The sequence below is a fragment of the Actinoplanes sp. NPDC049118 genome, assembly GCF_040648555.1.
In the GTDB taxonomy this organism is placed as follows: domain Bacteria; phylum Actinomycetota; class Actinomycetes; order Mycobacteriales; family Micromonosporaceae; genus Actinoplanes.
The window spans coordinates 396,144-508,602 of the sequence record NZ_JBEZDY010000001.1 but is presented as its reverse complement, the minus strand read 5'-3'; the positions used below and the strand labels follow the sequence as shown (position 1 = coordinate 508,602).

106 protein-coding genes, 4 pseudogenes and 1 riboswitch (2 of these 111 only partly in view) are annotated in these 112,459 nt (G+C 72.8%); of the genes and pseudogenes, 47 read left to right on the top strand and 63 right to left on the bottom strand.

The genetic code is table 11. The features are described 5' to 3' along the window. The 3 genes and pseudogenes from AB0B58_RS02335 to AB0B58_RS02325 form a co-directional block, all read left to right on the top strand. Positions 1-119, top strand: a pseudogene (locus AB0B58_RS02335) (tetratricopeptide repeat protein) (its annotated part extends 2,122 nt beyond the left edge of the window); the annotation flags it as partial. A 108-nt stretch (positions 120-227) separates the two neighbouring features. Next, complete coding sequence (locus AB0B58_RS02330; RefSeq protein ID WP_360216079.1) at positions 228-422, top strand: hypothetical protein; 195 nt, start codon at positions 228-230, stop codon at positions 420-422. A gap of 322 nt (positions 423-744) precedes the next feature. After that, positions 745-1,116, top strand: a complete 372-nt coding sequence (locus AB0B58_RS02325; RefSeq protein ID WP_360216076.1) for a hypothetical protein — start codon at positions 745-747, stop codon at positions 1,114-1,116. On the opposite strand, the gene AB0B58_RS02320 is transcribed toward AB0B58_RS02325, so the two are convergent. Then, the gene (locus tag AB0B58_RS02320) at positions 1,053-1,532 is read right to left on the bottom strand and encodes a DUF6232 family protein (RefSeq protein ID WP_360216073.1); all 480 of its coding nucleotides are present in this window, start codon (positions 1,530-1,532) and stop codon (positions 1,053-1,055) included. The two genes, AB0B58_RS02325 and AB0B58_RS02320, sit on opposite strands and share 64 nt — an antisense overlap. A gap of 199 nt (positions 1,533-1,731) precedes the next feature. On the opposite strand from AB0B58_RS02320, the gene AB0B58_RS02315 reads away from it, so the two are divergent. Both AB0B58_RS02315 and AB0B58_RS02310 read left to right on the top strand, forming a co-directional pair. Further along, a complete protein-coding gene (locus AB0B58_RS02315) occupies positions 1,732-4,767 on the top strand; it encodes a tetratricopeptide repeat protein (RefSeq protein ID WP_360216070.1) in 3,036 nt (1,011 codons plus the stop codon). A gap of 257 nt (positions 4,768-5,024) precedes the next feature. Continuing rightward, the gene (locus tag AB0B58_RS02310) at positions 5,025-6,242 is read left to right on the top strand and encodes a multicopper oxidase domain-containing protein (protein WP_360216067.1); all 1,218 of its coding nucleotides are present in this window, start codon (positions 5,025-5,027) and stop codon (positions 6,240-6,242) included. On the opposite strand, the gene AB0B58_RS02305 is transcribed toward AB0B58_RS02310, so the two are convergent. From AB0B58_RS02305 to AB0B58_RS02295, 3 genes are all read right to left on the bottom strand, one after another. Continuing rightward, on the bottom strand, positions 6,220-9,606 hold the full coding sequence (locus AB0B58_RS02305; protein ID WP_360216064.1) for a S8 family serine peptidase: 3,387 nt from the start codon (positions 9,604-9,606) through the stop codon (positions 6,220-6,222). The genes AB0B58_RS02310 and AB0B58_RS02305 overlap by 23 nt on opposite strands. Positions 9,607-9,737: 131 nt before the next feature. Continuing rightward, positions 9,738-11,363 (bottom strand): hypothetical protein, encoded by a 1,626-nt coding sequence (locus AB0B58_RS02300; protein WP_360216061.1) that lies wholly within the window; start codon positions 11,361-11,363, stop codon positions 9,738-9,740. 494 nt (positions 11,364-11,857) lie between these two features. Beyond that, positions 11,858-12,691: a pentapeptide repeat-containing protein gene (locus AB0B58_RS02295; protein WP_360216058.1), complete on the bottom strand. Its 834-nt coding sequence runs from the start codon at positions 12,689-12,691 to the stop codon at positions 11,858-11,860. 540 nt (positions 12,692-13,231) lie between these two features. On the opposite strand from AB0B58_RS02295, the gene AB0B58_RS02290 reads away from it, so the two are divergent. Together AB0B58_RS02290 and AB0B58_RS02285 are read left to right on the top strand one after the other, a co-directional pair. Continuing rightward, the gene (locus AB0B58_RS02290) at positions 13,232-13,570 is read left to right on the top strand and encodes a hypothetical protein (protein WP_360216055.1); all 339 of its coding nucleotides are present in this window, start codon (positions 13,232-13,234) and stop codon (positions 13,568-13,570) included. 83 nt (positions 13,571-13,653) lie between these two features. Further along, a pseudogene (locus AB0B58_RS02285) lies at positions 13,654-14,327 on the top strand (DUF6766 family protein). A 74-nt stretch (positions 14,328-14,401) separates the two neighbouring features. On the opposite strand, the gene AB0B58_RS02280 reads toward AB0B58_RS02285, so the two are convergent. Further along, positions 14,402-14,707 carry a hypothetical protein gene (locus AB0B58_RS02280; RefSeq protein WP_360216052.1) on the bottom strand — a complete coding sequence of 102 codons (306 nt, stop codon included), beginning with the start codon at positions 14,705-14,707 and terminating at the stop codon, positions 14,402-14,404. Between the two features lie 58 nt (positions 14,708-14,765). Next, entirely contained in the window at positions 14,766-15,212 is a 447-nt protein-coding gene (locus AB0B58_RS02275) for an Hsp20/alpha crystallin family protein (RefSeq protein ID WP_360216049.1), read from the bottom strand. 125 nt (positions 15,213-15,337) lie between these two features. Between AB0B58_RS02275 and AB0B58_RS02270 the strand changes: the two genes are divergently transcribed. After that, positions 15,338-15,964, top strand: coding sequence for a hypothetical protein (locus AB0B58_RS02270; RefSeq protein ID WP_360216046.1), 627 nt, complete (start codon positions 15,338-15,340; stop codon positions 15,962-15,964). A 16-nt stretch (positions 15,965-15,980) separates the two neighbouring features. Here the strand turns inward: AB0B58_RS02270 and AB0B58_RS02265 are convergent, their stop codons facing one another. Together AB0B58_RS02265 and AB0B58_RS02260 are read right to left on the bottom strand one after the other, a co-directional pair. Beyond that, the gene (locus tag AB0B58_RS02265) at positions 15,981-16,829 is read right to left on the bottom strand and encodes a Rieske (2Fe-2S) protein (RefSeq protein ID WP_360216043.1); all 849 of its coding nucleotides are present in this window, start codon (positions 16,827-16,829) and stop codon (positions 15,981-15,983) included. Between the two features lie 50 nt (positions 16,830-16,879). Then, entirely contained in the window at positions 16,880-17,680 is an 801-nt protein-coding gene (locus AB0B58_RS02260; protein ID WP_360216245.1) for a YhjD/YihY/BrkB family envelope integrity protein, read from the bottom strand. A gap of 126 nt (positions 17,681-17,806) precedes the next feature. On the opposite strand from AB0B58_RS02260, the gene AB0B58_RS02255 reads away from it, so the two are divergent. After that, positions 17,807-18,037: a DUF2188 domain-containing protein gene (locus AB0B58_RS02255; RefSeq protein ID WP_360216040.1), complete on the top strand. Its 231-nt coding sequence runs from the start codon at positions 17,807-17,809 to the stop codon at positions 18,035-18,037. A 31-nt stretch (positions 18,038-18,068) separates the two neighbouring features. Here AB0B58_RS02255 and AB0B58_RS02250 read toward each other — a convergent pair whose 3' ends face one another. From AB0B58_RS02250 to AB0B58_RS02225, 6 genes are all read right to left on the bottom strand, one after another. After that, a complete protein-coding gene (locus AB0B58_RS02250) occupies positions 18,069-19,040 on the bottom strand; it encodes a diacylglycerol kinase family protein (protein ID WP_360216037.1) in 972 nt (323 codons plus the stop codon). Positions 19,041-19,090: 50 nt separating this feature from the next. Beyond that, complete coding sequence (locus AB0B58_RS02245) at positions 19,091-21,130, bottom strand: SpoIIE family protein phosphatase (protein WP_360216034.1); 2,040 nt, start codon at positions 21,128-21,130, stop codon at positions 19,091-19,093. Positions 21,131-21,194: 64 nt separating this feature from the next. Then, positions 21,195-22,409: a PP2C family protein-serine/threonine phosphatase gene (locus AB0B58_RS02240; RefSeq protein WP_360216030.1), complete on the bottom strand. Its 1,215-nt coding sequence runs from the start codon at positions 22,407-22,409 to the stop codon at positions 21,195-21,197. A 30-nt stretch (positions 22,410-22,439) separates the two neighbouring features. After that, positions 22,440-22,916, bottom strand: a complete 477-nt coding sequence (locus AB0B58_RS02235; RefSeq protein WP_360216027.1) for a hypothetical protein — start codon at positions 22,914-22,916, stop codon at positions 22,440-22,442. 58 nt (positions 22,917-22,974) lie between these two features. Continuing rightward, on the bottom strand, positions 22,975-23,850 hold the full coding sequence (locus AB0B58_RS02230; RefSeq protein WP_360216024.1) for an SCO6745 family protein: 876 nt from the start codon (positions 23,848-23,850) through the stop codon (positions 22,975-22,977). Between the two features lie 37 nt (positions 23,851-23,887). After that, positions 23,888-24,640: a hypothetical protein gene (locus tag AB0B58_RS02225; RefSeq protein WP_360216021.1), complete on the bottom strand. Its 753-nt coding sequence runs from the start codon at positions 24,638-24,640 to the stop codon at positions 23,888-23,890. 141 nt (positions 24,641-24,781) lie between these two features. Here AB0B58_RS02225 and AB0B58_RS02220 point away from each other — a divergent pair, with 141 nt between their 5' ends. Then, positions 24,782-25,168, top strand: a complete 387-nt coding sequence (locus AB0B58_RS02220) for an endonuclease/exonuclease/phosphatase family protein (protein WP_360216242.1) — start codon at positions 24,782-24,784, stop codon at positions 25,166-25,168. Positions 25,169-25,209: 41 nt separating this feature from the next. On the opposite strand, the gene AB0B58_RS02215 is transcribed toward AB0B58_RS02220, so the two are convergent. The 3 genes from AB0B58_RS02215 to AB0B58_RS02205 form a co-directional block, all read right to left on the bottom strand. Continuing rightward, positions 25,210-25,584 carry a BlaI/MecI/CopY family transcriptional regulator gene (locus AB0B58_RS02215; protein WP_360216018.1) on the bottom strand — a complete coding sequence of 125 codons (375 nt, stop codon included), beginning with the start codon at positions 25,582-25,584 and terminating at the stop codon, positions 25,210-25,212. A 63-nt stretch (positions 25,585-25,647) separates the two neighbouring features. Next, entirely contained in the window at positions 25,648-26,184 is a 537-nt protein-coding gene (locus AB0B58_RS02210) for a PadR family transcriptional regulator (RefSeq protein ID WP_360216015.1), read from the bottom strand. Between the two features lie 72 nt (positions 26,185-26,256). Then, a complete protein-coding gene (locus AB0B58_RS02205; RefSeq protein WP_360216012.1) occupies positions 26,257-27,177 on the bottom strand; it encodes a M48 family metalloprotease in 921 nt (306 codons plus the stop codon). Between the two features lie 143 nt (positions 27,178-27,320). Between AB0B58_RS02205 and AB0B58_RS02200 the strand changes: the two genes are divergently transcribed. From AB0B58_RS02200 to AB0B58_RS02185, 4 genes are all read left to right on the top strand, one after another. Next, the gene (locus tag AB0B58_RS02200) at positions 27,321-29,873 is read left to right on the top strand and encodes an AMP-binding protein (RefSeq protein WP_360216009.1); all 2,553 of its coding nucleotides are present in this window, start codon (positions 27,321-27,323) and stop codon (positions 29,871-29,873) included. Between the two features lie 19 nt (positions 29,874-29,892). Continuing rightward, the gene (locus tag AB0B58_RS02195; protein ID WP_360216239.1) at positions 29,893-30,894 is read left to right on the top strand and encodes an iron ABC transporter substrate-binding protein; all 1,002 of its coding nucleotides are present in this window, start codon (positions 29,893-29,895) and stop codon (positions 30,892-30,894) included. 104 nt (positions 30,895-30,998) lie between these two features. Next, positions 30,999-32,501: an iron ABC transporter permease gene (locus AB0B58_RS02190; RefSeq protein ID WP_360216236.1), complete on the top strand. Its 1,503-nt coding sequence runs from the start codon at positions 30,999-31,001 to the stop codon at positions 32,499-32,501. Further along, positions 32,498-33,568 (top strand): ABC transporter ATP-binding protein, encoded by a 1,071-nt coding sequence (locus tag AB0B58_RS02185; RefSeq protein WP_360216006.1) that lies wholly within the window; start codon positions 32,498-32,500, stop codon positions 33,566-33,568. Before AB0B58_RS02190 ends, AB0B58_RS02185 begins: the two co-directional genes overlap by 4 nt. A 74-nt stretch (positions 33,569-33,642) precedes the next feature. Here AB0B58_RS02185 and AB0B58_RS02180 read toward each other — a convergent pair whose 3' ends face one another. The 9 genes from AB0B58_RS02180 to AB0B58_RS02140 all read right to left on the bottom strand — a co-directional run bounded on the left by AB0B58_RS02180 (position 33,643) and on the right by AB0B58_RS02140 (position 46,034). Then, on the bottom strand, positions 33,643-34,413 hold the full coding sequence (locus tag AB0B58_RS02180) for a dihydrodipicolinate synthase family protein (protein ID WP_360216003.1): 771 nt from the start codon (positions 34,411-34,413) through the stop codon (positions 33,643-33,645). A 27-nt stretch (positions 34,414-34,440) separates the two neighbouring features. Further along, positions 34,441-36,696: an alpha-xylosidase gene (gene yicI, locus AB0B58_RS02175; protein WP_360216000.1), complete on the bottom strand. Its 2,256-nt coding sequence runs from the start codon at positions 36,694-36,696 to the stop codon at positions 34,441-34,443. A gap of 10 nt (positions 36,697-36,706) precedes the next feature. Next, the gene (locus AB0B58_RS02170; RefSeq protein ID WP_360215997.1) at positions 36,707-37,540 is read right to left on the bottom strand and encodes a carbohydrate ABC transporter permease; all 834 of its coding nucleotides are present in this window, start codon (positions 37,538-37,540) and stop codon (positions 36,707-36,709) included. Beyond that, on the bottom strand, positions 37,537-38,445 hold the full coding sequence (locus AB0B58_RS02165; RefSeq protein WP_360215994.1) for a sugar ABC transporter permease: 909 nt from the start codon (positions 38,443-38,445) through the stop codon (positions 37,537-37,539). Before AB0B58_RS02165 ends, AB0B58_RS02170 begins: the two co-directional genes overlap by 4 nt. Beyond that, a complete protein-coding gene (locus AB0B58_RS02160; protein ID WP_360215991.1) occupies positions 38,442-39,749 on the bottom strand; it encodes an extracellular solute-binding protein in 1,308 nt (435 codons plus the stop codon). The genes AB0B58_RS02165 and AB0B58_RS02160 overlap by 4 nt, the downstream gene beginning before the upstream one ends. Before the next feature lie 102 nt (positions 39,750-39,851). Continuing rightward, complete coding sequence (locus tag AB0B58_RS02155; RefSeq protein WP_360215988.1) at positions 39,852-40,880, bottom strand: LacI family DNA-binding transcriptional regulator; 1,029 nt, start codon at positions 40,878-40,880, stop codon at positions 39,852-39,854. 39 nt (positions 40,881-40,919) lie between these two features. After that, positions 40,920-43,862, bottom strand: coding sequence for a glycoside hydrolase family 3 C-terminal domain-containing protein (locus AB0B58_RS02150; RefSeq protein ID WP_360215985.1), 2,943 nt, complete (start codon positions 43,860-43,862; stop codon positions 40,920-40,922). Positions 43,863-44,004: 142 nt separating this feature from the next. Then, entirely contained in the window at positions 44,005-45,363 is a 1,359-nt protein-coding gene (locus AB0B58_RS02145) for an ATP-binding protein (protein ID WP_360215982.1), read from the bottom strand. A 2-nt stretch (positions 45,364-45,365) separates the two neighbouring features. Further along, positions 45,366-46,034, bottom strand: coding sequence for a response regulator transcription factor (locus AB0B58_RS02140; protein WP_360215979.1), 669 nt, complete (start codon positions 46,032-46,034; stop codon positions 45,366-45,368). A gap of 102 nt (positions 46,035-46,136) precedes the next feature. On the opposite strand from AB0B58_RS02140, the gene AB0B58_RS02135 reads away from it, so the two are divergent. The 3 genes from AB0B58_RS02135 to AB0B58_RS02125 are packed head-to-tail and all read left to right on the top strand — an operon-like array spanning position 46,137 to position 49,013. Continuing rightward, complete coding sequence (locus tag AB0B58_RS02135) at positions 46,137-47,237, top strand: hypothetical protein (protein ID WP_360215976.1); 1,101 nt, start codon at positions 46,137-46,139, stop codon at positions 47,235-47,237. Beyond that, a complete protein-coding gene (locus AB0B58_RS02130; RefSeq protein ID WP_360215973.1) occupies positions 47,234-48,166 on the top strand; it encodes an ABC transporter ATP-binding protein in 933 nt (310 codons plus the stop codon). The genes AB0B58_RS02135 and AB0B58_RS02130 overlap by 4 nt, the downstream gene beginning before the upstream one ends. Continuing rightward, positions 48,153-49,013: an ABC transporter permease gene (locus tag AB0B58_RS02125; RefSeq protein WP_360215970.1), complete on the top strand. Its 861-nt coding sequence runs from the start codon at positions 48,153-48,155 to the stop codon at positions 49,011-49,013. Before AB0B58_RS02130 ends, AB0B58_RS02125 begins: the two co-directional genes overlap by 14 nt. A gap of 2 nt (positions 49,014-49,015) precedes the next feature. Here the strand turns inward: AB0B58_RS02125 and AB0B58_RS02120 are convergent, their stop codons facing one another. Beyond that, positions 49,016-49,522: a histidine phosphatase family protein gene (locus AB0B58_RS02120; RefSeq protein WP_360215967.1), complete on the bottom strand. Its 507-nt coding sequence runs from the start codon at positions 49,520-49,522 to the stop codon at positions 49,016-49,018. Positions 49,523-49,908: 386 nt separating this feature from the next. On the opposite strand from AB0B58_RS02120, the gene AB0B58_RS02115 reads away from it, so the two are divergent. Both AB0B58_RS02115 and AB0B58_RS02110 read left to right on the top strand, forming a co-directional pair. Beyond that, positions 49,909-50,172 carry a hypothetical protein gene (locus AB0B58_RS02115; protein WP_360215964.1) on the top strand — a complete coding sequence of 88 codons (264 nt, stop codon included), beginning with the start codon at positions 49,909-49,911 and terminating at the stop codon, positions 50,170-50,172. Positions 50,173-50,381: 209 nt separating this feature from the next. Beyond that, the gene (locus AB0B58_RS02110) at positions 50,382-50,744 is read left to right on the top strand and encodes a hypothetical protein (protein ID WP_360215961.1); all 363 of its coding nucleotides are present in this window, start codon (positions 50,382-50,384) and stop codon (positions 50,742-50,744) included. On the opposite strand, the gene map is transcribed toward AB0B58_RS02110, so the two are convergent. Continuing rightward, positions 50,680-51,495 carry a type I methionyl aminopeptidase gene (map, locus tag AB0B58_RS02105; protein WP_360215958.1) on the bottom strand — a complete coding sequence of 272 codons (816 nt, stop codon included), beginning with the start codon at positions 51,493-51,495 and terminating at the stop codon, positions 50,680-50,682. The genes AB0B58_RS02110 and map overlap by 65 nt on opposite strands. 63 nt (positions 51,496-51,558) lie before the next feature. Here map and AB0B58_RS02100 point away from each other — a divergent pair, with 63 nt between their 5' ends. Next, the gene (locus tag AB0B58_RS02100; protein ID WP_360215955.1) at positions 51,559-51,825 is read left to right on the top strand and encodes a helix-turn-helix transcriptional regulator; all 267 of its coding nucleotides are present in this window, start codon (positions 51,559-51,561) and stop codon (positions 51,823-51,825) included. Positions 51,826-51,840: 15 nt separating this feature from the next. Here the strand turns inward: AB0B58_RS02100 and AB0B58_RS02095 are convergent, their stop codons facing one another. Further along, on the bottom strand, positions 51,841-52,338 hold the full coding sequence (locus AB0B58_RS02095; protein ID WP_360215952.1) for a helix-turn-helix domain-containing protein: 498 nt from the start codon (positions 52,336-52,338) through the stop codon (positions 51,841-51,843). A gap of 109 nt (positions 52,339-52,447) precedes the next feature. On the opposite strand from AB0B58_RS02095, the gene AB0B58_RS02090 reads away from it, so the two are divergent. The 8 genes and pseudogenes from AB0B58_RS02090 (at position 52,448) to AB0B58_RS02055 (ending at position 58,646) form a co-directional block, all read left to right on the top strand. After that, a complete protein-coding gene (locus AB0B58_RS02090; RefSeq protein ID WP_360215949.1) occupies positions 52,448-53,044 on the top strand; it encodes a dihydrofolate reductase family protein in 597 nt (198 codons plus the stop codon). Positions 53,045-53,100: 56 nt separating this feature from the next. Beyond that, on the top strand, positions 53,101-53,949 hold the full coding sequence (locus tag AB0B58_RS02085) for a hypothetical protein (protein ID WP_360215946.1): 849 nt from the start codon (positions 53,101-53,103) through the stop codon (positions 53,947-53,949). Positions 53,950-53,989: 40 nt separating this feature from the next. Beyond that, positions 53,990-54,379: a hypothetical protein gene (locus AB0B58_RS02080; RefSeq protein WP_360215943.1), complete on the top strand. Its 390-nt coding sequence runs from the start codon at positions 53,990-53,992 to the stop codon at positions 54,377-54,379. 182 nt (positions 54,380-54,561) lie between these two features. Continuing rightward, positions 54,562-54,878: pseudogene (locus tag AB0B58_RS02075) on the top strand (LuxR C-terminal-related transcriptional regulator); the annotation flags it as partial. A gap of 102 nt (positions 54,879-54,980) precedes the next feature. Continuing rightward, positions 54,981-56,123, top strand: coding sequence for a tryptophan synthase subunit beta (trpB, locus tag AB0B58_RS02070; RefSeq protein WP_360215940.1), 1,143 nt, complete (start codon positions 54,981-54,983; stop codon positions 56,121-56,123). Continuing rightward, positions 56,120-56,935: a tryptophan synthase subunit alpha gene (trpA, locus tag AB0B58_RS02065; RefSeq protein WP_360215937.1), complete on the top strand. Its 816-nt coding sequence runs from the start codon at positions 56,120-56,122 to the stop codon at positions 56,933-56,935. The genes trpB and trpA overlap by 4 nt, the downstream gene beginning before the upstream one ends. Continuing rightward, positions 56,895-57,638 carry a GntR family transcriptional regulator gene (locus AB0B58_RS02060; RefSeq protein ID WP_360216233.1) on the top strand — a complete coding sequence of 248 codons (744 nt, stop codon included), beginning with the start codon at positions 56,895-56,897 and terminating at the stop codon, positions 57,636-57,638. The genes trpA and AB0B58_RS02060 overlap by 41 nt, the downstream gene beginning before the upstream one ends. Positions 57,639-57,743: 105 nt before the next feature. Continuing rightward, positions 57,744-58,646: a hypothetical protein gene (locus AB0B58_RS02055; protein WP_360215934.1), complete on the top strand. Its 903-nt coding sequence runs from the start codon at positions 57,744-57,746 to the stop codon at positions 58,644-58,646. Between the two features lie 119 nt (positions 58,647-58,765). On the opposite strand, the gene AB0B58_RS02050 is transcribed toward AB0B58_RS02055, so the two are convergent. Further along, the gene (locus AB0B58_RS02050; protein WP_360215931.1) at positions 58,766-59,434 is read right to left on the bottom strand and encodes a hypothetical protein; all 669 of its coding nucleotides are present in this window, start codon (positions 59,432-59,434) and stop codon (positions 58,766-58,768) included. Between the two features lie 312 nt (positions 59,435-59,746). Between AB0B58_RS02050 and AB0B58_RS02045 the strand changes: the two genes are divergently transcribed. Beyond that, the gene (locus AB0B58_RS02045) at positions 59,747-60,136 is read left to right on the top strand and encodes an SCO5389 family protein (RefSeq protein ID WP_360215928.1); all 390 of its coding nucleotides are present in this window, start codon (positions 59,747-59,749) and stop codon (positions 60,134-60,136) included. A gap of 63 nt (positions 60,137-60,199) precedes the next feature. Here AB0B58_RS02045 and AB0B58_RS02040 read toward each other — a convergent pair whose 3' ends face one another. The 3 genes from AB0B58_RS02040 to AB0B58_RS02030 all read right to left on the bottom strand — a co-directional run bounded on the left by AB0B58_RS02040 (position 60,200) and on the right by AB0B58_RS02030 (position 63,607). Next, positions 60,200-61,390: a tetratricopeptide repeat protein gene (locus AB0B58_RS02040; RefSeq protein ID WP_360215925.1), complete on the bottom strand. Its 1,191-nt coding sequence runs from the start codon at positions 61,388-61,390 to the stop codon at positions 60,200-60,202. Continuing rightward, entirely contained in the window at positions 61,387-62,637 is a 1,251-nt protein-coding gene (locus AB0B58_RS02035; protein ID WP_360215922.1) for an ATP-binding protein, read from the bottom strand. The genes AB0B58_RS02040 and AB0B58_RS02035 overlap by 4 nt, the downstream gene beginning before the upstream one ends. A gap of 97 nt (positions 62,638-62,734) precedes the next feature. Further along, entirely contained in the window at positions 62,735-63,607 is an 873-nt protein-coding gene (locus AB0B58_RS02030) for an alpha/beta hydrolase (RefSeq protein WP_360215919.1), read from the bottom strand. A 71-nt stretch (positions 63,608-63,678) separates the two neighbouring features. Here AB0B58_RS02030 and AB0B58_RS02025 point away from each other — a divergent pair, with 71 nt between their 5' ends. Continuing rightward, a complete protein-coding gene (locus tag AB0B58_RS02025) occupies positions 63,679-64,179 on the top strand; it encodes a CGNR zinc finger domain-containing protein (protein WP_360215916.1) in 501 nt (166 codons plus the stop codon). On the opposite strand, the gene AB0B58_RS02020 is transcribed toward AB0B58_RS02025, so the two are convergent. Then, positions 64,180-65,256, bottom strand: a complete 1,077-nt coding sequence (locus AB0B58_RS02020) for an epoxide hydrolase family protein (protein WP_360216231.1) — start codon at positions 65,254-65,256, stop codon at positions 64,180-64,182. 62 nt (positions 65,257-65,318) lie between these two features. Here AB0B58_RS02020 and AB0B58_RS02015 point away from each other — a divergent pair, with 62 nt between their 5' ends. After that, complete coding sequence (locus AB0B58_RS02015; RefSeq protein WP_360215913.1) at positions 65,319-65,738, top strand: MarR family winged helix-turn-helix transcriptional regulator; 420 nt, start codon at positions 65,319-65,321, stop codon at positions 65,736-65,738. Here the strand turns inward: AB0B58_RS02015 and AB0B58_RS02010 are convergent. The 4 genes from AB0B58_RS02010 to AB0B58_RS01995 form a co-directional block, all read right to left on the bottom strand. Then, positions 65,713-66,639 (bottom strand): aminoglycoside phosphotransferase family protein, encoded by a 927-nt coding sequence (locus tag AB0B58_RS02010; RefSeq protein ID WP_360215910.1) that lies wholly within the window; start codon positions 66,637-66,639, stop codon positions 65,713-65,715. The genes AB0B58_RS02015 and AB0B58_RS02010 overlap by 26 nt on opposite strands. Positions 66,640-66,706: 67 nt before the next feature. Further along, complete coding sequence (locus tag AB0B58_RS02005; protein ID WP_360215907.1) at positions 66,707-67,696, bottom strand: NlpC/P60 family protein; 990 nt, start codon at positions 67,694-67,696, stop codon at positions 66,707-66,709. 13 nt (positions 67,697-67,709) lie between these two features. Beyond that, a riboswitch (cyclic di-AMP (ydaO/yuaA leader) is annotated at positions 67,710-67,843 on the bottom strand. Between the two features lie 134 nt (positions 67,844-67,977). Further along, on the bottom strand, positions 67,978-68,895 hold the full coding sequence (locus tag AB0B58_RS02000; protein ID WP_360215904.1) for a M56 family metallopeptidase: 918 nt from the start codon (positions 68,893-68,895) through the stop codon (positions 67,978-67,980). Beyond that, positions 68,892-69,260 carry a BlaI/MecI/CopY family transcriptional regulator gene (locus AB0B58_RS01995; protein ID WP_360215901.1) on the bottom strand — a complete coding sequence of 123 codons (369 nt, stop codon included), beginning with the start codon at positions 69,258-69,260 and terminating at the stop codon, positions 68,892-68,894. The genes AB0B58_RS02000 and AB0B58_RS01995 overlap by 4 nt, the downstream gene beginning before the upstream one ends. A 68-nt stretch (positions 69,261-69,328) precedes the next feature. Between AB0B58_RS01995 and AB0B58_RS01990 the strand changes: the two genes are divergently transcribed. The 3 genes from AB0B58_RS01990 to cydC are packed head-to-tail and all read left to right on the top strand — an operon-like array spanning position 69,329 to position 75,042. Then, positions 69,329-70,729, top strand: coding sequence for a cytochrome ubiquinol oxidase subunit I (locus tag AB0B58_RS01990; RefSeq protein ID WP_360215898.1), 1,401 nt, complete (start codon positions 69,329-69,331; stop codon positions 70,727-70,729). 9 nt (positions 70,730-70,738) lie between these two features. After that, positions 70,739-71,719 carry a cytochrome d ubiquinol oxidase subunit II gene (gene cydB, locus AB0B58_RS01985; RefSeq protein WP_360215895.1) on the top strand — a complete coding sequence of 327 codons (981 nt, stop codon included), beginning with the start codon at positions 70,739-70,741 and terminating at the stop codon, positions 71,717-71,719. Beyond that, entirely contained in the window at positions 71,716-75,042 is a 3,327-nt protein-coding gene (cydC, locus tag AB0B58_RS01980) for a thiol reductant ABC exporter subunit CydC (protein WP_360215892.1), read from the top strand. The genes cydB and cydC overlap by 4 nt, the downstream gene beginning before the upstream one ends. A 3-nt stretch (positions 75,043-75,045) precedes the next feature. On the opposite strand, the gene AB0B58_RS01975 is transcribed toward cydC, so the two are convergent. From AB0B58_RS01975 to AB0B58_RS01945, 7 genes are all read right to left on the bottom strand, one after another. Continuing rightward, on the bottom strand, positions 75,046-76,581 hold the full coding sequence (locus tag AB0B58_RS01975) for a serine/threonine-protein kinase (RefSeq protein WP_360215889.1): 1,536 nt from the start codon (positions 76,579-76,581) through the stop codon (positions 75,046-75,048). Positions 76,582-76,664: 83 nt separating this feature from the next. Next, positions 76,665-77,801, bottom strand: a complete 1,137-nt coding sequence (locus tag AB0B58_RS01970) for a lipase family protein (protein WP_360215886.1) — start codon at positions 77,799-77,801, stop codon at positions 76,665-76,667. 239 nt (positions 77,802-78,040) lie between these two features. Continuing rightward, a complete protein-coding gene (locus AB0B58_RS01965; protein ID WP_360215883.1) occupies positions 78,041-78,535 on the bottom strand; it encodes a hypothetical protein in 495 nt (164 codons plus the stop codon). Next, positions 78,535-78,996 carry a hypothetical protein gene (locus AB0B58_RS01960; RefSeq protein ID WP_360215880.1) on the bottom strand — a complete coding sequence of 154 codons (462 nt, stop codon included), beginning with the start codon at positions 78,994-78,996 and terminating at the stop codon, positions 78,535-78,537. The genes AB0B58_RS01965 and AB0B58_RS01960 overlap by 1 nt, the downstream gene beginning before the upstream one ends. A gap of 54 nt (positions 78,997-79,050) precedes the next feature. Next, on the bottom strand, positions 79,051-79,650 hold the full coding sequence (locus AB0B58_RS01955) for an HAD-IA family hydrolase (protein ID WP_360215877.1): 600 nt from the start codon (positions 79,648-79,650) through the stop codon (positions 79,051-79,053). 118 nt (positions 79,651-79,768) lie between these two features. Beyond that, positions 79,769-80,314 (bottom strand): GNAT family N-acetyltransferase, encoded by a 546-nt coding sequence (locus tag AB0B58_RS01950; RefSeq protein WP_360215874.1) that lies wholly within the window; start codon positions 80,312-80,314, stop codon positions 79,769-79,771. After that, positions 80,311-80,877: an XRE family transcriptional regulator gene (locus AB0B58_RS01945; protein ID WP_360215871.1), complete on the bottom strand. Its 567-nt coding sequence runs from the start codon at positions 80,875-80,877 to the stop codon at positions 80,311-80,313. Before AB0B58_RS01945 ends, AB0B58_RS01950 begins: the two co-directional genes overlap by 4 nt. A 172-nt stretch (positions 80,878-81,049) precedes the next feature. On the opposite strand from AB0B58_RS01945, the gene AB0B58_RS01940 reads away from it, so the two are divergent. The 4 genes from AB0B58_RS01940 to AB0B58_RS01925 are packed head-to-tail and all read left to right on the top strand — an operon-like array spanning position 81,050 to position 85,945. Beyond that, positions 81,050-82,363 carry a sugar ABC transporter substrate-binding protein gene (locus AB0B58_RS01940; protein WP_360215868.1) on the top strand — a complete coding sequence of 438 codons (1,314 nt, stop codon included), beginning with the start codon at positions 81,050-81,052 and terminating at the stop codon, positions 82,361-82,363. Positions 82,364-82,365: 2 nt separating this feature from the next. Then, entirely contained in the window at positions 82,366-83,244 is an 879-nt protein-coding gene (locus tag AB0B58_RS01935) for a sugar ABC transporter permease (protein WP_360215864.1), read from the top strand. Continuing rightward, a complete protein-coding gene (locus AB0B58_RS01930; RefSeq protein WP_360215861.1) occupies positions 83,241-84,080 on the top strand; it encodes a carbohydrate ABC transporter permease in 840 nt (279 codons plus the stop codon). Before AB0B58_RS01935 ends, AB0B58_RS01930 begins: the two co-directional genes overlap by 4 nt. Further along, positions 84,077-85,945, top strand: a complete 1,869-nt coding sequence (locus AB0B58_RS01925) for a beta-L-arabinofuranosidase domain-containing protein (protein ID WP_360215857.1) — start codon at positions 84,077-84,079, stop codon at positions 85,943-85,945. The genes AB0B58_RS01930 and AB0B58_RS01925 overlap by 4 nt, the downstream gene beginning before the upstream one ends. Before the next feature lie 10 nt (positions 85,946-85,955). On the opposite strand, the gene AB0B58_RS01920 is transcribed toward AB0B58_RS01925, so the two are convergent. Next, positions 85,956-87,077, bottom strand: coding sequence for a LacI family DNA-binding transcriptional regulator (locus AB0B58_RS01920; protein ID WP_360215854.1), 1,122 nt, complete (start codon positions 87,075-87,077; stop codon positions 85,956-85,958). A gap of 57 nt (positions 87,078-87,134) precedes the next feature. After that, on the bottom strand, positions 87,135-87,971 hold the full coding sequence (locus AB0B58_RS01915) for a class II glutamine amidotransferase (RefSeq protein ID WP_360215851.1): 837 nt from the start codon (positions 87,969-87,971) through the stop codon (positions 87,135-87,137). A gap of 201 nt (positions 87,972-88,172) precedes the next feature. Between AB0B58_RS01915 and AB0B58_RS01910 the strand changes: the two genes are divergently transcribed. Further along, positions 88,173-89,099: a hypothetical protein gene (locus tag AB0B58_RS01910; protein ID WP_360215848.1), complete on the top strand. Its 927-nt coding sequence runs from the start codon at positions 88,173-88,175 to the stop codon at positions 89,097-89,099. Here AB0B58_RS01910 and AB0B58_RS01905 read toward each other — a convergent pair. From AB0B58_RS01905 to AB0B58_RS01895, 3 genes are read right to left on the bottom strand one after another with little or no spacing between them, the layout of a single operon-like run. After that, entirely contained in the window at positions 89,096-90,448 is a 1,353-nt protein-coding gene (locus AB0B58_RS01905) for a dipeptidase (RefSeq protein WP_360215845.1), read from the bottom strand. The genes AB0B58_RS01910 and AB0B58_RS01905 overlap by 4 nt on opposite strands. Then, positions 90,445-90,882 (bottom strand): hypothetical protein, encoded by a 438-nt coding sequence (locus AB0B58_RS01900; protein WP_360215842.1) that lies wholly within the window; start codon positions 90,880-90,882, stop codon positions 90,445-90,447. Before AB0B58_RS01900 ends, AB0B58_RS01905 begins: the two co-directional genes overlap by 4 nt. Then, on the bottom strand, positions 90,879-92,351 hold the full coding sequence (locus AB0B58_RS01895) for an APC family permease (RefSeq protein WP_360215839.1): 1,473 nt from the start codon (positions 92,349-92,351) through the stop codon (positions 90,879-90,881). The genes AB0B58_RS01900 and AB0B58_RS01895 overlap by 4 nt, the downstream gene beginning before the upstream one ends. A gap of 691 nt (positions 92,352-93,042) precedes the next feature. On the opposite strand from AB0B58_RS01895, the gene AB0B58_RS01890 reads away from it, so the two are divergent. Together AB0B58_RS01890 and AB0B58_RS01885 are read left to right on the top strand one after the other, a co-directional pair. Next, complete coding sequence (locus AB0B58_RS01890) at positions 93,043-94,161, top strand: aminopeptidase P family protein (protein ID WP_360215836.1); 1,119 nt, start codon at positions 93,043-93,045, stop codon at positions 94,159-94,161. A gap of 25 nt (positions 94,162-94,186) precedes the next feature. After that, positions 94,187-94,486 carry a hypothetical protein gene (locus tag AB0B58_RS01885; RefSeq protein ID WP_360215833.1) on the top strand — a complete coding sequence of 100 codons (300 nt, stop codon included), beginning with the start codon at positions 94,187-94,189 and terminating at the stop codon, positions 94,484-94,486. A 16-nt stretch (positions 94,487-94,502) separates the two neighbouring features. On the opposite strand, the gene AB0B58_RS01880 is transcribed toward AB0B58_RS01885, so the two are convergent. Next, entirely contained in the window at positions 94,503-95,363 is an 861-nt protein-coding gene (locus AB0B58_RS01880) for a tetratricopeptide repeat protein (protein ID WP_360215830.1), read from the bottom strand. A gap of 118 nt (positions 95,364-95,481) precedes the next feature. Between AB0B58_RS01880 and AB0B58_RS01875 the strand changes: the two genes are divergently transcribed. Continuing rightward, entirely contained in the window at positions 95,482-96,720 is a 1,239-nt protein-coding gene (locus AB0B58_RS01875; protein ID WP_360215827.1) for a sulfite oxidase, read from the top strand. A 14-nt stretch (positions 96,721-96,734) separates the two neighbouring features. Here AB0B58_RS01875 and AB0B58_RS01870 read toward each other — a convergent pair whose 3' ends face one another. The 3 genes from AB0B58_RS01870 to AB0B58_RS01860 are packed head-to-tail and all read right to left on the bottom strand — an operon-like array spanning position 96,735 to position 100,772. After that, a complete protein-coding gene (locus AB0B58_RS01870; RefSeq protein ID WP_360215824.1) occupies positions 96,735-97,367 on the bottom strand; it encodes a DUF2461 domain-containing protein in 633 nt (210 codons plus the stop codon). 37 nt (positions 97,368-97,404) lie between these two features. After that, positions 97,405-99,138 carry an ABC transporter ATP-binding protein gene (locus AB0B58_RS01865; protein ID WP_360215821.1) on the bottom strand — a complete coding sequence of 578 codons (1,734 nt, stop codon included), beginning with the start codon at positions 99,136-99,138 and terminating at the stop codon, positions 97,405-97,407. Next, entirely contained in the window at positions 99,135-100,772 is a 1,638-nt protein-coding gene (locus tag AB0B58_RS01860; protein ID WP_360216228.1) for an ABC transporter ATP-binding protein, read from the bottom strand. Before AB0B58_RS01860 ends, AB0B58_RS01865 begins: the two co-directional genes overlap by 4 nt. 164 nt (positions 100,773-100,936) lie before the next feature. On the opposite strand from AB0B58_RS01860, the gene folP reads away from it, so the two are divergent. Then, positions 100,937-101,818: a dihydropteroate synthase gene (gene folP / locus AB0B58_RS01855; RefSeq protein WP_360215818.1), complete on the top strand. Its 882-nt coding sequence runs from the start codon at positions 100,937-100,939 to the stop codon at positions 101,816-101,818. A 3-nt stretch (positions 101,819-101,821) separates the two neighbouring features. Here folP and AB0B58_RS01850 read toward each other — a convergent pair whose 3' ends face one another. The 4 genes from AB0B58_RS01850 to AB0B58_RS01835 all read right to left on the bottom strand — a co-directional run bounded on the left by AB0B58_RS01850 (position 101,822) and on the right by AB0B58_RS01835 (position 104,733). Beyond that, positions 101,822-102,883, bottom strand: coding sequence for an amidoligase family protein (locus AB0B58_RS01850; RefSeq protein WP_360215815.1), 1,062 nt, complete (start codon positions 102,881-102,883; stop codon positions 101,822-101,824). Then, positions 102,880-103,569, bottom strand: a complete 690-nt coding sequence (locus AB0B58_RS01845) for a hypothetical protein (RefSeq protein ID WP_360215812.1) — start codon at positions 103,567-103,569, stop codon at positions 102,880-102,882. The genes AB0B58_RS01850 and AB0B58_RS01845 overlap by 4 nt, the downstream gene beginning before the upstream one ends. Next, on the bottom strand, positions 103,566-104,084 hold the full coding sequence (locus AB0B58_RS01840) for a SigE family RNA polymerase sigma factor (protein WP_360215809.1): 519 nt from the start codon (positions 104,082-104,084) through the stop codon (positions 103,566-103,568). Before AB0B58_RS01840 ends, AB0B58_RS01845 begins: the two co-directional genes overlap by 4 nt. A 73-nt stretch (positions 104,085-104,157) precedes the next feature. Beyond that, positions 104,158-104,733, bottom strand: coding sequence for a TetR/AcrR family transcriptional regulator (locus AB0B58_RS01835; RefSeq protein ID WP_360215806.1), 576 nt, complete (start codon positions 104,731-104,733; stop codon positions 104,158-104,160). Positions 104,734-104,823: 90 nt separating this feature from the next. Between AB0B58_RS01835 and AB0B58_RS01830 the strand changes: the two genes are divergently transcribed. Next, positions 104,824-106,236: a DHA2 family efflux MFS transporter permease subunit gene (locus AB0B58_RS01830; RefSeq protein WP_360215803.1), complete on the top strand. Its 1,413-nt coding sequence runs from the start codon at positions 104,824-104,826 to the stop codon at positions 106,234-106,236. Positions 106,237-106,380: 144 nt separating this feature from the next. Further along, complete coding sequence (locus AB0B58_RS01825; RefSeq protein WP_360215800.1) at positions 106,381-108,054, top strand: discoidin domain-containing protein; 1,674 nt, start codon at positions 106,381-106,383, stop codon at positions 108,052-108,054. Between the two features lie 224 nt (positions 108,055-108,278). Here AB0B58_RS01825 and AB0B58_RS01820 read toward each other — a convergent pair whose 3' ends face one another. The 3 genes from AB0B58_RS01820 to AB0B58_RS01810 form a co-directional block, all read right to left on the bottom strand. Continuing rightward, a complete protein-coding gene (locus AB0B58_RS01820) occupies positions 108,279-108,686 on the bottom strand; it encodes an arsenate reductase ArsC (protein WP_360215797.1) in 408 nt (135 codons plus the stop codon). Positions 108,687-108,712: 26 nt separating this feature from the next. Beyond that, positions 108,713-109,456 (bottom strand): MIP/aquaporin family protein, encoded by a 744-nt coding sequence (locus AB0B58_RS01815; RefSeq protein ID WP_360215794.1) that lies wholly within the window; start codon positions 109,454-109,456, stop codon positions 108,713-108,715. A gap of 97 nt (positions 109,457-109,553) precedes the next feature. After that, positions 109,554-110,243, bottom strand: coding sequence for a helix-turn-helix domain-containing protein (locus tag AB0B58_RS01810; RefSeq protein WP_360215791.1), 690 nt, complete (start codon positions 110,241-110,243; stop codon positions 109,554-109,556). A 105-nt stretch (positions 110,244-110,348) separates the two neighbouring features. Between AB0B58_RS01810 and AB0B58_RS01805 the strand changes: the two are divergent. Both AB0B58_RS01805 and AB0B58_RS01800 read left to right on the top strand, forming a co-directional pair. Further along, positions 110,349-110,513, top strand: a pseudogene (locus AB0B58_RS01805) (transcriptional regulator); the annotation flags it as partial. A 21-nt stretch (positions 110,514-110,534) separates the two neighbouring features. Then, on the top strand, positions 110,535-111,041 hold the full coding sequence (locus AB0B58_RS01800) for an N-acetyltransferase family protein (RefSeq protein WP_360216225.1): 507 nt from the start codon (positions 110,535-110,537) through the stop codon (positions 111,039-111,041). Positions 111,042-111,104: 63 nt separating this feature from the next. On the opposite strand, the gene AB0B58_RS01795 is transcribed toward AB0B58_RS01800, so the two are convergent. Both AB0B58_RS01795 and AB0B58_RS01790 read right to left on the bottom strand, forming a co-directional pair. Beyond that, positions 111,105-111,932 carry a hypothetical protein gene (locus tag AB0B58_RS01795; RefSeq protein ID WP_360215788.1) on the bottom strand — a complete coding sequence of 276 codons (828 nt, stop codon included), beginning with the start codon at positions 111,930-111,932 and terminating at the stop codon, positions 111,105-111,107. Next, positions 111,929-112,459 carry the 3' end of an NAD(P)/FAD-dependent oxidoreductase gene (locus AB0B58_RS01790; RefSeq protein ID WP_360215785.1) on the bottom strand. The gene runs 537 nt beyond the window's last position, so only the last 531 of its 1,068 coding nucleotides appear in the window; the start codon falls outside the window, past its right edge; the stop codon is at positions 111,929-111,931. Before AB0B58_RS01790 ends, AB0B58_RS01795 begins: the two co-directional genes overlap by 4 nt.

Below are 112,459 nucleotides of genomic sequence, written 5' to 3'. Positions count from 1 at the left end.
CGGCCGGGCAGCACTGGGCGCAGGCCTGGAGCCGCTACGCCGAGATCGGCGCGCCGGAGGCCGAGGACATCCGCTCGATCATCGACCGGCGGCAGGCGTCCGGGACGACGCACCGCTGACCGTTCGCCGGTTCCAGTCCGGCTCCAGTCCGGGTCCATCGGAGCTCTCTAGCTTTCGATCGCGGGCCCGAACCGGGCCCGTTCGAAGGAACCGGAGAGGAACGGCCGATGAGGGCACGGATGACGAAGTGGGCGCCCCCCGACCTCTGGATCGCCCTGTACGGCACGAGGCTCGGCGCCGAGCTCGACCCCACGGCCGGCCGGCCGCGTGACGACGGCCGGAACCCGCGTCACGGCGTCGCCGGCCACTCCACGGCCGACGACGCCCCGCCGGACGTCGCGGTGGCCGTCGACCACCGGTGATCTGCCGGTCAACTGCCTGTCGGCCTCCTGGTGGTGGCCGGTGCCACGGGCGAGATTGGGGTGTGTCATTTCGAGCGGCGGCACCGGCCACCGCCCGGGACCACTCCCCTTCTCGGATGTGAGGTGGCTCGACATGCCTCTGCATGACGGCCATGGCGTGCTCTCGCCGACAGCCGGGCGGATGTCGGGCGGCGGAGGCGCGACCGCGCTCGCCGGGCATCGGGGGGACCCGGCGACGTGGAGGCCGTGCCGCGGCTCAGCCGATCCACAGCCGGCGCCTGATCCGCGGCGCGCACCCGTTCCGACAACACGGAGGTCATCCATGTCCACCAGCACCGACGGCGCCGCGGCGCCCGAGCAGTACCTCGACGGGCCGGACCCGGTCCTGCGGCTGGCCGTCGATCAGCCGGTGCAGGTCTGCGGGCGACCGGAGAACACCGCCGTCCGATTCCAGGAGAGCCTCACGGCCGGGTACGTGCACCTGCGGTTCCCGGGCGCCTCGGGCGGCACCGAGATCGGGGTCCGCGTCGACGCGGCGGTCAGCGACTGGACGTCCGCGGACTTCGCCGCCGGCAACGGCACCGTCCTGCTGACCGGCGACCTCGTCCTGGATCTCCAGCCGGTCCGCTGTCACGCCGAGATCGACGTGGCCGGTCTCGCCGGCACCGGCCGTCTGGCACCGGCCACCACCTGATCGTCGCGATCGGGTTCGGGTCGGGCACAGGTCGCCGCACGCGCCAACGCGCGGCCGACCTTGCCGAACTCGGTCTCGTCCCTGGTCTCGTAGAGCCGCACCGTGGTGCCCCGGTAGTCGGCCAGCAGCAGGTACGCCGGGCGGACCAGCCGCGCGCGGACAACGGTGGCCACGGCCGGCAACACCACCAGGACGGCCGTGCTGAGCACCGAGACCGGCAGCGGGACGTGCCGCACGGTCGCGGCGACGACGAGCAGCGAAACCGTGGCCGCGCACGCCAGACGCCGGGCGGTGCGGTCGCCTCGTCCCCGCGCCACCCGCAGGTTGCGCAGGTGGCCGACCCGGCAACGGTGGCCGCCGATGGACAGCCACCGCTCGGTGATACGGATGCCGTCGTGATCGTAGAAGGTGGTCATCTCTCCGCCGTTTCTCGTAGCAGCGACCGGAAGGTGCGCGGTTCGACCCGCGACCACAGGGTCGGGGCGGGAGGTCCGAGCGGCGCCGTAGCGATCCCGTAGCGACTCCGCGGAGCGCACCGGAGATTGACCCGGGTTGGCGTCGTGTCCGGGGGATGACACGATGTGTCGGTCCCTGCCACGCGACGTGGGGCTTGTGATGATCGAGTTCCGGCTGCTCGGCGACGTCGACGTCCGGCATGCCGGGCGCCCGCTGGCGTTGGGGTCCAAGCAGCGCACCGTGCTCGCCGTGCTCGCGTTCCACGCGAACACCGTGGTCAGCCGGTCGGACATCGTCAGGCTGGCCTGGGGCGACAGCGCCGACGACCCGCCGGCGACGATCGACCGCCTGGTCACCGACTACGTCTCGCGGCTGCGGACGGCGTTCCGCAAGGCGGGATTCGGCGGGCAGGTCCGGCTGGTCGCCCGCACGCCCGGCTATCTCCTCGAGGTGGACCCGGCCATCGTGGACTGGCACCGGTTCCGTGATCTGGTCACCCGGGCCCGGGCGGCCGGCCAGGCCGCCGACCACGCGGACGCGGCCGAGCTGCTGCGCCTCGCGCTGGCGCTGTGGCGGGGGCCGGCCCTCGCCGACCTCGCCGCGCGGTCGCTGGACCCCGTCCGGGACCGGATGGGCGACCTGCGCCTGGCCGCGACCGAGGACCTCGCCGCCGTCCTGCTCACCCGCGGCGGCCCGGACGAGGTCGTCGACCTGCTCGCGGCGGCGGCCGCCGGGCATCCCGGCCGGGAACGCATGGCCACGCTGCTCATCCGCGCCCTGCACGCCGCGGGGCGCCGCGACGAGGCGATCGCCGCCTACCAGCGCACCCGCGCCCACCTGACCGACCGGCTCGGGGTGGACCCCACCGACGCCCTCGAAGAGGCGTACCGGGTGGTGCTGCACGGCCGGGCACCCACCCCCGCACCGGCCGGGACGCGCCGGCCGTTGGCGCAGCTACCGGCCGACACGGGGAACTTCACCGGCCGCCGCGCCGAGCTCGCCCACCTGCTGAGCCTCGTTCCCGGCACCGCGCCCGGCGACCACGCCGGCGGGGTGGTGGTGATCTGCGCCGTGGACGGAATGGGCGGCATCGGCAAGACGGCCCTCGCGGTGCACGCCGCGCACCGGCTCCGCGACCGGTTCCCCGACGGGTGCCTCTTCCTCGACCTGCACGGCTACACCCGCGCCGTCGCCCTGGTCGAGCCCGGGCAGGCGCTCGAGCGGCTGTTGCGCGCCCTGGGGGTACCGGGCGAGCAGATCCCGGCCGACGTCGACGACCGGGCGGCGCTGTACCGCAGCCGGCTGGCCGGCCGCCGGATGCTGATCGTGCTGGACAACGCCCGCACCGCCGGACAGGTCCGCCCGCTGCTTCCCGCCGAGCCCGGCTGCCTGGTCCTGGTCACCAGCCGGCGCCGGCTGACCGCCCTGGACGATGCCCGGCCCCTGTCGCTGGACAGCATGCCGGTCGCCGACGCGGTCACCCTGTTCACCAGGATCGCCGGACCCGGCCGCGCCGCCGGACGGCCCGGCGCCGTCGAGCAGGTCGTCCAGCTGTGCGGGCGGCTGCCCCTCGCCGTCCGCATCGCCGCCGCCCGGCTGCGCGCCCGCCCCGCCTGGACCGTGGCGCACCTCGCCGACCGCCTCGCCGACCGGCACCACCGGCTCGGCCGGCTCGACGACGGCGAACGCGGCGTGGCGGCCGCGTTCACTCTGTCCTACGACGACCTCACCGGCGAGCAGCAGCGGATGTTCCGCCGCCTGGGCCTGCATCCCGGCGCCGACACCGACCCCTACGCCGCCGCCGCGCTCACCGGCCACCCCCTCGAACCGGCCGGCCGGATCCTGGAGGAGCTCCTCGACGCCCACCTACTCATCCAGGCCGTACCGGGGCGGTACCGGTTCCACGACCTGATGCGGGCCTACGCCGCCGACCTGGCCTGCACGCGGGACTCCGACGACGCGCGGCGTACCGCCCTGAACGGCCTGTTCGACCACTATCTCGCCACCGCCGCCGCCGCGATGGACGCCCTGTTCCCGGCCGGGGAGTTCCAGCGGCCGCGCGTACCGCCCGCCGGCTCGCCGGCCGCCGCGGTCACCGATCCCGTCGCCGCCCGGACCTGGCTGGACGCCGAACGCACCAACCTGGTCGCCACCTGCGCCTACACCGCCACCCACGGCCGGCCGGGCTACACCGGGCGCCTCTCCGCGACCCTGGCGCTGTACCTCGACTTCGGTGGCCACTTCGCCGACGCCCTGACCGTCCACGCACACACCCGCGACGCCGCCGGCCGCTGCGGCGACCTGGCCGCCGAGGCGCACGCCCTGGCCAACCTCGGCACCAGCCTCGACGGGCTGGGCCGCCACGCGGAGGCCGTCGAAGAGCTCCGGCACGCCCTCCTGAACTTCCGCCTGATCGGCCACCGGGCCGGTGAGGCCCGCGCGCTGAACAACCTCGGCTACGCCTACTGCCGGTGGGGACACCACGAACAGGCCGTGCGCTGCACGCGGCAGGGGCTGGCCATCTTCCTGGAGACCGGGAACCGCCTCGGCCAGGCGGACGCGCTGGACACCCTCGGCATCGTCCACCGCCAGCAGGGCCGCTACGACGAGGCGACCGACCACTCCCGCAAGGCGCTCGCCCTCTACCGCGAGCTCCGCGACCCGCTCGGGGAGGCGATGCAGCTCGAGCGGCTGGGAGCCATCCACGCGCGGCAGGGCCGGCCGGAACAGGCGATCGATCACCTCCGGCAGGCCCTCGCCCTGGACCGCGAGATCGGCAACCGCCTCGGCGAGGCCGACGCCCTGAACGAGCTCGCCCTCGTACACCGGCAGCAGGGCCGCTACGACGAGGCGACCGACCACTACCAGCAGTCGATCGACCTCTTCCGCAGGATCGGCAACCGCACCGGGGAGGGCTCGGCGCTCAACGGCCTCGCCGAGACCCTGCATGCCGCCGGACAGCCGGACCGCGCACGCGAGCTGCACACCGCCGTGCTCGCCCTGACCGCGGGCACCGACACCGTCCACGAGCGGGCCCGCGCCCACGCCGGAATCGCGAGCGTGCACCACACCGCCGGCGACACGGAGCCGGCCCGCCGGCACTGGCACCAGGCGCTCACCCTCTACACCGGCCTCGGCGTTCCGGCCGCCGACGCCGTCCGCGCCAACCTCGCGGCACTCGACCCCTCGCAATGACCGGCACCGAGTCCGCTCTACACATATCTCCCGCTTCACCGCACCGCAGTCCGACGGCATGCCGCTGCACTCGTTCAGCCCGGACGGCCTGCACGCCGGGTCGTACACCACGCTGGACCCGGGCCGGGTCGAACCCAACGAGGCGATCTCCGCGCACACCAACGCCGACCGTTCGTCCATGCTCTGGTACCACGATCACGGCATGGGGATGACAAGCGTCAACGTCTATGCCGGACTCGCCGGCCTCTACCTCGTCCGTGACCCCGCCGACGAGCGGCTCGGGCTGCCCGCCGGCGAATTCGAGGTACCCCCTGATCCTGCAGGACCGGACCTTCCACCCCGACGGCTCGCTCGCGTACACCATGACCCAGCGGGAAGGCGAGGACACCCCGGTCGTCAACGGGAAGGCGTACCCCTTCCTGGCGGTCGAGCCGCGACGCTACCGGCTGCGCATTCTCAACGCCTCGAACGAGCGTTTCTGGCGCCTGAGGTTCGACGTCCCCAGGGACGCGCTGCCCCAGCCCGTCCTTCCGTTCTGGCTGATCGGCACCGACGGCGGCTTCCGCGCCCCGCTGCCGATGCTGAACTTCCTGATCGCGCCGGCCGAGCGGTACGACCTGATCGTCGACTTCAGCCGGATGCCCATCGGCACGAACGTCACGCTGACCAACTACAACGCGCCGGTCCACTACCCCGGCGGCGCCGGACCGGAGCTCTCGGAGGTGATGCAGTTCCAGGTCACCCGGCGGTTGTCCGACGGCGCGGACCGGACGACGCCGCCCAGGAGACTCAAACTGCCGGCGCTCGCACCCGCCGAGCCGCAACCGCACACCCGCCGCCGTGAGTGGGTCCTGTACCAGCACAAGCTCTTCGGCACCATGACGTTCAACGCGGTGCCGTTCATGGAGCCGTCACAGGACTTCATCAAGGCGGGCTCGGCGGAGATCTGGGAGTACATCAATCCGAACCACGACGCGCACCCCATGCACGTCCACCTCGTCAACTTCCAGGTGTTGAACAGGCAGCCGATCGACGCGGCCGGCTACCAGGCAGACTACGAGAAGTGGATCCACGGCGGCCGCAGGCCGCAGGACCGGCCGGTGCTGGCGAACTTCTTCACCGGCCCGCCGATTCCGCCGGACCCGGACGAGGCACGGTCCTACAAGGACACCGTCAAGTCGTATCCGGAGACGGTGACCAGGATCCTCATCCGCGAGTTCAGCCCGCCGACGGCCACGATCGCGTCGATCCCGGGCAGCGGCACCGTGCTACCGGCGACATACGTACACCACTGCCACATCCTCGAACACGAGGACGACGACCTGATGCGCCCATGGACGATCATTTCGGACCGGGACGGAAGGGATCGACGCCGGCGACGGCGAGAACTCAGTAGGCCGGACGGCTACGAGCCCGCCCCGGTACATCCGGCAGCGGGCTCGTCGCGTCCCGCTATTGGACCTCGCCGATCGTGACGGTGCCGCGGCCGACGACCGCGCCCTTGTCCGTGACCAGCGACACCTCGCCGAACAGGCTGCGCCCGCCGGCCGGTACCGACCTCGGGATGATCGAGGCCTCGACCGACTTTGTTTCACCGCTCGCGAGGGTGAGCTCCTTTGTACGCACGGTGCTCCCTCCGAGCGCTGGGGTGAGGTACACGTCCCGGTAGTCGTACTGCGTGCCGGCCGAGGGCACCCCATAGCCGGAGACCTTGACCGTGTACGTGCCCGGCGGCGGGTACGTGATCGACACGGACTCCTCCGAGTCGCCGTCCGCCGAAATCCAGACCAGCTTCCCGGATCTGACCTTCAGGTCCAGGTCGGCCGGGTCGCGGACGTTTCCGATCGTCACGTCCAGCCGCCGCGCGCCCGAAGGCACCTCGATGGTGTGCAGCCGGGGCTTTCCGTCCTTGATGATCGGCCGCTCGGAGCGCGCGCTGCCCAGCATGGTGTTCTTGGCGGTGAGCTTGAGCGGGCCGAAGTCGTTCCTGACCGACCAGGTGACCGGCGTTGCCGTGCCGACGGTGGCACTGCCCGGCGCGGCAGTCGCCAGGTCCACCTTCACACCCTGCACCTTGGCGGTCAGCTTGTAGTCGTTACTTTCCACCGGCGAGTCGTTCCGGGTCTCCACCTCGAGTTCCCAGACACCGGGTATCGGGTTCTCGTACACCCGGTCATGCGGGTCGCAGGTGCCGTCGACGTTGGTGTAGCAGGCCTCAAGGGCCGTGCTATCGGCGGGGACTCCCCAAGGGTTGATCGCGATCCAGCGCATCCGCGATCCGGTCGCGATCCCGGAGAGATTCACCTGCAGCGCGGTCGCACTCTCCGGCACGGCGAGGAAATGCGAGGTCGACGAGCCTCTCTCGACCTCGCCCACTCCCTCGAACTCGTATGTGGGTTTCTTCAGCTCGACCTCGCCGACGACCGTGTTCAGCACCTCGAAGTCGGTGATCTTCGTCTCCGGGTCGTCGACCTTGATGATCGCGCTGTTCAGGCCGACTCTCGGGGTGACCCTCACCTCCACGGTCACCTGCTTGCCCTGCGGCAGCAGAACCCTGTCATCAACTTGGAAAGTGTTGTCACCGACCACGCTCAGGTCGTGCCACCCCGGGGAGCCTCCTTTCGACGTACGGGTGAGCTTGACCTTGTAGGTCTTGAGCTGACCGGCTTTGTGGCCACCCTCGCCGACCGCGCACCGATTGTGGATGCCCACGCCCTGCCCAGGCGTCGCGAAGCCGCCCGAGAACGGAGTACAGACCGGCGCCGACGAGATGTAGGTACTCAACGCCTTCATAGACTTGTGCTTCAGCAGCAACCAGGCGCGTTGGACGTCCATCACCCCGTTGCCCTGAGCTGCGACCGGAACGCCCTCGATCTCTTCTGCGGAGGAATAGAGCGCCCGCCGCAGCTTTGCCGGGGTGATACTTAGTCCCTCGTCCTCCTGCTTGCCGGCCGACAGCAGCAGGGCCGCGCCGCCGGCGGCCTGCGGGGTCGCCATCGACGTGCCGAGCTTCATCGCGTAGCCGACCGGTAGCTGGTAGCCGCCGCTCGGCCCGGGCAGCCAGGTGTTGATCGTGGAGACGGCCGAGCCGGGCGCGGTGAGGTTGGGCTTGAAGCCGCCGTCCTCGCGCGGGCCACGGGAGGAGAGGTTCAGGAGCGTCTGCCCCTTCTTCGCATACCAGCCGTAGTTGGCACGCCCGGTCTCCATACTGACGCTTGCCGCCACGCTGACGACGTCGGATGCGACCGACGGGTAGCCGACCGTGTTCACACCCGGGCCGTCGTTGCCGGCCGAGAAGAAGAAGTGCACGCCCTTCTCTTGGATCAGCTCGTTGCAGACCTGAGCGAGGACGTCGTTGACGTCGTTGCCGTCGTTCCGCGCGGGCAGGTTACTGATCGACATGTTGACTACGTCGACGTGCCTGTTGACGACCAGGTCGACCACTGCGGTGGTCAGCGCGGCCAGGGAGCAGCGCTTGCCCCACGAACAGACCCGGGAGGAAACGATCTGCGCGCCGGGTGCCTGGCCGTCGAGGTCGAGGTTGCCCATCATGTCGTTGGCGGCGGCGATGCCGGCGACGTGCGTGCCGTGCGAGTCGTAGGGAATGCCGATGTTGACGAAGTCGACGGTGCCGAGGCCCCGCATCGTCGCGTCGACGTCCTCGCGGTACTCGACGACGAACGGCATGCTCTCGACGACGGGGGTGTCCGCGTCGTCGGTGCCGAAGTGACCGACATCGTACTTCTGCCCGTACGGTTGCATCACGGCGTCGTCGGTGAAGTCACGGTTCTGGTTGGTGTCCACCCGGATGCCGTGGTGCTCCGGGTCGTAGAGGATGCCCCACACATCATCGATGTCCCCGTCGCGGTTGACGTCGCCCTGTGCCGGGCCCGTGAAAGTGATGTCCTCGGCGAAGCGGTTGATCCTCCAGGTGCCCTCCGGCGCAGTCCAGGTTTGGCCGAGGTACGTGAACGTCGGGCCGACCACCTCCTTGTTCATCGGCCGCCAGGAGCGGTCGCCGGAGGTCACCGGGTCGGTCGCGGTGACCCAGTCGACGATTTTGCGGTGGCCCTCCGTGGTCCGCCGGAGCGCCGGGTGGTCCAGGTCGACACCGCTGTCCACGATGCCGATCGTGACGTCACGCCCATCCCAGTCCGGGTGCTTCCTCTTGAACTCGACGGAGCCGATCTCGTCCGTCGGCAGGTACGGGTTCGCGGCCGGGGTGCTCGCACCGGGGCCGGGAAGCGGACCGCCCTCTGCAGGGCCGCCGGTGAGTTCGGGGTCCGGCAACTCGATCTCCTCGTCCAGGTCCAAAGCGGACACACCGGACAACTTCGCAGCCTCGGCCACTTGGGCGATCGGCACCGAGGCCAGCACGTAGCCGATCTTTTCCTCGCGCCAAGTGACCGTGCCGCCGAGGCTCTCGACCTGCCCGGCGACGTCGTCCGCCGTGCCGGAATAGGTGGACATCATCAATGTGACGTCGTCGCCCTCGGCCTGGGCCAGCAGGTCGGCGTCGTGCGAGTCGAGCCCGTCCACCCGCGATTCCTTGGGGACGGCCGCCTCGGCGACGGGGGCCGGGCCGGGGACGGGGACGGGTAGGGCGTTCGCGGGGATGAGACCGTTCAGCGTCGCCGCGCCGACGATCACACCCGAGGCGAAGAATGCCGTGAGGGTACGCCGGCACCGATAAGATTGTTGTGTCACGTACGAGTCCTCCGAGGAAATCGGCGCCCGGAAGGGGCACGGGCACAACTCCGCGGGCAATTGGATTTCACCCCTCGAGGCCACCATATCGGGGCGCTTTGCGACGAGGGCGTGACATTCAATGAGGCGCATTAATTGGAGATGTGGGCGGAAATTGCGGCGTCACCCGCACTGCTTTGCAAGGCATGCTGCATTTGAACGGTCCATTCGAGGGCCGAACATCATGCGGGCACTCCCCTTTGATTTTCGGCGCGGGTCGGTTCTTATGAATTCCCGTCGCTCGGCTCGGCGGTCATGGCGACCCGCCAGGTGGCGGCGAACGCGGCGCCCTGCGTGCGGAATGTCCACTCATCGGCTCGGCCGCTCGGCTGTGCCCGCTGGACCAGCGCGGTCGCGGAATCCTCCGCGATGCGCTCGAGTTCGGCGGCGCCCGCCGGTTCCTTCGACCCCAGGAACCGCTCGCCGCTGTGCACGTACAGCTTCATCGGGCCCGGGCCGAGGACGGCCTGCACGTAATATTGTTTGCGGAACACCACGTTGTCGGAGAACCCGATTCCGAATGCGTCCCGCTCACCGACGTAGATGTCGATACGGAAGACCGGGTCACCGGAGGCGGCCAAATGGGCGTCCAGCCATCCCTGCCAGACCAGCCGGTCCGGGCCCGCCCACACGTTCGTCCGGTCGCCGGACGCCGCCAGCGGCCGCCGGAGTTCGGTGTCCAGATCGGGGAGCGGATCGTCGAGATGCCGATCGTGAAACGGCCCGTAGCAGTTCTCCGCCTCGGCGCTCTGGTGGAACAGCTCGAAGTCGACGTAGAGCGGCTTGATCGACACTCCCAGATAGAACTCGCTCTGACCGATATTGTCTCCGCCGCGGCTCACATCGGCTTCGTCGAGCCAAAGAGACACCCGATGCGTGCCATGAAAGAAGCGCATCGCTATCTCGTACGCCTCGCGGGAGGTCACCAGCGAGTCGTGGCCGCCGTGGCACTTGTGCACGAAGGTACGCGGCGAGCCCGGCCGCTGAGCCGACGATTGCTTGACAAGACCGTCGCTGCGGTTGTTCACGAGCGACCCCTCGTCGAACAGACTGGCCAGGCGGTTGCCCAGAGAGGCTATCCGTACGCCATAGCTGCGGGAGTCGGTGCCGACGACGGTCAAGATGCGCTGCGGGTCGAACCACGAGGCGACGTCGAGGAACGCGGTGCTGTGTGGGTCGAACGCCGCGATCTCGTTGGCCGCGTCGCGTATACCGGGGACGACGTCGCCCAACCAGCGTGGCAGCAGGTCGAAGGCGATGCCGCGGTGTGGGGTGCCGAGAGTGACGATGCGGTGCACCAGGCCGCCCACCTCGAGGCCGGCCTCGGCCATGTTCTTGAGCGCGGCGTTAACGACGAGGCCGCCCATGCTGTGCGCCACGATGTCCACGCCGCCGAACTGCTCGCCCCGGCTCGCCGCGCACTTCGCGATGATGTCGATGAGGCGGGCGAGCCCGGCGCCGTAACGCTGCATCGTCCTTGGCCGGAGATCGTAGTAGCGATACACCCACATCGTCCCCGCGACGCCACCTTGGAGAACCCGCGCGCCGACCGTCGGGTCCATGGCCACTGTCCCCTCGAGGATCGAGGCGTCGAAGCCGAAGGCGTCCGGCGGGACGGCGGAGACTTCCTCGGGGTAGTAGCCCACGACGTTCGTGGCATCCCTGTAGGAGTAGCAGTCCGCCTTGATGGCACGCAGGACGAAGCCCTCATAGATGTAGTTGTCGCCGCGGCGTTCGGGGTAGACGGTGCCGTCGTTGAAGCCCTGGTACCCGCTCGCCTGTACATCACCGACATCCAGTCCGCCGAAGCCGCGAACCAGTATCAATGGCCGAAGATCGCACTGCCGCATGACCCCGTCAACTCTCTCCGTGCTACTCGACCGCTCGGGGAGAGTCACACCGGAAACACTCCGTGATTATGGTGGCGAGTTCGGTGAACGCCGCGACGGCGCCGCACCGGTCACCACTTTCGCATTGCTCAGATCAGCTCGGTGGACACCCGCAACGAAAGGGCCGACCCTAGCGATGCGATGGGTACCACCTTTCGTGATGGCCGGCGGCGCAGGCTTCAATTATGCCCTTCTCCATGCGCTTTGCTGCCTTCTTGCATTCAGGCTTCCAGTAAGAATTTTTAGGGACATGATCGCCTGTAAAATACGCTTTCGACGGCACGTCAGCAGAAGACTCAGTATCAGTATCAGGATCAGGACCAGGCAAGGGTTCTTTCTCGGATTTCACTTCTGCTCCCACAGATATTTTTGACAAACAGGCTGAGCAGCCCCGTCGACAACATCCTATCGACGGTTAGAGCGATTCGCCGGGATTCGTCCGAACTGGAGCGCAGCTACTCGCGACACTCCGGAGCAGACGGCGACGATGCTGATGGCGGCAGGGGCGCAGGGAGTGCGACCGAACGGTCGATATTCGGTGGCAGGTTCACGGCCTTGTCAAGGTGGGTCGCCATTATAGCTCCAGCGAATTTGCTTTTCGATAGGTTCGTGCCGTTCAGCACCGCCAGGGTGAAGTCCGCGTCGGACAGGTCGACCTCAACGAGTTCGGCCTTGGTGAGATCCGCTTCCCGGAAGACGGTGCGAGCCATCTCTGACGAGGCGATATCGCCGCTGACTCCGAACTTGGCTTCAGTGAGGTCGGCTTGCGTGAAATTGGCTCCATCGAATGATGATTCCATTAATTCCGCTTGCTGCATGTTGGCCCCCGTGAAGTTGGCCCTTTCGAAACTCGCGCCATGCGTAATGACGTTGTCGAAGATAACGCACCGCAGATCGGCACCGGGCAGTTCCACTTCTACGAGACAAGAGCCGCTCAAATCGAGCGGCTTATCGCCCGACATTCGCTTCGGCTGTAGGGTGTTGAGCAGGACCTTCAATGCCGCATTGATCTCCACCGGCGGTGGATGGGCTTTCGCGCAGGCCTCATAGCCGATGGCACGCGGTCCGATGCTGGACAGCACGTAGTTGTTCAGCAGCTCGACGATGACCGTCCGATCGTAAGGCGAATCGAGTGCCAACCTGCCGAGCGCGTAGACCGCACCGGTCCTGCTCGCGGGACTGGCGCTCCCGAGTTGCTCCACCGCGCTGTTGTACCGGGTGATCAACTGCGCCTGGGTCGTCAGGTTGTGCGCCTTGGCCGTCGCCTGGTAGTTCACGGCGACGGTCACGCCGGAGATCACAAGCGCGCACACCGCGGTCAGGGGAGTCAGGAGGGACGAGATCGACCCTGCGGACTCTTTGCGCGCGGACCGGCGATCACGTTCCCCGGCCGCCGACCTGGCACGCCGACCGCGCGACAACATCCGCTTGGGACGCCGAGAGGAGCCGGAACTGGGCATAAAGTGCACTGTATCGGTTCGAAACGGCCAATGTGTGTCCTCGGTGGTGGTCCGCGGACTGGTGCTGTGGTCTTCCTTCGACGCACCCGTGACCACGGCGCTTGCCTTCTATGTAGTGACCGGTGCCGGCGCCCAACTCGATCAGAACATCGGCAGTCGCTCAGCCACGTCCTGCTGCCGCCCCGATTCCTGTCGCTCCAACCGCCGTCGCCGCCCCGGGTCGCGCAGTTGCCTCCGTCGAGTGGCGAGCGGCCGATCCGGACGCGAGTGTCATGCGTGAAGCGGCCCGCTCGGGAATCACCAACCGTGATCCAGGTACGGATACTCGCCGCGCCTCTATCGGCGCTGCTGGCCGCAGGCTGCGGCTCTGTGGACCGCCGCGGGGACGCGGCCACCGACGTGGCGACGAGGCTGCTGCAGGCGGTCGCCGCAGGCGACGGCGCCGCCGCCTGCGCGCTGCTCGCGCCCGAGACCGCCGCCGAACTGGCGGACTCGCCCGGCCCGAGGTGCGAGGACGCCGTCCTCGAGGAGAGCCTGCCGGCGCCCGGCGCCGCACGCGGCGTGCACGTCTACGGCCAATGGGAACAGGTCCGCCTGGCCGATGACACGGTCTTCCTGGCCGCCTTCCCGGGTGGCTGGCGGGTGGTGGCGGCCGGCTGCAAGCCGGGCGGCGGCTCCGGGCCTTACGACTGCGCGGTAAAGGGCTGAACGATGCGGACGATGTTCGTGCTGTTGCTGCTGGTGGTCGGCGCCGGACTGGCCTACGTGATCACGCTCGGGGTGTTGCACCGATGAGGCGCCGGATCCGCGACAACTCGCTCGGGCTGGTCTTCGGCGCGCTGTTCGTGATCACCCTGGCCGGGCAGGCGATCGCCGGGCACGCCGACTACAACCAGCAGCAGCTCACCGAGGGCCTCGAACCGATCCCGCTGGCCCGCTACCTCACCTCGGCCAGCTTCGGCGTGGACGTGGCGGAGAACTGGCAGTCCGAGTATCTGCAGTTCCTCCTCTACACCTTCCTCACGGTCTGGCTGCTGCAGCGCGGCTCGCCCGAGTCGAAACCACTCGACAGGACCGGGCTCGAGACCGACCGGGATCAGAAGATCGGCGCGTACGCCGACGAGGACTCCCCGCCGTGGGCCCGCGCCCGCGGGACCCGGCTGTGGCTCTTCTCGAACTCCCTCGGCCTGGTCATGGGCCTGATCTTCCTGCTCTCCTGGCTGGCCCAGTCGATCGCCGGCGTCGCCGCCTACAACGAGCGGCGGCCAGCGATCTCGAGGATCCGGTCTCGTGGGCGCGGTATCTGACCGCGCCGGACTTCTGGAACCGCACCATGCAGAACTGGAAGTCCGAGATGCTGGCCGTGGCCTCGATCGCGATCCTGTCGATCTATCTGCGGCAGCGCGGCTCACCGCAGTCCAAGCCGGTCGGCACCCCACACGGCGCCACCGGCGTCGAGGGCTAGCCTCGGCGGCGCGTCGTCCGGGGCCCGGGTCAGGTGATCCTGACACGGGCCCCGGACGCGGCGCGCGACGACGGTCATCGCCTCGGCGGCGATCGCGGTAGGTTGCCGCCGGCGCCGGTCCGGCGGCAGGCGGTCCGTGCCGGCGTCGCCACCCCGGGGATCGGTCGCGGGTGTGGTGGCGGTGCCGGCTGGACGGCGGACGGGGCGGGTGGTGCCGGCGGCTCGGGCGGCTCGTCGAAGGCCGCGCCGACGATGGCTTCGAACTCGGCACGGACCAGATCGCGGTCGCCGCTGACGATCTCGGCGAACGCCTCGTCGACACCGCGGTCCCATTCCGGGGACAACGCGGTACCCGCCTGTGCCGTAGGACTGATGCTCATGCCGGCCACCACCCGCCACATCCGGTTCGGAGGAGGGCCGACCCGGCGAACCGCCGGGTCAGCCGGTGATCACCTTCTGGTCGGCCTGCTGACGACCGGCCACAGTGATCTTGCGGGGCTTGGCCTTCTCCGCGATCGGAATCCGCAGGACCAGGACGCCGTTGTCGTATGCGGCGTCGATCTGGCCGGTGTCCAGGGCGTCGCCGAGGAACAGCTGCCGGGAGAACACACCCAGCGGCCGCTCGGCCAGCTGGACCGTCGACTGCTCGCCCAGGTCGATGGGGCGGCGCTCGGCGCGCACGGTCAGCACGTTGCGTTCCACATCGATGTCGATCGCGTCGGCGTCCACACCCGGCAGGTCGAACGCGATCACGAACTCGTCGCCGTTGCGGAACGCGTCGACGGGCATCGCCGTCGGACGTGACCAGGTCCCGGTGGCCGTGGCGCCGAACAGCTGCTGGGCGAGCCGGTTGACCTCGGTGAAGGGTTCGCTGCGCATCAACATGGTTCCCACCTCCTGCGGTCTCGACTTGGCGGTCAATGCGCGATACCGTCTTTCTAACACGTCATCGTTCCGATGACAAGTGGTCCGTCATCAGAACGATGACGTTTTGAGCGAGAGGGGCACCGATGCCCGAGAGCCGGGAACTCGCCGTGGCCGTCGCCGCGATCGCCGCCACCGCGCAGGCGGCCGGACGGCCGGGCGGCACACCGGTGACCGCGCCCGAGCTGCTCGACGCCCTGGTGCTGCTGCGCTGGGCACAGGCCGAACTCGCCGGCCTCGAGCCGGCCCTGATCGCCGCCGCCCGCGCCGCCGGGGTCTCCTGGCAGGCCCTGGCGCCCGCGCTCGGAGTGGCCAGCCGCCAGGCCGCCGAACGCCGCTACCTGCGCGGCGCCTCCGCCGCCACGGATCGCCCGGGCGACACCCGCGACGCCCGCGTGCAGGCCGAACGCGACCGCCGCGCCGCGCACCGCGCCGTCGCGCAGTGGGCCAACGACAACACCGCCGACCTGCGCCGGCTCGCCGGTCAGGTCTCCGCCCTGACCGACCTCGGCCAATCCGCCACGGGAGCCCTCGCGCGACTGCACCATGCCCTCGGCGACGCCGACGCGTCCGCCCTGCCCGCGCTGCTCGCAGCGGCGCACCACCATCTGCTGCACCACCCCGACCTGGCCGCACAGATCGACATCATCACCGCACACACCGAGCGGATCCGCCGGCCGCCACCGCGCACCGGCGACGGCGAGACCTCCTGAAGCACGGGCCGGCCGATCAGGGCCGGCAGAGTTCGACCATGCCGTCGCGCACCCGGGCGCGCAGCACCGGCTGGTCGCTGGCCGCCGGGCCGTGCACGACGGCGCCGTCGGCCAGCCGGAACACGCTGCCGTGCCACGGGCAGACCACGCACGCGTCGGCGCCCGAGCCGGTCACCTCGCCCTTGCCCAGCGGACCGGTCTCGTGTCCGCAGCGCTCGATCAGCGCCGACACCCGATCGCCGCGGCGGTAGACCAGCACCGACACGTCCGCGACGGTACGCACCGCCGGGCTGCCGTCGGGCAGGGACGCCAGCGAACCGACCGGCGTCCACTCCTGCGGGATCCGGGCGATCTCGGGCGCGGCCTGGTTGACGCCGGCGCTCAGCGCGTACGAGAGATGACCGCCCAGGTAGGCGCCCAGGCCGGCCACCGACAGGCCGGCGAAGCCGAGGGCCTTGCCGCGGGCGGTCCGCCCGCGCAGGCGGGCGAAGAGCGAGGCCGCGTAGAGGCCGGTCGCCACCGCGTTGGCGCCCGCGTGCACGAGACCGACCCGGCGCCGGTCCCGGGTCAGCTGGGACCAGTCGAGCAGGCCGGCGGCGACCGCCGGCGCGACCGCGGCGGTGCCGACCGCGATCAGCGTGGTGGCCGCGCGCCGCCGGCCGGGCAGCAGATCGAGGACGGCCGCCGACACGAAGGAGCCGACCGGAAGCTGCACGAGCACCGGGTGCAGGGAATGCCCGAGCCAGGTGCCGTGCAACAGGTCCCGCAGGAGCCGGGGCCTGGCCACTGCCTGTACCGCCGCCTGGAGCCGGTCGCTGACCGGATCGAGGGAGCGCGCCTCCTCCAGCCGGGTCATCATGCGCATCTGCCCCGCATTCCCGGGATCGGGGCGGCCAAACCCCGCCGGGCAGGCGATCACCGCTGACCGTGCTCACGCCGCGCGGCGTGAGCACTCCAGGTCGCCGCGTAGCCGGCCAGCAGGACCAGGTGCAGCAGGTAGAGCCACAGGCCGATCGCGACCATGCCGCCGATCTGGTCGAAACCACCGAACGGGACGCCCAGGTCGAGCGGCAGCGAGCAGAACAGCACGAAACCGTGCAGGAAGCCGGCCAGGTTCGCGGCCGTGAACGAGCCGATCAGCACGGTCACCAGCCAGTCCGGACGGCCGGGCGCGACGTACCGGTACACCCAGATCACGACCGGGGTGAGCAGCAGCCAGCAGGCGAGGAAGGAGACGACGACGGCCGTCACCGCGGACCACCCGCCGCGTACCCACAGGGCGGCCGTCGCGGGGAGCGCGAGGAACATCGCCAGTAGCAACGCCGGCGCCGCCGCGAGCAGCGGCAGCCAGAGCAGCCGGCCCTTCCAGCCCACCGCCGTGTCCTGGCCCTCCGGCTCGCGGAGCGAGACGAACGCCCGCCGCAGGCCCTCGCCGTAGAACGTGGCCGGCAGGAGGCTGGCCAGGGCGAGCAGCGGCGTCATCGCCAGGCCCGCCTCGATCAGCGCGGCGAGCGCGCGCGGCGCGCCGAGGTCGGAGGGCAGCGCCGCGACGGTGTGCCCGGTGAGCCGGCGCACCCGGTCGGCGCCCACGACCAGACCGGTCACCCAGATGGCCAGCAGCGCGATCGGCACCACCGCGATCCCGGCGTAGAACGTGACCGCGGCCGCGCGCAGCGCCACGTCACGCCCCCGCAGCGGTCGGAACGCCGCCTTCAACACCAGCACCGCCTCCTGGTACCCAGGATCCCGTTCGATACGAAGACGGTGGCCCGTCGGGTTTCGTCGTACCTCGATAGAGGCACTAGCCCGGAGACGAACCAGATACGACCCGAGGAGGGCCGCATGGCACAGGGTGACATCCACACCAACACGCAGGGCGACAAGTGGGTCAACAAGGCGGAGGGCAACGAGCGCGCCTCGAACAGCGCCGACACCAAACAGGAGGCCCAGGCCGAGGGCCGGGAGATGGCGAGCGACCGCGAGGTCGAACACGTCATCCACAACGAGGACGGCAGGATCGGCGAGCGCCACACCTACCCCCGCAGCCGCGACCCCCGCGAGTCGAAGGGCTGACCGGCCTCGGCCGCCGGGGCCGGGCCGGGATTCACCGGGTCTCCTCGGCGGCCGCGCGGACGTCCTGCGCCGCCCGGCGGGCGGCATCGACGTCGTACGCCAGGTCGGGGTCGCCGTCGGGCTGCGGCACGCACAGCAACAGCGCCCGGTGCCGGACCGACACCGACAGGCCGGTGCCGGGCTCGATGAGGTCGCCGTCGAGCTGGCGCGGTTGCGGGCGCCCGCCGCGGATCTCGACCCGCTCGGCCGTGTACGTCTCCATCGACGGCACCCGCGGCCGGCGCCGCAGGACGGCCCACGCGAGGGCGGCCCAGTGCAGCAACGAGCCCGGGCTGAGCACGGCGACGTCCAGCCGGCCGTCGGCCGGGTCGGCGTCGCCGAGCAGCCGGACGCCGCCCTGCAGCCGTCCCACGTTGCCGACGATCACGGTGCGCGGCCGGCGGCGCATCGGCTTGCCGCCGTCCAACGAGATGGTGACCCGCATCGGGCGGTCCCGCAGGTGTTTCGCGGCACCGGCGAGGTAGGCGAGCCAGCCGACCCGCTTCTTGGCGGCCTCGGAGGTGCCCTGCAGCATCTGGGCGTCGAAGCCCATCCCGGCCATCACCGCGAAGCACCGGTCGCCGACGACGCCGACGTCGATGCGGCGCCGGCCGCCCGCCAGCGCGACCTCGACGGCGGTGGCCAGGTCGCCGGTGAGGCCGAGGTTGGCGGCGAGCAGGTTGCCCGTGCCGGCGGGCAGCACCGCAAGCGCGACGTCGGTGCCGGCCAGCGCGGTGACGCACGCCATGACGGTGCCGTCGCCGCCGCACACGAAGACGAGCTCCGCGCCGTTCTCGGCCGCCTTGGCGGCCTGGCCCGCGCCGGAGTCCTCCACGGTGGTCTCGAACCACTCCGGCTCGGGCCAGCCGGCGCCGGCCAGACCCGCGCGGATGGTCCGGCGCAGCAGCTCGGGGTCGGGGACCTTGACGGGGTTGACGACTACGGCGGTTCGGGGGGCGGGCACGTCTGCCAGTGTGCGGCAGACGGATCACCACCGCGAATCGGGCGGCGGGTTCAACCCGGCGACCGCCCCGCCTGGCCGGGATCGTCGACGGTGACCACGAGGATGGCCACGTCGTCGCGGCGGGGGTTCGGGCCGACGCCGGTGCGCAGGATGTGTTCGACTAGCTCCTCCGGGTCGAGTCCCGGCGCGGCCTGGATCGCCAGGCAGAGCTCCGACAGGCCCCGGTCGACGGTGTACCGGCGGTCCTCGATCAGGCCGTCGGTGTACAGCACCAGGCCGCAGCCGGCGGGCAGCGCGACGGTGTGGTCGTGGTAGCTCGCGCGGCGGGTGCCGAGCGGGGGTCCGGGCCTCACCTCCAGCGGCGCGGCGTGGCCCCCGGTGCTCAGGATCGGCGGCGGGTGACCCGCGAGGACCACGGTTGCGGTGCCGTCACGCAGGTGGAGTTCGAGGTAGCAGCAGGTGGCCATGGCCAGCGGCTCGTAGCGCAGGAGGTGCTCGTTGGCGCGGCGGATGACGTCGGCGGGCGGGTAGCCGTCGGCGGCGTACGCGCGCAGGGCGCTGCGCAGCTGCCCCATCGTGGCGGCGGCCTGCGGGCTGTGGCCCGCGACGTCGCCAATCACCAGGGCGGCCCGGTCGGCGCTGATCTGGATGACGTCGTACCAGTCGCCGCCGACCTCGGAGCCCTGCGTCCAGGGCAGGTAGCGCACGGCATGCCGGGCGCCGGGCAGGGTGGGCAGGACCGCGGGCAGCAGGGCCCGCTGGAGGTCCGCCGCGATGGACAGCTGAGCCTCGTACAGCAGGGCACGTTGCAACGCCTGCGCGGCGGTGCGGCTGAACGCCACGAGGTTGGCGCGCTCGTCGTCGTCGAAGTCGCGCGGCTCCCGGTAGCCGATCACCAGCGTGCCGAGGATCTGCCCGGCCGAGCTCAGCGGGAGGAACGCCCACGCCGCCCGGCCGCCGCCGGAGACGGCGGACGCCGGATCGGGTTGCGCGGCCGCGAACTCCTCCGGCGAGCTCAGATACCGCGGCTCTCCGGTACGCGCGACGCCGGTGGCCGGGTACGGGTGGGACAGGGGCACCTCACGCAGCTGCCGCACGACATGGTCCTCGTAGCCGGCGTGGTAACTCAGCACCAGGCGGCCCTGTTCGGCGAGCAGGACCGCGACGCCCTGTCCCCCGGCCGTGGGACGCACGACCGCGCCCATGGCGAGGTAGACCTCCTCCGGCGTACCGGCGGCGGCCAGCGCCGCGGTGACCGTCTGCAACGCGTTGGTCCGGTCGGCCGCCACGCGCGCCCGGTCCACGCTCTGTTCGAGCTGGCGCCGCTGATCGACCTGTTCGGTGATGTCGCGGTACGAGACGGCGACGGCGTCGGCGTCGACCCGGGCGGCCTTGAGCTCCCACACCTGGGTCGTGCCCGGCACGGTGAGCTGCAGGTGCCAGGTGTCGCCGGTCTCGGCCACCGTGCGCAGGTGCGGGAACAGCTCGAGGTCCGAGGGGCTCGCCGGATGCTCGACGATGCCGCGCCCGAGGAGGTCCTCGACGATGCGCCCGGCGAGCTTGGCGCCGATCTGGTTGACCCACTCACGGGTGAAGTCCACTATCGCGCCGGTGTCGTCGCGGACGGCACGCAGCAGCGCGAAGCCGTCGAAGGCCGCGTCCAGCGCGTCGTAGAGGCGGGTACCGCCCTCGGTCTGTGAGCCGAGCGTCAGCTTGGTCAGGTCGACGAAGCGGGCCACGAAGCCGTCGCCGTACGGCACCACCCGGAACTCGAAGTGGCCCGAGACGCTCGCCCGGTCGTAGTACACGGTCCGCACCGCCGGTACCCGGTCGCGTACCACCCGCCGGTACAGCTCCAGCGAGCCGTCGGTGACGGTCTCCGGCCACAACTGGCGGTACGTCCTGCCGATCAGCTCGGCCGCCGGGCGCTCCAGGAAGCGGCTGCCGGCCTCGTTGAGGTAGTCCAGCGTGAAGTCCACGATGGCGCCGTCGCCGGCCCGCACCGCCGTCGCCAGCGCGCACCCGTGCGGGTCGGCCTCCAGCAGGGCACGCAGATCCGCAGGCACGGCGTCCGGCGTGCCCGCGCTCATCCGCACCCCCAGCGGAACATGCCAGCAGCCTAGTGGCCGATGCCCCACCCGCCACAGACGCGGCTCAGGGGTTCAGGGGGATCATGCGCCGGGCGGCGGCCGGTGACCATTCGGCCAGCAGCAACGTCGCGTCGTCGGCCGGGGGCCCGTGCTGATGCTCGATGACCGCGTGCGACAGCCGCCGCACGGTCTCCGGCGCGGGCAGCCCGGCGGCCGCGTGCTGCCCGGCCAGCTCGGCCAGCCGGTGCACCCCGAACTGTTCCCCGGTGGCGTCACGGGCCTCGGTGATCCCGTCGGTGAACAGCAGGACCTGGTCGCCGGGCTCCAGGCGGTGCTCGGCGGGTCGCCCGTGCGGGTCGGCGACGCCCAGCGGGGTACGCCGGCCGCCCTCGAGCTCGCCGACCACCCGCCCCGCGCGCAGCAGCAGCGGCGCCGGGTGCCCGGCGCTGAGCAGCCTCAGCACGCCGGTGTCCAGGTCGAGCTCGGCGAGCACCGCGGTGACGAAGCGGGCATCGGTGAACTGTTCGCCGAGGGCGGCGTCCGCCGTCCGCGCCTGGCCGACCAGATCCCGGCCGTCGCGGCGGGCGGCGCGCAGCGCGGCCAGCGCGACCGCGGTCGCCAGGCCCGCCCGCAGCCCTCTCCCGACGCCGTCGAGAATGCTGAGCCGGGCCAGGTCCGCGTCGACGGCGTAGTCGTAGCCGTCGCCGCCGACGTCGTAACACGGCTGCAGCATCGCGCTGACCGCGGCGCGGTCACAGGCGATCGTCAACGGCTGCAGCAGCAGCTCGGAGGCGACCGACATCGACCGGGTCCGGCGCGCCAGCGACAGGTGGTCCCCGCGCGGGACGGTCGTGATGATCAGATGACCGATCAGCCCGGCGAACAGCTCGCACCGCTGTTGCAGCACGGGGCTGCCCGGGTCCGGTCCGGCGGGCAGCAGGAAGTCGATCACGCCGATCCGGGTGGTGCCGTCGATCATCGGCACCCACCATCGCCGCCGGTCGTCGTCGCCGGCGGCGGCCAGGGACCGGATCTGCGCGAACGCCCGGCCGGCGACCGAGCCGTCCACCGGCACCGGCGCCGGCCGCGGCCGGCCCGCCGGTGTCAGGGCGTGCAGCGCGCGCTGCTCATGGTCGACGAGGTAGACGGTGGGAGTGATGCCCAGCTCCGTCATGCTGGCGTCGATCGTCTCGGCGATCTGATCGGCCTGCCACAGGTGCGCCCGCAGCAACACCGTGCTGAACACCCGCAGCCAGGTCGGCTCGTCGGTCACGTCCATCGACGGCCTTTCTCGCGCGAGCCATGAACGCTACCGGCCGCCCGGACGCGGGGACTCCACTCGCCTCGGGCCGTACCCGAAAGTGTGCCGGGACACGACCGCCGCGGTGCCGATGACCGCGAGGTCCTCGAGCAACGCGGCGGCGAGGGCCGGCATCGCGCGCCCGCCTGCCCAGGCCCGCCACCGCGCGCCGGCGAAGCTGCCGGCCAGCGCTCCGGACGCGGCGGTCAGGACGGGCACGACCGCCCCGGTGCCGCCGCGCCGGGCCAGCGCGGCGGCGCAGACGCCGGCCAGGACCAGGCGCACGGCCAGCGCCGGCGGCGCCGTCCGGCTGGGCACGCCGGGAAGCTTGTCGACCACGATCTCGGCGCCCGCCGCGAGCACGACCAGCCGGCGGGCCCGCGTACCGGCCGGGCCGGGTCCGGTGAGGGCCACGACGGCCGGGCCGGTCATGCTCCGGCCGCCGGTGACCGCGCCCAGCAGGAGGTACCGCAGCAGCCCGGACATGCCGATCGGGCTACCCGGCACCAGGCCGGGCAAACCCGAGGCCGGCCCCGGAATCCCGTCATCGCGCCGGCGAGGCCTCCGCGGGCGGCCGCAGCGGGATCGGGTTGTCCGCGGGCAGCACGGTCCAGACGCATGCGGCCAGGGGCGCGAGCAGCCGGGCACAGCGCCGGGTCTCGTCGTCCCCGAGCCGCTGCCAGGCCCCGGCCGCCAGCCGGTCGGTCACCGCCTCGACCTCGGCGTACGCGGTCCGCCCCGCCGCGGTGGCCGCGCCGTCGGCGGTGAGGTAGCCGCGGTCGGTCAGGCGCCGCGCCGCCGCCTGCCACTGCTCGTCGGTCCAGCCGCGGGCCGGCTGCATCGTCGCGCGCAGCGCGCCGCCCTCCAGCGCCGACCGCCAGACCACCGACTCGCAGCCGTCGACGCCCGCGGTCAGCAACGCCGCGACGTGACCGTCGCCGCGCTGCTCGCGCAGGATCGTCGCGGCGTGCCACAGCCGCCCGGGCGGGTCGTCCGGCCAGGGCAGGTCGGCGTTGGCGGCGGCCAGTATCCGGCCGGGCAGTTCCACCGCCCGGGCCGCGGCCGACAACGACTCGGCCGCCTCGGCCACCTGTGACTGCGGCACGTCGGCCAGCAGGCCCGCCAGCGCGGCCCGGGCCCCGTCCGCCCGCGCGGCCAGAACGGCGGCGGGGCTCGCGCGGCTCCACACGTCCGGCACCGCCCTGGCCACCATCGCGGGCGCGAACCCGAAGAACGCGGCGGTGACCGGCCCCGCACCGACCGCGCCGAGCGGCGCCGCCCGGGACGCGAAGTAGCCCCGCCAATATCCGCGCAGCCCGGCGGCCTCGAAGGTGGCCCGCGCCGCCGGATCGAAGTAGACGGCGGCGTGCAGGGGCTCGAACAACGACCACAGTCGCCGCGACACCGAATCGGAGGTCATACCTGCACCCAACCACGCCGGGCCGCCCTCGTACCCGCTACGCCGGCTGGGCGAGGAGAAACTCGAGGCGGCGGTCCGGGTCGATCCGCACGCATCCGCCGGATGCGCCGACCGCGTGCAGCCCGGCGAGGTCGCCCGCGCCCCAGTCGGCGGACCCGGTCGTCAGGCGCGGGTACATGATCTCGCCGGCGTCGTCGATCAGCGGATGGGCCAGGCCGACGGCGTGCCCGAGCTCGTGCAGCAGGAGCCCGCCGGTGGTTCCGCCGGGCGCCGCGCCGAAGCCCCGCGCCATGGTGGCGGTTCTCGTGGCATCGAGCAGGACCATGCCCCTGTCGATGACGAGGGCGTCTGCGCCGGATTCGGTGTGGCCCGGGAAGTACGTGGCGCCGCCGATGCCGGCGATGTCGGCGTCCGCGCGCAACGACGGTGTGTCGTCGCCCGGTACGACCCAGGCGACGATGAGGTGCGTGCCGCTCGGATAGTCGATTGGGCTGCGGCCGGGTACGACGCCGGTGGTGCCCGCGTAGCGCAGCGTCAGGCCGGTGGCGCGGGCGATCCGGGCGACGGCGAGCTTGACCTCGATGAGCGAGCCCTCAGGGGCGTCGGCCGGGTTCACCCGATAGTTGATCACCTCGCAGGGGTTCCAGCGGGCGATGAGGTCGTGACCGCTGCGCCGGCTGAGGAACGCGTACGCGTCGGCGTCGCCGACCGGGTACGCGCCGGCCGGCTGCGCGGCCAGGAGCAGGCCGACGGCGGCGGCCGTCAGGCGACGCAGGACACGCGCGAGCACGACGCTCCGATCTCCGGGACGAGCGGACCCGGCGGGCCTCGCTGCTTGCACCCGGCGATGATGCCGGTGCTCGGGGCACCGCGCCATCGGCCCCGAGGTGCGGGCCGGGTCGCCGTCGGCGGGACTTGAGGGAAAAACAGGCTGACATCCTGTGAAGGCCAGGCCACCCGGGTCGCCGAGATCTACACGGCGGCCTGCGAGCGGTCGGCGCACGTGATCGTCGCCGGTGACCTGAACGACAGCGCGGACAGCGCGCCGATTCGGCTGCTCACCGCGGCCGGGCTGCGCGACTCGATGAGCCACGACGCGTACGACGGGCCGCCCGGCACGTACAAGTCGGGCAGGTCGGCGAACCAGAAGCTGGACTATCTGATGCTCTCGCCCGGCCTGTGGCAGCACGTCCGGGCGGTCGGCGTCGAACGGCGCGGTATCTGGGCGCCCCGCTCGATCGAGCCGTTCCCGAGTGTCACGTCGCACACCACCCAGGCATCAGACCACGGAGCGCTCTACGCCGATCTGAGCATCTGAAATTCGACCGCCGTTCGCCGGGTCGCCGACCGCACGTGGCGTTACGTGTCGTCGCTGAGCAGCCGGCGCAGGAGCTCCTCGTCGCCCGGTTTCAGCGCGGCCACGAACCGGCGCAGCACCGTGGCCCGGTCGGTGCCGGTGCCGAGCGCGGCATTCATCCGCTGGGCGGCCACGGAGGCCTCATCGGTGAGCGGCGCGTACCGGAACGCGCGCCCGTCCCGGTGGCGGGCCGCCATCCCCTTGTCGTGCATGCGGGTCAGGATCGTCACCACCGTGCTGTACGACAACGGCGATGACAGCCGGGCGAGGACGTCGCGCGGGGTGAGCGGCTCGGCCGCGGCGACGAGGACTCGCAGCACCTCGGATTCGAGTGCGCCGGCCGGTCGGCGCGGGAAGGTCTCCTCTTCGGACGGCACCCCGGCAGCATAGCCGCGCGTCGACGGTCCCGGTGGACGTGGCGCGCGGTACCGGGCGCGCGGTCACGGCGGCGCGTCGCGGTCCCGGGTGACCCCGCGCAGGTGGTAGAGCCAGCTGCCGAGCGAGCTCAGGGCGGCGACCTCGAACGACGCGCGGGCGCCCTTGACCGATCCGGCCGCGTCGACGGCGCCGGGACGGTCCTCGATCGCGGACCGCTGACGGTCGACGACCCTGCGGCAGGCGCCGATCGCACCGTCGAATGTGGCCCGGTCGGCGTAGGCGACGGCCAGCATGGCCCGCGCATAGACCTCCGACCGGTCGACGTCCGGCGGCGGGTCGAGCAGCCAGGCCCGCTGGCGCTGCTGTCCGGCGGGAGTCAGTGCGACGACGCGCCGCGCCGCGCTCCGGGACCCCGGACTCCAGGCGACCGTCCGCACGAAGCCGCCGCGCTCCAGCCGGGTCAGCGTGGCGACGATCCGGATCACGTCCGGCACCGCCCTGTCGCCGAAGATGTCGGTGTAGCCCTGCTGCAGATCGAGGACGCTGCGCGGTTCGCGGCTGAGGAGCACCAGCAGGATGTCGCCCATTGCAGCCGTCATCAGCGCAGACACCCCTACCCGTCGGCCATGACCTTCTACAAGCCGTAAAAGTTAGCATGGCCCGGGCCCGGGTCAGGGCCGCGAGAGTCGCGCCGCGTGCAGCAGTTCCAGCAGGTCGTAGGCGGCCTCACCGGTCCAGACGAGCGACGAGAGTGCAAGCGTGGCCGGCAGCAGCCGCATCCATGCCGGGATCCGGCGCGCCCGGGGTCGCAGCAGTGCCGCGACCCGGCGGGGCACCACACCCGGCCGTACCGCGATGTGCAGCCCGTCCGCCACGGGGCGCCCGCCGCCCCTGGCGACGGCGGCGACGCCGATCGCGTGCGCCACGACCCGGCGGCTGCCGACAGCCGCCGCCGCATGCTCGTCGGCAGCGCGTTCCACCAGGTAGTCGACCTGACCGGCGACCCACCACAGCGCCGGATGCACGGCACCGGCCAGCTGCGCCAGCTCGACCAGGCGGTGATGCCGCCCGGTCAGGTGCGCGCGCTCGTGGGCCAGCATCGCGGCGTACCGCTCGTCGTCGAGCAGGTCCCGCATGCCTGAGGTGACGACGATGCGGCCCGGCGAGCCGGGGATGCTGTAGGCGTCCACCGCCGGGTCGGCCACCACCACGACCTGCTGCCCGGCCGGCGGCCGGGCGAGGGCGGCGACGAAACGAAGTGCCCGCCTGCGGGCCAGCCGATGCCGGGAGACCGCGGCGAGCGCGAGGACCAGCCAGCCGAGCGAGAGCCACGACACCCACGGCACCTGCGCGGTGTCCCGGGCCACCACGTCGTGCGACCACCCGAGGAGCCCGGCGATCGCCGGGAGTTCCGCGACGGCCTTGACCGCGAACAGCGCGAGGTTCACCAGGGCCGCCACCGCGGCGCCGGCCGCGGACCACGCCAGCGTCACGGCCGCGGGGCCGGGTGCCAGCCGGTCCGAGAGCAGGAGCGCCAACAGCACGATCAGCGGCGGGACGACCACCACCGACCACGCGAAATGATCGAACATGGCTCTCCCGTCCCGACGTGGCGTGCCGCGCTCCCGCGGCCCGAACTACCCCTGGACAGTTAGGTTAGCCGACCCTAATCTATGATTCCATGTCGTCTACACCGTGTAGAAGAACTGCTGGATAGACCTACGAAGGCGGGAACGTGGCCGAGGTGTCCCGGCTGGCACTGCCGCTCGGCGCGGACCTCGCGGCCTTCGGCGACCGGACGGCCCTGATCACCGCGGACGAACATGTCTCGTACGCGGAGCTCGCCGCCCGGATCGACGTGGCCGCCCGTTCCTTCGGCGATAGGCGCAGGCTGATCCTGATCGCCGGGGGCAACGCGGTCGACGCGGTCGCAAAGTACCTCGGCGCGCTCGCGGCCGGCCACGCGGTGCTGCTGGTGCCCGACGACGACGCGGTGATCGAGTCGCTGACGGCGACCTACGACCCGGACGTGGTGTGCCGCCCCGCCGGCGCGCGCTGGGCGATCACCGAACGCCGGAGCGGCTCGGCACACGTGCTGCACCCGGACCTGGCTCTGCTGCTCAGCACGTCCGGCTCGACCGGCTCGCCCAAGCTGGTCCGGCTCTCCTACGAGAACCTGCGGGCCAACGCCGAGTCGATCGCCGCCTACCTCGGCATCCGGCACACCGACCGGGCCGCCACGACGCTGCCGCTGCACTACTGCTACGGCCTGTCGGTGCTGCACAGCCACCTGGTGCGGGGCGCCGGCATCATCCTCACCGGCCTGTCGGTGGCGGACGCCGATTTCTGGGCGCTGTTCCGCCGGGCGCGCGGCACCTGCCTGGCCGGGGTGCCCTACACGTTCACGCTGCTGGACCGGGTCGGATTCGACGCCATGGACCTTCCCGACCTGCGCTATGTCACGCAGGCCGGCGGTCGGATGCCGGCCGATCAGGTACGCCGCTACGCCGAGCTCGGCCGCCGGAGAGGCTGGGACCTGTTCGTCATGTACGGGCAGACCGAGGCGACGGCGCGGATGGCGTACCTGCCGCCCGACCGGGCGTCGAGCAGCCCGGGGGCGATCGGTGTGCCGATACCCGGCGGAACGCTTCGGCTGGCTCCGTCCGGCGACTCGGCCGAGGCGCCCGTCGGAGAGCTGGTCTACTCCGGCCCCAACGTCATGCTCGGGTACGCCGGCGGGCCGGCCGACCTGGCACTGGGGCGCACCGTGCACGAGCTGTTCACCGGGGACCTCGCCCGCCGTACCGATGATGGCCTGTTCGAGATCGTCGGCCGGCGCAGCCGCTACGCGAAGGTGTTCGGGCTCCGGATCGACCTGGAGCGGCTGGAGGCGGGGCTGGAGGCGGACGGCGTGCGGGCGTGCTGCGTGACCGCCGACGACGAGCTGGTGGTCGCCGTGGAGGACGCGGCCCGGGCGGACAACGCCCGGCGGCTGATCGCGTCGCGCTGCGGCCTGCCCGCTCGGGCGGTGCGGGTGCTGGTCCTGGCCGAGCTGCCGCGGCTGCCGTCCGGCAAGGCCGACATCCAGGCGGTCGCCGCGCTCGCCGCGGCCCGCTCGCCCGCCGAGCGCCCCGACGAGACCGACCTGCTTGCGCTCTACGCGGAGATTCTCGACCGGCCGGACGCCACCGAGGACAGCACGTTCGTCGGACTCGGCGGCGACTCCCTGTCCTACGTGGAGATGTCGGTGCGCCTCGAGCAGATCCTCGGATCGCTGCCGGCCGGCTGGCACACCACGCCGATCCGGCAGCTGCGGGCCGGCCAGGCGCGAGCCGCGCCACGACGCCGGTGGCGCAGCCTCGACACGGGGGTCGCGCTGCGCGCGGTGGCGATCGTCCTCATCGTCGGCACCCACGCCGGACTGTTCACCGTCCGCGGCGGCGCCCACCTGCTCCTCGCGGTGGCCGGCGCCGGCTTCGCGCGGTTCCACCTCAGCGACAACCCCCGGCGGCACCGGGTGCGGCACCTGGCCGCGTCGGTGGCCCGCATCGCCGTACCGTCGTCGCTCTTCCTCGCCGTCGTCGCCGCGCTCGACGACCGGTACAGCTGGCAGAACGTGTTCCTGCTCAACGAGGCGATCGGGCCACGGATGGGGCCACAGCGGCACTACTGGTTCGTCGAGACCCTGGTGTACACCCTGCTGGCGCTGCTCGCCGTCGCCGCGCTCCCCGCGTTCGACCGCTGGGAGCGCCGGCTGCCCTTCGCGCTGCCGGTGGCGGTGCTCGCGGCCGGGCTCGCCGTGCGGTACGGCCTGGTCCCGCTCACCCCCTGGGACAACTTCGCCACCCCGGCGCTGCTCTTCTGGTTCTTCGCCCTCGGCTGGGCGGCCGGTAAGGCCGGCTCGGCGTGGCAGCGGCTCCTGCTGACCGCCGTCGGCACGATGTCGGTTGCCGGCTACTTCGGCAATCCCCTGCGCGAGGCGGTCATCGTCGCCGGCCTCGTGCTGCTCATCTGGCTGCCGAACGTGCCGAGCCTGGCCGCGGTGAACCGGATCGCGGGAGTGCTCGCCGGCAACTCGCTCTACGTCTACCTGACGCACTGGCAGGTCTACCCGCTGCTGAAGCCGTACTCCCCGCTGCTCGCCCTGCTCGCCGCCCTCGCGGCCGGGGTGTTGTTCGGCGCCGCCGTCGAGCGGACGACGCGGTGGACGACCCGGCGCGGGCGCGGCTCGAACCCGACCTCGCATCCCACCCACGAAGGAGAATCACGTGCGTCAGTTTCGAGCTAGATCCGTGGTCGCGGTTGCGCTGTGCGCCGCGGTGCTGACCGGCGCCGCCGCCTGCGGAGGGGACGCGAGCGAGCCCAACAACCAGAAGATCCTGCTCTACAGCGGCCGAAACGAGGCCCTGGTAAAGCCGCTGTTCGAGAAGTTCACCGAGAAGACCGGCATCGAGCTGGAGGTCCGGTACGGCACGACCGCCCAGATGGCGGCGCAGCTCGCCGAGGAGGGCGACCGCACGCCGGCCGAGGTGTTCCTGTCACAGGACGCCGGCGGGCTCGGCGCGGTCAACAAGAAGGGGGTGCTGGCCACCCTGCCGGCGGAGGTCCTCTCGAAGGTCCCCGAGGCCTACCGTGCGAAGGACGGCAACTGGGTCGGTGTCACCGCGCGATCCCGGGTCCTGGTCTACAACCCCGGCCTGGTCAAGGCCGAGGAGCTGCCCCGGTCGGTCTTCGACCTGACCGCACCGCGCTGGAAGGGAAAGGTGGCGATCGCACCCACCAACGGCTCCTTCCAGGCCTTCGTCACCGGGGTACGGGTGCAGCACGGCGAGGAGAAGGCGAAGGAGTACTTCGCCGCCCTCAAGGCGAACGACGTCCAGATCCGCGAGAACAACATCGCCATCGTGGAGGAGGTCGACGCGGGCAAGGTGCCGGTCGGCCTGGTCAACCACTACTACCTCGGCGAGATCGCCCGGGAACGCGGCACGTCGCCCGACAAGCTCAACGCGAGGCTGCACTTCTTCGCCGCCGGTGACAGCGGCGCCATGGTCAACGTCTCCGGCATCGGCGTGCTTCGCCGCTCGGCCGACGATCCGGACGTGCGCAGGCTCCTCGACTACCTCCTGGGCTCCGAGGCGCAGACCTGGTTCGCCGCGAACACCTACGAATACCCGCTGGTCGGCGGCGCGCCGGCGCCCGCGTACGTGCCGCCGCTGGCCGACCTGAAGGTGCCGCCGATCGACCTCAACGACCTCGAGACGCTGGAGGCCAGCATCGAGCTCATCAAGTCCACGGGACTGACGCCCTGACCACCTCGCCCGTCCCGCTCCGGCCGGCGCGCGCGGAGGTGTCCGCCGCGCCGGCGTGGCGCCGGTCGGTCCGCCGGTGGGCGCCGCACCCGGTCCTGCTGGTCATGGCCGGGCTCGCCGTGCTCATCGCGCTGCTGCCGCTCGGCTATCTGCTGCTGCGTGCCGGCGAGGCCGGGGCCGACCGGATCGCGGCGGAACTGCTCACCGCCCGGGTGGGCCGGCTCGCCGCGCGGAGCCTGGCGCTGGCCGCCGTGGTCACGGTCGCCTGCTCCGTTCTCGGGGTGGCGACGGCGTTCCTGGTCACCCGCACCGACCTGCCGGCGCGCCGGGTGTTCGCGGTGCTGGCCGCCCTGCCGCTGGCGGTGCCCACCTACATCGCCGCGTTCGCGTGGATGTCCTCGGTGGACGGTTTCGCCGGGTTCTGGGCCTCCGCCCTCGTCCTGATCCTCTGCTGCTACCCGTACACGTTCCTGCCGGTCGCCGCCACGCTGCAGCGGGCCGACCCGGCGCAGGAGGACGTCGCCCGCTCGCTCGGTCACGATCCCTGGCGTACGTTCCGCTCGGTCACGCTGCCCCAGCTGCGCCCGGCGATCGCCGGCGGCGCGCTGCTGGTCGCGCTGTACGTGCTGTCCGACTTCGGCGCCGTGGCGCTGCTGCGCACGGACACCTTCACCCGCGCCGTCTTCACCGCCTTCGAGCTGGGCTTCGACCGCACCGGGGCGCTCGTACTCTCCACCGTCCTGGTCGTGCTCACCACCGTGCTGCTGGCCGGGGAGTCCCTGACCCGCCGCCGGGGTGCCCGGTATGCCGCGGTCGGCTCGGGAGCCCGCCGTCCGCCGGTACCGGCCCGGCTCGGGCGGTGGCGCCGCCCGGCCGCGCTGCTGCTGGCCGGGGTCTCGGCCCTGGCGCTCGGCGTGCCCGCGCTGAACCTGACCCGCCGGCTGATCGCCGGTGTCTCGCGGCCGGGATCGGCGGGCGAGATCGCGGAGGCGGCCGCCAACTCGTTGACCGTGTCCGCGGCCGGCGCGGCGCTCACCATGCTGCTGGCGCTGCCGATCGGCCTGCTCGCGGCGCGGGCGCCCGGCCCGCCCGCGCGCGGGATCGAGCGCCTCAGTTACCTCACCCACGCGTTGCCGGGTGTCGTGATCGGCCTGTCGCTGGTGTTCTTCGGCGTGCATGTGGCCTACCCGCTGTACCAGACGCGGTGGCTGCTCACGCTGGCGTACGCGGCGTTGTTCCTGCCGCTGGCCGTCGCCGCGGTCAGCGCGGCCACGGCACACGCCCCGCCGGTGCTCGACGACGTGGCCCGCAGCCTCGGCCGCTCGCCGCTGTCGGCCTTCGCCACGGTCACCGTGCCGCTGATCACCCCCGGCATCGCCGCCGGCGCCGCGCTGGTCTTCCTCACCTGCATGAAGGAACTCCCGGCGACGCTGCTGCTACGCCCGACCGGCATGGACACGCTGGCCACCGAGCTGTGGACGCACACCTCGGTCGCGGCGTACGCGGCCGCCGCACCGTACGCCGCCCTGCTCGTGGCCCTGTCCGCGATCCCCGCCTGGTTCCTCGCCGCCCGCAGCGGCGCGCTCGGCCACGAAGGAGACCGATGACCGCCCTCACCGTCACCGCCGCGGGAAAGTGCTACGGCGCCGTGACCGCACTGGCCGACGTCCGCCTGAGCGTGCCGGCCGGCACGCTCGCCGCCGTGCTCGGACCGTCCGGCTGCGGCAAGACCACCCTGCTGCGGTGCATCGCGGGCCTGGAACGCCTGGACGCCGGGGAGATCCGGGTGGCCGGATCGGTGGTAGCCGGGCCCCGGCTGCACGTGCCCGCCCACCGTCGCCGGGTCGCCCTCGTGCCGCAGGAGGGTGCCCTGTTCCCGCACCTGCCGGTGTCCGGGAACGTCGGATACGGGCTCGATCGCACCGCCCGGCGCTCCGGCCGAGTCGACGAGGTGCTCGCCCTCGTCGGGCTCGACGGCTACCAGCACCGCATGCCGCATCAGCTCTCCGGCGGCCAGCAGCAGCGCGTAGCGCTCGCCCGCGCCCTGGCGCCACGTCCCCGGCTGATCCTGCTCGACGAGCCGTTCAGCGCCCTCGACGCCGGGCTGCGCGCCGAACTGCGCCAGGACGTACGGGCCGCCCTGCGCGCCGACGGCGCCACCGCCGTCCTCGTCACGCACGACCAGGCGGAGGCGCTGTCGCTGGCCGACCAGGTGGCGGTCATGCGCGACGGGGCGGTCGTGCACGACGGCTCGCCCGCCGACGTGTACACCGTGCCCGCCGACCCGTGGGTGGCGAACTTCGTCGGCGACGCCATGCTGCTGCCCGGCCTGGTCCGCGCCGGGCGGGCACACACCGCGCTCGGCGAGGCTCCGGTGCATCGCGGCGGTGCCGACAACGGCGACCGGGCGGTGACCGTCCTGCTGCGGCCGGAGCAGGTGCGCCTCGCCCCGCCGGAGACACCACCGTCGGGCCAGATCACCGGGCGGGTGCTCCGGCACGACTTCCACGGTCACGACTCGCTCACTGTCGTACGCCTGGACGACGGCACCGAGCTGCGATCCCGCCGGCTCAACGACGGATCGACGATCACACCGGGAACCGCCGTCCGGGTGAGCATCCACGGCACCGTCCGCGTCTGGCACGCCGAGGAGAGACAGGCCGGCGGCGCCTGAGCCGGCAGGCCGGTGAGGCCGCGCACCACCCGTAAGGCATCCTAGGAACCTGGACTACTCCCGATCGTGCCGGGTCAGCCGCCGAGCCGGCGCACGGGTGAGGTGCCGTAGCGAGCGGCCAACGCCTGCTTGAGCCCGCCGGGCAGGGCCTTGCTCTCCCGCTCGGCGCGCAGCACCGCGTGCTGCGCCGCGGCGTCGCGGTCCCACGCGGCCAGGCATTCCTCCGGTACGAGGTTCGCCGCCGCCACGATCGCACCCGCGGCGCCGAGCCAGCTCGCGTACCCGAGCAGCGCCGACGCTCCGGTGTAGACGGCGAGCGGGCCGCCGAGGCCGAGCTCGTGCCCGAGCCGGGCCGGATCGGCGCTGGAGTCCTTGATCCCGGCGACGCCCAGCCCGCTCAGCGCGTCGACCGGCACCGGTCCGCCCGCGACCGGCGGATAGTGGTACGCGAGCACCGGTACCCCGGCGGCGGCCTCGCTCACCCGGCCGTAGTACCCGGTCAGCGACCCGCCGAGCCGCGGCGGCGCGACGAGCACGGCGTCGGCGCCGGCCCGCACCGCGGCGGCGGCGCGGTCCGCGGCCGGCCGCCACCACTCCCCCGAGGCGCCGGCGATGACCGGCACCGCGGGGCACGCCTGCCGTACCGCCGCGACCAGTTCGACCCGCTCGGCGTCGGTGAGCGCGGCGGCCTCGCCGGTGCTGCCGTTGACGACGACCCCGCGGATCCCGGCCGCCACCAGGCGCGCCGCGTGGTCCGCCGTCCGTTTCGCCTCGACCGCGCCGTCGTGGTCGAAGAGGTTGACAAGTGCGACGGCGGGTCCGGTCCAGAGCGGCTGAGTCACCATGACCTCCAGGGTCCCCCAAAGCCGGCGTCAGTCCAGGCTCAGCTCACACCTGCTTTCGCCGGCTTCCAGCGCCACGACGGTGTCGCCGGCGCGCACCCGCCACGGGGCGTGGCCGCCCGAGCGGACCACCCGGACCGTCGCACCCGCGCGGGTCACCTCGAAGGTCGTCGGCGCGGTGCCGGCGGGACCCGGCACGGTCGTGGTGCGGGTGCCGTCGGCGAGTTCGAACAGCCGCAGCGTGATGCCGTCGCGGTAGTCGTAGTCCGGCCGGTCCTCGCGGGCGCCGACCGCCAGGACCGAGTCCGGCCGCACCAGCAGCGGCACGCTGGCGAAGCCGTGCGTCTCGCGCACCCAGCCGGGCCCCTCGACCACCTCGCCGGTCAGGTAGCGGGTCCAGCGGCCCGCCGGCACGTAGTAGGTCGTGTCGCCCTCCGCGCTGAACACCGGCGCGACGAGCAGGCTGTCGCCGAGCAGGTACTGCCGGTCGAGGTGGGTCGCGGCGGGGTCGTCGGCGAAGTCGAAGACCATCGGCCGCATCACCGGCAGGCCCTCGCGGTGCGCGCGGCCGGCGGCGTCGAACAGGTACGGCATCAGCGTGTGCTTGAGCCTGGTGAACTTGCGCAGCACGTCGACGGCCTCCTCGTCGAAGAGCCACGGCACCCGGTAGGTCTGGTTTCCGTGCAGCCGGCTGTGCGAGGAGAGCAGCCCGAACGGGATCCACCGCTTGAACACGGCCGGGTCGGGCAGCCCCTCGAAGCCGCCGATGTCGTGGCTCCAGAACCCGAAGCCGGACGCCGCCAGGGACAGCCCGCCGCGCAGGCTCTCCGCCATCGACTCGTACGTCGAGGAGTTGTCGCCGCCCCAGTGCACCGGGAACTGCTGGCCGCCGACGGTCGCCGAGCGGGCGTAGACGACGGCCTCGCCCTCGCCGCGGTGCTCGCGCAGCACGTCGAAGACCACCCGGTTGTACAGCTGGGTGTAGTAGTTGTGCATGCGTTCCGGGTCGGAGCCGTCGTGCCAGACGACGTCGAGGGGGATGCGCTCGCCGAAGTCGGACTTGAAGGCGTCGACGCCCATCTCGAGCAGCGCGCGCAGCTTGCCCGCGTACCACTCTCGGGCGTCCGGGTCGGTGAAGTCGACAAGCGCCATGCCGGCCTGCCAGCGGTCCCACTGCCAGACGTCGCCGTCGGCGCGGCGTACCAGGTAGCCGGCCGCCATGCCCTCGGCGAACAGCGCCGAGCGCTGTGCGATGTACGGGTTGATCCAGACGCAGGTGCGCAGCCCCCGGTCGGAGAGGCGCTTGAGCATGCCCGGCGGGTCCGGGAAGATCCGCGCGTCCCACTCGAAGTCGCACCAGCTGAACTCGCGCATCCAGAACGTGTCGAAGTGGAAGACGCTCAGCGGCAGGTCCCGCTCGGCCATGCCGTCGACGAAGCCGGTCACCGTCTCCTCGTCGTACGAGGTGGTGAACGACGTGGACAGCCACAGGCCGAAGGACCAGGCCGGCGGCAGGGCGGGCCGGCCGGTCAGCGCGGTGTACCTGCGCAGGATCTCCGCCGGGGAAGGCCCGTAGATCACCAGGTAGGACAGCGTCTGCCCGCCGACGCTGAACTGGGTGCGGGAGACCAGCTCGGAGCCGACCTCGAAGGACACCCGGCCGGGGTGGTCGACGAGCACGCCGTAGCCGCGGTTGGTGAGATAGAACGGCACGTTCTTGTACGCCTGCTCGCTGCTGGTGCCGCCGTCGGAGTTCCAGATGTCGATCGACTGGCCGTTCTTGACCAGCGGGCCGAAGCGCTCGCCGAGCCCGTACACCGCCTCGCCGACGCCCAGGTCGAGCTGCTCGTGCACGTACTGCCCGCCGTCGGCGTCCTCGACGATGCCCATGCCCTTCCCGCCGCTGCCGGTCAGGCGCCGGCCGCCGGCGACGAAGTCGAGCCGCCACTGCTCGCCGCCCGCGAACCGCGCGGTCAGCGCGCCCGAGGTCAGGCTCGTGTCGTCGACCCGCGGTACGTAGTCCGGCTCGGCGGCGATCTCGAAGTCGGGCCGGCGCGGCACCCGGCCCGCGAAGTGGCTGATCGTGACCCGCACGACGTCGGGCGCCGGCGCGGTGCAGGTGACCGTGATGATCGGGGCGTCGAGGGTGTCCCCGCGCCCACGCACCCGCTTGGCCGTCGCGTACGCGGTCAGGGAGTCCGCCCGCGCCGTGGTGTCCTGCAGCTGCACCGGGTGCAGGACGGTCACGCCGTCGCGCTTGCTCCAATAGCCGTCGGTGAACTTCATGATGGTTCCTTTACTTGATGGCGCCGGCGGTGATGCCGCGGGTCAACGTGCGCTGGAAGATCAGGAAGAAGAGCATCGCGGGCAGGATGCCGATCAGCGCCGAGGCGCTTGTCGTCGTGGCATCCATCTGCCGGTCGCCCTGCAGCACGCCGAGCGCGACCGGGACGGTCTGGTTGGCGTTCGAGATCAGGAAGACCAGTGGCAGGAAGAACTCGTTCCAGGTCCAGATGAAGAAGAACGTGAACAGCACCGCGAGCGTCGGCCGGCTGACGGGGACGACCACGCCCCATAGGGCGCGCCAGCGGCCCGCGCCGTCGACCTCGGCGGCGTCGAGCAGCTCGGTCGGGAACTCGGCGTAGACCGAGGAGAGCAGGTAGGTGCCGAACGCGCTCTGGATCACCGTGAAGATGATGATGATCGAGAACAGGCTGTCGTAGAGGTGCAGGCTCTTCGACAGGTAGTAGAGCGGGTAGACCAGCACCTCCTGCGGCAACAGGTTGGCGACCAGGAAGAACACCAGGAACCAGACCCGGCCGCGGACCCGGCCGATGCCCAGCGCGTACGCGTTGAGCACCGAGAGCACGACGGCGAGCACGGCCACCGCGGCGCTGGTGACGAAGCTGTTGAGCAGCTTGCGGCCGAAGTCGACGCGGTTCCAGAAGTCGACGATGCCGGAGAGGTGCAGCGAGTCCGGGATGGACAGCGGCCCGTTGCTCGCGTAGTCCGCCGGGCTCTTGACAGCGTTGAGCGCCACCACGAGCAAGGGAGCCACGACAAGCAGGAGCAGGATGAGCAGCACAGCCAGGACGATGAAGCGGGCCGGGTACCGACGGGCGGCGGTCACCTGTGCGTCTCCTGATCGCGGGTCTGCAGGCGTAGGAAGACGAACGCCAGCACGACGATGAACACGGTGAGCACGGTCGAGATCGCCGAGCCGTAGCCGACCTGGGCCTTCTCGAAGAAGTTCTTGTACGCGAAGTAGGACGGCACCAGGGTGGCGTTGCTCGGCCCGCCCCGGGTCAGCACGAAGATCGGGCCGAAGATCTTCAGCGCGGCGATGGTGGTGGTCACCAGCACCACGTAGAACTCGGGCCGGATCAGGTGCACGGTGATGCGCCGCAAGCGCTGCCACCAGCCGGCGCCGTCGAGGTCGGCGGCCTCGTAGAGCTCGGGGTCGATGCGCTGAAGGCCGGACATGAACATGACGACCGGGTAGCCCAGCTGAACCCAGATCATGATCGCCATGACGCTGTAGAGCGCGTAGTCCGGGTCGCCGAGCCAGTTGCGGGTCAGCGAGGAGAGCCCGATCGTCTCGAGGATCCGGTTCAGCGCGCCGTAGCTCGGGTGCAGGATCCAGCCCCAGACGATGCCGGTGACCGCGACCGGCAGCACCTGCGGCAGGTAGAAGCCGGAGCGGAACACGCTCGCCCAGCGGGCGCCGAAGACCTTGGCGAGGTAGTCGAACAGCACGGCCGCCAGCACCAGGCCGAGCAGCGTCGGTACGACCGCCATCGCCACGATCAGCAGCAGGATGTGCCCGAAGGAGGCCCAGAAGTTCGCGTCGTGCAGCAGCCGGGTGTAGTTGTCGAGGCCGACCCAGCTCGGCGCGCCGATGCCCGGCCAGCGGGTGAAGCTGATCCCGACGGTCATCACCAGGGGAACGACGATCACCGCGAGGGAGGCCAGCACTCCGGGAATCAGGTAAACCCCGTAGCCGGCGCGCCGGCCTCCCTGTCGCGGCCGGCTCATTTGCCGAGGTCGGCGAGGTTGTCGTGGTACGGCTTGGCGATCTCGTCGAGCATCTTCTCGGGGGTCTTGGAGCCGTTGATGAGGCCCTGGACGCCGCCGACGAGGACGTCGTAGTAGCCGGGCGCGGGCCAGTCCGGGTAGAAGGCCAGCCCGTCGCCGGTGGAGATGGTGGCGAAGTTGGCGATGAGCTCCCTGTTCTTCTCATCGGTGATCTTCGACGGGTCCGCGGCGACCGGCACGCCGCCGGAGTTGCCGAGCAGGGCCTGCACCTCGGGCTGCATGGTGATGTCGATGAAGTCGTACGCGAGGCTCTTGGCCTTGGACTTCTCCGGCACCACCCAGAGGTTGCCGCTGGAGCCCGGGTGCAGGGTGTTGCCCGGGAACAGGAACGTGCCCCACTGGAAGTTCTTGATCTCGGTGGCGAAGCGGCCGTACCACCAGCTGCCGGAGATCATGATCGGGAACTTGCCCTGCGTGAAGGCGACGCCCATGTCCTCGGCCTTGATGCCGGCCGAGTTCTCGGCGATGTAGCCCTTGGCGACCCAGTCGGCGAAGGCCTGCGCGCCGAACGTCAGCTCGGGACCGTGGAAGTCGACCTTGTTCTTGTAGAGCTGGTAGTCGTCGACGAAGGCGCGGTTCGACTTGGACAGGGCCAGTTCGTAGAGGATCTGCTGCGCGGGATACTCGGCGCCGCCGACCGAGAGCGGCGTGACTCCCGCCTTGGTGAAGGTACCGAGAGCGGTCTCGAACTCGGCCAATGTGGTCGGGACGGTGACTTCGTGCTTCGCGAAGAGGTCCTTGTTGTAGTAGACCATCACGTACTCGCCGTAGTTCGGGATGCCGAAGATCTTCCCGCTGCCCATGATGCCGTCGTCGTCGTACCGGGTGGTGGTCTGCAGGCTCGGGCTCAGCGCCTTGTCCCAGCCGCGCTCGCCCGCCTGCTCGGTCAGGTCGGTGAGCAGGCCCTGCTTGGACAGCAGGCCGGCGGTGGCGTTGCCCTTGTTGTACTCGAGGATGTCGGGCGCGCTGTCCGAGTTGAGGATCATGCCGGCGTTCTGCTGGATCTGCTCGAAGCTCTTCTCCTCGAACTTCACCTCGACGCCCGGGTGGCTCGCCTTGAAGAGCTCGATCGCCCTGTTCCAGGCGACGCCCATGGCGCTGGTCGGGCCCTCGTAGTGCCAGAGGGTCAGGGTCTTGGCCTCGGCGCCCTCGTCGCTGGAGCCGGAGTCGCTGCAAGCGGTGAGGCCGAGGGACGCCGCCAGAATCAGCGCGCCCACGGCGAAGCTCGTTCGTGGTCTGAACATGCCGTCCTCCAAAAGGCGGTCGAAGCGCTTCGATTAGCGGCCTAGTCGAAGCGCTTCGACGGCAGGGTCTGGCCAGACGCTAGGTAACGATCGACGTGGATGTCAACCGGATGACGCGGAGATTTCCTCGTGGTGGGTGGCGCAGCTGTCGCGCTCGACGATCGTCGGCGGCAGCAGCCGGGTGCCGGGGGTCCGGCGCCCGTCGAGCAGGTTCATCGCCGTCTCGACGGCGATGGTGCCGACCTCGTGCGCGGGGATGTCCGCCGAGGTGAGCCGCACCGGCAGGCCGACCGCGACGTCCCGCGGGCAGACCGCGACGATCGACAGGTCCTCCGGCACCCGGCGGCCGCTGCCGCGCAGCTCCTCGAGCAGCGGGGGCAGCGCCTCCTCGTTGTGCACGACCAGCGCCGACACGCCCGGCAGCCCGGCGTCGATCTGCGCCAGGCAGTCGCGCACGCCCCGGACCCCCGGCTCGCACGGGTGCGCGACCGTCTCCAGGCCCAGCCGCTCGGACGCCTCGGTGAAGCCGCCCAGGAACCGCGAGGCGTAGGTGGTGCCGCGCTCGTAGACCGCGGGCGAGGGGCCGACAAGTGCGATCCGGGTGTGCCCGTGCCCGGCCAGGTGGCCCAGGCACTCGGCGGCGGTGGCGGCGAAGTCCAGGTCGACGCAGGCGATACCGGCCGCGTCGTCGGGGAACCCGATCAGCACCGAGGGCTGCTTGATCCGGCCCAGCGCCGGGATGCGGACGTCGTCGCGCTCCACGTCCATCAGGATGAGCGCGTCGACCATGGTGGCGCCGGCGACCCGTTCCAGCCCGGCCGTGCCCTCGTCCTTGGTCAGCAGCAGCACGTCGTGGTTGTAGGTCCGGGCCGCGGTCACCACGGCGGTCACGAACTGCATGATGACCGGCACGCTGACGTCCACCCGCAGCGGCACGACAAGCGCCAGCACGCTGGTCCTGCTGCTTGCGAGGGCCCGGGCGCCGGCGTGCGGGTGGTAGCCGAGCTCGGCGATCGCCGCCTTGACCCGGGCCTGGGTCTCGGCGGAGATCGGCCGGCGGCCGCTGAGCACATAGGAGACCGTGCTCATCGAGACCCCGGCCGCGCGGGCGACGTCGCTGATCGTCGGCATCGCCCCTCCCCCGGTTCCGTTGCTGCTGGTCAGCCGATCCTACTGACCGATCTTGAAGGTCGACAGCCGCAGCCCCGCCCCGAGCACCAGATAGACGTCCTGCCTCCCGGTGGCCCGGGCGAGCCGGGCGGTGGTGGTCGCGTAGGTGTACTCGCCGCCGGTCGCCGCGAGCCGCGCGGTGCCGAGCAGCCTTCCGGTCGGGGAGCCGAGCCGCACCTCGATCGTGCCCGAGCCGGCCGCCCGCGCGGTGAGGGCGGTGCCGAGGTGCGAGCCCTTGAAGGCGATCCAGTCGCCGTCCGCGACCGCGGCCACCGCCGTGCCGCGGGCCTTGCTCTCGTCGACCAGCCGCGCGCCCGAGTACGTGTCGAAGCTCTCCGCCCGGGTGGTCCGGGTCAGATCCCGGGCCGGGATCGTCTCGCCGGCGACCCGCAGCTTGCCGCGCTGCCGGATGTCGGCCGAGGACGCGCCGACCAGCAGGTCGTGGGTGGACGATTCGACCACCCAGCGGCCCCGGGTGACGTCCCAGTGCGCCAGGTCGGCGATCTTCAGGCGCAGCGCGACCGTCGCGGTGCGGCCCGGGGCCACGCCGACGCGCTGGAAGGCCCGCAGCTGTTTGACCGGCATCCGGTCGCGCGACGTGCGCTGGTGCGTGTAGAGCTGGACGACCTCGTCGCCGGCCCGCCCGCCGGTGTTGGTGACGTCGACGGACACGGTCACCGTCCCGCCCTCGGTACGCGTGCGCAGGCGTGAGTAGCGGAATCCGGTGTACGAGAGCCCGTGGCCGAACGCGTACAGCGGGGTCCTGGTGCTGTAGAGGTAGGTCTGCCCGGACGAGATGATGTCGTAGTCGAGCAGGTCGTCCGGGAGCTGGTCGTCCGAGGGGTACCAGGTCTGCGTGAGCCGCCCGCCCGGGTTCCGGTCGCCGAAGAGGACGTCGGCGACGGCGTGCCCGGTCTCCGCCCCGGCGTGGGTGGTCCACGGGATCGCCGGTACGTGCCGCTGCTCCCAGGTGATGGTTTCCGGGTAGCTGGTCTGCAGCACCACGGTAGTCCGCGGGTTCGCCGCCAGGACCGCCTTCACCAGCGCCTGCTGGCCCGGGGCGAGCGCCATGGTGGTGCGGTCGTGCGCCTCGCGGCCGTTGATGAACGGGTTGCTGCCGACCACCACGACCGCGGCGTCGGCGCCCCGGACGGCGGCGACGGCCTGCTCGACGCCGCTGCTGACGACCTCGCGGGTGAAGTGGGCGGCGCCCTCGGCGGTGTCCGAGCCGAGGGTCAGCGCGCCGTCCGGCCCGACGGTGACGTAGGTGCGGGTGCCGAACCAGCTCTCCTTGGTCTCGTAGCCCGCGTAATGCAGGACGTAGCTGCCGTCGCTCTGGCGCTCGAGCTTGAACTGCTGCTGCACGAACCAGCCGTTGGGCTGCTCGTCGCGGGTCAGCAACGGCCCCCAGTTGTAGCCGAGATACCGGCCGTTGGCGACGCTGCGCAGGGTGGCGACGCCCTGGCCCCAGTCGACCACGTCGAACTGGGCGGAGCCGTCGGCGGTGGCGCCGGTCGCGGTGACCGGGTCCGCGTCGGTGGTGCCGGTCGCGGTCACGTACCGGCCGGTGGCGACGTCCTTGAGCGCGATGCGGTCGGCGCCCTCGCTGCTGGTCACGCTGGCGGCGCGCTCCCGGATGCCGTCCAGCGCGGTCACCTCGTACGGCAGCCGGCCGCCGTACCAGTCGGTGTAGAGCGTGTCGGCCAGCGGGCCGACCACCGCGACCTTGCCGCCCGGGGCGAGCGGCAGCGCGGAGCCCGCGTTCTTGAGCAGGACCATCGCCCGGCCGGCGGTCTCCCGGGCCAGGGCGCGGTGCGCGGGGCTGTCGATGACCTCCGGGCCGATCCCGGCATGCGGGCCGCCGTCCGGATCGAACTCGCCCAGCCGGAACCGGATGCTCAGCGCGTGCCCGACCGCGGTGTCCACGTCGGCCTCGGTGAGCAGCCCCTGCGCGAGCGCCTGGTTGATCGCGGCGACCGTCGGCGCGCCGTCGGCGTCGTTCACGGTGAAGCTGTCCAGCCCGGCCCGGACGACGGCCGCGTCCGCCTCGGCCTGGGTCGCGAAGTACCGCTGGGAGCCGGTCAGGTTGGTCGGCGACCAGGCATCGGTGACGTTGAACAGCGGGCGGTCCGTCCAGCCGCGGACCAGGCCCGACAGGTCCGGGTCAACGGTGGCGGGGCGGCCGTTGATCAGGTTGTAGGAGGCCATCACCCCGGTCGCGGCGTCCGCCTCGATGGCCGGACGGAACGCCTGACGGTCGTACTCGTTGAGCACCCGCTGCGGCACGTTCGACGACGTGACGTCGCGCCCGGTCTCGTTGTTGTAGGCCGCGTAGTGCTTCAGCGTCGGCGCGGTCTTCAGGTGGCCGGGGTCGTCGCCCTGCAGGCCGCGCCCGTACGCGGTGGAGATAGCCCCGGTGAGCAGCGGATCCTCGGAGTAGCCCTCCTCGTTGCGGCCCCAGCGCGGGTCCCGCAGCGGGTTCACCACCGGCGCCCACAGGTTCAGGCCCCAGACCCGGGGGTTCTGCGCGTGGTAGCCGCGCGCCTCGTCGCCGACCGCCGAGCCGACCCGCCGCAGCAGCGCCGGGTCCCACGTGCTGGCCAGGCCGACCGCCTGCGGGAACGCCGTGCCCCGCGCGGTGACCACCGCGCCGTTCGCGTCGACGTCGGTGGACCAGGCGACGCCGTGCAGCGCCTCGGTTCCGGTCTTGAACAGCTCGATGCCGAGCCGCGGTATCGCCGGCTGGTACTGGTGCAGCAGCGAGACCTTCTCGTCGAGGGTGAGCCGGCCGACGAGGTCGTCGATCCGGGCGTCGAGGGGCAGCCGGGGGTCCCGGAACGGAGATGCCGGCTCGGCGGCGCCAGCGGCGGCGCAGGCGCCAGCGAGCGTGACGAGAGCGACCGCGGCCACGGCGAGAGCGCGCCGGAGGTGCCTGTTTCGCATGGGTTCTTCTCCTGGTACGGCCGCAATCGAAGCGCTTCGACGATCGGCTACACGCAGTGATCGCGAGTCGGTGGGATGGTTACCGACCATAGATGCCCGACGATGACGAGGCAAGGCCCGCCGGACGCACCCCGGTGGACGCTCAGGCGCCCGGCAGCCGGACGTCGACGCGCAGGCCGGGCGGCGGGGAGGCACCGCTGAGCGCCACCGTTCCGCCGTGCCGGCGGACCAGCTCACGGACGATCGCCAGCCCCAGCCCCGAGCCGCCGGCGTCGCGGGCCCGCGCGTCGTCCAGGCGGGTGAACCTGTCGAACACCCGCTCGCGGTCCATCGCCGGGATGCCCGGCCCGTCGTCGGAGACCGAGATCAGCTGGTACGCGCCGTCCGCCGCAACGCTCAGCCGCACCGACGAGCTCGCGTGCCGCACGGCGTTGTCCAGCAGGTTCGCCACCACCCGGCCGATCGCGTCGCGCTCCCCCGCCGTGCGCAGCGGCACCGCCGGTCGCTCGTACTCCACCGCCGGGTAGCGGCCGGCGACCTCCGCGAGCAGCTGGCCCAGCTCGACCACCTCGGGACGGCGTTGCAGCGCCCGGGTCGTCTCGTCGTCGGCGCGGGCCAGCAGCAGCAGGTCGTCGACCAGGCGGCTGAGCCGGTCGACGTCCGTGAGCAGGTCGCCGGCGAGCGCCGGCCAGTCCGTGGTGTCCGGCAGCCGCTGCGCGACCTCCAGCTCCGTGCGCATGTTGGTGAGCGGGCTGCGCAGCTCGTGCGCCGCGTCGGCGACGAAGGCGCGCTGCCGGCCCCGGGCCGCGTCCAGCCGGTGCAGCATGCCGTTGAGGGTCACCGCCAGGCGGTGGATCTCGTCGCGGGAGTCCGGCACCGGCAACCGGCCCGGGCGGGCCCCGCCGGTGATCTCCTCGGCGCCGGCGCGCAGCGCCTCGACCGGGCGCAGGGTGGCACCGGTCACCCGCCAGGCCACCAGCGCCAGCAGCGCGACCAGCGGCGGAAAGGTGATCAGCAGCGTCCAGCGCAGCAGGTGCAGGCCCTGGGTCAGGTCGGCGGTGGGGCGGGCGACCAGGACCCGCATCGGGTCGGTCGCGGTGCCCGCGTCCACCGCGACCACGCGGACCCGCCCCTCCAGGCCGATCCGGTCGCCGGGGATGAACCGGCCCTCGCGGTCGGCGAGGGCGTCCAGCTCCGCCGGATAGAGGATCGGCACGAGCCGGTCGGCGCCCGCGGACACCGCGCGGACCCGGTCCCGGGCGTCGACGACCTGCACCCGTACGCCCGGAGCGGACGGCAGCGGATCGCTGACCGTGCCCGCGTCCACCAGGCCGGCCACCGCCTCGGCCGTCGCGAGGGCCTCGTTGTTCGCGGTACGCAGCAGGGCGAAGTTCATCGTCGCGACCAGCACCACGCCGCCGGCGGCCAGGCCGACGAAGAGCACCACGACGGAGACGATCAGCAGCCGGGCCCGCAGGCTGAGCCGGCGCAGCCAGGCCATGCTCAGCCCCCGTCGACCGCGGCCAGCCGGTAGCCGGCGCCGCGGACGGTCTCCAGCCGCTCGCGGCCGAGCTTGCGGCGCAGGTAGCCGACGTAGACCTCGACCGCGTTGGCCGCCGTGTCGAGCGCCGCGTCCCAGACGTGGTCGAGCAGTTCGGTCTTCGAGACGACCTCGCCGGGGCGCCGCAGCAGGTACTCCAGCAGCGCGAACTCGCGGGCGGTGAGCACCACCGGCTCGCCCGCGACGGTGACCTCGCGCCGCGCCGGATCCAGCTCCAGGTCGCCGTGGCGCAGCACCGCGGGCCGCTCCGGGGTGCCCCGGCGCAGCAGCGCGCGCAGCCGGGCCAGCAGCACCACGTACGAGAAGGGCTTGGTCAGATAGTCGTCCGCACCGCAGTCGAGGCCGTCGGCCTGGTCGTACTCGCCGTCCTTGGCCGAGAGCATCAGCACCGGCAGCCAGTGCTCCTCCGCCCGCAGCTGCCGCACCACCCGGTAGCCGGACAGCCTCGGCAGCATCACGTCGAGGATCATCGCGTCGTAGTCGCCGTGCCGGGCCAGCTCCAGCCCGTCCTGGCCGTCACCGGTCACGTCCACCGCGAAACCCTCGGCCTGCAGGCCCCGCTGCAGGGCAGCCGCGAGCCGCGCCTCGTCCTCCACCACCAGCAACCGCACCCCACTACCTTGGCACGCCCGCGGCAACCCCTAAGGGTTCTTCTCAGCGGCGTCACAGCCCGCACGGCGCACGATGGCTGCAGTCAACGGGAGGTGCTCATCGTGAGTGTGTTCAGGTCAAGGCCCGCCCTGCGCTGGCTCGTTCCGGCTGCCGCGGCGGTCGTGGTCATCGGCGGCGGCGCGGCCGCGGGCACGATCGTCGCCAGCGCGGAGCCGTCGCTGCCCGAGCGCAGCGCCGCCCAGCTGCTGGTCGACGTGCAGAACGCGAAGGTCGACGGGCTGTCGGGCACGGTCGTGCAGACCGCCGATCTGGGACTGCCGTCCCTGCCGGGCCTGTCCGGCGCGACGGGCGGCACCGACATCATGAAGCTCGTGGCCGGCAGCAACACCGCACGGGTCTGGTACGCCGGAGAGGACAAGGCTCGCCTCGCCCTCATGGGCACGCTCGGCGAGACCGACCTGATCCGCAACGGCTCCGACGTCTGGCTCTGGCGCAGCAGCGACAGCACGGCCACGCACTTCAAGCTGCCGGCGGACGGCAAGGACAAGACGCCGGCGGCGCTGCCGACGGGCGTGCCGTCGACACCGCAGGAGGCCGCCGACGCGGCGCTCGCCGCGATCGACCCGAGCACCGCGGTCTCCACGACCGGCGCCGCCAAGGTCGCCGGCCGGGACGCCTACGAGCTGGTGCTGACGCCGCGGGACACCGCCTCGCTGGTGGGTCAGGTGCGCCTGGCCATCGACGCGAAGGAGCACATCCCGCTCGGCGTCGACGTCTACGCCAAGGGCGCCAACGACCCGGCCTTCCGGGTGGCGTTCCAGCAGGTCAGCTTCGAGGTGCCGGACGCCGAGCAGTTCACCTTCAACCCGCCGCCGGGCACCAAGGTCAACACGCCCAGCGAGTCCGACCTGGCCGAGAAGCGTGCGGAGGCCGAGCGCGGCGCGGCGCACCGGCCCGAGGCGCCCGAGGGCACCAAGGTCGTCGGCGAGGGCTGGACGTCCGTCCTGGTGGCGAAGCTGCCGGCCGGCAGCGACCGCGGCCAGCTCGACGCCGTCGCCGGGGCGCTGCCGAAGGTCAGCGGCGCCTGGGGCAGCGGGCACCTGCTCTCCAGCGCCCTGTTCAGCGCCCTGGTGACCGACGACGGCCGGGTCCTGGTCGGCGCGGTGGCCCCGGAGAAGCTGTACGAGGCAGCCGGGAAGTGACCGACCTCGCGGTCGCCACACAGGGGCTGACCAAGCGGTTCGGCAGCCAGGTCGCGGTGGACACCGTCGACCTGGCTGTCCCCCGCGGAGCCGTCTACGGCTTCCTCGGCCCCAACGGCTCCGGCAAGACCACGACGATCCGGATGCTGCTCGGCCTGATCAGCCCCACCGCGGGCGGGCACGAGCTGCTCGGCTCGGCGATGCCGGACCACGCCGCCGACGTGCTCCCCCGCGTCGGCGCGCTGGTCGAGGGGCCCGGCTTCCACCCGTACCTGTCGGGGCGCGACAACCTGCGCCGCCTCGACGCCGCGGACCACACCGCCGAGGCCCAGACCGCCGACGCCCGCATCGCCGCGGCGCTGGACCGGGTCGGGCTGGCCGCCGCGGCGGCCAAGCGCTACCGCACCTACTCGCTCGGCATGAAGCAGCGGCTGGCCATCGCCGCCGCCCTGCTCGTGCCCCGCGACCTGCTGATCCTGGACGAGCCGACGAACGGGCTCGACCCGCAGGGCACCCGCGAGGTGCGCGCGCTGGTCGGCACGCTCGCCGCCGAGGGCGCGACGGTGCTGCTCAGCACGCACCTGCTGGCCGAGGTGGAGCAGGTCTGCACGCACGTCGGCGTCATGCACCGGGGCCGGCTGGTCGCGCAGCAGCCGCTGGCGCAGCTGCGCTCGGACGCGGCGCCGCGCGCCCGGGTGCTTACCGATCAGCCCGCGCAGGCGGCCCGGGTGCTGCGAACGCTGGGCCTGACCGAGATCGCCGAGACGGCCGCCGAGGCCTCCGGGCAGCTCGGCCCGGCCGCGCCGGAGAAGATCGTCGCGGCCCTAGTGCACGACGGCGTCGGCGTACGCGGCTTCGCGGTCGAGGCGCCCAGCCTCGAGGACGTGTTCGTCTCCCTGACCGGAAGAGGCTTCGATGTCAGTGGCTGAGGCGTCCGCGGCACCGGTTCGCCGGTTCTCGTCCCGCTTCCTGCGCTCCGAGCTGCGCCTGATCGCCGTACGGCGGCGCAACCAGGTCGGGCTCGCCGCGCTGGCGGCCGTGCCGATCGTGCTCGCCGTCGCGATGAGGCTCGCCACGCCCGACACCTCGGAGCGGCGCGGCGGCGGGCCGGACTTCTTCGCACAGATCACGGGCAACGGCTTCTTCGTGGCGCTGGCCGCGCTCAGCGTCGAGCTGACGCTCTTCCTGCCGATAGCGGTCGCGATGGTCGCCGGCGACGCGGTCGCCGGCGAGGCCGACCAGGGCACGCTGCGCTACCTGCTGACCGTCCCGGTGGGCCGGATCCGGCTGCTCGCGGTCAAATACGCCGGCATCGTGGCCGGCGCGTTCCTGGCACCGCTGGTGGTGGCGGCCTCCGGCCTGGCCAGCGGCCTGATCCTGTTCGGCGGCGGCGACGTCACCATGCTCTCGGGCACCCAGGTCGGCTTCGGCGAGGCCCTGCTGCGGCTGCTCGGCGTCTGCCTCTTCCTCGGCGTCTGCCTGTCCGCGCTCGGCGCCGTCGGCCTGTTTCTGTCCACACTCACCGTGCAGCCGATGGCCGCGACGATCGCGCTGACCATGCTCAGCGTGGCGAGCTTCGTGCTGGGGCAGATACCGCAGCTGGACTGGCTGCACCCGTACCTTTTGACGCGGCACTGGCAGGACTTCGGCGAACTGCTGCGCGACCCGGTGTCGTTCGACGCGCTGACGCCGGGGCTACTGTCGGCGCTCGCGTACATCGTGGTGTTCCTGACGGCGGCGTGGGCCCGCTTCGCCGGCCGCGACGTCACCAGCTGACATCAGTCAAGGCGGTACTCCCACCCTTCGGCCTGCCACTCGAAGGTGGCCGCGACCAGTTCCCGCACGGCGAGACCCCGCGTCACGTGCTCCAGCCCCCGGTACGTGGCGAGGTGCCCGATCAGCATGACGCGCCGCCCGGCCCACCGAGTCGGCAGATCGGCGAGGAACCGGGCCACCCGCGCGATAGCCTGCTCGTGGCTCTCCCCACCGGGATACGGGCGCCGGCAGTGGTCCAGCCGGTCCCTGCTGACCTCGGCCGCGGGCGAACCGTTGCGCGCGCCGAAGTCGCACTCGCGCAGCCGCCAGTCGTACAGAACCGGGATGCCGGTGCCGCCGAACGCGATCTCCGCCGTCTGCGCCGCCCGGCGCAGATCCGAACTGAACACCGCGGCGATACCGTCGTCGCGCCGCCGCCGGCCCATCTCGGCGGCGTTCGCGCGGCCCCGATCGCAGAGGCGGCCGGGCAGCCAGCCCGTGGCGACACCTCGCTCATTGTCCTCAGTCAACGCATGAGTCTCGAACACCACCTCGATCGACATCCCACGAAGCTACTGAAGATCTATCGCACCGCAAGGGACAGAGCCGGCTTCCGGCACCACGTCGCCGGTCACCGGTGCTTCCCGGCGCGGCGTCGAGATCAGCGTGGATCGCCATCCGCATGACGCCGGGCTGGAGCGGCCGAAATGACAGCTACCCGATCAGCGATCGATCATGCCAAATTCGAGTGTCCCCCAGCTGGCCGCGAGAGATGAATGCCGCGGCATCGTGAACCGCGTTGCGGCATCCCCGGACGGCAGAGCGACGACCGGGTGGGCGCCGCGTGCTACGCTGATCGCGGTGTAGATCTTGGCCTGCAGTCGCGGCCGAAGCGCGAGCACGGACGAGGAGCCTGATGAGCGAACCCACGGCCGACGAGATGTTTCGCGCCGTCACCGCGGTCATGCCCTTCGTGCGGCGATGGCAGCTTCCGCTGAACCCCGAAGACGTCGAAGAGCTGGCCTACGCGGTGCCGCTGCACGCCCGCTCGGACCGCACCGTCGCGGAGATCGACACCGCCGTCCAAACGCAGATCGACCAACACCGGCAGCGAGCGCGACACCTCTACGAGGCCATGCGCGCCGCCTCGGAACGGGACGAGCCGTTCAGACGTGAGTGACCTCCAGCCGGCCGCGGGAACCGAGAACCCGGAGCGGTCGTCGTCACTCTCCACCGGTCGGCCGTCGCACTGCCGATTGGCGCTACCCGCGGAACGCTACGCTCCCGTAGTCGGCGTTCGGTCCCATCGGCATCCTGAAGTAGCCGAGATCGGTGCCGCTTCGAGGGAAGTCGATGACTGGAGCGCTGTACAGCATGGGTGGGAGCCGAATGGCGACCGTGGCGGAACTCTGGAGTGCGCATGGCCATGCCGCCTTTCCCGCTCGGCTGAGGTCTGCCGATGTGTCCGGCATCGACATGGTGACGCTTGATGCGGACGTGGCGGGCTGCGTCAGCGTTTGGCTGCGCAACGGCGGCAACATCGATGACCGGCGCTGGGAAATTCTGGCGGCCCGCGAACGCGAACTCACCCGGGTCCTGCCGGCCTTGACCGGTGAAGAGGCCGCCTACTGCCAGAGACTCCGCGACATGGCCGTCGTCCTTATGGATTCGCCGGGCGGCTCGGCGGTCAGGAGTTCACGGCCGGTTTCTCGTGGTGGTCGGGGCGGGCGGCGCGGGTGGGGCGGCGGGTGAGGACCTGCGGTCCGGTCGGGGTGATCGCGACGGTGTGTTCGGAGTGCGCCGTGCGGGAGCCGTCGGCCGAGCGGATCGTCCAGCCGTCGTCGTCGAACCTGATCTTGTCGGTGGTGGCGCAGAACCAGGGTTCGATGGCGATGGTCAGGCCGGGCTCGAGCCTCATGCCGCGACCGGGGCGGCCGTTGTTGGGCACGTGCGGCGCCTCGTGCATGGTGCGGCCGAGGCCGTGGCCGCCGAACTCGACGCTGACGCCGTAGCCGTAGCGGTGGGCGACCTCGCCGATCGCGGCCGAGACGTCGCCGAGCTTGTCGCCGGGGCGGGCCGCGGCGATGCCGGCCTCGAGTGCGACCTCGGTGGCCTCGATGAGCCTGAGGTCGGCCGGGTCGGGCGTGCCGACGACGACCGAGAACGCGGAGTCGGCCACCCAGCCGTCGATGGCGACCGCCATGTCGACGCTGAGCAGGTCACCGTCGCCCAGCGCGTAGTCGCGCGGCAGCCCGTGCAGGACGGCGTCGTTGACCGACAGGCACAGCACGTTGCGGAACGGGCCCTTGCCGAACGACGGCGCGTAGTCCCAGTAGCTGGATTCGGCGCCGCGCTCCTTGATGCGGCGGCGCGCGTGGTGCTCGAGGTCCATCAGGTTGACGCCGACGTCGGCGACGTCGTGCAGCTCCGCGAGCAGTTCGCCGACGAACTGGCCGGTCACGGCCATCCGCCCGATTTCCTCCGGGGACTTCATCTCGATCACGGCGGCTCTTCCCTCTCCAGTCGGTATAGTTATACCACCCCCCGGCGGGGCTATCCTGCTCGCATGGTTCGCCCACCGCTCACCGCCGAACAGATCGCCGCCGGCCGGCGCCTCGGTGCCGCGCTCCGGGCGGCGCGGGGCACCCGGGGCCTCGTCGAGGTGGCGCTGGCGGCCGGCATCTCGCCCGAGACGTTGCGCAAGATCGAGGGGGGCCGGCTGCCGGCGCCCGCGTTCGGGACCGTGGTGTGCCTCAGCGAGGTGCTCGGCGTCCCGCTCGGCGAGCTGGCCGGGGTGTGGCTGGCCGGCATGCCCGTGCGCCAGGCCTCCTAGCCGCGGCGAGTCCCCTCAGGTGCGTGCCGCCTCGGCGTGGTAGGCCGCGGTCAGGCGGGCCAGCACGGACTCCGCGCCCGCCGGCCGGGGCACCCCCAGGTGCAGTTCGCGCAGCTCGTCCATGAAGTCGGACCACAGCGGCGGCCCGCCGCGCTCGAGCAGTTCCGCGCGGATCGCGAGCTCCCGGGTGACCGGCAGGTGCCGCCGCCCCCAGGCGCCGAGGTGCGCCAGCACCGGCACGAGCTGGATGGCCGGCTCCGTCAGGCTCAGCAGGATCCGCTGCTTGTGGCGCGGATCCGGCGCCGACGTGACCATGCCCAGCGCGGTGAGCCGCTGCAGCCGGTCGGCGAGGATGTTCGACGCGATCCCCTCCTCGGACCCGGCGAGCAGGGCGCGGAAGTGCCGCCGGTCGCCGAACATCAGGTCCCTGATGATCAGCAGCGACCACTTGTCCCCGAGTACCTCCAGCGAGAGGTTGATGGGGCAGCCGGAGCGGTGCTCGTCGATGGTCACCCTCTGCTCCTCCCCACGGCCGGGTGTTACCGCTTGCATTCTAAAACCGGTCTTCGGTACGGTCCAAACCAGTTGCAGTTCACAACCGGTTACCGGAGGGGACAACGACATGGCGTACGTGACCAGCGACCTCGCCGTCTCCGTCGACGGGTTCGTGTCGGGCGTCAACCAGACGCTCGAGCGCCCGTTCGGCGACGGCCAGGGCGACCAGCTGCACCGCTGGATGTTCGAGACCCCCGACGAGAACGCGGAGGAGCTGACGGCGATCACCGCCGCGGACGCGTTCATCATGGGGCGCAACATGTTCAGCCCCGGCCGCGGCGACTGGGATCCGGAGTGGACCGGCTGGTGGGGCGACGACCCGCCGTACCACAAGCCGGTCTTCGTGCTGACCCACCACCCGCGCGAGGACCTGCCGATGAAGGGCGGGACCACCTTCTCGTTCGTCACCGGCGGCATAGCCGAGGCGTTCGAGCGGGCCGGGGAGGCCACCGGCGACGGCCGGATCTCGATCGCCGGCGGCGCCGCCACGATCAACCAGTTCCTCGCCGCCGGCCTCGTCGACGAGCTCCGCCTGCACATCTCCCCGATCACCCTCGGCGCCGGCGAGCGCCTGTTCGACGGGGTGCCGCCGCTGAGGCTCGAGCAGCTCTCCGGGCGCTCGGCTTCCCTGGTCACCCACATCACCTACCGCGTGCTCCGCTGAGGCGGGACTTCGCGAAGCTCCGGCCCGGCGGAACGGGTACCGATAGCGTGTGATTCGTGGAGTTGTGTCCCGAGAGGTTCGTGCGGCTCCGGCGCCTAGGGTGCGGTCTCGCGGTCTCGGTCGTCGCCGCGACGGCATCCGTCGCGGTGGCCCTGCCGGCGCGGGGCGCGCCCAAGGACGACGGCCTGACCCTGGTCGTGCCGACCCTGGCGCCGATGTTGCCGGGCCAGCAGGGCTGGGTGAGCGCGATGTGGCGGGCGAACATCGACGTCTGCGACGTGGAGGTCACGATCTCCGGTGCCGGACCGAAGTTCTCCTACCCGGCGAGCACCTCGAACTACTCGTCGTTCTACACCTCCTCGGCGCTGGCCACGGGGGCCATGGACTACACCGCCTTCAAGGTCGCCGTGCCCGCGTCGGTGACGTCTCCGGTGAAGCTGACCCTCGACGTCGTCTACCACCAGCTCCCGCCCGGCCAGATCAAGAAGGAAGACGACCTCGCCACCAAGAAGTTCGACTGCAAGGGGCCCAAGGGCGACATGCAGGTCTCCGCGACGCTGCCGGTGGCGCCGAGCACCGGCGCGGCGGTGGTGCAGAAGACCGACACCGTCACGGTGCCGAGGTCCAAACCCACGTGGGTCAAGCTCACCTTCCTCGGCAACAAGCCGAACCTGGACGATTTCCGGGTCACTCTCACCCCGCCGAAGGGCCTGGTGGTCGGCTACCCCGGCGACGGCACCTCGGCCGGGCTGGACGGCGGCTCCACCCTCCCGGTCGGCGAGGACGACTTCGTCGCCGTGCGCCTGGACGCCACCGCGATGGAGCCGGGCAGCTACAAGGTGCCGCTCAAGGCCACGTACACCGGCGGCGGCTTCGACGGTCAGCTGGCCGTCGAGGTCGACTGACGCCCATCCGGTCGCAGGACCCGACGGAAGGAACCGCACGATGCGCCGAACCGCGATCGCCGCGGCCGTGGCCGCCACCGTCGCGGCGTTGACCGCCTGCGCGGACGACCCCGCGGCCCCGCCCGCCAGGAGCCCGGCACCGGCGAGCGCCGCGGCGTCGGTGGACACCCGCACGCCCGAGCAGCGCGCCGAGGACACGTTCGTCGCCGTCACGGCCGCGCACCTGTGCGTCGTGCAGTCGACCGTCTACGAGGACCCGAAGGCCATGGCCGCCGCCTACGACTCGATCCCCGACTATCCGGGCCTCACCGCGCCGCAGGTCGACCAGTTCCGCAAGCGCATGACCAGCGACCAGGCCTTCGCGGACCGAGTGACCGAGAAGCTTCAGCAGACCTGTACCCCCGGCACGCCCCGGCCGTCGCACGGATGATCACTGCGAGGCCGGCCGCCCGGTGGCGCGGCACGTCCCGGCGCAGGTCGACGCCCTGCATCCGGGGGTAGAGCGCGCTCCAGGTGTCCAGCAGGGCGTTGACGGTGTGCGCCTTCTGCAGCAGCGTGTACTCGGGGACGTCCAGGTTGTCGAAGGCTCCCCCGGCGCCCTCGTCGAGGCCGCCGCGCGACATCATCGAGGTGGTACGCACGGTGGCCGCCGGCGCCGCCACGCTGTCCCCGGCCGTCATCCGTCAGCTGATCGACCACGTCGCCGGGCCGCGCCGCGATCGCGCCCGGAGCAGCCTGGCCCGACTCACCGAGCGGGAGCGGGCGGTCGCGGTCACGCTGGGCCGGGCTGGTCGAACGCGGAGATCGCCGCCGAGCTCGCCATGAGCGTGCCGACGGTGAAGGGGCACGTCTCGCGGCTGCTGTCCAAGCTCGACCTGAACAACCGGGTCCAGGTGGCGCTGCTGGTACACGACGCCGAACTGGTCTAGCCGCCACCCCGTCACATACCTAAAGTTCTAGAACTCTTGCCGAAGTTGTGACAGACTCCGACGAGAGTTCTAGAACTATGGGGGTTAACGATGGTCGTTGTGATGGACCGGCCCGCGGCCGGCGGGCGCTTCGGGGAGTTCGGCGGCAGGTACGTGCCGGAGTCCCTGATCCCGGCCTGCGCCGCCGTCGAGGCGGCGTTCCGGGAGGCCTGGGCCGACCCGGAGTTCCACCGCGAGCTGGACGGCCACCGGACCACCTACGCCGGGCGCCCCACCCCGCTGACCGCGGCCCGCAACCTCTCCGCGGAGCTCGGCATCACCCTGCTGCTCAAGCGCGAGGACCTCGCGCACACCGGCTCCCACAAGATCAATAACGTGCTGGGGCAGGCGCTGCTCGCCCGCCGGATGGGCCGGAACCGGCTGATCGCGGAGACCGGCGCCGGCCAGCACGGCGTGGCGACGGCGACGGCGGCGGCGCTGTTCGGCCTACGGGCCACGGTCTTCATGGGCGAACGCGACATCGAGCGCCAGCGGCTCAACGTCTTCCGGATGACCATGCTCGGCGCCGAGGTGGTGCCGGTGACCAGCGGCAGCCGCACCCTCAAGGACGCCACCAACGAGGCCATGCGGCACTGGGTCTCGGCCGTCGACGACGCGCACTTCTGCCTGGGGTCGGTCGCCGGGCCCCACCCGTACCCGTGGATGGTCCGGGAGTTTCAGCGGGTGATCGGGGACGAGGCGCGCGGGCAGTGCCCGGCCCCCGACGTGGTGGTCGCCTGCGTGGGCGGCGGCTCCAACGCGGCGGGCACGTTCGCCGGCTACGTGGACACCGCGGCCCGGCTCATCGGCGTCGAGGCCGCGGGCGGCGCGGCGATGTCGTCGGGTGAACCGGGCGTGCTGCACGGCTCGCGGTCGCTGCTGCTGCAGGACGGGCACGGCCAGGTCGCGGAGGCGCAGTCGATCGCGGCCGGCCTCGACTACCCGGGCGTCGGCCCGGAGCACGCGCACCTCGGCGCATCGGGCCGTGCGCACTACGTGACGGTCACCGACGACGAGGTGGTCCGCGCGGTGCGCCGGCTCGCCGAGCGGGAGGGGATCATCTGCGCGCTCGAATCCGCGCACGCGGTGGCGTGGGTGCTGCGCGCGGCCGGCACGCCGGAGCTGCCGGCCGGCTCGACCGTGCTGCTGACCCTGTCGGGCCGCGGCGACAAGGACGTCTCCCAGCTGATGGAGGTCCCGCGATGAACCACGAAGACCGCCCGGTGCTCGGTGCGCGGCTGCGGGCGGCCGGGCGGCCGCTGCTCGTGCCGTACGTGACCGGGGGCATCACGGCCGACTGGACCGCATACCTGCTCGCCTGCCAGGAGGCCGGCGCCGACGCGATCGAGGTCGGGCTGCCGTTCTCCGATCCGATGCTCGACGGCGTCACCATTCAGCAGGCCTCCGACCGGGCGATAGCCCGCGGAGCCACCATGGACTCGATCCTCGCCGACCTGCGGGACACGCCGCTGCGGGTGCCGGTCGTCGTCATGACGTACGCGAATCTGATCCTGCGTGACGGGATCTCCCGGCTGGCCGCGGCCGGGGTCTCCGGCCTGATCGTCCCCGACCTGCCGCTGGAGGAGTCCGCGCCGTTCGAGGCCGCCGCGGCCGCCGCCGGCATCGACCTGGTGCTGCTGGTCGCGCCGTCGACCCCCGCCGGCCGGCTGCGCGAGATCTGCGCACGCAGCCGCGGATTCGTGTACGCGATAAGCGTCATGGACACGACCGGCGAGCGCGGCACCCTGGCCGGCACCGCCACGGCGCTGGCGGCCCGGGTCAAGGCCGTCACCGACCTGCCGGTCCTGATCGGCTTCGGGATCTCGACGCCCGCGCAGGCCGCCGCGGCGGGACGCGCCGGGGACGGTGCCGTGGTGGCGTCGGCGCTCATGCGTAGGGTTCTCGACGGAGCCACGCCCGCCGAACTCGGACACGCGGTCGCGGCCCTTCGCGCCGCACTCGACCTGGGGGTGTCTCCTGGAACGCCGCACGCCGAAGTACCAGATCATCGCGGCTGACCTCACCGCGAAGATCCGCGGCGGGGAGCTGCCGCCGGGTTCCGCGCTGCCACCGCAGCGGGAGCTCAGCGCCGCGTACGGGGTGACGCTCGTGACGCTGCGTCAGGCGCTGCGGCAGCTCGAGGACGACGGCCTGCTCTCCCAGCAGCCGGGCCGCGGCACGTTCGTGGCCGAGCCGAAGGCGACCTACCGGCTGGACTCGCTGCGCGGGCTGGCCGAGGACCTGCGCGCGCAGGGCCGCACGGTCAGCACCGAGATCCTGGGCCAGACGCTGCGCCGCCCGCCCGCCTGGGTGGCGGCGCAGCTCGGCACCGAGCGGGCGCTGCGGCTGGAGCGGCTGCGGCTGCTGTCGGGCCGCCCAGCCGTGCACCAGCTCTCCTGGGTCCGCTCGCCCGCCGGCGCCGGCCTGCGCGACACGGACCTGAGCGAGACCTCGCTGTACGCGGCGCTCGCCGCCAACGGCGTGGTCGTGCACCGGGCATCGGAGGTCCTGCGACCGGAACTGCTGTCCGCGCCGGTGGCGGACCTGCTGCGGCAGAACGCGGGCACACCCGTGTTCGTGTCGGACCGGATCACCTACGGCCTGGACGACCGGCCGATCGTCGTCGACCGGGCGACGATCCTCGGCACGGTGATGGAGGTCCGCACGGAGCGCGCCGCCACCGGCCTGTCGATGAAGTGGATGTCCGTGCCTGCGCAGTGATCTATGCGCATGCCCGGCGCAGGTTTCCGACCGCCCGGCGCTGCGACCGTACCGGCCGCCGATTCGCCGTTCTCCGCGCGCACCGCGCCACGTGACAATGCTCGGGTGGAGGTCCTCGAGATCGCGTGCGACGAGTCCGGATACGAGGGCGAGCAGCTCATCGACACCACCACCGACGTGTTCGCGCACGCGGGCGTCCGCCTCGGCGCGGACGCCGCACGGGCCTGCCTCGCGGAGCTGCGCGGCCGGATCCGCGCACCCGCGATCCGGTACAAGGCCGACCACCTGCTGCGGGACGGGCACCGGTCCGTGCTGGTCTGGCTGCTCGGTCCGTCCAGCCCGCTGTTCCGGCGCGCACACGTCTACGTCATCGACAAGGTCTACTTCGTACTCGGCAAGCTCACCGACCTGCTGCTCGCCGACCCGACCACCGCCGGGCTGTCCGCCGACCGATCGGCCCGGGCCCTGTCCGATCGGCTCTTCGCCGGCCGCCCCGGCCACGACTACCTGGTGGCCGCCAACGAGCTCATGCACGGCCGGGACCGCCAGGACGTCCGCGGCCCGGTCGAGGCCTTCTTCCGGCTGGCCGGCGAGCTCGGCGGCCGGGCGCGCGCGGAGGCGTTCCGGGCCCGGCTGCGCGACGACCCCGCACTGTCCGTGCTCGACCCGCTGATCCCGGCGGTGGTCCGGACCGTGGGGCGCTGGGGTGCCGACGGTACGCCGATATCGATCCTGCACGACCGCCGCACGACGCCGCCGGACGAGCGGATCAGCCGGATCAGGCCGCTGCTCGCCGCACCGCTGCGGCTGGAGGGGCTGCGGCTCGCGACGGCCGAGGCCGAGCCGCGGATCCAGCTCGCCGACATCCTCGCCGGCGTTGTTCGCAGGATCGCCCAGGACGAGCTGCGCGGCGTCGGCGACGCCGAGTTGACCACGCTGGTCCGGCCCTACCTCGACCCGTACTCGATCTGGGGCGACCGCCGCAGCTGGGCGCTGCTCAGCGCCTGACGGCCGGCGGGCGGAGTTCCCCCCGGGCGCCGGCCCCCGCGGGCCGGGCCGCTAAGACCGCATCGCACTGCCAGTCGACCGGCATCGTCACCCCTCGTTCGGTCGTGGTCTCGCACGGGTCACCGAGGATGGGCCGAGACGCCGGCGACCAGCACGGTGCTGAGCGTGAGCGCGCTCAGGACGACGACTGCACACAGACGAGGCCTGCCGGTAGTGCCGTACCCGACGAAGGACGCCGGGCCGCACGCCCCGAAGGCGAGGCACATCAGCACGGTGGCCACCTTACCGCCGCCGGATGTCGGTTGCAGGTGGGAGGTGAGACCCGCGACGACCGCGACGACCGCGGCATGCGCCACCAGCGTCAGTAGTACCGGCACAGCCCAGGGCCCCGGCGCGAACAACCGCCGCGCCGCGACCGTCAACGCCGCCACATACACGACGACGCCGACCGCGGCCCCGACGAACAAACCCAGGACGAATGCGCCGAGCTCCTCCCAGCCGCTGCTCGGCCCGGGCGACTGCACGGCGGCGATCACGAACCCCGCGACGGTGCCGACCCCTGCGGCAGCGGCGAAAGCCAGCAGCGGAGCGCCGACCATCATCCACGGCCGAGGACCCCGGACAGGGTCGCTCACCGCGGCGGTGGGACGCCGGCCGCCCGCTGGATCAGCAGTCACTCCGACCTCCTGTGTCAGCTTCGTCGCAGGCTTCCCGGCGACCCGCTTCACGGGCTGTGTCACGTGCAGGAGCGTGACCCCGGTTCCGAGCCCCTGCCGGTCGACCAGCATCGTGACCTCCTTCGGTCATGGTCTCGCATCAGGGCGCCGAGCACGGTGAGACCGGCGAGCTCGTCCCCAACCTGGCGGGCCCGTTTCGGGCGGCGGCGCGGTCGGGAACCTCACCCGACAGGGCCGCGTCGCCGTGGTCAACCCCATCGGATCGTCGGGGTGGGTGTCGCGGTCGTCGCCGCTGTCCGGCGATTGGCACTCACCGTCCAGGTGAAATCGGCACGATGGACTTTACAATGAAAACCGTTCCCAACAAGATGGGGTCGTCGCCGGCGCGCCGCCGGCGGCGTCCCCGTTACCGGAAGGAACGCCATGTCCTTGAACGTCTCTCCCGACCTGCTCGCCGTCGCCGAGCGCGGCGAGGTCACGGACGCCGAGTTCGTCGACTGTGTCCGCACGTCGCTCCCCTACGCGTGGGAGGTCGTCAGCAAGGTGATGACCGACCTGAAGGACGGCGAGGAGTTCGCCGACCACGAGATCCCGCCGCCGTCCGAGGTGGAGCGCGGCCAGCTGCTGCGCGCCCTGGCCAGCGACGCGATCCGAGGAGGGCTCGAGCGGCACTTCGGCGCGAAGCTCGCGTTCCAGAACTGCCACCGGGTCGGGGCCTTCCGCTTCAGCGCGGTCGGCGGCGAGCGCTACCAGGCGTTCGTCTCGGCGCGGGGCCAGCTGCTCAACCAGTCCCCCGAGCTGCGCAACTGCTGACGGCACGGGCGGGCCGGCGACCACCGGCCCGCCCGGTCCCGGGCGGGCCGCCGGATTCCCGACCTACCTCGGCGTCCGGCCGGAGCGCGGCGGGACGGAGCCCTGGTTGTCGTCGTGCCAGGTCTCGCGGAGCTCGCGCTTGGTCTCGCGCCACCACTGGCCGAACTCGGCGCCCCAGTCCCGGAAGTCCCGGCCGAGATCCTTCAGCGCGTGCAGGTAGCCGGGGTCGTCCATCCGCGCGCCGATCAGCTCCGCCAGCCCGAAGCCCCACTGCACCGGCGCCGCGGCCAGGGCGAGGACCGGCAGCCACCACAGGCCCGTCACCGCGTACGCGATGAGGAGCGCGACCTGCGCGCACACGGTGACCGTCCCGCCGTGCGCGGCGCGGCGCAGCAGGGCGGGCGACAGGCGCAGGCAGCGCCAGGGCAGGCGGCCGGCCGGTACCAGCAACCGCAGCGCGAAGCCGGCGACCACCGCGGCGAAGAGCGCGGCCAGGATGCGCCCGATGGTCGCGGCCGGCGGCCACCACACGCCGGCCAGGGTGACGGCCGCGACCAGCGCGATCGCCACCGGGAACCAGATGCGCAGCGAGCCGAGCAGGCCGCGGATCGGCCAGGTCATCGAGACGACGTCGGGGCGGGCCGGGTTCTCGCTCGCGACGTCGCGCAGGGCCCGCATCGACCGGCCGACCCGCAGCCGTTCGGCGTCGATCATGGCGAGCAGCCAGCGGCCGTATTCGTTGTCCGGGTCGAGTGCCAGCGCGGCCCGGGCGGCCTCCTCGGCCACGTCCCGCTTGCCGGCGACGCGGTTCACGTCGGCGACCGCGAGCAGGCCGTCGACGAACTGCGGTGCGAGCGCCCGGCCCCGGTCGGCCGCCGCGCGGGCCTCGTCGAAGCGGCGTTCCTGCGCCAGCGTGCGGGCCAGGACCAGGTGGCTCGCCGCATTGTGCGGTGCGAGCCGGACGGCCTCGGTCGCCGAGGCGACCGCGTCCCTGTCGCGGAGCAGGCACAGCAGCGTCTCGGCGCGTTCGCCGTGCGCGTCGGCGAGGCCGGGCAGGGCCGCGATCGCCGCGTCGCAGGCCGCCAGCGCGGACACGTAGTCGAACTGCCGGCGCAGCACGTAGCCGAGCATCGTCAGGAGCCGGGCGTCGGCGGGTTCGGCGGTCAGGGCCGCGCGCAGCACCTTCTCGGCCTCGGCGTGGCGGCCGGCCTCGGCGAGATGCCAGGCCCGGCGGTGCGCATCGTCACCGGTCACAGCAGCTTGCGCTTCCTGAGGTACGCGGCCAGGTCGTCGTACTCGCCGCTCTCGTTGCCGAACATGGCGACGTTGCGGGCGGTGGCGAACCACGCGTCGGTGGACGGGCGCACCTCGCGTACGGCGGAGGTCATGTCCCGCTGGGAGATCATCCGGACCTCGCCGGTGGTGATCGCGTCGCGCATCGCGAACTCGGCGGCGGTCTCGCAGACGTGCGCGAGGTCGGCGCCGGAGAAGTGCTCGGTGCCGGCCGCGAGCGCGCGCAGGTCGATGTCGGCGATGGGCCGGTCGCGCAGGTGGTACTCGAGGATCGCGGCGCGGGCGGCCGCGTCGGGCGGCAGGACCAGCACGGTCCGGTCGAGGCGGCCGGGGCGGCGTAGCGCGGCGTCGACGTCCCACGGCGCGTTCGTCGCGGCCAGCACGAAGACCCCGTCGTTGTTGCCATCGACGCCGTCGAGCTCGGTGAGCAGCTGGTTGACCAGGGTGCGCATCGCCGACGAGCTGAGCTGGTTGCGCTTGTGCCCGAGGGCGTCGATCTCGTCGAGGAGCAGCACGCACGGCGCGTGGGTGCGGGCGGCCGTGAACAGGTCGTGCAGGTTGCGCTCGGAGCTGCCGACCCACATGTTGAGCACGTCGACGATCGAGAGCGAGATGAAGCCGGCGCCCATCTCCCCGGCCACCGCACGGGCGAGGAAGGTCTTGCCGCATCCGGGCGGGCCGTAGAGCAGCAGCCCGCCGCGCAGGCTCTTGCCGAACAGGGTGCGCAGCTCCGGGTTGCGCAGCGGGCCGAGGAACGCGAGCTCGAGCCGCTTCTTCACCTCGTCCATGCCGCCGACGTCGGCGAGGGTGATCGTGGCCCGCTCGACGTCGTGTGCCCGGTCGCCGTGGCCCTGCACGGGCTCGGGCTCGTCGCCGGCGGGGACGAACCGCGGCGGGACGACGCCCTGGAACTCGTCCTCCAGCGCCGCCCAGTCGACGCCCGGCCGCGCCGCGGGCGAGGCCGGGTCCGGGGCCGGGGCCGCCGGAGGCGCGGCCGGGGCGGGTGACCCGCCGGCGAGCGCGGCGGTCATCAGCCGCCGGGCGGTGTCGTCGGCGGGCTCGCGGGCCAGGATCTGTGCGGCATGGCCGACCACCTCGCCGTGCCGCCCGGCGGCCAGCAGCAGCTCGGCCAGGTGCAGCCGCAGCGGCAGGTCGTCGGGCCGCGCGGCGACCGCCGCGGCCAGGCTGTCGATCAAAGCGTCGCTCATGAGACGCGATTATGCCCGCCCGCCGCGACGCCCCGGTGTGGTCCTGGTGTCACTCATGAGACGCGGTCATGCCCGGCGCCGCGGCGGGCCGGCGAGGTCAGTGGGTGCGGGCCAGGAAGTCGCGGATCAGGGCGGTCGCCTCCGCCGGGTGGCTCTCCAGCAGGAAGTGGCCGCCGTCCAGCAGGTGGATCTCCGCGTCCGGCACGTCGGCCCGGAAGGCCTCGGCGCCCGCGGGGCCGAAGATCTCGTCGTTGCGGCCCCAGACGGCCAGCACCGGCGGCCGCTTCTCCCGCAGGTACCCGTGCAGCCGCGGATAGAGGGCGAGGTTCGTGGCGTAGTCGGCGAAGAGCCGCACCTGGATCGCGTCGTTGCCGGGCCGCGATACCAGTGCGTGATCGAGCGTCCAGGTGTCCGGGCTGACCAGGCTCGGATCCGGTACGCCGTGCGTGTACTGCCAGCGGATCGCCTCGAGGTCCAGCGCCGACCGCACTCCGGCCTCGGTGTCCGGCCCCGGATGCTCCCAGAAGGCCCGGACCGGCTTCCAGAAGTCCTCGACCAGGCCGGCCTCGTACCCGTTGCCGTTCTGGGTGACGATCGCCGTGACCGGCTCCTCCGGGCGCAGGGCCAGCCGCCACCCGATCGGCGCGCCGTAGTCCTGCACGTAGATCGCGTAGCGCGGCACGCCGAGCACGCGCAGCAGCCCGGCGGTGAGGCCGGCGAGGGCGTCGAAGCTGTAGCCGAAGTCGGTCGCGGCCGGCGCGTCGGAGTGGCCGAAGCCGAGGTGGTCGGGCGCGATCACGTGGTAGCGGTCGGCGAGCGCCGGGATCAGCCCGCGGAACATGAACGAGCTGGCCGGGAAGCCGTGCAGCAGCACCACGGCGGGTGCGGCGGGGTCGCCGGCCTCGCGGTAGAAGAGCCGGTGGCCGTCGATGGTGGCGTAGCGGTGGTGTACCGACACGATAACCCCCATGAGGTCTTGATGTGGTTAGTGCGAGCCAACCAGCCCAACTGCTAACCTGTCAAGGCCTTCAAGGGGGTTACATGACGGACGAGGACGTCCTGCTGTGGGTGCTCAACGGCACCCCGGTGGTCGACGGGCGGCACACGGACCGGCTCGCGGATCCGGCCGCGGCCCGCACGGCCCTCGCCGCCGCCGGCGGCACCGGCACGGTGGCCGAGGTCGCGGCGGTGCGCGACGCCCGGGACCGCCTGCAGGCCGTGGTCCGCGGCGAGCGCCCGCCCGGTTCGCTCGCGCCGCTGCTCGACGGCGTGCACCAATACCCCGAACTCGACGACGGGCTGCACTGGCGGCTGGCCGCCCCGCCCGACCGACTTCTCGCCGTGCGGGTGACCCTCGCCTGGGCGCGCCTGCGGGAGGAGCATCCCGGCCGGCTCCGGCCATGCGCGAACGCGGAGTGCCGGCTCTTCCTCGTCGACCACAGCCGGGCCGGCACCGCCCGGTGGTGCTCCATGGCCAGCTGCGGCAACCGGATGAAGGCCCGCCGCCACCAGAGCCGCCACGGCCGGCCGCCGTCCGCCTGATCAGGCGGCCCGCGGCGCCAGGCCGGCGAAGAACGCGATGACGTCGGCGGCCAGGTCACCGGGCACCTCCAGGGCGGCGAAGTGGCCGCCGCGCGGCAGCTCGCTCCAGTGCCGGATGTCGTGGCCGCGCTCGGCCAGCGGGCGCACCGACTGCACGATGTCGTGCGGCAGCACGGCCACCCCCATCGGCACCGGGCAGGACGCGCCGTATCCGCTCTCCTTCGCCAGCCGGGCCGACGAGCCGGCCGTGCGGGTGAACCAGTAGATCGACACGTCGGTGAGCAGCACGTCGTCGCCGATGGTCGACGCCGGGTCGGCCCACTCGGTGAACTTCTCCGCGATCCAGGCGAGCTGGCCGACGGGCGAGTCCGTGAGCGCGTACGAGATGGTCTGCGGCCTGGTCGCCTGAAGCACCTGATAGCCGGGCCGGTTCGCGGCGAAGGCCGCGGTCCGCTCGGCGCGCTCCCGGTCGGTGCCGGACAGCCCGGCGGACGGGCCGGGCGTCGGCAGGTAGTTGACGTGCACGCCGACGACCCGCTCGGGCGCGACGGCACCCAGCGCGCGGGCGATGCCGGAGCCCCAGTCGCCGCCCTGCGCGCCGAACCGCGGGTAGCCCAGCCGGGTCATCAGCTCGGCGAACGCCCGGGCGATCCGCTGCTGGTCCCAGCCGCGTTCCGCGGTCGGCCCGGAGAAGCCGAAGCCCGGAATCGACGGGATCACCAGGTGGAAGTGGCCGGTCAGCGGCTCGACCATGTCGAGGAACTCCAGCACCGAGCCGGGCCAGCCGTGCACGAGCACGAGTGGCAGCGCGGCCGGGTTCGCGGACCGGACGTGCAGGAAGTGCACCCGCTGCCCGTCGATCTCGGTGACGAACTGCGGGTACCCGTTGAGCGCCGCCTCGTGCGCGCGCCAGTCGTAGCCGGTGCGCCAGCGCTCGGCCAGGTCGCGGACCCGGGACAGCGGGATCCCGTAGTCCCAGCCCGCACCGGGCAGTTCGTCGGGCCAGCGGGTGCGGGCGAGGCGGTCGGCCAGGTCGTCGAGATCGGACTGCGGCACGTGTACCCGGAAGGGGTGAATATCGTTCATATGACTAACGTTAGGCCGACTAACGTTAGGGTGGCAAATGTTAGCCTGCACACATGGACGACCTCCCGAGCCGGCTGCTGACCCGGACCGCGGCGCTGGCACACCGCCTCGTCACCGAGCGCTTCGCCGAGATCGGCGCACGCGGCTACCACTACCGGCTGCTGACCACGCTGATCGACGACGGCCCGGCCAGCCAGGCGGACCTGGGGCGGCGTACGGAGATCCACTTCAGCGACATGGTCGCGGCGCTCAACGAGCTGGCGGAGGACGGCTACGTGCAGCGCCGGCCGGACCCGGCGGACCGGCGCCGCAACATCGTCACGGTGACCCCGCAGGGCCGCCGGCGCGCGCGGGCCCTGGCCGAGCGGGCCGAACAGATCCAGGACGAGCTGCTCGCGCCGCTGTCGGCCACGGAACGCGGGGAACTCGTGCGCCTGCTACGCCTGGTCAGCGCAGGCGCGGCGCCAGAGTGAGCGCGACGTCGAGGGCCTGGCCGGGCGTCGCGGCGCCGCCGTCGCCGTCGCCGTCGCCGTCGCTCGACCAGACCTCCGACAGCACGGCCTGCACGAAGCCCCACGCGACCACCCGGTCGATGTCCATGTCGAGGCCGTCGGCGAACTGCTCGATCCGCGCCGGCAGCAGGTCGAGCACGGGCTCGTCGCCGTCGAAGGGGTTGTAGAGCACGGCGCCGACCTCGTAGCCCGGGTCGCCGAGCAGGCCGTGCGGGTCGATGGCCAGCCACGGCTCCCGGGTACCGGCCAGCACGTTCTCGTGGTGCAGGTCGCCGTGCAGGACGACGCGCCGCGGCGCGGAGGCGCACAACTCGTCGAAGAGCCCGGCGGCCCGCTCGACCAGGCGACGCGGAATCGGGTCGTCGCCCGGGTAACGCCGCAGGTGCGCGGCGAAGCCCTCCGCGTACGTGGTGAGCTCCGCGCACGCCAGCCCCGGCGGCGCGGGCCGGTGCAGGCGCCGCATCATGGCGACCAGGACGGCCGTCGCCCGCTCGTCCTGCTCGCGCACCAGGGTGCGCAGCGTGTGCCCGGGCTCCACCCGCTCGATCAGCAGGGCGCCGCGGCCCGCGTCGCGGTCCAGCAGCCCGGCCGCGCCGGCGCCGGCGCCGGCGAAGAACGACAGCGCATCGGCCTCCTGCGCCAGGTGGGCGGCCGTCGGCACGCCGAGCTTGAGCACCGCGGGCGAGCCGTCGGCCCGGCGCACGGGCGCCACCCAGTTGAAGCTCAGCGGGTACGGCGTGCCGACGGTCAGCCGCCAGTCCCGGGCCACGGAGTCGACAAGCGCCGGCAGGCCGGCCAGCCATTCGCGGCCGGCCTCGCCCCAGGCGGTGGCGACGTTGCGGGTGAAGACGGCGGGAAGCATCCGGCCATTCTGATACAGAGAAGCCGCCACTGGCGTGGCGGCTTCTCCGATGTGGTGCGTGCCTCGGTCAGCCCGGCCGGCGAATGCCGGTGATGGCACCGCCACGGTCGATCGAGGCCATCCGGACGTGGTCACCGGTGTGTGGCGCGTGGACCATCGTGTTGCCACCGACATAGATGCCCACGTGGTGCACGGGGCTTCCGTAGAAGACCAGGTCGCCCGGCTGCAGCTCGCTGCGGCTGATCGACCTGCCCGTCCGGATCTGGTCACCCGTGTAGTGCTCCAGGTGCACCCCGACGGCCGCCCACGCCACCTTGGTGAGGCCGGAGCAGTCGTAACCGCCCGGACCCTCGGCGCCGAAGACGTACGGCTTGCCGATGAGGTCGCACGCCCGCTGCGCCGCGCGCCCGCCCTTGTCGTTGTTGTAGTCGACCGGGCACGGGCCCGTGCGGAACGCGCCGTCGGAGCCGCCGCTCGCGCCGTACGCCTTGATCCGCAGCTTCTGCAGCTCGTCGACCTTCTTCTGGATGTCCTTCTTCTGCTGCCCCAGCAGCTTGTCGCGCGCCGCGACAGCATCGGTGAGGGTGTCCAGATCACGCTTGTCGGCCGCGAGCTTGTCGCGCAGCTTCGCCACGTCGGCGACCGACTCGCGCTGGTGCCGGCTGAGCTGGTCGAGGAACGTGAGTTTCTCGGTCAGGCCGGTCGGCGAGCCACTGACGATCATGGCCTTCACCGCGTTGGGCGAACCCTGCATGTATGCCTGCCCCGCCATGTTGCCCACCTGCGACATGGCGAGATTGACCTGCAGCTCCAGCGGAGCGAGCCGCTTGTCGATCTTCTTGAGCTGAGCCCGGTTCTTGAGCAGCTGGTTGTGCACGTTGTTGTACTGCTCGATGACCGGTTCGAGCTTGTTCCACTGCTCGTCGATCTGCTTTTCGATGCTCGACGGGGACGGCGTCGCGTGCGCCACCCCGGGAGCGAGAAGAATTCCGACCGCGGCGACGGCGCAGGCGACGCTGCGCAGAATTGCGGCGCGTCGCGCCTCAATCCGTTTCACGTAGGTGCAGTGTCCTTTCTTCCCACAACGCCGACCGGGTTAGCTGACGGGTTCGGGCGGGAAGACGCCCGGCCACGATGTCGCTGTGGCTTGACCCCGGTTTCCTGGGTCCCCGGCTCGTATCACACGATTAGGCGTGGCTCGTCAGTTCGCCCGGGTTCGGACGAGGGGGGACTGCCGAGCCGGGCACCACCGTACTCCCGATCAATTCGGAAGAGAACCCTGCGTTACCAGGGCACACAGCGCATAACACCCAGTGACCGAACGTAATTAATGCAGACTTAAAGCGGCCACGCCGAGAGTGCCCGATCCAACCACGGCACCACCAGGATCACTGTCGGTAACACCAGCAGCCCGGCCGCGCCGGTGGCCGCCGCGACGGCCAGGCCGGCGGACCGGGGGTCGGCGCCCGCCAGCCGGTCCAGCCGGCGCCGGCGGTCCGCCTCGGCCCCGCCGACCTCGGCCGGCGTGTCGGGGCTGACCGCGTCGCCGAGCAGCGCGAGGGCCGTGCGCAGCGGGGCCGCGCCGCCGCGCCGCCGGGCCGCGTCGTCCGCGACCATCTCCAACAGCAGGTGTACGGCGTCGAGCGGCGCGCGGCTGCGCAGCGGGCGGGGCACCGAGCGGTAGAACGCAGTGAACGACTCCATCACCACGTCGTGGCGGTGCCGCAGGTGCGCCTGCTCGTGCGCGATCACCACGCCCACCTGGGCGGCGTCCAGGATCCGCAGCGCTCCGCTGCTGAGCACCACCCGCGACGAGCGCCCCGGCAGGCAGTACGCGAACGGCAGCGGCCCGTTCAGCACCCGCAGCCCGGCGGGCACCTCGACCGGCAGCTCGCCGTGGCGCTCCGCGCTGTCCAGCAGGTCGACAAGCATCCGGTGCCGGGCGCGGCGGGCCCGCGAGCGGATGCCGACCCGGAACAGCGAGACCACCAGCCGCAGGATGATCAGCCCGGCGACGGCGAGGGCGCCGATCAGTGCGGCAGCGCCCACCGGCCGGCCGGAGCCCAGCGCGCCGACCAGCTCCTGCGGCGCGGCCAGCACGACGCCGAGCGCGCAGAGCACACCGGCGAGGGTGATGCTCTGCCAGAGCAGCACGGCGGCGGCCGGCGCCCGGTCGGTCCAGCGGGCCCGGGCGAGGACGCCCGGCACGACAAGCGACAGCGTCAGCCCCAGCGCGCCGAGCAGCAGCGCGGTCACGGCGCGACGCCCGGGTCCTTCCGCGCCGACTCGATCGCGGCGGTGAGTGCGGACGGGTCGATGCGGCCGACGAAGTGTGCAAGCGCCGCGTCGCGGACGCCGTCGGGCGCGGCGCGCAGCGCGTCGAGCATCAGGGCGGCCGTCATCTCCTCGCGGCTCTGCGCGGGCGCGTAACGGTAGGCGCGGTCGGCGCGCTGCTGCGTGACGACGCCCTTCTTGGCGAGCCGGTCCAGCACGGTCATCACCGTCGTGTACGCCAGATCGCGGTCGCGGCTCAGCCCGTCGTGCACCTGGCGCACGGTCAGCGGCTCGCCGGCGTCCCACAACTGCGTCATGACCTCGCGTTCGAGGTCCCCCAATGCCATGGGTGCCACTCTACTGCACAGCGTCGTACTACGATGCGTAGTATCTACTACGCAATGTCGTAGAGGGGATGACCATGGACGTGCTCGACCTGACCCGGCTGCAGTTCGCGGTGGTGACGATCTACCACTACTTCTTCGTGCCGCTGTCGATCAGCCTGGCCGGCGCCGCCGCGGGCCTGGAGATCGCCTGGCTGCGCACCGGCCGGGAGAACTACCTGCGGCTGACGAAGTTCGTCGGCGGGCTGCTCATCGTCACGTTCGCCGTCGGCGTCGTCACCGGGCTCGTGCAGGAGTTCCAGTTCGGCATGGGCTGGAGCAACTTCGCCCGCTTCTACGGCGACGTGTTCGGCCCGACGCTCGCCGTCGAGGGCATGCTCGCGTTCTTCCTCGAGGCCACGTTCCTGGCCCTGTGGTACTTCGGCTGGGACCGGCTGCCGCGGGCGCTGCACGCGGCCACGATCGTGGTGGTCGCCGTCGGCACCGTGCTGTCCGCGTTCATCATCCTGGCCGCGAACTCGTTCATGCAGAACCCGGTCGCCTACTCGCTGGACCCGGTCACCGGCCGCGCCCGCCTCGACGACTTCGGCGCCCTGCTGCTCAACAAGGTCAACCTGGCCGCGTTCCCGCACACCCTCGCCGGCGCGGCCATGGTGGGCGGGTCGCTCCTGCTGGCCGTCGCCGTGCGGCGCGGATCCGACGACGGGTTCCGCCCGCTGGCCCGCCTGGGCGCCTGGATGACCGTCGCGGGCGGCGCGCTGACCGCCCTGACCGGCGACCACCTCGGCAAGGTGATCACCGAGGTGCAGCCGATGAAGATGGCCGCCGCCGAGTCGCTCTACGAGACCACGACCGGCGCGCCGTTCTCGATCTTCGCGGTCGGCGACATCAGCGGCGGCAAGCCGTTCTTCAGCCTCGAGCTGCCCTGGCTGCTGTCCATCCTGGCCAAGGGCAGCCCCGGCGCCGAGGTGCAGGGCATCGACGACCTGCAGGCCCAGTACGCCGCCGAGTACGGCCCGGGCAGCTACGTGCCGATGATCCCGGTCGCGTTCTGGACCTTCCGCCTCATGATCGGCATCGGCATGCTGGCGATGGCGGCCGCCGCGCTCTACCTGTGGTCGACCCGCGGGGGCCGCACCCTGGACGGCGGCCACCGCCCGGCCCGGCTGTTCCTGCGGTTCCTGCCGCTGATCCCGCTGCTGCCGACCGCGGCCAACTCCTTCGGCTGGATCTTCACCGAGACGGCGCGGCAGCCGTGGCTGGCGTTCGGCATCTCCCGGGTGGCCGACGGCATCTCCCCCGGCCTGACCAGAGCCGAGGTCCTGGTGTCCCTGATCGGCTTCACCGCCGTGTACGGCGTGCTCGCGGTCGTCTGGCTACGCCTGGTCCGCCACCTGGCCCGGCAGCCCCTCACCCCGCCGCCGACCCCGGTCACCACCGCGCCGGTCCCCGCCGAAGCACCGGTCTACTGAGGAGCAACGTTGATCACGGTCTGGTTCTGCCTGGTGGTCCTCTGCTGGACGCTGTTCTTCGTCCTCGAGGGCTTCGACTTCGGCGTCGGCATGCTCGGCCCGCTCGCCGGCCGCGACGACCACGAGCGCGGCGCGATCGTCCGCACGGTCGGCCCGTTCTGGGACGGCAACGAGGTCTGGCTGGTCGCCGCGATCGGCGTGACGTTCGCGGCCTTCCCCGACTGGTACGCGGCCCTGCTCTCGGGCCTGTACCTCCCGATGGTCGCGCTGCTGCTGCTGCTCGCGGTGCGCGGCGTGGCGCTGGAGTTCCGCGGCAAGGGCGACGGCGAACGCTGGCGGCGGCGCTGCGACGCGGCCCTCGCGGCGAGTTCGGCCGGGATCGTGCTGCTCTGGGGCGCGGTGCTCGGCGTCATCACGCACGGCCTCGCGCTCGGCGCGGACGGCCAGGTCGCCGGCGCCGGACTGAGCCGCAGCACCGCCCCGCTGCTCGGCGCCCCCGCCCTGGCCGGAGCGGGCGCCGCCCTGTTCGCGGCGCTGCTGATCGGCGCGATGTTCCTCGCCCTGCGCACCACGGGCCCGGTGCGGCTGCGCGCGCGCCGCCTGAGCGTCGCCCTGTCCACCGGCGGCGCGGTGGTCCTCGGCGCGGTGGGACTCGGCACCGGATCGCGGCCGGTCCTCGCGGCGGCGGTGCTGTGCGCGGGCCTCGCCATGCTCGCCCGCAACTGCGCGGAGCTGCTGGCCTTCGGCGGCACGGCCCTGGGCATCGCGGGTGCGGTGGTCGCCGCGTTCACCGCGCACGGCGAGGTGGTGCTGCGCAGCACCCTGGACCCGGCGTGGTCGCTCACCATGACGGGCGCCGCCGCCACCGACTCGGCCCTGCGGCTGCTCAGCGTCGTCGGCGTGATCGTGCTGCCGGGCGTGCTGGTCTACCAGGCGTACTCGTACTGGGTGTTCCGCCGCCGGGTGGCCAGCGAGCGGGTGCCGTCTTGAGCCGGGGACCGGTCGACCCGCGGCTGCTGCGGCACGCGCGCTCCGGCCGTACCGGGATCGGGGTACTCGCCCTGCTCGGCGCCGGGCAGGCGGCGGCGACGCTGGCCGTCGCCGTCGCCCTGGCCCGGATAGTCACCGGCCGCGACGCGCTCGCGCTGCTCGCCGGCGCCTTCGTGCTGCGCGCGGCGCTGACCTGGGCCGAGCAGGTCGTCGCGCAGCGCACGGCCGCCCGGGTGACCGACGAGCTCCGGCGCTCGGCCCTCGCGGCCGCCCTGCGCCGGGGCCCCGCCTGGGTGGCCGGCTACGGCGGCGGCCGGCTCACCGCCGTGCTCTGCGGCGGCCTCGACGCGCTGCGGCCGTGGTTCTCGGGCTATCTGCCGGCGCTGGTGCTGGGCGCGGTGCTGCCGCCGCTGGTCATCGTGGCGATGGCCGTCGCCGACCCGGCGTCGGCGCTTGTCGCGCTCGCTACGCTCCCGTTGATCCCGGTGCTCGGCGCGCTGATCGGCTGGGCCACGCAGCAGAAGGCGCAGGCGGCCTGGGAGGCCGACGCCCGGCTGGCGGGCCACTTCCTGGACGTGGTGCACGGACTGCCGACCCTGCGGATCTTCGGACGCGCGGAGCGCCAGACGGCGGTGGTCCGCGAGATGACCGAGCGGCACCGCCGCTCGACGGTACGGGTGCTGCGGGTGGCGTTCCTGTCCTCGACCGCCCTCGACCTGGTGGCGACGCTGTCGGTCGGCCTGATCGCGGTCGAGGCGGGGCTGCGGGTGGCCGCGGGATCGATGCCGCTGGGCCCGGCGCTGCTGGTGATCCTGCTGGCGCCGGAGGTGTACCGGCCGCTGCGCGAGCTGGCGGCGCGGTACCACGCCAGCGCCGACGCCTCGGCGGTGATCTCCGATGTGGACGAGATCCTGACGCCCGCCGCGGAGCAGGCGGCCCGGCTCGGCCCGGCGGGCGACGAGGCGGTGTTCGTGCCGGCGGGCGCGGTCACCGCGGGCGGCCGGTTCAACCCCGGCGGGCCGCGCCCGGCCGTCTACGCGTCCCGGCTGCGGGTGCGGCATCCCGGCGCCGCCGTCGACGCGCTCGCCCTGGAGCCGCTGTGCGTGCGCGAGGGCGAACTCGTCGCGCTGCGCGGGCCGTCCGGTGCGGGCAAGACGACCGCGCTGCGGGTACTGGCCGGCCTCCAGCCCGCCCTCGACGGGCGGATCGAGCTGTCCGGGCCGGGCCTGCTGTACCTGCCGCAGCGCCCCACGCTGCCGCACGCCCGCACGGTCGCCGACGTGTTCCCCGGCGACGACGAGATCCTGGCGGCGTTGCGCGGCGTCGGGCTGGAGCTCGCGCCCGGCACGGTCCTCGGCGAACACGGCAGCGGGGTGTCGGCGGGGCAGCGCCAGCGGCTCGCCCTGGCGGCGGTGCTGCGGGCGGCGCACCACGAACCGGCCGTGCTGTTGCTGGACGAGCCGACCGCGCACCTGGACGCGGTCGCCGAGGATCTGGTGATCGCGCGCCTGCGGGCGGTCGCGGACCTCGGCTGCGCGGTGCTGGTGGTGGCACACCGGCCGCGGCTGCTGGCCGCCGCCGACCGCGTCGTCGACGTGTCGCCGGCCGCGCCCGGGCGGGCGGATCCACCGCGCCCCGGCGGGGACGGTCACCGCGTACCGGCCGCCGCCGGGCCGCCGCCCGCCGCCCGGCGCGCACCCGGCCCGCACCGTCCCGGCCTCGCCGGGCGGATCGCGCGCCGGCCCGGTACCGCGGTCGGGCTCGGCGCCGCGTCCTGGCTCGCCGGCACGTTGCTGACCGGCGCCGCCGCCTGGCTGCTCGTGCGCGCCGCCGCCCTGCCGCCCGTCCTGACCCTGTCGGCCGCGGTCGTGCTCGTCCGGGGCAGCGCGGTCGCCCGCCCGCTGCTGCGGTATGCCGAGCGGCTGGTCTCGCACGACGTGGCCTTCGCGCGGCTCGGCGAGCACCGCGCGCGGGTCTTCGCCGACCTGGTGCCGCGGGTGCCCGGACCGCGGCTGCGCCGCCGCGGCGACCTGCTCACCCGGGTCGCCGACGACGTGGACGCACGCGTCGACGGCCTGCTGCGCGGGCGCCTTCCGGCGCTCGCCGCGGCCGTGGCCCTGGCCGTCGGCACGGCGGCGGCCGTGCTGATGCTGCCCGCGGCGGGGCTACCGCTCGCGGCCGGGCTCCTGGTCAGCGCCGTGCTCGCCCCGGCGCTCGCCGCCCGGCGGGCGACAAGGATCGAGGCCGCAACCGCACGGGCCCGGGCCGAGCTGCGCGACGCCGTCGTGGAGACCGTCGACGGATGTGAGGAGCTGGCCGTCCGCCATCGCGGCGGCGGCGGCGCCCTGGCCGTACCCGACCGCCGGAGCCGGCGCCTGGCCCGCCTCGAGGCGGGCGGGGCCCGCTCGGCCGGCGCCGCCGCGGCCCTGAGCCACCTCGGCTGGGGCGTCGCCGTCACCGGGACCGCCGTCGTGACCACCGGCGGCGGCCTGTCCCACGAGTGGGCGACCGTCCTGCTGCTCGCCGTCGTCGCCCTCGGCGAGCCCGTCGCGGCGCTGCCCGGCGCGGCCGTGGCGCGGCGGCGGGCGGCGGCCGCCCGGACCCGCCTGGACGAGATCGCCGCGCAGCGACCGTCCGCCGCGCCGCGCCCGGCGGCACCCGGCGGGGACGTGGCGGTCCGCGGGCTGGTCGCGGGCTGGGACCCCGACCGGGAACCGGCGCTGCGCGACGTCGACCTCGACCTGCCGGCCGGATCGCGGGTCGCCGTCCTCGGGCCCTCCGGCGGCGGGAAGTCGACGCTCGCCGCCGTCCTCGCCGGGCTGCTCGACCCGCGGGCCGGAACGGTGACCGGCGTCGGCCGCACCGTGCTCGTCGGCGACGGGACGGACCACGTCTTCGCGTCGACCGTACGGGAGAATCTGCGGCTGGCCCGGCCCGGCGCGACCGACGCCGAACTGCACGCCGCCCTGGCGCTGGTACGGCTCGACGGCTGGCTGGCGCAGCAGCCGGACGGCCTCGGCACCTGGCTCGGCACCGGCGGCGGCACGATCTCCGGCGGTCAGCGGCGCCGGCTCGCCACCGCGCGGGCCCTGCTCGCCGGGCCCGGCCTGCTGATACTCGACGAGCCGACCGAGGGGCTCGACGAGGCCGGCGCCGCGGCGCTGATGGACGACCTACTCGCGGCGACCGCGGGGCACACGGTGCTGCTGCTCACCCACCGCACCGAGGGCCTGGACCAGGTGGACGCGAGCTTCGAACTGCGCGACGGCCGGCTCGCCGCCTGCCGGACGGCCGGGCGGGTGGCGGCGGCACGCGGCGCCTGAGGCTCAGAACGCGGCGCCGTTGTGCTCCCCGCCGCTCTCGGGCTGGGCGATGCAGTGGATCAGGCGCGGGCCGGTGCCGCCGACCTGGATCGGCCAGGCGTCGCGCCTCCAGCCGGCCGTGGCGCTTCGGTCCCGGCTGCGCGACGACATGAGCGAGGCCGAGCAGGCGGCGGCGACGGAACCGTTGCCGATGAGCTCGTCCTCGCGGGTGCGGGCCGCGTCGGCGGGCAGCGGGATCGCCGCGAAGGTCTCCCAGCGGTGGGGCTGCGCGCAGTCCGTCAGCCAGGGCTGCGCCGCCTTGCCGTTGGTCGCGGCGAGGCCACCCCAGCAGAGCGGCTCGGTGGGGCAGAACGCGGGGCCGCACGGCTCGAGGCCCGGCGTCTGCGCCGCGGTGCTGGCACGCGGCGGGTCGGCGGCGTCCGCCGGGTTCCCGCCCGGCCCCGTCCGGTCGAAGACCTGCCAGCCGGCGACGCCTGCGACCACGACGGTCACCAGCAGGACCGCGACCACCGTCAGGCGGCGCGCCGGGCGCCGGGCGGCGGCGGGCGGCGGCCGGTCCGCCACCGGCGGAACCGCCACGGACCCGGACGTGGACGCTACGGGCACCGGGGCCGCCGAGCCGGACACCACCCGGCCGGACACCGGTGGCTCCTGACCGTGCTCACTCGGCCGGTGCGCCGGCGGCCATCCGAGCCGCGGCGAGGGATGGCCGGACGGGCCGGGGCCGCCGTGCAGTGCCGCGCGCGCCGCGGCCGCGAACTCCGCGGCGGAGCGCCAGCGGTCGGCGGGCTCGATGGCCAGCGCCCGCTCGATCACCTGCGCCACCGGCCGGGGAACGTCGCCGCCCAGCGGCGGCGGCCCGGCCTGCAACCGCTGCAACGCCACCGCGTACGGGTTCTCCCCGCTGAACGGCCGCTGCCCGGCGAGGCATTCGTAGGCCGCGAGCCCGAGAGAGTACACGTCGCTGAGCGCCGTGGCCGGCCGCCCGAGCACCTGCTCCGGCGACAGGTAGGTCGGCGTGCCGAGGATCGCGCCCGAGACGGTGAGGTGCGTGCCGTCCTGGGTCCGCGAGATCCCGAAGTCGGTGATCAACAGCGAACCGTCGCGCCGGACCAGCAGGTTGGCCGGCTTGATGTCGCGGTGCACGATCCCGCGGTCGTGCACCGCCTGCAGGCCGTCGGCGGCCTGCGCGACGAGCCGCATCGTGTCCGCCGCGCCGAGCCGGCCGGCGCGGCCGAGCGCCTGGGACAGCGACTCGCCGTCGATGAACTCCATCACCAGGAAGGTGATCCCGTCGCTGCGCCCGAAGTCGTGAATGGAGGCCACCGCGGAGTGGTTCACGCTCGCCATCGACTTCGCCTCGACCAGGAAGCGCCGGGCGAAGTCGGGCTGGTCGGCGACCTCGGGGAGCATCGCCTTGACGGCGACCACCCGGCCGAGCACCTCGTCGAAGGCCCGCCACACCTCGCCCATGCCCCCGGCGCCGATCCGGGCGTCGAGGCGGTAGCGGCCGCCGAGCCTCAGCCCCGAGTGCAGCATTGCCTCACCGTCCGTGCCCGGACCGCCCCACGCGGCCGACCGTCGCGCATCATGCCACGCCCGCGGTCCGGGCCGGTCCGGCGCTAGCCGAATCTGGACGCGATCCAGTCGGCGACCAGGGTGGTCGACGCGAAGACCGCGCCGTCGTGGGTCTCGCCCTCCAGGGGTACGAAGCTGACGGGCTGGCCGTATGCGCGGAGCTGATCGAGCAGCGGGCCGGCGGTGACTTCGTACGGCACGGCCTCATCCGCGGTTCCCTGGACGATGAGAATGGGGGCGCTCGGGGCCGATTGCGCCGGGTTGTCGTATTGCGCCAGCTTTCTCACTACGGGCGGGGGCAGCGCGCCGCCGTTCAGCAGTTGCCGGGCCGTCAATGGTGCATACGCCTCGAGGATTTCGTAGAGACAACCGGTCCGCAGCACCGGGGTCCTTTCCTGCGCCGGCTGGGCCAGGACGGTGGACGGATTGAAGCCGGGTTCCACCGCATTCAAACCGTACAGGGCCATCACCAGATATCCCTGTCCGGGCGTTCCGGGAATGACCGGGGCAAGCAGGTCCACGTTGGACACCGGCGCGATGGCGGCGACGCCGCGCAGCTCGAGCGCCCCGTCGTAGGAGGCCGCCAGCTGGCCGGCGAACAGCGCGCCCTGACCGCCCTGCGAGTGGCCGTCGAGGGCGTACTGGGTGGTCAGCGTGCTGTCGAGGTTGCGGGCCGCCTTCACGCTGTCGATCATCGAGCGGGCCGTGGTGCCGCCGATCAGGTACGGGTGCGGCGCGGGCGTGCCGAGGCCGGGATAGTCGGCGGCCGCCACTGTCCAGCCGCGTTTGAGCAGCTCAGCGATTGCCGCGCGGGCCTCGGGCCAGAACACGTCCTGGTGGTCCGACGGCGCGCACCGGTCGGCGAGGCCGGTGGTGCCGTGCCCCCACGCCACCGTCCGCAGGGACTTCCGCCGGGGCGTGATCACCAGGCCGGTGACGGTGACGGTCGCGCCGGAGAGGTCCGTGGAGACGTACTCGATGCGTTTGGCGGTGCCGTGCGGCGAGAGTTCGGGCGGCAGCGACGCGGCGGCGGACGAGAGAACGGTGCCCGGCACCGCCGCGGCCGCGGCCGGGCCGGCGCCGACGAGGACGCCGAAGATACTCAGAAGAACGGCTTGGAATACTGCGATCCACCGGACGACATACTGCCGCCCGACCCGGTCCCGCGAAATTGCTCTCATGTATTCCACCCCTTCTTGTGCCGGGCATCTCCGGCGCGAAAAACCCTCGCGTGAGGAGATCCCGGATTACGCCTCCCATGCAAGCCGCCGACCCCGGTGGAATACGCACATGCTGTGCGAAGGCGCCGACAACCGCACCTTTGTGCAAGACGATCGGCCGATCGATTACCGGGCGGCGACCGTTCGTCAGGCCGTACGGGAACGGAAGGGAATTGCGGCCACCGGCGCGGCCACGGATTTCACCGCAACAGTCGCCCGCAGAGGTCGTCGAGCACCGCGACGAGCCGGTCGTCGGAGACCGGCGGCGGCAGCGGCCGTTCCGCGAGCAGCCGGGCCGCCGCCGCCCGGTGCCCGGCCACGGCGGCCGCCAGACGCCGCACATCCCAGAGCGCGACCACGCGCCCGGCCCGCTCCTCGGCCCGCAGATAGTCGACCTGATGGTCGTTGCCCATCTCGCCGCGGGCGCGCTCGCGGGCGACCGCGATCGGCACTCCCCCGAACCGCTGCACCAGCCGGACGGTGCTGCCGGCGTGGGTGATGACGACGTCGGCGGCGGCGAGCCGCTCCTGCAGCTCGTCCAGGGCCAGGAACGGGGCGTGCGGGCACGGCGGCCGCACCGCCGAGGCGCCGGTCTGCGCGAACACCTCGTGCACCGCGCAGAGCGGCGCGAGGGCGGCGATGAGCCGGTCGAAGGGCCACGGTCCCATCCCGACGGTGACCAGGATCCGGGCCATCAGTAGAGCTCGCCGATCAGCACCGCGCGCGGGCGCGTCTCGAGCAGCGCCGGCCGCTGCACCAGCACGGCGGCCGCGAGCCGGGCGCAGATCCGCGCGGCCTTACCGGCCCGGCCGGTCATGTTCAGCGTCTCCAGCCACAGGCTGGGCACGCCCAGCAGCCTGGCGGCGAGGAAGAACCCGACCGCCACGCCCGTGCCGGCGGAGACGATGACGTCCGGCCTCTCGGCGCGCAGCAGGCGCAGCGCCCGCCAGGTCGCCGGGACGACCCGCAGCCTGGTCGCGGCGCAGAGCTCGGGGCGCCAGTGCACCCGCCGGCCCGCGAGGGCGATCTCGGTGTCCGGGGCGCGGACCGCCACCCACACCGTTTCGTGGCTCGACCACCAGGGGCGCAGGGCGAGCAGATCCAAGAGGACGCCCCCGCTGCTGGAGACCAGGAGCACTCGATAGCGCCTGCCCATAGCGCGTCACGCTAGCGCACCGCCGAGGCTCCGCCATCCATTGTGGAGAGGTTGTTATCCGACAATCGCCGCCCGGGCGACGCCGGCCAGACAGGCCGCCGTACCCGTGAAGACGATGCCCTGGATGCCCAGCGCCGCCGCGGCGTCGACGTTGGCCTGCCGGTCGTCGACGAAGACGACGTCACCGGCCGCGGCGCCGAGCGCGCCCAGCGCCGCCGCGAAGATGTCCGGATCCGGCTTCACCAGGGCGAGGTCGGCGCTGAACAGCAGGTGGGCGAACCCCTTGAGGTCCGCGTGCCGGTCGAGCGCGCGGGCCAGTTCCCGGGGCGCGTTGGAGAGCAGCGACACGGGCGTTCCCACGCCGTGCACGGCGTCGAGAAGGCGCAGGGTCCGCGGGTTGAGGTGCAGCCAGCTCGCCACGTCCCCCTCGATGAGCCGGCGCAGCCGGTCGCCGCCGGGCGCGGCGCCGATGATCGCGGTCCAGTACGCGAGCGCGGCGCCACCCGCGTCGTACGCGGGCCGGTGCGCCCAGTAGCGCCGGGAGAACTCGTCCACCGGCAGCTCCGCGAGCGCCGCCAGGGCGGCGACCTCGCCGGCGGGCTGGGCGAGGCTGACGACCTCTCCGAAGTCGACAAGCAGGTGCGGCTTGCCCATGGGTCACGCGTCCTGTCGGCAAGGGGGTTCGGCGCTCAGATATCCGGACGGATCCCCCATCGACCGGCACTCCTCATGATCAAGCGATAACGCATTGTGACATCGCCGTCCGCCGGGATCAGGTCGGCCCGCCGACCGGATTGCACCTTTTCGCCGTCCGCTTGTAGAAGAAGCTGCAGTCCTTGAGCACGCCCTCCGGGCCCGCCGCGTAGTCCGGGACGACGCCGTAGCGCACCCAGCCGGCGGACTCGTACAGGCGTTCCGCGGCGCTGGCGGTCTCCGTGTCGAGCAGCAGCAGGGTGGCGCCCGCCTCGGCGGCGGCCCGCTCCGCGGCGGCCAGCAGCCGCCGGCCCAGCCCCCGGCCCCGCGCTTCGCGATGGACGGCGAGCTTCAGCACCTCGGCGCGGTGCCGGGCGTTGGGCTTCTCGGCGTACGCGAGACTGATCGTGCCGCAGGCGCCCGCCGGGCCGGCGGCGATCCACACGACCAGGGAGCCGTCGGCGACGGCCGCGGCCCGGGAGCGCCACCAGGCGGTGGCCTCCGCGTGGTCGAAGCCGGCGAGGAAGCCGACCGAGGCGCCGCCGGCCACCGCGTCGACCAGCAGGCCGGCGAGCGCCGGCACGGCGGCGGCGAAGCCCTCTGGGGTAAGCCGGGTGATGTTCACGGCAGCGCCACGAAGATCGCGTAGCGGACCGGGCCGGGGCCGGGGTTACGCAGGCGGGTGGAGCCCCGCAGCCGCAGCCGCAGGCAGTCACCCGTCGCCAGCGCGTGCGCGGTGCCGTCGTCGGTGAACTCCAGCCGGCCGTCGAGGACCCAGACGTGCTGCTCCATGCCGGCCACCGGCGGCGCGTCGTAGGCGATGTCGGCGTCCGGTTCGAGCACGCCCTCGATCAGCTCGCCGCGCAGGCCCGCGTGCGGCGGGGAGACCGAGCGGCGGGTGAATCCGGACGCCTCGTCGCGCCAGACCGGCTGCTCGGCGGCGCGGACCACGGCCGGCGGCTCGGCACCGGCCTCGACCTCGGCGAGCAGGCGCGACATCGTCCACCCGTACGCGGTGCAGAGGCGGCCGAGCAGCGACGCCGTCGGGCTGATCTCCGCGCGCTCGAGGCGCGACAGCGTCGAGCGGCTCACGCCGGTGCGCCCGGCCAGGTCGTCCAGGGACCAGCCGCGGGCAACGCGCAGCTCGGCGACCCGGGCGGCCAGCCGCGAGTCCAGGGCGTCTCTCATAAACGAGACAATATCCCAGATCTGATCGGCCCTGCGGGCCGGCCCGGCCCGGGGTCTCGGCAGAGTATGAAATCGAATGAGTGCAATCGTATTCACAAGCGGGTAACGTGCCTCCTTACCCGGAAAGACCCGTGGGTCGTCCGGGTTCCCCTCAGGTAGGAGGAGGCGTGCGATGAGCACCCGTTCCCGGCGGGCCGTCCTAGCCACCGCGACCGCGCTGATGCTCGTCGGGGCGTGCAGCCCCGGCGACGACCGGCCGGCGGAGGAACCCGTCGTTCCCGCCACGACGTCCTGCGCCGGCACCGGCGACCTCACCATGTGGGAGCGCTCGGGCGGCAACAAGCAGATGGTGGACCTGCTGGTCGAGGCGTGGAACACCAAGAACCCCGCCTGCAAGATCAACCTCACGTACATCCCGCACACGGAGATGGTCGGGAAGATCGCCCAGGGCATCGCGTCCGGCGACGTGCCCGACCTCATGGGCATGGACCTCATCTACGCGCCGCAGTTCGAGAAGGCGCAGCAGCTGGTCGACCTCACGGACCGGATCCGCGACTGGCCCGAGCTCGAGACCGCGAGCAAGGGCCACCTGACCGTGGCGACCTATGAGGACCGGCTCTACGGCGTGCCGCTCTACGCCGACGTCTCGGCCCTGTTCTACAACAAGGACCTCTTCCGGCGAGCCGGGCTGGACCCGGAGAATCCGCCGGTCAGCCTCGCGGAGCTGCGGGCGTACGCCGACAAGATCACCGCACTCGGCGGCGACGTCAAGGGCTACTACCTGCCCGGGAACTGCGCCGGCTGCAACATCTTCACCGTCGGCCCGCTCATGTGGGCGTCCGGAGCGGAGATCGAGGCCACCGGCCCGGGCGACGAGCCGCTCACCGGCGACGGCGTCAAGCAGGTGCTCCAGTTCACCCGGGACATGGTGCGGGCCGGCAACGTGCACCCGGGCGACCGGGCCGAGAACGGCGAGACCTTCCACCTGCAGTTCGGCTCGGGCAAGGTCGGCATGATGGGCACCGGCAACTTCAACATCACCCTGGCACGCCAGCAGAACCCGAAAATGCGGTTCGGGATCGCCCTGCTGCCGGGCGCGGCGCCGAACTCGTCCGCCTCGTTCATCGGCGGGGACCTCGTCGTGGTCCCCAAGGGCAGCGAGCGGGTGGCCGACGCCGTGAACTTCATGAAGTTCCTGCTCTCCGACGAGGTGCAGGTCGACGTGTACGCGAAGGCGCTCAACCTCACCACGCGCGAGGACATGGTGGAGAACGAGCACTTCGCCGCGGAGCCGCTCGTGCAGGACGTGGCCCGGGCCCTGACCGTCGGGCGCACGCCGTACACCACGACGTTCTTCGAGCAGATCAACTCCCCGCAGGGCCCCTGGCTGCAGATGTTGCAACGGGCGTACTACACCGACGACAGCCTCGACACCGTCATCGCCGACGCCAGGAAGGCGATGAAGGACGTGGCGAACCAGGGCTAGGCGTGTACCGGGGCTGGAGGCGCAGGTGGCTCGGTCTGCTGTACCTGAGCCCGGCGCTGCTGTTCGTGCTCGCCTTCACGGTGGCGCCGCTGGCGCGGATGGGCTGGATGTCGCTGCACAACTGGTCGCTGATCAGCCCGCCGACGTGGGTGGGCCTGGACAACTACACCCGCGCGTTCCACGACCGCCAGTTCTGGGTGTCGTTCGGGTTCACCCTCGAGTACACGCTCATCATCACGCCGATCCTCATCGTCGGCGGCTACCTGCTCGCGTTGCTCACCGCGGGCGACACCGGGGCGCGGCGGGTCACCCGTACGGTGCTGTTCATCCCGGTCGTCATCGGGCTCGGCGTGTCGAGCCTGCTCTGGTACTGGCTGTTCAGCACCGACTTCGGGCTGGTCAACGCTGTTCTGCGGGATGCCGGGGTGATCGGCGAGCCGGTCGTCTGGCTCGGCGTCGACGCCGACCGCTCAATGCTCGCGATCATCGTCTCGGTGACGTGGAAGGTCATCGGCTTCGGCATGGTGCTGTTCATCGGCGCCATCCAGGCGATACCGGCCGAGGTCACCGAGGCGAGCGTGGTCGACGGCGCCGGGTTCCGGCAGCGGGTCACCCGGATCATCCTGCCGCTGACGCTGCGCACCGTGCTGCTGGTGACGCTGCTCAGCGTGGTCGGGTCGCTGCTCGCGTTCGACCAGTTCTACATCATGACCGCGGGTCAGCCGCAGAACCAGACGTCGACCTCGGTGTTCTTCGTGTACCTGAACTCGTTCCCGTACCTCAGGCTCGGCTACGGCGCGGCCCTGTCGATGGTGCTGGCGCTGACGATCCTGGCCTTCACGGTGCTCCAGCTCCTGCTCACCCGCCGGAGCCACGCATGAGGCGGGGGCGCGGGCAGGGGTATCTGGTCGGAGCGGTGTGCGTCGCGCTGTGCACGGTGATGCTCCTGCCGCTGCTCGCGTCCGTGCTCGCCTCCGTGAAGCCGACCGCGGAGGCCGCCGCGACGCCGCCGACGTACCTGCCGCACGCGGTGAGCCTGGACAGCTACGAGCGGCTGTGGAACTACCAGCAGGGGCTGCCGACGTACCTGTTCAACAGCCTCGGCACGGCGGTGCTGACGATCGTCTTTACCCTGGCGCTCACCGTCCCGGCCGCGTACGCGCTGGCCCGGTTCCGGGTGCCGGCCAAGGAGCTCGTCTTCGTCGTCCTGCTGCTCGCGCTGATCGTGCCCTACCAGGCCCTGCTCACCCCGATGTTCCTGATGTTCGCCCGGGTGGGCCTGACCAACTCGCTGGTGGGCCTGGCCGTCGTGCACACCGCCATCCAGCTGCCGTTCAGCGTGTACGTGCTGCGCAACAGCTTCGCCGCGGTGCCGCGCGAGCTCGAGGAGGCGGCCGTCATGGACGGCGCCGACTCGCTCCAGGCGCTGCGGAAGGTGTTCCTTCCCGCGGCGTTCCCGGCCGTCGTCACGGTCGCGTTGTTCGCCTTCATCATGTCGTGGAACGAGTTCCTCGGCGCCCTGGTGATGATGAGCGAGGGCTCGAAGTTCACCCTTCCGCTCGTTCTCGCGGCCGCCCGCACCGAGACCAGCCTCGGCGGCACCGACTGGGGCATGCTGCAGGCCGGCATCACGATCTCGATCGTCCCGTGCGTGGCCGTCTACCTCCTCCTGCAGCGTTACTACGTCTCGGGACTGATGAGCGGAGCAGTGAAATGATCCTGGGTGAGGTCACCGGCGCCCGCTGTGTGCAGCCGTCGCCGGCCGCGAGGTCCGCGCTGCGGCCGATTCCCGCAGCCCGGGTGAGCATCCACGACGGATTCTGGGGCGAGCGGCTGCGGGTCAACCGCGAGCGCACCATCCCGCACGGCTTCGCGCAGCTGCTGCGGGCCGGGAACCTGGACAACCTGCGGCTCGCCGCCGGCGCCGCGGGCACGTACCGGGCCGACGCCGACTCGGGGGGTTCGCTCCTGCCGTTCCTCGACTCCGACGTCTACAAGTGGCTCGAGGCGGCCGGCTGGGAGCTGGGCCGCGGTGACGACCCCGGCCTGCGGTCGTCGGCGGACGAGGCGATCGCGGTCCTGGCCCGGGCGCAGCGCCCGGACGGCTACCTCAACAGCTTCGTCGAGGCCGTCCACGGTGGCCGGCCCTATACCGACCTGCCCTGGGGCCACGAGTTCTACTGCGCCGGGCACCTCGTGCAGGCCGCCGTGGCCTGGCACCGCGCGCTCGGCGACGACCGGCTCCTGACGATCGCGGTCCGCGCGGTCGACCACATCGACCGCGAGTTCGGCGCCGGCGGCCGTGACGGGATCGACGGCCATCCCGGCATCGAGATGGCGCTGGCCGAGCTCGCCCGGACGACCGGCGAGGACCGCCACCTCGCGCTGGCCGCCCGGATGCTCGACCTGCGCGGCCGCGGCTCGCTCGGCGCCGGGCGGTTCGGCGCGGCCTACTGGCAGGACCACGAGCCCGTCCGGTACGCCGCGGAGGTCGCCGGTCACAGCGTGCGCCAGCTCTACCTCGACTGCGGTGCCGTCGACGTCGCGGTCGAGCTCGGCGACGAGGAGCTGCTCGCGGCGGCGCGGCGCCGCTGGCACGACATGGTGCGCACCCGCCGCTACCTGACGGGCGGCCTGGGCAGCCGGCACCGTGACGAGGCGTTCGGCGACCCGTACGAGCTGCCGCCCGACCGCGCGTACGCGGAGACCTGCGCGGCCATCGCGAGCGTCATGCTGTCCTGGCGCCTGCTGCTGGCGACCGGCGAACCCTGCCACGCCGACGCCATCGAGCGGGCCGTCTACAACGGCGTGCTGTCCGGCCTGTCCCGGTCGGGCACCGAGTTCTTCTACGTCAACCCGTTGCAGCGGCGCACCCACCGCACCTTCGAGCCCGCCGGGCACGGGCGGCGCATGCCGTGGCAGTCCTGCGCCTGCTGCCCGCCCAATCTCATGCGGCTGCTCAGCTCGTGGCAGCAGTACCTGGCGACCGGCGACGACGCCGGCATCCAGCTGCACCAGTACGCACCGGCGCTCGTCCGAACAAGCGTCGCCGGCGGCGAGGCGGAGCTCGAGGTCCGCACCGGGTACCCCTGGGACGGCCGCGTCGACGTCCGCGTCGCGCGGACGCCCGATCACCCGTGGACGCTGTCGTTGCGGGTACCGCGGTGGTGCGGGTCGGCGACGCTCTCGGTCGCCGGCGGCGCCCCGGTCGAGGTGGCGGCGGGCGTCGCCGACCGGACGCGCGCCTGGCGGCCCGGCGACGAGGTGGTCCTGCGCCTGGACATGCCCGTGCGCCGGACCGAGCCGGACCCGCGCGTCGACGCCGTACGCGGATGCGTGGCCCTCGAACGCGGCCCGCTGGTGTACTGCGTCGAGTCGGCCGACCTGCCCGGCAGCGCCGAGCTCGAGGACCTCCGCTTGGATCCCGCGCGCGAGCCCCTCGCGTCGCCCCGGCCGGAACTCGGCGACGGCGCGGTCGGGGTGGACGTGCCCGTCGCCGGCGGCGGCACCGTGCCCGCGGTTCCGTACCACTGCTGGGGCAACCGCGGCGCCGGCGGCATGCGGGTCTGGCTACCGCGCTGAGAAGTGGTGTTCAGCGCCGCCGGGCGGGCGGCGCGGTCGAGTCCCGGATCACCAGCTCCGGCGCGAAGATCTCGATGCCCGGCTCGGCCACGGCCTCCGGGTCCCGGGCCAGGCGGACCGCCAGGTCGACCGCGTAGCCGACGATCCTGGCGGTCGGCATCCGCGACGTCGTCAGCGCGGGCACGGTGTGGCCGGAGAGCTGGATGTCGTCGAAGCCGACGACCGACAGCCACTCCGGGACCGTGGCGCCGAGGCTGTGCGCCGCGTGCAGGACGCCGACGGCGATCAGGTCCGTCGAGGTCGCCACCGCGCTCGGCGGGTCGGGCAGCGCCAGCAGCCGGCGCACCGCCGCGTCGCCGCCTGCGAGGGTGTTGGGGCAGCTCTCGAGGTACCCGTCCGGGACGCCGCCGAGCCGCTCGCGCATGAACTCGACGTACGCGGCCTGCCGTACCCGGAAGCCGCCGGGAAGCTCCGCGTTGACGAACGCGATGCGGCGGTGGCCCAGCGACGCCAGGTGCTCGAGGCCCGCCCGGATGCCGGCGCGGTCGTCGGTGTCGGCGGTCGGGAACTCGAGCGGGCTCGTGCCCTGCCAGAGCGCCACCACCGGCACCCGCGAGATGCGCAGGTCGTCCAGCAGCTGGGGATGGACCCGCACGTCCCCGAGCAGCACGATGGCGTCGGTGTGGCGCGTCTCGAGCACCGACGTCAGCGGGATCGCCTCGTCGAGACCGGGATGGACGTGGCCGAGGACGACGTTGTAGCCGTGCGCCATCGACTCCTTGACCAGGGCCTCGATCGCCTCGGCGAAGAACGGGTCGCTGAAGTCGCGTACCACCGCGCCGATCAGGTTCGTCGACGCGCCACGCAGGCCGCGGGCCAGCGGGTTGGGGCGGTAGGCGAGCCGGCGCGACGCCTGGATGACCCGCTCGCGGGTCTCCGGCGCGATCGGCACCCTGGTCTCGACGCCGCTGAGCACACGCGAGACGGTGCTCTGTGACACCTCGGCCTCGGCGGCGATGTCCCGCATGGTCGCCACCCTGCGGCGCGGGTTCGCCGGGGCGGCACCGTCGTCGGGTGGGCCGCCGGCGGCCGGGTCCTCGGTCTTCGGCCGGCGCCGCCGGGACTGCGACATGGCTGAACCCTACTACGCCGATGCGAGCAAACGATTGCATGCACGGTGTGGCGGCGATCAGGGCTCGATGGGCCGGAACGGCGCCAGCACGTCCGGACCCTTCTGGACGATGCCGTAGGTGGACTCCGGCACCGGCTGCCAGGCGCCGACGAGTTCGCCCAGCGGCTCCGAGACGATGAGGCGGGCCTCGTCGGAGAGGTGATGCAGCGCCTCGACCTCCGGATGGAGCTGCCGCAGGGCGGTCACGTCGGTGCTGAAGAACAGCGACCGGCTGTTGCCCTCGCTGGAGTAGCGGAAGGCCCACAAGCGCTCCCCGTCGGTCGTGGCCACGCTCATCTGGATCGGATACTGCACGCCCTGCCGCCGGCCGGTCGCCTCGACGAACCCCACCATCCGCTGCACGGCCACGACCGGATCCTCCCGCAGGCCGAAGGTGAGCGCGAGGTAGAACATCACCTCCGAGTCGGTGGAGCCGGCGATGAACGGGTACAGGTCCGGCTCCACCGCCAGCACCAGCTCGCGCTTGAGGAGCGGGAAGTCGCGGATGGCGCCGTTGTGCACCCACAGCCACCGGTCGTGGCGGAACGGATGCGAGTTGGTGTGCTGCACGGGCGTGCCGGTGCTGGCCCGGATGTGCGCCAGGAACAGCGGTGACGAGATGTGCGCCGCGATCTCTCGCAGGTTCTGATCGCCCCACGCCGGCCCGACCCCGCGGAACGTGGCCGGGGTGATGGAGCCGTCGACGCCGTACCAGCCGACGCCGAAGCCGTCGCCGTTGGTCGGCTCCACGCCGAGCCGGGAGTGCAGGCTCTGGTTGACCAGGGAGAACTGCGGCTTGTAGAGAAACTCCTCCAGGAGCAGGGGCGACCCCGAGTACGCCAGCCAGCGACACATGGCTCTCTCCGTTCCGACGACGAACCAAACCCATGCATCGTCGTCCCGCCGGGGGCGGAAAGCCTCATCCCGCGGGGATGGCGCCGCCGGGGCCGGCCGACGGCGAACGCGCGTCACCCGTTGCGGAGGATCACGCGGCCGGATCGCCGGGCCTAACGTCGACGCCAGGTTCGTCCGACGTTTTCGAGGAGAGGACCACACATGGGAGTCTCGCCCCCAGGCCGACGGCCCGGCGCGGTGGTCCTCGCCGCGGTCGCGCTCGGCGTGCTGTTCGGCCCGGCGGCCTGCGGCGACGGGGAGAACCGCCCGAACCCGCCGTCGGCCCGGGCCTCGGCGGACGCTACGACCGGCCGGCCGGCACCGACCCGGACGGAGCCGACCGGCGGCCCGACGACCGGGCGCACCCGCACCGCCGGCCCGGAGGAGCCGACCGGCGAGGCCACCGCCCAGGCGACGCCGGAACCCACCGGCGAGCCCACCCGGACGACGGCGCCGGCCAGGACCACTACCGCCACCACCCGGCCGGCCACGCCGGCCCGGACGCAGACGACCACCCGGAAACCGGCCACGGCCGGCACGACGGAGCCGACGACCGCGACGCCGTCGCCGACACCGACCTCCGCCGCACCCGTGACCCCGACGACCGTCTCCGGCACCTGGGGCCCCGGCCCGCTCGGATGGTTCCTGTTGATCCTCCTGCTCGCCGGCCTGATCGGCGGCCTGGTGGTCTGGCGGTCGCGACGCCGGCAACGCTGGGAGGCCGGCGCCGAGGCCCTGGCGGCGGACACCCGCGCCCTCGTCGGCGTGCGGTTGCCGTCGATCCTGGCCACGACCACCGCGGCCGACCGCGCCCTGTCCTGGCCGCCGGTGCGCGCCGACCTCGCCGATCTCGCGGCCCGGTGGGGTCTGCACGCCGGGAACGCTCCCGGCGAGGAGCAGCGGCGGCGGTCCGGACTCGTCAGCGTGCAACTGCGGGACCTCATCGCCGGCGTCGACGCCGAGAACGAGGCGCTGGCCACCGGGCGGGAGTGGCAACTGCTGCGGCCCCGCGTGGACGACATCGTGCGGACGCTCTCCGCGGCGCTCGGCGGAGAGCCCCAGCCGGGATACGGACCGGAATACGGCTAGGCGGCGCCCGAGTAGCGCTGCAGGAACAGCGCCTCGGCCAGGGCCATGTCGGCGATCTCGCGCGGGTCGACGCTCTCGTTCGGCGCATGGATCAACGCCTGCGGTTCCTCGACCCCCATCAGGATGATCTCCGCGTCCGGGTAGGTGTCGGCGAAGACGTTGCACAGCGGAATCGAGCCGCCCTGCCCCAGCGTGGTCATCGGCCGGCCGAAGGCGTCGTTCATGGCCGAGGACAGCGCCCGGTAGGCGGGGCCGCCGGTGCGCGCCTCGAACGGCTGGCCGACGGCCTCGCTCTCCACCTCGACGTGCACGCCCCACGGCGCCACCGTCTTCAGGTGCGCGATGAGCGCGTCCTGCGCCTTCACGGCGTCCGTGCCCGGCGGCACCCGCAGGTTGAGCCGGGCCCGGGCGCGCGGCTGGATCGCCGCGGCCGAACCCACCACGGGCGGGCAGTCGATGCCGAGGACGGTGAGCGCCGGCCGGGCCCAGATCATGTCCGAGACCGTGCCGTCGCCCAGGAGCGACACGCCCTCGCGCAGCCCCGCGTCGTCGCGGAACCGGTCGGTGGGGTACGGCTCGCCGGTCCACGTCTGTCCGTGCTCCAGGCCGGCGACGGTCGTGTTGCCCGCCGGGTCGCGCAGCGTGGCCACCATCTGCACCAGGGCCGCCAGGGCGTCCGGCGCGGCGCCGCCGAACATCCCGGAGTGCAGCTCGCCGGCGAGCGCCTCGACCGTCACCACGACGTTGACCATGCCGCGCAGCGTCACGGTGGCGGCCGGCAGCCCGACCGCCGCGTTGCCGGTGTCGCACACCAGGATCGTGTCGGCGCGCAGCAGGTCGGGGTGGTGCACGACGAAGTCCTCGAGGCCGCCCGTGCCCTGCTCCTCCGAGCCCTCCACGATGACCTTCAGGTTGACCGGGACCGGCCCGTCGAGCGCGCGCAGCGCGGTGAGGTGCATGACGATGTTGCCCTTGCAGTCGGCGGTGCCCCGGCCGTACCAGCGGCCGCCGGCCTCGGTCAGCTCGAACGGCGGGGTGCGCCAGGCCGCGAGGTCCAGCGGCGGCTGCACGTCGTAGTGCGCGTACAGCAGGACGGTCGGCGCGTCCGGGTCGGTGCCCGGGCGCTCGCCGTACACGGCGGAGCTGCCGTCCGCCGTCTCGTGCAGGCCCATGCCCGTGAAGCCCACGGACGTGAACGCGGCGGCCACCCACTCGGCCGCCCGCGCGCACTCCTCGGGCGGGAACTGCCGGGGGTCGGCGACGGACGGGATGGCCACCAGCTCGGCCAGGTCGGTACGCGCCCGGCCCATCAGGTCGGCGATGCGGCGACGGAGTTCCACGGCGGTCATTGCGTGGCCACGTCGTCGAACTCGAGATCGTTGACGATCTCCTGGAAGGCCGCGAGCTGGTCCGGGCAGTAGATCTTCATGATGAGCAGCTGCCCCTGGACGATCCGGCTGTCGGCGATGACCGGCCGCTGGCCCGGGCCGGCGGCGCCGTTGGTGATCTGGCTGTTGAGCACGCCGCGGCTCAGCGCCTCGCCGGCGTTCGCGCAGACCGCGCCGCCGTCGTCGCCGAGCACCCGGACGATCTGCTCCTGCGACGGCGCGTGCGCCCCGGCCGCGGTGAGCTCGGCGATCAGCTGGTCGGCCTTCGCGTCGGCCTCCCGGCTCTGGTGCGCACCGCTGAAGGTGAGCATGGCGGTGCCGGCGAGCAGCAGGAAGGCGACACCGAAGATGAGGTAGATGGTGAGGTGGCTCTTGTGCGCGACGGAGACCTTCATGCCACCGACTCCTCCTCCGCGGGCGCCAGCTTCCAGGACGGCTTTCGGAACCGGTAGAACAGGAACGGCACCAGCAGGCCGAGGCCCAGCGCGCCGCCGGCGACGACCAGCAGGTAGAAGCCGACGCTCCCGGAGCCGAACTGCGACGGCGGGACGAACCCGATCAGCAGCGCGGCGAGCGACGCGGCGAAGCCGACGCCGCAGAGCGTGAGCAGCATCGGTGCGCGGTACCCGCGCGGGTGGTCGGGCTGGCTGCGCCGCAGCCGTACGGCCGCGACGAACATCAGCAGGTACATGATCAGGTAGACCTGGGTGGTGATCACCGAGAAGATCCAGTACGCGCTGGAGACGTCCGGGATGAACGCGTACGCGAGCGCGATGAGCGTGGTGATCGCACCCTGGGTCACCAGGATGTTCTGCTGCACGCCGTGCTTGTTGAGCCGCTGCAGGAAGGGCGGCAGGTAGCCCTCCTGCCGGGAGATCAGCAGCAGGCCGCGCGAGGGGCCGGCAAGCCAGGTGAGCATCCCGCCCAGCGAGGCGGCGACCAGCATGATCCCGAGAATCGGGGTGAGCCACTGCGTGCCGAACTCGGCGAACACCGCGTCGAAGGCCTGCATGACGCCGGCCGTGAGGGAGAGCTGTTCGGCCGGGACGACCCAGCTGATGGCCAGCGCCGGCAGGATGAAGATCAGCAGGACCAGCCCCATCGCGAGGAACATCGCCCGGGGGAACTCGCGGCCGGGGTTGCGCAACGAGGACACGTGCACCGCGTTCATCTCCATGCCGGAGTACGAGAGGAAGTTGTTGACGATCAGCACCAGGCTGGACAGGCCGGCCCAGGCGGGCAGCAGGTTGTCGACCGTCATCGGCGCCGCCGACGGGTTGCCCTGGCCGAGGAAGGCGACGCCGAGGATCACCAGGAGCGTGCCCGGCACCAGCGTGCCGATGATCAGGCCGCCGCTGGCCAGGCCCGCCACCGAGCTGGTTCCCCGCGACGAGACCCAGACGCCGGTCCAGTAGCAGACCATGATCACGATCGCGGTCCAGACGCCACTCGACGCCAGCTCCGGGTTGATCACGTACGCCAGCGTGCTCGCGACGAAGCCGAGCAGGCTCGGGTAGTAGAAGATCGTCATGGCGAACTGGCACCAGATGGCCAGGAAGCCCATCGGCTTGGAGATGCCCTGGCTGACCCAGTTGTAGACGCCGCCCTTCCAGCCGGAGGCGAGCTCCGCCGAGACCAGCGAGGTCGGCAGCAGGAACACCAGGGCCGGCACCACGTAGAGGAAGATGCTGGCCAGGCCGTACACCGCCATCGTCGGTGACGGGCGCAGGCTGGCCACCGAGCTGGTGGTCATCAGCGCCAGCGCCACCCAGGAGATGTAGGCCATCACCTTCCCGCGGTCCTTCGTACTGTCTCCGGCCGGCGTCGACGGCGTAGCCGCCGCCCCCGGGGCGGGCACATCCATCGCACTCATGCTGCTGCCTCCCGAACAGAACGCCACAACCGCCGAACCGGCCACGGTGGCGACCCGCCCGAGCGTTGCGAACACCCCGACGCCAGCGACCCGGCAGCCGGTCCAGCGGTATCATCGGCGGCCGAAACGGATCGTGCCTCATCCCCGGCGAATCAACTCGTCGGCGACCTCGGTCCCCCGGGGTGCAGTATCACGTCGCGGGCTGGTGCGCGTGACCTGATCCGCGCGAAGGCAGCCGCGCGGGTGATCAGCGCTCGCCGGCGGGACCGGGAGCCCCGATCCCTCCTCATAGGACGGCGGGACCGCTGGTCCCACGGCCGGGCCGGAGCCCGTCGGTACCGGGACAAAGCCCCGCGCTTGGGGCGCCCGCCACCGCCAAAGCTGATATACAAGGGCTGAACACTGGAAACAGGCCGATTCACCCGGTGTGCAGCACGAGGCACCGGCGGCCTGGTGGGTTGGACGCGCCCGGGTGATGCGGGTGGGCCCGATGCCGACGACCAGCGCCGATTCGCGGCGCCCGAACGGCCGGCGGGGTCGAATCATCCGTCGCGGGCGATGCTGGCACTTCCGGCCAGCCGTGAGGCTGAAAGAGCGCCGGTGTCCGGAATCCGGCATGGCCGCCGGTGCCGACGGCGCCTGGTCCCGAGAAACGCATGCGCAGCACCGGAGGTGTTCGCCGATGACGGTCCGCCGGTTCACCCCGAAGGACTTCACCCAGCGGATGGAGCGCGCCGTCGCACAGGCGGCGGACGCCGGCCTGGACGGCCTGCTCGTGACCCCCGGGCCCGACCTCGTCTACTTCACCGGCTATCAGCCGACCGCGATCACCGAGCGGATCACGATGCTCGTGCTCGGCGCCGGACGCGACCCGGCCATGATCGTCCCGGCCCTCGAACGCGGCGACGCCGAGCTCGCCGACGGCGTGACGGCGGTGTCGCTGACCGACTGGGCCGACGGCAGCGACCCGTACACGCGTGCCGCCCGCCTGCTCGACCCGAACGGCCGCTACGCCGTCTCCGACTCGGCGTGGGCGATGCATCTGCTCGCCCTGCAGGAGGCGCTGCCCGGACCGGGCTACACGTCGATGACCAGCACGCTGCCGATGCTGCGCGCGGTCAAGGACGACGAGGAGATCGACCGCCTCGCCGCCGCGGCAGCGGCCGCGGACGCCGCGTACGAGCAGATCGTCGGGGTGCGCTTCGCCGGACGCCAGGAGCGCGAGATCGGTGCCGACCTGGCCGGGTTCCTGCGCGAGCACGGGCACGACACGGTGGACTTCACCATCGTCGGCTCCGGGCCGAACGGCGCCAACCCGCATTCCGAGATGACCGGACGCACCGTGCGGGAGGGCGACATGGTGGTCCTCGACTTCGGCGGCCTGCGGGACGGCTACGGCTCGGACACGACCCGCACCGTGCACGTCGGCCCGCCGGACGACGAGGAGCGGAAGGTCTTCGAGATCGTGCGCCGCGCCCAGCAGGCGGCGTTCGAGGCGGTGCGTCCCGGCGTCGCCTGCCAGGAGATCGACCGCGCGGCCCGCAAGGTGATCGGCGACGCCGGGTACGGCGAGTACTTCATCCACCGGACCGGGCACGGGATCGGCCTGACCACCCACGAGCCGCCGTACATGGTCGAGGGCGAGACGCACACGCTCGTTCCCGGCATGTGCTTCTCGATCGAGCCCGGCATCTACCTGCCGGGCCGCTTCGGCGTACGCATCGAGGACATCGTGACGGTGACCGCCGACGGCGGGCGCCGCCTGAACGGCACGAGCCACGAGATGCACATCGTCTCCTGACATTGGACGCCCGGAGGTGCTGGCGATGTTGTTCCTGCTGATGCTCACGGCATTTGTGGCCTGCACGTGCGCGTACACGATCTGGCTGATCGTGCAGGACACCTCCCCGGACGCGGAGGCCGAGCCGGCGCGCGAGCAGATCGAGTCGGCCGGGTCCGGGTCCCGGTCCGAGCCGGGCAGCCTCGAGGGCGTGCTGGTCGCCCAGCTGGTCGCCGACGCGATCACCCGCCGGCAGTACGTGCGTGAGATGGAGCGGGTCGCCGCCCGCGACGACGAGCGTCACCCGCTCGCGATCCCGCCGGAGATCGGCTCCGACGGCGCCTGACCGGCGGCGGGGACGACTATCCGAACATCCGCCACCGCGACGGGGCAGGCCGCAGCGCCTCCCGCACGATCTCCGTACGCGGATCGTCCGGCGCCGCCCCGGCCTCGAGGATGCGCAGCGCCTCGACCCGGCTGAACCGGGCCGCGCCCCGCTCGCCCAGGCCCGCCTGCGCGGTGCCGAGCAGGTAGAGTGCCTCGGCGACGTCAAGCGAGTCGGGGCCGGCCACCCCGCGGTAGATCTGCACCGCCTGCTCGAAGCCGGACCGGGCGGCGCGCCAGTCGCCCAGCGAGAGCTGGCAGCAGCCGAGGATGAACAGGACCCCGGCCATGCTCGAGCTGCCCGGCCCGTAGGTGGCCGCCACGATCGGCAGTGCCCGCACCTGGTTGTCCCGGCAGGCCTCGTACTCGCCGTGGCGTTCGAGGTAGTAGCCGAGCTTGATCAGCAACGCGGCGCTGTTCGGTGCGCCGGGCGCGCGGTCCACCGCCGGATGCACGTGCGGCGCCAGGTCGGCGCAGACGGCCAGCTCCCGCGGCGTGCCGTACGAGACGGGAAACAGGCGGTCGAGCAGCTGCACCGCGCTGTGCGCCCACCACCAGCCCATCCGGCCCGGCCGGGCGAGGTCGTCCAGCGCCTCCCGGGCCGCGTCCGGGTCCAGGCGGACCCGGTTGCCCGAACCGCGCCAGCCGACGGCCAGTCCGGCGATCGCCGCCTCCCGCCGCCGGGGATCCCCGGCGGCCCGCGTCAGGTCCGGCATGAGGCGGGCGAACAGCTCCGGGTCGGAGAGCAGGAGATCGAGATCGAGCTCGCCGGGTCCGAAGTGGGCACACAGCCGCAGCAGCTGCAGGGCGGCCGCGCGGTCGGCGGTCGTTCGGGCCATACCCGCATGGTGACAACCCGGCGCACCCGGCATCCGCCGGGGGCTTTTCCTACTGCGCCCATCGGTTTACCATGCTCGTTACCGCGACCGCGGGTGCCTGCACGAGGGAGCGACACCGATGGACGACATGCTGGACGAGGGCGCCTACGACCGGCGGCGGCTGCGCCAGTGGCTGGCCGGCGAGGCCGGCGGCTTCTCCCGCCGGGACCTGCTCAAGCTGACCGCCGCGGTGGGCGCGGGCCTGGCCGGCACGGCCGCCGCCGGCACCTCTGCAAAGGGCGCGGCCGGTCCCATCGTCAAGCCGCTGCCGCCCGAGTCGTTCACCGTCCTCGGCACCAACGCCGAGATGCGCTGGTCGGCCATGGCCGGCCAGGGCTACCTGGTGCCGATCGACCGCTTCTTCGTGCGCAACCACACCAGCACCCCGATCATCGAGCCGGCGGACTGGCGGCTACAGGTCTTCGGCGCCGGCCTGCGGCACGGCCCGGCCGAATTCTCGTACGACGACCTGCGGCGCCTGCCGTCCGAGACGATCACCTCAGCGGTGGAGTGCGCCGGGAACGGCCGTAGCTACTTCACCAGCCAGCAGGGGCAGCCGGTGTCCGGCACCGCCTGGAAGCTCGGCGGCATCGGCGTCGCCCGCTGGCGCGGCGTGCGCCTGTCGACCGTCCTGCGGCACGCGGGCCTGGGGCGCAACGCGGTCGACGTGCTCCCGACCGGACTCGATCCGAACTACGTGACCGGCGGCGTCGACCTCGGTCCGGTACGCCGCCCGCTGCCCGTGCGCAAGGCGCTGCACGACGTGCTGGTCGCGTACGAGATGAACGGCGAACCACTGCCGGCCGACCACGGCCGCCCCGCCCGGCTGATCGTGCCGCACTGGATCGGCATCGCCTCGATCAAGTGGCTGGGCGGCATCGAGGTCTCCGACGCCCCGCTCTTCTCGCCGTGGAACACCCAGTTCTATCGGCTCTTCGGCCCGGACTTCCCCGCCGAGGGGCGGCCGTTCGACCGGCAGGTGGTCAAGAGCGCGTTCGAGCTGGACCAGGGTGCCCAGGTCCCCGCCGGCCGGCCGACTCGGCTGCGCGGCCGCTCCTGGTCCGCGGGCGGCGCCATCCACCACGTCGACGTCAGCACCGACGGCGGCCGCCGCTGGCGCCGGGCGCGGCCGGTCGGTGCCGGCGAGGGCGCCGCCTGGCAACGCTGGGAGATCGACTGGCTGCCGGCCGCGGGCGAGCACGAACTGCTGGCCCGGGCCACGGACGTGCGCGGCGGCACCCAGCCTGACGTGGCCGTCCACAACGAACTCGGCTACCTCTTCGACGCCGTCGTCCGGCACCGGGTCGTCGCGGCCTGAGCCGGACCGGCGCCTCAGTTCGCGGCCGGTCCCACGTGGTCGTCGAGCCATCGCCGCAGCGGCCGGCTGCCGCGCAGGAGGCCGACGATCCGGTTCTTCGCGGCCGCGGTGCCCAGCCAGGCCGCCGGCGGCCACTCCTTCCAGGTGGTCAGGCCCTTGTGGCGCAACAGGTCCACGCGCGGATGGTCCCTCGGGTAGCCCCGCGGCGCCGTCTTCAGGCTGCCGTGCCCGTGCACCCCGATCCCCGACCGTTCGATGTCCGCGATCAGCGCGGTCAGCTCCGCGCCGGTCCGCGGATCGGCCACCGCCCGCCGGTACCGGTCGAGTTGATCGGGTGCCAGCTGATACATGCCGCAGCCGGCCGCCAGCCCGCCGGCCGACAACTGGCAGTACCCGCCGAACGAGAGCCACGCACCGAGGTGCGTCTTGTACGGCGACTTGTCCTTGCTGAACCGCACGTCCCGGTAGGGCCGGAAGATCCTGCCCGGCCCGAACTCCGGCTCCAGCGCGGCGAGCAGCTCCTGCATCGGCCCGCGCACCTGACGCTCGTAGAACGCGAGATGGGCGGTCCAGTAGGTCCGCGAGTTGTCGGCGGCGAGCCCATCGAAGAACTCCAGCGCCTCACTCGGCCAGCCACGGAACGTCACCGGCCAAGTCTAGGAGCCGCCGCCGGGCCGAGGCGGGTCAACCGTGCCAGGTTCGCCACAGGTCGGCGTACGTGCCGCCGGCCGCGACCAGGTCGTCGTGCGTGCCCAGCTCCACCAGCCGCCCGCCGTCCATGACGGCCACCCGGTCGGCGTCGTGCGCCGTCTGCAGCCGGTGCGCGATCGCGATCACCGTACGGTCGTGCAGCACCGCCGCCAGCGCGCGCTCCACGTCCCGCGCGGTCGTCGGGTCGAGCAGCGCGGTCGCCTCGTCGAGCACGACGGTGTGCGGGTCGGCGAGCACCACCCGGGCCAGCGCGAGCTGCTGCGCCTGCGCGCCGTCCAGGGCGAAGCCGTCGCCGCCCAGCCGGGTGTCGAGGCCGTCGGGCAGCTCCGCGGCCCAGTCGGCGCCGACGACGGCCAGCGCCGAGAGCAGGTCGTCGTCGGTGGCGTCCGGCGCGGCCAGGGTCAGGTTGTCGCGGACCGCGTCGCGGAAGACGTGGTGCTCCTGGGTGACGAGCACGACCTGGCGGCGCAGCAGGCCCGGCGGCAGCCGGGAGATCTCCACGCCGCCGACGGTCAGGCTGCCCGTGCGCGGCCGGTCGACCCCGGTGAGCAGCCGCCCGAGGGTGGACTTGCCGGCACCGGACGGCCCGACCAGGGCGAGGCGCTCCCCCGGTCGCACGGTCAGGGAGACGCCGTGCAGCACGTCGCGGCCGCCCTCGTAGGCGTACCGGACGCCGCGGACCTCGATCCGGTCGCCGGCCGGCGCCGACCGCCCGGTCACGACGCCCGGCGGGATCGCCTCCAGCCCCTCGACCCGGGCGAAGGACGCGCCGCTGCTTTGCAGCTGCTCCAGCCAGATCAGGATCGCGTCGAGCGGCACGGCCAGCTGCCGCAGGTACAGCGCGCAGGCCGCGACGGCACCGAGGGTCAGCGCGCCGTCGATGTAGAGCGCGCCGCCGACCAGCAGCACGGCCACCACCGGCACGACATAGGACACGTCGACGGCGGGGAACAGCACGCTGCGCAGGAAGAGGGTCCGCAGCCGGGTGTCCCGGGCCCGGTGGATCGCCTCGTCGGCCACCGCGGTCCGGCGGTCACGCAGCCCCAGCGCCTCGACCGTGCGGGTGCCCGCGATGGTCGAGGCGAGCTCGTCGGCGAGCACGGATCCGGCCGCGCCCTCCTCCAGGTAGGCGGTCCGCGCCCGGCGCAGGTACCAGCGGGTGGCGACCGGGATGGCGGAGAGCCCGAGCAGGGCGACGACGCCGAGCAGCGGATCGAGCAGGAAGACGGCCACGAGCACGAACAGCGCCTGCACGGCCGCGATGAGCACCTCGGGGATGGCGTCGCGCAGGGTCGAGGCCACCGTGCCGACGTCGCCGGTGCCCCGCGCGGCGAGGTCGCCGGCCGGCACCCGTTCGACCACGGACGCCGGCAGGGCCAGGGCCCGGTCGAGGAAGCGTTCGCGGATCCGGGCGGCCGTGCGCTCGCCGAAGCGGTACCCGACGGCGAGCGCCGAGCGGGCCAGCAGGATCTGCAGGACCGTGCACAGCAGGACGGCGAGGGCGAGCCGGTCGACGACGCCCACCGAGGCGTGGCCGCCGGTGACCGTGTCGATGATCCGGCCGAGCAGCCACGGCCCGGCCAGTCCGGCGATCGCCGCGAGCGCGTTGAGCAGCACCATCAGCGCGACGGCCCGCCGGTCGTCGCGGATCAGCCGGAACGCGGCCCGGCGCACGTGCGCGCGCCCGGCGACCGGCAGCGCCGTCATCGCCGGGCCGCCTCGGGCAGGGCGGCCTCGGGCAGGGCGGCCTCCCCCGCGGCCCGGGTCACCAGCGCGCGGTACCCGGGCTCGGTGTCGAGCAGCGCCCGGTGGGTGCCGGTCGCCGCGAGCCGTCCGCCGACGACGTAGTGCACGATGTCGGCGCGGTCCAGCATGGCCGGGGACGTGGTGGCGACGAGCGTGGCCCGGCCGGCCCGGGCCGCGGGCAGGCGTTCGGCGATGGCCGCCTCGGTGTGCGCGTCGACGGCGGAGGTCGGCTCGACGGCGAGCAGGATCTCCGGGTCGGCGTAGAGGGCGCGGGCCAGCCGTACCCGCTGGCGCTGGCCGCCGGAGAGGTTGCGGCCCTGCGTGTCGATCACCGAGGCCGTCCCGTCCGGCAGGCCGTCCACGATGTCGCAGGCCGCGGCCGCGGCCAGGGCCCGCGCGACGGCGGCGTCGTCCGGCTCGGAGCGGCCGGCGACGACCTCGCCGAGCGCGCCGGTGAACAGGTAGGCCTCGTTGTCGGCGACCAGGATCCGGTCCCGCACCGCGAGCCCGTCGACGCGGGTGCCGCCCCAGGTCACCGCGGTCGGCCCGTACCGGCCGAGGCGGTCGACGACGGCGGCCGCGTCGGCGGGCCGGGCGGTGGCCAGCGCGACGAGCCGCCCGGGGATGACGACCACGCCGGAGTCGGGGTCGCGCAGCACGGCCGGGCCGTCGGGGCCCTGCCCGCGCGGCGGCGGATCCACCGGTAACCGCAGGAAGTCGATGACCCGGCGCCCGGCGACCAGGGCCCGGCTGATGTCGAACCCGCCCTCGATGAAGAACGCGACCGGCACGACGAGCACCGCCGCGTACCCCCAGACGGCGACCAGTTCGCCCACCGTGATGTCGCCCCGCGCGGCCATCCGGGCGGCCAGCCAGATCACCACGGCGAGGAAGATCGCGGGGAGACCGACGCCGAGCGCCTGTATCCAGCTGGTCACCGCGCCGACCCGGTAGCCGACCTCGGCGACGGCCCGGGACTCGTGCCGGTACCGGCACGCGTAGCCGTCCTTGCCGCCGAGGCCGTTGAGGACCCGCAGGCCGCCGATGATGTCGACGAGCCGGTCGGCGAGCGCGCCCTGCCGCTCCCGGTAGCGGGCGCCGGCCCGCTGCAGGCGGCCGAGCATCGGCCCGACCACGACGGCCAGCACCGGCACCCCGGCGAGCACCACGACGGCCAGCAGCGGGGAGATCTCCAGCAGCAGCACGGCCACCACCACGTACGCGATGACCGCGCCGAGCCCCGGCCCGGTGACCGTGAGGGCCTGCGCCAGCACCCAGACGTCGGCGATGCCGATGGTGACGATCTCGCCGGCGCCGATGCGCCGCGGCAGGGCGGCGCCGAGGCGGGTGGCGTGCGCGATGACCGCCCGGACGGTCCGGAAGCCGCCGTCGAGCCGGATCTTGGTCATCGTGCGGTGCCGGAGGATGGCGAGCAGCGCGTTGACCGCGCCGACGGCGAACAGGACCGCGACCCAGGCGGCGAGCGCGGCCGGATCGCGCCGCTGCAGCCCGCGGTCGATGGCCTGGGAGAGCAGGTACGGCGGAAGCGTCAGCCCCACCATCCACAACGAACCGAGCAGGGCGCCGGTGGCGATGCGCCCCTTCTGCCGCCGGACGAGCCACCACAGGTACGGCAACGGGCCGCGCACGTCCGCGACCGGGTGTCCTGCTTCCGTCACGCCTTGCACCATAGAGCAGGTTCGATCATCGGCGGGAGGCCGCATCAAGGGGATCCTCGCCGCCGGGTTACTCTCCCGACGTGAGCGACAACGGACCTCCGCTGATCAGCGCCGAGCGGGTCATCGGCGGGCGGTCATACGACTTCGCGCGCCGCGTCGTGGTGATGGCGATCGTCAACCGCACCCCCGACTCGTTCCACGACCGGGGGCGCACGTTCGCGCTCGAGAAGGCCCTCGAGGCGGTCCGGGCGGCGGCCGACGCGGGCGCGGACTGGATCGACATCGGGGGCGTGCCGTTCGCACCCGGGCCGGACGTCTCCGTCGAGGAGGAGCTCCGGCGGGTGCTGCCCGTAGTCGAGGCGGCCCGGGAGCTGGCCGTGGTCTCGGTCGACACCTACCGGCCGGAGGTGGCCCGCGAGGTGATCAAAGCGGGCGCCGGGGTCGTCAACGACACCTCGGGCCTGCGCGACCCGGCGATGGCCGACGCGGTGGCCGGCACCGCCGCGTCGCTGGTGATCACGCACAGCCTGGCCGCGCCGCGCACCCTCTTCCCGAGCCCGCAGTACGGCGACGTGACCGCGGAGGTCGGCGCCTTCCTGCGCCGACAGGTCGACGTCGCCCTGTCCCGCGGGGTACTGCCGGAGCAGATCATCATCGATCCCGGCCACGACCTGAACAAGAACACGTACCACTCGCTGGAGCTGACCCGGCGGCTGCGGGAGATCACCGAGATCGGCTACCCGACGCTCGCCGCCCTGAGCAACAAGGACTTCATCGGCGAGACGCTGGACCGCCCGCAGCAGGAGCGCCTGGTTGGCACGGTCGCGGCGGTGGTCTTCTGCGTGCTGCGGGGCGCCCGGATCGTCCGGGTGCACGACGTGCGGGCGGCGGTCGACGCGGTCCGGATGACCGAGGCGATGCTGGGCCTGCGCGACCCGGCCTACGCCCGGCACAACATGTAGGGACTACCGTTCGGCGAGTGCCACCGCGGCCAGCCCCAGCAGCTCCTCCGCCGCGGCGTCCGGGTCGGCGGGCGCGGCCGGCACCGGCTCCTGCCCGAGGCAGCGCTCGAGGAGCAGCTCGACCAGCCCGGCCCGGTTGAGGATCTCGGCGGTGTCGATCGCGCCGGGCAGGATTCGGATCTCGATCGTGTCCCGGACCGGGTCGGCGCGCAGCAGCTGGGTCAGGTTGACGTCGAAGAACTTGGTCAGCCCGCCCTCCTCGGCGGCCCGGCACAGCTCGTCGTAGGACGGCACGCCGCCGACGGCGGCCACCAGCGGCGCCGGCAGCGGGGCGAGGCGCCGGCAGGCCGGGTTGGTACGCAGCAGCGTCCGCAGCGGTTCCCGCCAGTAGGCGAACAGCCGGACGACGTTGGCCAGGGCGTGCGGCGCCCGGAACGGCGCGCCGTCGAGGTGCAGGTGCACGGCGGCCTCGAGCGGCACGGTGAAGCCGAGCTCCCGGGCCGGGCCCAGCAGCCGATCGAGGGCGGCGCCGTGGTCGCCGGTCAGGGGCGGGGTGACGATCTCGCAGGGGCGTTCCCGCTCGCCGCCCTGCGGTGCGGCCAGCGCGATCGTCGAGCCGGCGGCGTCGTCGAGCCGGTAGACGTCGCCGACCCGCTGCACCGCGCTGCCCCACAGCCGCGCCGCCGCGTCGAGCGCCTCCGGCAGGTCGCCGCCGGGGTCGCTCTGCGCCTCGAGCAGGCGCAACAGCCGCGGGTCGTCGCTGAGGATCCGAAACCAGCCCGGCGGCGCGGCGGCCCGCCGGTCGAGCCCGGCGATCAGCGTGATGTCGTCGACGAGCGTGCAGAGCGGGTCACCGTCGCGCCCCCGCACCTCGAAGCCCTGTGTCAGGTGCAGGAACCGCCCCAGGCCGGGAACCAGGGACGGCTCGCTGTCGTGGTGCCACACCGGCCGGACCTGGCCGCCGCAGCGGGCGGCCAGATCCTGGGCCAGGGTGCGCCGGCTGCGGCCTGGCGGGGCCATCAGCTCGATCTCGAACCCCGTACGCCGGTGCAGGCGGGCGGTCACGGCCGGATCGGCAGGGTCTCCCCGGCCAGCAGCTTCTTGCCGCCCGCGACCTTCGCCGCGTAGGGGGTCTTCGACTTCCAGATCTTGGCCAGCTTGACCGCGTCGTCGTAGTCGTACCCGGCGGCGAAGAAGGCCTCGACCCGGACCTCCTCGCGGGAGGGCGGCACGGTACCCGTCTGCGGCGCCCCCTCGCCCGGCTTCACCGGGAGCGTCTCGCCAGCCAGCAGCCGCCGCCCTGCCTCCGCCTTGACGGCGCCGATGTCGTCCTTCGGCTTCTTCCAGACGCTCGCCAGCTTCACGGCGTCGTCGTAGTCGTAGCCGGCGCCGAAGTAGGCGTCGAACTCGTCCTGGTCCGGGTCCTCGAACCCGGTGCCGGGCTTGGTGAGAAGCGGCGGCGCGGAGGCGGACGGGGTCGCGGACTGCGCGGCCGCCGGTGCGCCGGCCTGCAGCGCCGGCGCCACCGCGACGTTGTCGTTCGGCCCCGCGGGCAGCAGCGCCGGGAGGTTCATGACGCCGGCGATCAGGCCGACGCCCAGCACGGCACCGCCGGCGGCCTGCGCACCGCGCCGGCGCCACAGGTAGCCGCGGGCCAGCTGCTGCACCCGGGCGTACACCTCGGCCGGATCCGGGCCCCCGTTCTCATGGGTCTCGAAGGCCCTGCGGAGCTGGTCTCCGTGTTCCGTCACGACATCTCCTCGGCATGGATCCTGGTCGCTCGCTCCGACGTGAGCCGGAGACTCTTCAGTGCCCTCGACGCGTGGCTGCGGACCGTGGCCGGCGAGCAGCCGATCAGGTCGGCGATCGCCTCGTCGTCCAGCTGCTCGTAGTAGCGCAGCACGAGCACGGCGCGTTGCTTGCGCCCGAGCGTGGCCAGCCGGTTCCACAGCTCGTCGGCCTCCACGACGTCCTGGGCGTGGTCGCGTACCCCGCCACGGGCGTCGTCGATGTCGACGAGCCGCTCGCCGACGGCGTGGACGTTGCGAGCCGCCCAGCTACGCCGCCAGGAGAGGTACTCGTTCAGCACCATCCTGCGCACGTAGGCCTCTGGGGAGTCGGCCCCGTCGATCCGCCGCCATCTGACCTGCGCCCGGGCCAGCACCTCCTGGACGACGTCCTGCGCCAGATCGCGGTCGCCGGTGAGGACGACCGCGTAGCGCAGCAGACTGGGAAGCCGGGCCACCGCGAATTGCTCGAAGGTCACACCCACTAGAACGCTGCCCCGCCGCCGTCTGTGCACTCATGATCCAAAGTTTTTCCCGCCACCCGCGGTGCCCCTACGCCGGCCCGCCCGGGTCCTGGCGGGCCTTCGGCAGATCGAGGCTGCCGACCAGGTCGCTCATCCACTTCTCGGGTGCCACCGCGTCGCGGCCGACGACGTTCATCGCGCCGAGCACGGTCAGCAGCATGCCGTGCGCGAAGAAGTCGCGGATCTCCTCCGCGCCCGCGCCGGTCAGTTCGCGCACGGTCTCGACGAGCCGGCCGAAACACGCCCGGACGACGGGACCGATGGCCGGGTCGGCGCCGGCCGCGAAGCCGTGCAGCAGCACGGTGATCAGCTCACGCTCGGTGAGCAGCTCGTCGTAGGCGTCGCCGATGCTCGACAGGTCCGCCTGGATCGCGGCGGCCGCCCGGAAACGCTGCTCGATGCGGTAGGCCGCGTGCTCGAGGGTGGCGATGAACAGCTGCTGCTTGGTGCCGAAGAGCCTGATCACGTAGGGCTGGGAGACGCCGGCGAGGCGCGCCACCTGGTCGGTGGTCGTGCCGGCGTAGCCGCCGGTGGTGAATGCCGTGAGGGCCGCGCCGATCAGCTGATCGTGGCGTTCCTCGGCGGTCAGGCGGGTCCTGGTCACACGGGCTCCTTCGGATTCGACGTTGACAGGTTATCAGCTGATAACTAAGTTCGGCAGCGTAGTTATCAGTGAATAACAACTAGGAGCCCCATGAGCACCCTCGCGCCCCAGCGGCCCGCCGACACGACGGACCGCCGCAGGCCCCGCCCCCTCGCCGCGGTGCTCGCCGCCGTCGGCATCCCGATGTTCATGGTCACGCTGGACAACCTCGTGGTGACGACGGCACTGCCGGTGATCCGCGCCGACCTCGGCGCCTCCCTGGCCGACCTGCAGTGGTTCGTTAACGCGTACACCCTGCCGTTCGCCGCCTTCCTGCTCACCGCCGCCGCGCTCGGCGACCGGCTCGGCCGGCGCCGGGTGTTCCTGGCCGGCATCGTGCTGTTCACCCTCGCCTCGGCCGCCGCCGCGCTGAGCACCGAGGCCTGGATGCTGACCGCGGCCCGGGCCGTGCAGGGCCTGGCCGGCGCCGCGGTCGCGCCGCTGTCACTGACCCTGCTGGCACAGGCCGTACCGGACCGGCACCGCAACGCGGCGGTGGGCATCTGGGGCGGCATCAGCGGCCTCGGCGTCGCGGTCGGCCCGGTGGTCGGCGGCGCGGTGGTCGAGGGGCTCGACTGGTCGTGGATCTTCTGGCTGAACGTGCCCGTCGGCATGGTCGCCATCGTGCTGGCCGCGACGGTGCTGCGCGAGTCGCGCGGCGGCGCGGTCCGGCTCGACCCGCTCGGCCTGCTGCTCTCCGCCGCCGGCATGCTCCTGCTCGTCTGGGGAGTGGTGGACGGCCCGGAGCACGGCTGGTCCTCGGCACGCGTGCTCGCCATGCTGATCGGCGGGGCCGCGCTGCTGGCGGCGTTCGTCGGCTGGCAGCACCGCAACCCGGCGCCGATGCTGCCGCTCTCGCTCTTCCGCTCGCGCGCCTTCAGCCTGGTCAACATCGTCTCGCTGACCTTCTCCGCCGGCGCGTTCGGCTCGGTCTTCCTGCTCGCCCAGTTCTTCCAGGTGGTGCAGGGGCTGAGCCCGCTGGACGCGGGCGTCCGCACGCTGCCGTGGACGATGGCCCCGATGGTCGTCGCGCCGCTGGCCGGCATCTTCGCCGACCGCCTCGGCCTGCGGAACCTGATCGTCGCGGGCCAGGTGCTGCTTGCGGCCGGCGTGCTGTGGATCGCCCTCGCCACGACGACCGACGTCACCTACGGCGAGATCGTCGTCGCGTTCGTCCTGGCGGGCGTCGGCATGGGCCTGACCTTCGCGCCGATCAGCACGATGGCCCTGGCCAGCGTCACGGCCCGGGAACGCGGCGTGGCCTCGGGCGCCAACAACACGATCCGCGAGCTCGGAGTGGCGGTCGGCGTCGCGGTGCTGGCCTCCGTCTTCAGCTCGTACGGCGACTACACGACCCGCCAGTCCTTCGTGGACGGCCTGGTGCCGGCGGTCGTGGTGGGCGCCTGCCTGATCGCGGCCGGCGGCCTGGTGGCCGCGTGGCTGCCCCGCCGCACGCAGCCCTGAGGTCACGCCCGGGTTCTTTCGAGACCATGTCCTGAATGTTTCATAGTTTGGTTCAACTATTGCGTGGATGTGTCGGGTACTGCCACGATGACCGTCGATCCGTCATCCCCAACTCCCCCGAGTTCGGATCAGAGGAGCGTCGCCGTGCCCGTCTCCCGCCGTACCCTTCTCTCCACAGTGGCCGCCGGCTCCGCGGCGGCCTCGATACCCGCCGCGCTCGCCGGACCGGCCGCCGCGGCCTCCCCGCCCGGCGACGTCGTCGGCAAGATCAGCGCCGGCTACCAGGGCTGGTTCGCCTGCCCCGGCGACGGCGCGCCGATCGGCGGCTGGTGGCACTGGAGCCGCGACCGGTTCCAGCCGCCTTCGCCCGGCAACACCACGATCGTGTCCTGGCCGGACCTGACCGAGCTCGCACACGGCTACCCGACCGCATACCCGAACCTGGGCGACGGGCGGCCCGCGCGGCTCTTCTCCTCCTACGACCAGCAGACCGTCGACACCCACCTGCGATGGATGCGGGACTACGGCATCGACACGGCGGCGCTGCAACGCTTCAACCCGTTCGGCGACGAGGGACCGACCCGCGACACCATGGCGGTCAAGATCCGCGCCGCGGCCGAGGCCACCGGCCGCAAGTTCTACATCATGTACGACGTGACGGGCTGGACGAACATGCAGTCCGAGCTCAAGACGGACTGGGACACCAAGATGTCCGCGCACACGGCGTCGCCCGCGTACGCGCGGCAGAACGGCCGGCCGGTCGTGTGCCTCTGGGGCTTCGGCTTCGCCGATCCGGGCCGCCCGTTCGCGCCCGGCCCGTGCCTCGAGGTGATCGACTGGTTCAAGGCGCGGGGCTGCTACGTGATCGGCGGCGTGCCGACCTGGTGGCGGCAGGGCATCAACGACTCCCGGCCCGGGTTCGGCGACGTCTACCACGCGTTCCACATGATCTCGCCGTGGATGGTGGGCCGCGCCGCGAGCCCGGCGGACCTGGACTCGTACCACGCCGACGTCAATGTCGGCGACTACGCGGACTGCCAGGCGCTCGGCATCGACTACCAGCCGTGCGTGCTGCCGGGCGACCTGTCGTCCGGGCACCGCCGGCACGGCGACTACTACTGGCGCAGCCTCTACAACATGATCCGGCTCGGTTCCCAGGGCCTCTACGTGTCCATGTTCGACGAGTTCAACGAGGGCAACCAGATCGCCAAGACCGCGCCGACCGCCGCACACGTGCCGGCCGGCACCGGCATCCGGGCGCTGGACGAGGACGGCACCGCCTGCTCCGCCGACTACTACCTGCGCATCACCGCCGACGGCGGCCGGATGCTCAAGGGCCTGCTGGCGCTCACCGCGACCCGGCCGACCCCGCCGACCGTGAACGGCGGCCCCGGCCCTGACCCCACCCGGGACCTGGCCGCCGGCCGCCCGACTGCCGAGAGCGGACACACCCAGGTGTACGGCCCGGGCAACGCGGTCGACGGCAACCCGGGCACCTACTGGGAGAGCACCAACCACGCATTCCCGCAGTGGCTGCAGGTCGACCTCGGCGCGGCAACCGCGGTCACCCGGGTGGTACTCAGGCTGCCGCCGGGCTGGGAGACGCGCACGCAGACGCTGCACATCCAGGGCAGCACGGACGGCGGCGCGTTCACGACGCTGGCGGGCGCCGCCGACCGCACCTTCGACCCGGCCACCGGCAACCGGGCCACGATCGCCTGCGCCGCGACCGCGAGCCGCTACGTGCGGGTGACGTTCACGGCCAACACCGGCTGGCCGGCGGGACAGGCGTCCTCGCTCGAGGCGTACGCGGCATGACTCAGCCTCTGCGGCTTCCATCCTCAGCCGCAGGGGGTGGCGGGCCGGTGTCCTCCGGCGCCGGCCCGTCGCCGTCCCCGGCAACGGGGTCGGTGAGAGCTCGCCTGTTCGCACGGGCGCCTTGAGCGGTAGGGACGTCCGGCCGGCGCTCCGAAGGCGGTACTTCGAACAGTGCCGAGGCGGTGATGGCCCGGCGGAGCGTGTGGTCGCGGACCTCGTCCAGGTCAGGGCGCCGGGATGAGGTCGGCGAGCAGCGCCTCGATCCGGGTCTTGATGTCGTCGCGGATCGGCCGGACCGCGTCGACGCCCTGGCCGGCCGGGTCGTCGAGTCTCCAGTCCTCGTAGCGCTTGCCGGGAAAGATCGGGCAGGCGTCGCCGCAGCCCATCGTGATGATCACGTCAGAGCTTTCGGCGGTCTCCCACTCGAGCCTCTTCGGCCTCTGGTCGGTGATGTCGATGCCGACCTCGGCCATGGCCTCGACCGCGGCCGGGTTGATCGTCTCCGCGGGCGCGGAGCCGGCGGAGCGGACCTCGACCGTGTCGCCGGCGAGGTGGCGCAGCCAGCCGGCGGCCATCTGTGAGCGGCCGGCGTTGTGCACGCAGACGAACAGGACGCTTGGCTTGTCGCTCATAGCTCGATCCTCCACTGTGGCTTCCATCAGGGCGCGGCGGTGCGCTCGGCCGCCAGATGCTCGACCACGACGTCGTCGGCGGCTTGGGCGGCACCCGGGTACAGGGCGAGCAGCAGGCCGACACCGACCAGCAGCCCGACGAACTGGGCGACGATGAACGCGGGTACCGACGCGGGTGCGATGCCGGCGAACGTGTCGGTGAACGCCCGACCGACGGTGACGGCCGGGTTCGCGAAGCTGGTGCTGCTGGTGAACCAGTAGGCCGCGCCGATGTATGCGCCGACCGCCGCCGGAGCGACCGCGGCGCGGCCCGACCCGGCCAGGGCGAAGATCAGCAGGAGCAGCCCGGCGGTGGCGACGACCTCACCCAGCCACAGATGCCCCTCGGCGCGGTCCTTGGTGGAGAACGTGACCGGGGCCAGGTCGAACATCAGGTTCGCCAGGACGGATCCGGCGATCGCCCCGGCGGTCTGCGCCGCGAGGTATCCGGCTAGGTCGGCGCCGGTCAGGCCGGTGCGGGTGCGCCGGCCGAGGAACCAGTCCGCGGCGGACACGACCGGGTTGAAGTGGGCGCCGGACACCGGGCCGAAGGTCAGGATCAGCGCGCCGAGCGCGAACGCGGTGGCGACCGAGTTCTCCAATAGCTGCAGGCCGACGTCGTTGGGGGACAGGGTGCTGGCCATGATGCCGGAGCCGACGACGGCGGTGACCAGCAGTGCGGTGCCGACGAACTCCGCCAGCAGGCGTCGCCACGGTGCGATGGGTTGCATGGAAATGGAACTCCGGTCTGTCGGCGGGCAGGAGGGGAGCGGTCGTCGTTGTGGCGGTCGGCCATCATTGGCGACCCACAGGGCGGATCGGCAGGGATCAGTCGCGGTCGGATGGGGGCGCGACGGCGGGCGCCAGGCGGTCGACGCGTCCGGCGAGGTCGGTGTAGGCGGCCTCGAACGCGGCGTCGGTGCCGACCCGGACGGGGTCGGGAACCGACCAGTGCAGCCGGAGCCGGACGCCGCCCGTGAGGTCTTCGTGGGCGTTGTCGCAGACCGCGATCACCAGATCGCCGTCGTCGACGACGTCCGCGACGTGCGCGGTACCGGCCGGGTCGAGGGCCAGCCCGTGCCGATGGGCGACCTTGACCGCCCGGGGGTGGACCCGGGCGGCGGGTATCGTGCCGGCGGAGGCCACCGGCCCGCCGACCCGGTCGCGCCACAGGGCGGCGGCGAGCTGGGAGCGGGCAGAGTTGTGGGTGCAGACGAACACCACCCGGTCCGCGCCGGCCAGCAGCGGCGGAGCCAGCAGGGCCAGGACGTCGGGTTGCAGCCGCAGGTAGGTACGCCGCCGGTCGCCCTCGGACCGGGTCCGCACGATCAGGCCGGCGTCCTGCAGCACCTTGAGATGGTGGGCGACCAGGTTGGTCGGCATGCCCAGGTCGTGGCCGATCTCCCCGGGTGAGGCGTCCCCGAGGGTGAGTGCGTCGACGATCGCCAGCCGCGCCGGGTCGCCCAGTGCCGCGTGGATACGCGCCCGCACCCGCAGCGGCGAACCATCACCGTTCATTGAGTCAATGATTGCTGACCAATAGCGACGCGTCAAGCCGGCGGCGGTCACCACGCCCGACTCCACCGCGACAGCGCCGTCCGGGCCGCTACACTTCCACCGGTAATCGGCCTGGCCCGGTCCACCGTCTCGCAGCACTTGAAGATCCTCACCGAGGTGCGCTTCGTCCTGGTCGAGCCCGTCGGCACCGCCCGGCACTACCGGATCAACGCCCGCCGCATCGACTGCTTCCCGTCCGCCGCCGACGTCGTGATGGGACACCCCACACCGACGCCGACCCGGAGGCTGCTCATGACTCCCGTCGCGATCCGCACCATGCGCGCCGGGGACGCCGAGCAGGTCCTCGCGATCTACCAGGCCGGCATGGACGCCGGCGACGCCAGCTTCGAGCACACCGCCCCCGACTGGGCGGCGTTCGACGCGAGCAAGCTACCCGACCACCGGTTCGTCGCGGTCGACACCGACGGCACGGTCCTCGGCTGGGCCGCGGTCTCCGCCGTGTCGTCCCGATCCGTCTACGCCGGCGTGGTCGAGCACTCGGTCTATGTCGATCCCGCCGCACAGCGCCGGGGTGTCGGCCGGATGCTGCTCGATGCGTTGATCGCCTCGACCGAGGCGGCCGGCATCTGGACCATCCAGTCCGGGGTCTTCCCGGAGAACACCGCGAGCCTCGCCGCGCACCACGCCGCCGGTTTCCGGATCGTCGGCGTCCGTGAACGCGTCGGCCGCCATCTCGCCCAGGGCAACCGCTGGCGCGACGTGATCTTCATCGAACGCCGCAGCCCTCACGTCAACTGAACCGCCACGGCGGCCGGGCCCTGATGACCACCGGTCCGCCTCGCCCACCCCGGTGCCGGCGGATCAGCTCACCGGCGCGGCCGTCCTCGCCAGCTTCAGTGCGACCGGTACCGACAGCGCATACATCAGCAAGCCGTAGGCCAGCAGCGTCAACACCACCACCGGCCCGGCCGCGGCGGCGACGAACAGCGCCAGCGACAGGTTGCGCACCGCCGTTGTCATCGCGACCGCGCGCCGCGCCGCAGGTGGATCGAACACCGGGACCAGCGCGGGCGACAGGCACGCCAGGACCACGACGGCGATCACGCCGGCCGTCACCCAACCCACCTCGGGCAGCCGCGTCCCGCTCGTGGCCAGGAAGTACAGGACCACGACCGCAAGCAACACGTCCGCCACCCGGCGACTGACCTCGTGCACCCGCTGCGCCACCGCCGGACGCCGGCGGCGCAGCCACATGCCCACCGCGACCGGCACCACCTGACCCGACAACCCACCCGCGACCAGCGCCACACCGCCGGGACCGGCGGGCGCGGGATCGTAGCCGGCGACCCACGCCCACAGCGGCACGCTCAGCAATCCCAACGGCGCGTACACACCCTGCAGCGCCGCCCCGACCGCGAGATCACCCCGCGCATGCAACGTCAGCAACGCACCCGTGCCACCACCCGGCGCGGCCGCGGCCAGCACGATCCCGAACGTGGCGTCCGCGCCGAGACCGGCCAGCGACGCGAGCACCACCGCGAGGCCCGGAATCACCACGACGTTGGCCAGCACCGCCAGCACCGGCACCGCCGGCCGGTCGGCCAGCGCGCGGAAGTCGGCAGCGCGCAACGTGGTGCCGACCGCCAGCATCGAGGCCACCAGCAGGATCGCGAGGGCGGCCGTGCTCACCGGGCCACACGCTGCGCCGGTACGGCCTGCCGGGCGAGAGCCTTCAGCACGTGGGTTGCGTCGCGGCCGACACCGCGCAGGGTGGCCGACGCGAAGCTGCGCTGCCGCTCCAGACCCACATAGCCCAGCCCCGGCACCGTCGACGACACTCCCCCGTGATGCAGTGGCGCACCCGCATCGCCGAGCGCGGCCGTGTCGTCCAGGAACGGCAGGTCCGGCCGGAAACCGGTCGCGAGGATGACCGCGTCGACCCGCTCCCGGGTGCCGTCTGCCCACACCACGCCGTCGCCGTCGAGGCGCGTGAACAGCGGCCGGTGGTCCGGTGTCCCGGCGCGGACGGCGGTGCGGTACCGGCCGTCGTCGATCACCGGCACGCCGCCCTGCACCAGCCGGGGCCCGAGTGCGGAGGTGTCCAGGCCGGTGTGGGCCAGCCACCAGTGGAAGTCCCTGCCCAGGACCCGCTGCCGTTGCCAGCGCAGCCGGTCCCGGGTACTGATGCTGACGGTCGCTACCTGCGCCAACTCGAC

Excerpts from the sequence above, each read along its gene's own strand:
- AB0B58_RS01820 (WP_360215797.1), bottom strand. The coding sequence starts at position 108,686 with ATGAGCGACAAGCCAAGCGTCCTGTTCGTCTGCGTGCACAACGCCGGC.
- AB0B58_RS02010 (WP_360215910.1), bottom strand. The coding sequence starts at position 66,639 with ATGCTTCCCGCCGTCTTCACCCGCAACGTCGCCACCGCCTGGGGCGAG.
- AB0B58_RS01895 (WP_360215839.1), bottom strand. The coding sequence starts at position 92,351 with ATGGATGTGCCCGCCCCGGGGGCGGCGGCTACGCCGTCGACGCCGGCC.
- AB0B58_RS01800 (WP_360216225.1), top strand. The coding sequence starts at position 110,535 with ATGACTCCCGTCGCGATCCGCACCATGCGCGCCGGGGACGCCGAGCAG.
- AB0B58_RS02025 (WP_360215916.1), top strand. The coding sequence starts at position 63,679 with ATGACGGACGAGGACGTCCTGCTGTGGGTGCTCAACGGCACCCCGGTG.
- AB0B58_RS01890 (WP_360215836.1), top strand. The coding sequence starts at position 93,043 with ATGACGGTCCGCCGGTTCACCCCGAAGGACTTCACCCAGCGGATGGAG.
- AB0B58_RS02330 (WP_360216079.1), top strand. The coding sequence starts at position 228 with ATGAGGGCACGGATGACGAAGTGGGCGCCCCCCGACCTCTGGATCGCC.
- AB0B58_RS02155 (WP_360215988.1), bottom strand. The coding sequence starts at position 40,880 with ATGCCGACGATCAGCGACGTCGCCCGCGCGGCCGGGGTCTCGATGAGC.
- AB0B58_RS01905 (WP_360215845.1), bottom strand. The coding sequence starts at position 90,448 with ATGACCGCCGTGGAACTCCGTCGCCGCATCGCCGACCTGATGGGCCGG.
- AB0B58_RS01875 (WP_360215827.1), top strand. The coding sequence starts at position 95,482 with ATGGACGACATGCTGGACGAGGGCGCCTACGACCGGCGGCGGCTGCGC.
- AB0B58_RS01885 (WP_360215833.1), top strand. The coding sequence starts at position 94,187 with ATGTTGTTCCTGCTGATGCTCACGGCATTTGTGGCCTGCACGTGCGCG.
- AB0B58_RS01880 (WP_360215830.1), bottom strand. The coding sequence starts at position 95,363 with ATGGCCCGAACGACCGCCGACCGCGCGGCCGCCCTGCAGCTGCTGCGG.
- AB0B58_RS02125 (WP_360215970.1), top strand. The coding sequence starts at position 48,153 with ATGTCAGTGGCTGAGGCGTCCGCGGCACCGGTTCGCCGGTTCTCGTCC.
- AB0B58_RS02045 (WP_360215928.1), top strand. The coding sequence starts at position 59,747 with ATGTCCTTGAACGTCTCTCCCGACCTGCTCGCCGTCGCCGAGCGCGGC.
- AB0B58_RS01910 (WP_360215848.1), top strand. The coding sequence starts at position 88,173 with ATGGGAGTCTCGCCCCCAGGCCGACGGCCCGGCGCGGTGGTCCTCGCC.
- AB0B58_RS02185 (WP_360216006.1), top strand. The coding sequence starts at position 32,498 with ATGACCGCCCTCACCGTCACCGCCGCGGGAAAGTGCTACGGCGCCGTG.
- AB0B58_RS02280 (WP_360216052.1), bottom strand. The coding sequence starts at position 14,707 with ATGAGCATCAGTCCTACGGCACAGGCGGGTACCGCGTTGTCCCCGGAA.
- AB0B58_RS01970 (WP_360215886.1), bottom strand. The coding sequence starts at position 77,801 with ATGAGAGCAATTTCGCGGGACCGGGTCGGGCGGCAGTATGTCGTCCGG.
- AB0B58_RS02305 (WP_360216064.1), bottom strand. The coding sequence starts at position 9,606 with ATGCGCCTCATTGAATGTCACGCCCTCGTCGCAAAGCGCCCCGATATG.
- AB0B58_RS01810 (WP_360215791.1), bottom strand. The coding sequence starts at position 110,243 with ATGAACGGTGATGGTTCGCCGCTGCGGGTGCGGGCGCGTATCCACGCG.
- AB0B58_RS02240 (WP_360216030.1), bottom strand. The coding sequence starts at position 22,409 with ATGGACGTGACCGACGAGCCGACCTGGCTGCGGGTGTTCAGCACGGTG.
- AB0B58_RS02230 (WP_360216024.1), bottom strand. The coding sequence starts at position 23,850 with ATGACCTCCGATTCGGTGTCGCGGCGACTGTGGTCGTTGTTCGAGCCC.
- AB0B58_RS01960 (WP_360215880.1), bottom strand. The coding sequence starts at position 78,996 with ATGGGCAGGCGCTATCGAGTGCTCCTGGTCTCCAGCAGCGGGGGCGTC.
- AB0B58_RS01930 (WP_360215861.1), top strand. The coding sequence starts at position 83,241 with ATGAGGCGGGGGCGCGGGCAGGGGTATCTGGTCGGAGCGGTGTGCGTC.
- AB0B58_RS02180 (WP_360216003.1), bottom strand. The coding sequence starts at position 34,413 with ATGGTGACTCAGCCGCTCTGGACCGGACCCGCCGTCGCACTTGTCAAC.
- AB0B58_RS02325 (WP_360216076.1), top strand. The coding sequence starts at position 745 with ATGTCCACCAGCACCGACGGCGCCGCGGCGCCCGAGCAGTACCTCGAC.
- AB0B58_RS01975 (WP_360215889.1), bottom strand. The coding sequence starts at position 76,581 with ATGCTGCACTCGGGGCTGAGGCTCGGCGGCCGCTACCGCCTCGACGCC.
- AB0B58_RS02100 (WP_360215955.1), top strand. The coding sequence starts at position 51,559 with ATGGTTCGCCCACCGCTCACCGCCGAACAGATCGCCGCCGGCCGGCGC.
- AB0B58_RS02165 (WP_360215994.1), bottom strand. The coding sequence starts at position 38,445 with ATGAGCCGGCCGCGACAGGGAGGCCGGCGCGCCGGCTACGGGGTTTAC.
- AB0B58_RS02145 (WP_360215982.1), bottom strand. The coding sequence starts at position 45,363 with ATGGCCTGGCTGCGCCGGCTCAGCCTGCGGGCCCGGCTGCTGATCGTC.
- AB0B58_RS01990 (WP_360215898.1), top strand. The coding sequence starts at position 69,329 with ATGACCATGGACGTGCTCGACCTGACCCGGCTGCAGTTCGCGGTGGTG.
- AB0B58_RS02320 (WP_360216073.1), bottom strand. The coding sequence starts at position 1,532 with ATGACCACCTTCTACGATCACGACGGCATCCGTATCACCGAGCGGTGG.
- AB0B58_RS02255 (WP_360216040.1), top strand. The coding sequence starts at position 17,807 with ATGGCACAGGGTGACATCCACACCAACACGCAGGGCGACAAGTGGGTC.
- AB0B58_RS02275 (WP_360216049.1), bottom strand. The coding sequence starts at position 15,212 with ATGTTGATGCGCAGCGAACCCTTCACCGAGGTCAACCGGCTCGCCCAG.
- AB0B58_RS02270 (WP_360216046.1), top strand. The coding sequence starts at position 15,338 with ATGCCCGAGAGCCGGGAACTCGCCGTGGCCGTCGCCGCGATCGCCGCC.
- AB0B58_RS01995 (WP_360215901.1), bottom strand. The coding sequence starts at position 69,260 with ATGGCATTGGGGGACCTCGAACGCGAGGTCATGACGCAGTTGTGGGAC.
- AB0B58_RS01865 (WP_360215821.1), bottom strand. The coding sequence starts at position 99,138 with ATGACGGCGCTGCCGGTCGCCGGGCGCGCGCACGTGCGCCGGGCCGCG.
- AB0B58_RS02265 (WP_360216043.1), bottom strand. The coding sequence starts at position 16,829 with ATGCGCATGATGACCCGGCTGGAGGAGGCGCGCTCCCTCGATCCGGTC.
- AB0B58_RS02150 (WP_360215985.1), bottom strand. The coding sequence starts at position 43,862 with ATGCGAAACAGGCACCTCCGGCGCGCTCTCGCCGTGGCCGCGGTCGCT.
- AB0B58_RS02160 (WP_360215991.1), bottom strand. The coding sequence starts at position 39,749 with ATGTTCAGACCACGAACGAGCTTCGCCGTGGGCGCGCTGATTCTGGCG.
- AB0B58_RS01815 (WP_360215794.1), bottom strand. The coding sequence starts at position 109,456 with ATGCAACCCATCGCACCGTGGCGACGCCTGCTGGCGGAGTTCGTCGGC.
- AB0B58_RS01915 (WP_360215851.1), bottom strand. The coding sequence starts at position 87,971 with ATGTGTCGCTGGCTGGCGTACTCGGGGTCGCCCCTGCTCCTGGAGGAG.
- AB0B58_RS01945 (WP_360215871.1), bottom strand. The coding sequence starts at position 80,877 with ATGAGAGACGCCCTGGACTCGCGGCTGGCCGCCCGGGTCGCCGAGCTG.
- AB0B58_RS01900 (WP_360215842.1), bottom strand. The coding sequence starts at position 90,882 with ATGAAGGTCTCCGTCGCGCACAAGAGCCACCTCACCATCTACCTCATC.
- AB0B58_RS02080 (WP_360215943.1), top strand. The coding sequence starts at position 53,990 with ATGCGCCGAACCGCGATCGCCGCGGCCGTGGCCGCCACCGTCGCGGCG.
- AB0B58_RS01925 (WP_360215857.1), top strand. The coding sequence starts at position 84,077 with ATGATCCTGGGTGAGGTCACCGGCGCCCGCTGTGTGCAGCCGTCGCCG.
- AB0B58_RS02190 (WP_360216236.1), top strand. The coding sequence starts at position 30,999 with ATGGCCGGGCTCGCCGTGCTCATCGCGCTGCTGCCGCTCGGCTATCTG.
- AB0B58_RS02205 (WP_360216012.1), bottom strand. The coding sequence starts at position 27,177 with ATGTTCGATCATTTCGCGTGGTCGGTGGTGGTCGTCCCGCCGCTGATC.
- AB0B58_RS01955 (WP_360215877.1), bottom strand. The coding sequence starts at position 79,650 with ATGGGCAAGCCGCACCTGCTTGTCGACTTCGGAGAGGTCGTCAGCCTC.
- AB0B58_RS01830 (WP_360215803.1), top strand. The coding sequence starts at position 104,824 with ATGAGCACCCTCGCGCCCCAGCGGCCCGCCGACACGACGGACCGCCGC.
- AB0B58_RS02015 (WP_360215913.1), top strand. The coding sequence starts at position 65,319 with ATGGACGACCTCCCGAGCCGGCTGCTGACCCGGACCGCGGCGCTGGCA.
- AB0B58_RS01965 (WP_360215883.1), bottom strand. The coding sequence starts at position 78,535 with ATGGCCCGGATCCTGGTCACCGTCGGGATGGGACCGTGGCCCTTCGAC.
- AB0B58_RS02245 (WP_360216034.1), bottom strand. The coding sequence starts at position 21,130 with ATGAGCGCGGGCACGCCGGACGCCGTGCCTGCGGATCTGCGTGCCCTG.
- AB0B58_RS01940 (WP_360215868.1), top strand. The coding sequence starts at position 81,050 with ATGAGCACCCGTTCCCGGCGGGCCGTCCTAGCCACCGCGACCGCGCTG.
- AB0B58_RS02235 (WP_360216027.1), bottom strand. The coding sequence starts at position 22,916 with ATGTCCGGGCTGCTGCGGTACCTCCTGCTGGGCGCGGTCACCGGCGGC.
- AB0B58_RS02300 (WP_360216061.1), bottom strand. The coding sequence starts at position 11,363 with ATGCGGCAGTGCGATCTTCGGCCATTGATACTGGTTCGCGGCTTCGGC.
- AB0B58_RS01920 (WP_360215854.1), bottom strand. The coding sequence starts at position 87,077 with ATGTCGCAGTCCCGGCGGCGCCGGCCGAAGACCGAGGACCCGGCCGCC.
- AB0B58_RS02315 (WP_360216070.1), top strand. The coding sequence starts at position 1,732 with ATGATCGAGTTCCGGCTGCTCGGCGACGTCGACGTCCGGCATGCCGGG.
- AB0B58_RS02030 (WP_360215919.1), bottom strand. The coding sequence starts at position 63,607 with ATGGGGGTTATCGTGTCGGTACACCACCGCTACGCCACCATCGACGGC.
- trpB (WP_360215940.1), top strand. The coding sequence starts at position 54,981 with ATGGACCGGCCCGCGGCCGGCGGGCGCTTCGGGGAGTTCGGCGGCAGG.
- trpA (WP_360215937.1), top strand. The coding sequence starts at position 56,120 with ATGAACCACGAAGACCGCCCGGTGCTCGGTGCGCGGCTGCGGGCGGCC.
- AB0B58_RS02035 (WP_360215922.1), bottom strand. The coding sequence starts at position 62,637 with ATGAGCGACGCTTTGATCGACAGCCTGGCCGCGGCGGTCGCCGCGCGG.
- AB0B58_RS02050 (WP_360215931.1), bottom strand. The coding sequence starts at position 59,434 with ATGCTGGTCGACCGGCAGGGGCTCGGAACCGGGGTCACGCTCCTGCAC.
- AB0B58_RS02090 (WP_360215949.1), top strand. The coding sequence starts at position 52,448 with ATGGCGTACGTGACCAGCGACCTCGCCGTCTCCGTCGACGGGTTCGTG.
- AB0B58_RS02210 (WP_360216015.1), bottom strand. The coding sequence starts at position 26,184 with ATGACGGCTGCAATGGGCGACATCCTGCTGGTGCTCCTCAGCCGCGAA.
- AB0B58_RS02110 (WP_360215961.1), top strand. The coding sequence starts at position 50,382 with ATGGCGACCGTGGCGGAACTCTGGAGTGCGCATGGCCATGCCGCCTTT.
- yicI (WP_360216000.1), bottom strand. The coding sequence starts at position 36,696 with ATGAAGTTCACCGACGGCTATTGGAGCAAGCGCGACGGCGTGACCGTC.
- AB0B58_RS02115 (WP_360215964.1), top strand. The coding sequence starts at position 49,909 with ATGAGCGAACCCACGGCCGACGAGATGTTTCGCGCCGTCACCGCGGTC.